Raw genomic sequence first — 115,343 nt, 5'->3', positions numbered from 1 at the left:
CTTGAAAAACTCGAGATATTCATGGGAATTTGTAGACGATGTAGAGGGAATTTTTTTTGTCCGCTCGTAGTAGTCATAAATCTCCGTTACAGGTAACGACCCATCTAAGTAATCATGCCCATCCATAATCACATGCATCGGGACCACTTGGACATTATATTTATCGGCTAGGTCATCTGGTAAATCCGCACCACTCTCTGTAGACAAAATAATTCTTCTCATCCATATCCCCCAATTCTAAATAAAAAGCGTTATTATCCGTACTCTTCTCTACTATACAGTAAAAGGTGGATAGGCTATATATATTCAAAAATAAATATTAAAAAATAAAGTGCCTTTATGAAAAAAGAACACTTTTTGTATAGTGTCCTTTGCTAAGGGGAGATTACTCAACAGTATTCATGTCATTACTTTCTTTTTCCCCTATTACCGTATTTCCGATTTTCGGTTTGTCACTGGAATTTGTTGAATTTGGAACCCAATCAAAACTTGGTTCGGTTGTTCCTGTTGACATTAAAGGCTCCGAGCATTACTTTCCCTATTCACCATCCTCCGGATTCACAGCAAATAAATCCCTTATTCGTCACATAGTTCTTCCTACTCCAAATCCTTAGTCTGCTCGTCTTTTCTAAATTCTCACTAATTCTAAATAGGTTGAGATATTTATAGGACGAATTCATAATGATGTACGCAACCCGAGCAGCCGAATAACAGGTGGATTTTTGTTTCTCACTCTATTCCAAGTTCAACTGAATGATTATAATAATAGAAGAAACCAACGTTACTTAGTAAAAGAATCGTTGGTTTCTTTTTAATTTAATTAACTTTTAAGGTAAGATTATCCATTGGGCCCTTACTTTTTCCTATTCCCCTAGGTTGTGGTCTTAATACACAAAAGCCACTTGTAGCTATACATACTACTACTTCATCATTATCGTCTGAATCTCGTCCTCTTGATGGCAATAATATTAATATGGGTCCTGTCCCTTCGGAAATAACTTCAATTTGCACATTGTCATATTTAACAACTTCACTTTTTTTCTAAAATCTAAATTGTTAAACAAAGTTAAACCCCTATCTGCATTTTTAAAATATAGGCCCCGATTGTGGGTGATTTAGCAAGAACATTGCAGGTCAATCTCGGAGCCTTATTTAGGGAAACAGATTTTATCACAATATTAATTCCTGTTATTTTTATTTAAAACTACAAAGACAGATGTGAGCATTAATGATAATAGAAATAGAGAACTAATAAATAAGTCTCTATGTGATACAAGAAGTCCATTACTTCCTGCAATAATTAAAAGAATAAAGAGTAATATTATGAACATCCATTGGAAATTCCTTTTTTTAGCCACTGTAATCACCAACTTTTTGATCAATTGAATTGTTAGCAGTACTTTTAGTTATTGCTGAAGTTCCTTTGTTTTTTGTTAATAAAAATACAACCACTGCAATAACTATACCTACTAAATCTGTGAGAATACCAGCATCAATTGTTAATAAGGAGGAAATAAAGAGTAATATTCGATAGAAAATATTTATATTCGTATTTATAAAATAACCAATAATTGATGCTGATAATAAATAGATTCCGATTATCGCTGTAATAACGGAAAGTGAAACATCAACTACTGAACCTTGTAATAAAAGCTCCGGGCTATAGGCAAACATAAATGGAATAACGAACCCTGGTAAACCTAATCTAAATGCAACATATCCCGTTTTCATAGGGTCAGAGTTTGAAATACTTGCTGCTGTAAAGGATGCCAATGCCACCGGTGGTGTAATAGCTGCCATAACCCCGTAGAAAAAGGCGAACATATGGGCTTGAAGTGCACTTAATCCTAATTCTTGTAATGCAGGTGCTAAAATAACTGCTACAGTTACATAAACAGCAGTTGTTGGCAATCCGAATCCTAATACAACTGCTGCCAACATGACTAAAAGAAGGGTTAACCAAAGTTGTCCATGCGAAATTGTTGTTATTAAGTAGGAAAACTTAAGACCAACCCCTGAAATATTTACCCCCGCAATGATTAAGCCTGCAGTACCACAAGCGGTTGCGATAGGAATTAAATCTCTTACTGAATCCTCTAAGGCGCTTAGAAATTGAGATGGTGTAACTCTTGTCGATTTTTTTACCATCATTAAAGGTACTAATGCAACAATTGCTAATAAAGCAGAGCGAACAGGGCTATACCCCAAAAACAAACTAACAATAATAACAATAAGGGGAAGTAATAAATAACCACGATCCCGTAACAAGGTTTTCATTTTAGGGATTTCTTCACGTTTTAAAGATTTTAAACCAATTCGTTTTGATTCTAAATGAACAGCAATAAATACTGCTAAATAATAAAGTACAGCCGGAATTAGTGCATAGAGAATTAATTCTCCATAGGGCATTTGTAAATTCTGGGCAAGGATAAAAGCAGCCGCTCCCATAATTGGTGGCATGATCTGCCCACCTGTTGATGAGACTGCTTCTACGGCACCGGCAAATTCTTTTTTATAACCAAGTCTTTTCATTAGTGGGATGGTGAAACTACCGGTACTTACTACATTGGCAACAGCGCTCCCCGATATGGATCCCATTAATCCACTTGAAATAACTGATGCCTTGGCCGGGCCACCTATGGATTTTCCTGTAAGAGAAACCGCTAGTTCAATGAAGAATTTTCCGGCTCCTGACCTTATTAGAAAGGATGCAAAAATTAGAAATGGAATTACATATGTGAATACGGACATGATTGGCACACTATAAATACCTTCATCTCTCATCCAAACAAAATCAACTACTTCTGATAATCTCATTGGCGGACCATAAAATATCCATGGCATTTTATCACTAATTAATAATTGTCCAACGAAGAAAGCCCCTAATAAAACAAGAATCCAACCAACTGTTCTTCTAGTTGCCTCCAGAAGTAATAGTACATACATAGTCCCCAATATAACATCATATTCATTGGGGGCACCTTGCCTAAGAGCAAATTTGTCAAAATCCATGATAACATAGCTTTGTATAACCCCAACCATGAGAATTAAAATAACATCTACTATTCCTGTAATCTTATTTACCTTTTCATTTTTATTTTTTTTAAACATTGGAAAAAGTAAGAATGCTAATATTAATATCACGGACAATATCAATGATCGGTAATATAAATAGCTCGGTTGCCCATATGCCGAAACATACAAAACTAAAAGAGCAACAAAAAGAGCCAAAGAAGAAGCTATAATCTTTTTTACTGTCGAAATAGTAAATTTATTTTCTCTAATAGCTTCTTCTAATAAACTATCTTTTAAAGTTTCATCCTGGAATAGGTTAGTTTCTGTTGCCATATATCCACCCTCTATCTAGTTAAGTTGGAAATTAGCCTAATTATCTTTAGACAATGATCTTTATTCAACCTTTAATCCTTGTTCTTCATAATACTTTTTTGCACCTGGATGGACTGGAATATTAGCGCCTTTCATAGCATTTTCAAGCTTCATCCATTCCTTATCTGGAGGTGAGGCTTCATATACCTTATCAACATTTTCCCAAATAGCTTTTACTAAGTTATAAATAACATCGTCAGGGACATTTTTATTTGTAACTACCGATACGTACGCACCAACTGTCTCAAGATCTTCGTCTAAACTTTTGTAGGTTTCTTTAGGAATTGTTAATTTGCTATATATAGGATACTTTTCTAGGAATTTATTCATATGCTCATTATCTATTTTCAAGAATTTAACACCAGGGTTATTATCAACTTCCAAAAATGGGGTATATGGCCAAATACCTTGCCCTAAATATACATCTATATGTCCATCCACTAAGCTTTGCGGTCCTTCAGTTAAACCTAAGTAACTTACTTGACCACCATTTGCCTTAACATCTTCTAATGTAAAACCATATGTTTCAAATAATCTTTCTGCAATCGTATTAGCGGAATAACCTTCTGGAGCTAAACCTATCTTCTTATCTTTTAAATCGGCAATTGAATTTATTTTACTATTTTTTAAAACCGCAATATGAAACCCCGCTGGTGTCGTTGTGAATAAATGCCGTAATTCATCATATTTTCTTTCAAAAGGTGCCTGCCCAAGATAAGCAGCATTTGCATTTGATGTGTGAGTGTATCCCATTTCAGCTTTTCCATCAGCAACCGTTTTAAGATTGGCTTCACTCCCGCCAGGACTAACACGAACCCCAATATTATCAAGGTTCTTCGAAATAATTAACTCCATTGCTGTAGCTGGAGGGTACCATGATCCCCCGGGTGTACTAGCTACAAATCTAATAAAGTTAGTACCCTTAGAATCTTTGATATTCTTGCCGTCTGAAGCAGATGAGTTGCTACATGCTGAAACAATAAGGACCATTACTACTAAAAAAAATAATCCGGATATTTTTCTCATATATTCCCCTCCCAAATTAATACATAAGATGTTGATTTGTTACATAAGGTAATTAAATATTTGAAATGAAAGCGCTCTCTAGATAGACGATTAAAAAACTTTAGCTTTATTTTTTATAATCTTATTTGGTCCTTTAATAAATTCAATTTCTTTATGGATGTTACAATGCTATTGGTAAATTCACTCATTAACACTTCTACTGATTTAATTTCATTTGCTAATCCGACGCCCTGTCCGCAGGAGGTTACACTTGCTTCTATATCTCCTTCTTCCATCATTTTTATATAGGCCTCTCCTCCTACTATAGATAATAATTCTTGAATACTAGCTTTCTTCTTTTCCATTTCTAATACTAAGTCGGCATTTGGAGTATGAAGAACCCTATGATTCTTTCGAATTGATTCTTCAATTACAATTGTATCAGTTTCTTTCGCCTTTAAATAAAGGGACTTTATGCAGTCATGAGCTACGGATTCATTTGTTAAAATAAATCTTGTTCCCATTAATACTGCCTCTGCTCCTAGGGATAACGCTGCAAGTATCCCCCGACCATCTGAAATGCCCCCTGCAGCAATTACAGGAATATTTACAGCATCAACAATACTAGGTACTAGGACTAAAGTAGATACTTTATCCAACCCGGGATGCCCCCCAGCTTCATATCCAATTGCTACAACAGCATCCGCACCTAAATCTTCAGCCTTTAAAGCATGTTTTACAGACGTCACAGAATGAATCCACTTAATATTTGCATCCTTTAACATTGAAACATAGTCAGCAGGATTTGCACCCGAAGTAAAAACGAATGGGATTTTTTCCTCTATTGCAACATCAAAATATAAATCTGGTTTTCGTCTTCTCCCGATTGAAATATTTAATGCAAGAGGTTTAGATGTTAATTTTCTTGCTTCTTGAATCTCTTTAACTAATTCTTCTTTTGTGTCGAACGACCCTGCGGTGATGGTCCCTAATCCTCCAGCATTTGAAACAGCCGCAGCAAGCCGTGCTCTTCCTAATCTTTGCATTCCAGCTTGTATAATAGGGATTTCAATCCCAAATAATTCAGTTAGCCCCGTGGTAATCAAAAGAACTAAACTCCCTTCTTTTATTTAATTTTTTTGTTTAATACTCTGTAAAATCTCTTCATTATGCTCCCCTAATAATGGTGGATGCATCCGAACAGTACCTGGGGTTACAGAGAATTTAATCGGGATGCCCATTAATTTTAGATCGGGTATTTTAGGATGATTTACGTCAACAACCATATTCCTTGCTGCCATTTGCGGATGATTTAGTGCATAGTCAATATTCATTGCTGGAGAACAAGGAATCCCTGCATCTGATAATTCATCCACCCACTCGATTGCTGTTCTTGCTGTTAAAACTTCCTCAACAAGTGAATTTAATTCGTTTGAGTGATCAACACGACCCTGATTTGTTTTGTATTTCTCCTGTTTTAATCTTTCATCCTTCATAAATTCACAAAATCTTGCCCAAGTTTGATCATTTCCAATGCCTATCACCAAGGCACCTTCCTTGGTCTGGTAAGCCTTGTATGGCGCCATTCTAGATAAGCCACTTCCCTCTTTTTCTGGAAGTTTGCCAGTGGCAAAATATCCAACCGCATGATAGTTCATCCATGAAGCCAAGGATTCCATAAGGGAGACATCTACTTTTTGCCCTTGACCCGTTACATGTCTATAATTTAGGGCAGCTAGTATCCCGCTTAATGCAAACATTCCAGTTGCCAAATCGGCTATTGAAATCCCTACTCTAACTGGATCATCATCCGGATAACCTGTGATTTCCATTAAACCTGAAAATGCTTGTAAAGCAACATCTAAACCTACCCGGTCATTTAAGGGACCGGTAGCACCATAACCAGTAATTGAACAATATACTAACCTTGGATTAATCGATTTTAGTTGCTCATATCCATAACCTAATTTTTCTATTTTTCCATTTCTAAAGTTTTGTATAAGAATATCGCTATCTTTCACTAACTCAAGAAATACCTTTTTTCCTTCTTCCGATTTTAAATCGAGCTCCAAACTTTTTTTATTACGATTCGTGCTCATATAATAAGTGCTTTCTCCATTCCAAAATGGCCCCCAATGTCTAGAGTCGTCACCGCGATTTGGAGCTTCAATTTTTATAACCTCTGCCCCAAAATCACCCAATGTCATAGTACAAAATGGCCCCGCTAATTGTCTGCTTAAATCAAGTACTTTAATTCCATCTAAAGGTCCTTTAACCACTTTATATTCTCCCTTCAATAATTTCTTTTAGTGTTAATAGCTCTAAAAATGCTTTGAGGTTTTTCCCTGATTTAACCATCAATTCAAGCTAAATATCTCAGAAAACACAAATAACCTAGTCATTGACAAGTACACCTCTAATCAAAATTAGAAGTTTTATTGTCAAAAACTAGGTTAGATTGGTCCCATGGGAAGAGGTTATCCCCCCACGACAATTAAACCGAGTATATTTAACTTTTAAAATTTGCATCTATTATTAATTTAAATTTTATTATTATTATCCATATTTGTCAATATATTTTAAAAAATCGGAATATTCATTAGGATATTGCGCGAATTATTTGGGAACGTTGTGCTCCTAATAATGCTTCTGAAAACTTTCCAGCTTGTAATAGTTTTTCAAGATTTAAGCCCGTATTGATCCCCATATCTTCCAGCATTAAAGCAAAATCCTCTGTGCAAATATTGCCACTGTGCCCTAGCCCTTTTCTTTCAGCAGGTGGGCCACCAATCCCCCCTAGACTTACATCAAAATGAGTTATTCCTGCTTCAAGTGCTTTTAACGCATTGGCAATCCCCCATCCTTTTGTATCGTGAAAGTGGGCAACAAATTTAGTGTTTGGAAACATTTCTAATAACCTAGTAAATAACGAAAATACTTTTGCTGGGTTTGCTAAACCTGTTGTATCACCAATAGTAATCGTTTTGATATCACGGCTGACAAAATGCTCGAGTAGCCTAATAATTTGTTGTTCGGTTACTTCACCATTAATAGGACAACCAAATGCAGTTGATACACTAACAAGGGCATTAATTTCTTCCTTCCTTGCTAGAAGTATCATCTCATCAATTTGATCTAATAATTCTGATTGTGACATACGAACATTTACTTGATTATATCCTTCACTAGCAGCAATAACGAAACTTACTTGCTCAGGTCCATATCCTCCATGCTTTGCCTGAATAGCTCTTTGGAGGGCCTTTTTATTAACGCAGGTTGCTTTATACATAAGGTTCTCTTTTCGGGTAATTTTCTTTAATACTTCCTCAGCTTCTTTGAATTGAGGAACATATTTGGGATGACTAAAGGAGGTAGCTTCTATACGAGAAAATCCAACTTCACTTAAAAGATCTAGCATTTTAACTTTGTTTTCAGTTGATATATATGTTGTTTGATTCTGTAATCCGTCCCTGCCCCAGCATTCGCATAAATAAACTTGTTTTGGAAGTTTCATATTCATGCCTTTTTCTTTGCCCCTTTTGATAGAAATTCCTCAACACTTTGTTTCCATTGATTGCTTTCAATAAGAGTTTCAACTGCCTGGATTTCAAACTGGGAAGCCGATACCATATCTAATTCAACCCCAACATCAATACACTTTTTCGTTAGTCTTAATGATAAAGGAGAAAATCCTGCAATTTTTTTGGATATTTCAGAAACAGTCTCTTCAAACTGATTTTCTGGGACAAGAACCTGTGACAAGCCAAATTGAAATGCTTCCTTGGCTGAAATTACCTTTGAGGCAAATAGGAAGTATTTTGCCATATTCTTTCCGACTAATCTTGTTATCCTTTGTGTGGCACCTAGAGTACCCCGACTTACTTCAGGTAAACAGAAAGAAGCATTTTCTGATGTTATGATAAAATCACAGGAGGCTGCAATCTCAAATCCACCACCAAAGTTTTTACCATTTACTGCACAAATTAAAGGTTTTTCTATTCTCTGTATTAATTCATACGTATCACGAGCGAGCTTTCGACGGATTCTCAAATCTTGCTCACTCATACCATCTCGTTCTTTAATATCGGCACCCGCACTAAATACACCTTCACAAGCAGATTTTATAACGATTACACGTACACTATCATCTTGTTCCAAAGATAAAAGAGCTTCGCCTATCTCTTGCAACATTTTGGTATTAACTGCATTCCTTTGATTAATCCGATTCAAACTAACGATTGCTATTGACCCCTTCTTATCGATTAAAATAGTATCGTATTGCATATTCATCACCTCTTAAATAATTGATTGTGCTTTTAATTGATTGATTTTTTCCTTATCAAAGTGGAGAATATCCCTTAAAACCATTTCAGAATGTTCTCCTAACAATGGGGGTCTACTTTTCACTTGATATCCCCTAGACTTGAATTTGGCTGGGAAATTAATGAAGTTTAAATGGCCAATCCTGTTGTCTTCTAATTTGCCGAGCACACCTCGGTGTTGCAATTGTTCATCCACCAATATATCCTCTAAGCGATTCACTGGACCGCAAGGAATTCCAACTTCTGTGCATTTATGGACAATATCTCTTTGATTATATTTGTGAATTTTTTTCCCAATTATATCCATTGTTTGCTCTTTGTTTTTTAATCTTTGGGCATTGGATTTAAATATTTCATTATTTGCTGTTTCTTCATCAATTCCAATTACTTTGCAGAACTTAAACCATTGAGCATCAGTTACGGTTATTTGGACGTACTTGCCGTCTTTTGTTAAGTAAGCTGAAGAAGGGACTCGACCTGGATGCTCTGTTCCTTTTGGTTCAGGCATTTTTCCTGAAAAATGATAAAATGCCATTGCTAAAGGAAGCAAATTTACTACACAATCATACAGGGCTAAATCAATATATTCTCCCTGTCCAGTTCTTTCTCGTTGGAATAGGCTGGCTAGAATGGACATTGTAGCAAAAAAAGCTCCTGAGTAATCGCCTATTGGAACCCCCGCTTTAACAGGTTCACCGTTCCCAGTTCCTGTTAAGGCCATCATACCTCCCATAGCCTGAAAAATGGTGTCAAACCCTTTCCTGTTTTGATATGGTCCATCCTGACCAAAACCCGATATATCACAATAAATAAGATCAGATTTAATCTTACTTAATGTTTCATAATCAATTCCAAGTCTTTTTGTTACACCAGGGGAAAAGTTACATATCACTACATCACTGTTTTTGACTAACTCTTCTACAATGAGTTTCGATTCTTCTTTTTTTAAATTTAACGTGAAACTTTTTTTACTGCGGTTAAATGCTGAAAAATATCCACTTATATTTTCTTTTAACGGTGCCCAGGTTCTAGAGTCATCTCCTTTTTTGGGGTCCTCTATTTTTATAACATCGGCCCCAAACTCTGCCAAATACATCGTACATAAGGGACCTGCAATATAACGTGAAAAGTCTAGAATACGAATTCCATTTAAAAACTTCATTTCTACACATCCCATATCTATTTATTTATAAATTCATTAACACCTTTTTGGAAATCGCCTGTCATTCTCATTAAAGCGTTCATTTCTTTTGAAGTTTCTAAGGCATCATGAAAATTTAACTCAGTAACCCGATAGAACAAATCCTTTGTCATTTGTGTTGCTATAGAACTATGTGAGGCTATGGTTTTAGCAATCTCAAAGGTAGTTTCCTCTAAACTTTCCTTAGGGACAACTTGATTAACAAGTCCCATTGCCAAAGCTTCCCCCGCATTGATACGCCGACCTGTAATAAGTAAATCGAATGCATTCCTTCTCCCTACTAATCTAGTAAGGTTTGTCATAACTAATGCAGCAACAAAGCCCCTTTTAATTTCCGGATAGGCAAAGACAGCATCATCTGAAGCAATCACAAGATCCGCTGCCATTGCTAATCCACATCCTCCAGCAAGGACATATCCATGAACGGAAGATATAACCGGCTTTCCTACTTTCTGAAATAAACTATTTACTTCCATTGTAAGTGAGGCTCTGTCTCTAATAGAATCAACCGTATTAGATTCTCCCTTAAACTCTGTAATATCAGCTCCAGTACTAAATGCGCTACCAGCACCATTGAATATGACAGCATGTGTTTGTTTATCTTGTTTAGCTTTATATAAAGCCTGTCGAAGTTCCAACATTGTTTCCGTATTTAACGCATTTAATTTCTCTGGCCGATTTAAAGTGATTGTTGTAATATTCTCTTGTGTCTGGTAAATAATGTTTTTGTAGGATTCCGACATTACTGAACACTCCTTTTTTTATTTGAAATTAATCCACCTATTGACATCATTTCTAGTGAGTATTCCATTTCTAATTCATCTCTATCTGCAAAAAGTGAGTTATGATACTGTTTCATCAACTGTGAAAATTTGGGGCCATTCCGCGTTAGGGACTGTGCCATTTCTATTGCCGTTGGAAATACATCTTCTTTTGTGACCACCTGATTTACTAAAAAAAGTCGATGGGCTTCCTCTGCGCTAATAATAGAACCACATGCTAGTAATTCAAAACTAACTTTTTTTGGTAATCCTTTTTTTAGATCTAGAGAGCTTAATCCTGGTAGAATTGCCATGGCTGCTTCTGGATACCCAAACTTTGTTTCTTTCCCCATTACAGCTAAGTCACACCATGTAACAATCCCAGCTCCCAGTCCTAACGCATATCCGTTGACTGCTGCAATTATAGGAACCTTACATTCTCGGAATGACTGATAGAATTTCTTCAATAATTGATATTCAATTCTCTTTTCGTTAACCGATAGATTGTGTGTAGCCTGTAAATCCTTTCGATCCCTTCCAGCTGAAAAACATTCTTCTCCTCCGGTTAAGATAATTGCCCCAGTTTCTGGATCATTCCCATGCTTTTTAAGCAGATTTATTAACTCTTTAATCACCTCAACATTAATTGCGTTTCTTTTTTCGTTTCGATTTATTGTAACTTGCAGAATGTTTTCATCAATCACTTGGTTAAGAACCACAGAATCCATACTACTTATCCCCCTTCCTTGATCAATCGGCATTATACTTTTCAATAATTGTGGTGATTCCTTGGCCTCCGGCAACACATAGTGTGGCCAAACCATATTTAGCATCTCGCTTAACTAATTCATGGGCTAATGTTACGAGAATTCTTGCCCCCGAACATCCAAGTGGGTGACCCAATGCAATGGCACCCCCATTTACATTTACGTTTTCCCCATTGCTGTCCCATTCTTTTAATACTGCGAGACTTTGTGCTGCAAATGCTTCATTCAATTCGATAATATCCATATCCTTAAGGGTTAATCCGCATTGTTTAAGTGCTTTTGCGGTTGCTTTTACAGGTCCTAGCCCCATCTCAATCGGAGCAACCCCGGATGCCCCAATGGAAATAATCCTTGCCATTGGTTTAAGGTCGAGTGTTACTGCTTTTTCTTCGCTCATAAGCAGTAACGAAGCTGCCCCGTCATTACGCGTTGATGAATTTCCAGCTGTAACGGAACCATTTACTTTAAAAACAGGCTTTAGATTTGCTAATTTTTCTATTGATGTTTCCCTAGGTTGTTCGTCTACACTCATTTGTCGGAAATCATATTTCCCCTCTTTAACATCGATTGGAACGATTTCATCTCTAAAGCGTTCTGTTGCAGTCCTTGCTTTTATTTGACTCATAAACGCAAACTCATCTTGCTCTTCTCGACCAATACTATATTTATCAGCCAAGTATTCAGCGGTCTCACCCATTGAAAACCGTCCAAATACCTCTTCTGGTTGTGACTTAGGTTGACTTTCTGTATTAGAGTCGTACATAGTAAAATTTCCAGTTGCTACGTCGTTTCGATGCCCCACAAAGTAATAAGGTGCTTGCGACATACTCTCTACTCCGCCAGCAAGAACAACATCGCTTTGGCCAGTTAAAATAGATAAATATCCATTATGAACAGCCTGCATTCCAGACCCGCATTGTCGATGAACAGTATAAGCTGAGGTAGCAATGGGCATGTTTGCCTTCAAAGCTGCTACCCTCGCAATATTTGGAGAATGTGCACTTTGTTTTGTATGTCCTATTATCACTTCATCAACAAGATCTCCCCCTCTTCCACACTCAGCCAAGTTATTCTGCATAACGATAGAAAGCAGTTCTTCTGGGGACTTCGAGGAAAGAGATCCTCTGTACTTTCCAATGGGAGTTCTCAGTGCATTTACAATAACAACCATTTCATTTTCTCCTTTTTACATGTATTTAGTTAAAGCCCTGTTCGATAGGAACTTTTTTACTCACTAAAAAATGTGCCTCTGTTTTTTCTCTTACCTCTTTTAATGAAACATTAGGTGCTAACTCTGTTAGAATTAATTGTTCATTTTGCACCTCAAACTTACAGAGCTCAGTTATAATCGTGTCGATAGATCGATATGACGTTGCTGGGTATTGTAATTCCCTAACAATTTTAGGTCCTCCATTTTTTGTTGTGTGTGTAAAAGCAACGATTGTTTTCTTCACCCCTTCAATTAGATCCATTGCTCCTCCAACACCCAATACATTGTTGCCCGGTATACACCAGTTAGCCACTCTTCCTTTTTCATCAACTTGAAGTGCACCGATAACTGCGACATCTACATGACCACCTCGAATCATTGCGAATGATTCTGCACTATTAAAAAAGGAAGCACCTTTATTTACAGTCACAGCTATTTTACCGGCATTTACAAGATCAATATCTGCCTCTTCGGAATTTGCAATTGAACGAACACCAAGAATACCGTTTTCAGAATGAATTTGGACTGCCAAATCTTGATTTATATAATTAGCTACTAATGTAGGTATTCCGATTCCTAGGTTAACTACCTGCCCGGGCATTAATTCTTGTGCAGTCCTGGCAGCAATGAGATCCTTTAACTTCATTTAATCTCCTCCTTTTTTTATTGCAGTACACTATTGTTTTAATATTAGGTACTTGCAATTTTGGACTTAGAATTTAAAACCAAATAATCAACATACAAAGACGGTGTTATAATTTCCTCTGGCGATAATTCTCCAACCTCTACAATTTCGTCTACTTCAGCAATAACGATATTACCGGCGGTCGCCATAATAGGATTAAAATTTCGAGCTGATTTCCGATAAATCAGATTTCCAAGTTTATCTGCTTTATTTGCTTTTATCAGGGATACATCTGCCTTTAATGATTCTTGGTATAAATATTTCCTTCCTTTGATGACACGCTGTTCCATCCCGGTACTTAACTTAGTATCTACACCGGCTGGGACGTAAAAGGCTCCAATTCCAGCCCCTCCTGCTCGAATGGCTTCCGATAAAGTCCCTTGAGGCAGGAGTTCCACTTCAAATTCTCCAGCTTGATTTGCTTTTACCACATCAATATTTGATGTAAAAAAAGAGCCTATAGCCTTTTTAATTCGTCTTTGCAGTACAAGTTTTCCTAATCCCTTACCTGGTTCGCCTAAATTATTACTAATGATTGTTAAAGCTGTTGCATTGGATTGTGCTAATTGATCTATTAACGTTAGGGGGGCCCCTGATAATCCAAACCCACCAACCATCAGTACGTCACCATTTTTAATAAGTGAGATTGCTTCCAATACTTCAACTATCTTAGTCATTGAAATCCTCCTTAAAAAAGTCAATAAAAAAATCAAACCTAGTCTTTATAAAATCACTTCCAACATTCGTCAGAAGTTTTTTATAAATACCAGGTTTGATTGTTTATACAAGAAGAGGTTGTCTTCTTATCGCAACAAAACCATCGCTTATTTTATTAATAATATATTTTAAATATTCTTTAAATTCTTTGTATTTATAGCCTACAACATTTTATTTTAAAAATCAATCCCTCTTTTCATTTTTGTAAATTAAAAACTAAAGTTTTTAATTGTAAACTTTATTTTAGAGCAGTTATAAAAAAAGAATGATCAAATATACCTTGATGCTTAATTCATCTAAAGAATTGAGGGAATACTTAATAATAGAAATATTGATTATACGAATGTTAATTATTTTAGATTGCTAAATCTCTTAGTATGTTAATACATTATAAAAAGAACTTTACCGATCTCTATTGATTTTCAGAAAATATTTTTATTTGGAATAGTCCCAATACCTCTGTATTGCAGCTTGTAAAGCTACGATAACTGCTTGCTGTGATGGTGCAACATGATACTTCTTGATTCTCTCTATCAAAGGGTTAATTCCTTGTGATAAATCATATCCAATTATCAATCTCTTAAAAAAGTCTTTTGTTAATTCAGCAATAAAGTTAAAATCCGCATTTTGTATAACATGAGTTTCCTTGTTTATTTCTAATACAATTCCAGCATGTTTATATACCTCATACATAGAAGAACCTTGAGGAGCCTTCGCATATCCAGTTACTAAAATTGTCTTAAAATCATCCATTATCATACCCCATTTTATAATTTTTAAAACTATATTATCACACAATTCTAAAGATATAAAGAATTCATAAAGCCATTTACTTGGATAACTTGTATCTCTTCTATAACAATCAACTGCTATTTCAAGGCCTATTTACCACAGTTTGTTTCTTGAGTTGAGTTATTAAATAACTGAATTAAGAAAACAGTTAATAATTCACAAATCCAATTTGAAATTTACTACTTCTTTTATAGGTTCATTCTGTCTGCTGTTACTCCGACAAAATAGCACTCATTAATTACAAATATCTAATATATTTGTAGTCTTTATTACAGTAACTATTTTCCATGAACAATAATCCCTATAAATGTTGATATAACTCAATTTGCGGGGGTAAAACTGATCAATTAAAAAGGATAATTTTCTAAAATTCTACTGGTAGTTTGTTCGAACAGTTGTGACGAAGAACTATTTCACTATAACTTAATAGTCAAAATATCTTCCAATTCTTCTGATGCGATTATTGCATTTTGGAAGGAAGAAGATGCCTTTGACGTATAACCAATATGTATGATGATACAATCTGGAAAATTATTTTTTATCTTCTTGAAAAACTCGAGATATTCATGGGAATTTGTAGACGATGTAGAGGGTATTTTTTTTGTCCGCTCGTAATAGTCATAAATCTCCGTTACAGGTAACGAACCATCTAAGTAATCCTGCCCATCCATAATCACATGCATGGGGACCACTTGGACATTATATTTATCAGCTAGGTCATCTGGTAAATCCGCACCACTCTCTGTAGACAAAATAATTTTTCTCATCTATATCCCCCAATTCTAAATAAAAAGCGTATTTTCCGTATTCTTCTCTACTATACAGTAAAAGGTGGATAGGCTATACATATTCAAAAATTAATATTAAAAATAATGGCCTTTTAAAAAAAAGGACACTTTTTGTATAGTGTCCTTTCCTAAGGGGGGATTACTTAACAGTATTCCTGCCATTACTTTCTTTTTCCCCTATTACCGTATTTCCGATTTTCGGTTTGTCACTGGAATCTGTTGGATTTGGAACCCAATCAAAACTTGGTTCGGTTGTCCCTGTTGACATTAAAGGTTGGGTGACCCCATCAGCCTTTAATGAATTTTCTTGTTTTTGGGGGTTAGAGTTGTCAGGTACCATAATTTTTCCTCCTTTTATGATCACAAACTCACATCTATATAACTTCCCCCTACTATTTTCCTCTATTCCTGTTTTAATTCATTAGAAATTTGTTTCTCTTTTTACTTATGCTTTTAATCGGTTATTATAATGAACAAGTTGGTCCAATTCGGCCACCATTCTGCGACATTTATTATAATCTCTTTTACGGCGTTTTTCGACTGCCATTCTCACTGAATGATCTTTTCTGTACTCTTCATAACCTACACCATGAGCACTACGCATCGCCTTTTCCATTTCACAGGTATAACTTAATTGTAAATCATTGATAACAAATCATTCCTTTCAGTTATTTTCACAAAATTGAAATGTTCTTTTACGTGGTTTTTATCTTATCATTGAAATCTAAATCAAACAAAGTCGGTAAAGCGGTGTATTTCGCTGTATAATGGGATGTCATCCAAAGTGGTTCATTTATCAATTTAATTACTTACGATTTTAGCCATATCCTTCCATATAGCACCCCATAGAGTACTTAAAGGTACTTATGAAAGTACTTTAATAAATTTAGGATTTTTATATTATTTTAAATTTTATTAAAACTTTACCATATCTCTACAATGAGTTTACCGGGATTTAATCTTCAGATGATAAAGTGGGTTTAGCAACGGATGAGGAGGCAATATAAATGAATGTGCGTGCAATATTTATTGATATGGATGGTACACTGTTAACAGCCTCAAACTACATTTCCCGCCGAAATATGGAAGCCATTTACAAGCTCATGAATCAGGGAGTGAAGGTTTTTCTTGCAACAGGTCGACACTTTGAAGTAACCGCTCCCTACCATAAAGAAATTGGTTTAACCACTCCGATGATCTGTTTGAATGGTGCCGCTATTCACGATGCAGAGACAGGAAGAGCTAAACAAATGATTACCGTCCGAGTGAACGAAGAACGATTCCACCGTCTAACCGCTGAAAATCCTTGTAATGTTATCATTCATACCGCAAATGGACTTTTTTGTAAGGAAACAAATGAAGAAATCGATTATTGGACAAAGGTTGGCCAAATTCCGCCCCGGTATATTGGCGATTTAAGACAGGCCAAATATCAAGATGTTTTGAAATATAGTGTTCGCATAGGTGCACCAAGTTCAGAATTATCCGCTTTGTTTAAAATGGAGGCAGAAGTCATCGATTGGAATGACGGGTTTGAGTTGGTTGCTCCTAATGTTTCCAAGTGGTCTGCTATAAAAAGCTTACTTACCGAATATCGCTTTAGTTCAAATGAAGTGGTAGCCATTGGAGACGGACCCAATGATATAGAGATGCTACGTCGTGTCGGTACTGGTGTGGCAATGGGGAACGCTAGCGAAGAGGTTAAAGCAGCAGCAGATTTTGTTACAGGACATCACGAAAATGATGGATTAGCGGAGTTTATCGAACGTTACCTTCTTAAACCATACCAATCCTATGCGATATAGAGTTTTTTATAATGACTTTTCTAATAAAAAGTTGGCAGGTATGATAAGCACCTAAGTAGTTCAGTTATCGAGTAGAAAATAAAAAAGCACAACAGAACTATCAACCTGATTAACAATGCTTTTGTACGAAAATTAGCAAGTGAATTAGCACAAAACGCTTGGAAAACCGAGCGCTTTTTTTATTGCGTGTCGGAAACCTTATTTATAAGAAGATTTCTTGACTTCGGACAGAAACTGAAGTAATTTTGCCATCTGCTGTCTGAAGATAACTCGACTTCGGACAGCACTGATGTAATTCTGCAATCTGCTGTCTAAAGATACCTCGACTTCAGACAGCACTGAAGTAATTTTGCCATTTGCTGTCTGAAGATGCCTCGACTTCGGACAGGACTGATGTAATTCTGCAATCTGCTGTCTGAAGAAGCCTCGACTTCGGACAGGACTGATGTAATTTTACCATCTGCTGTCTGAAGATACATCGACTTCGGACAGGATTGAAGTAATTTTGCCATCTGCTGTCTGAAGATACATCGACTTCGGACAAGACTGATGTAATTCTGCCATCTGCTGTCCGAAGATGACTTGACTTCGGATAGAACTAAAGTCATTTTGTCATCTGCTGTCTGAGGATACCTCACTTCGGAAAGCACTGAAGTAATTTTGCCATCTGCTGTCTGAAGATGCCTCGACTTCGGACAGGACTGATGTAATTAGCATTACGTTTTTCGCATCAAATAACATATGGCCAATAACTATTGTCTATATACTAATTTACATACCATTTTTATGACTTGTTTAGATATAATTCCATACAAACCTTGATATATCAACAAAAATGAATAGTCCAATTCTATTGGGAATTGGACTATTAAATACAGTTATAATTTAGTTTTTCTACCTTAAAACTGAACTACTTAGATTCACACCTGCCATTTTTTATTTCTCTTGCTCTAGAGTGAGCCATTACTTTTTATTTGGAGTAGTCTTTTCAGTTGAAAAAGATCTGGCATTGTTCCTATTAAACCACAAAAAATCTTCTAATTATGAAGGACGGTTTTGTCCAGTCCTTGAATCCGGTCCTGATGGGTATAGACATTGAAGCCTCTTCCTCTAATGAAACCAATAGCAGTAATGCCAAGATCCTCGGCTAAATCGATGGCGAGATTTGTGGGTGCAGATTTTGATAGGATAATGGCTACGCCAATCTTGGCAGCTTTGAGGAGGACTTCTGAGGAGATCCTTCCGCTAAACGCAATGATTTTATCCTTTAATGGTATTCGATGGATCAGACAGTAGCCGAAAATCTTATCAAGCGCATTATGCCTCCCAATATCAGTCCTCATTATAACGATCCCGTCCTTTGTACATAAGGCAGCATTATGGACACCACCTGTTTTCTGAAAGTAAGCGGAACTTTCCTGCAGCTTACTCATTAAAACGTGGCATTGATTTGGTGTAATCGTTAACTTTGTGCGTATCGTTTTAGCTGTCTTCATGTCATTATAAAAATAAAATTGACGCCCTTTTCCGCAGCAAGAACCAATAAATCTCTTGGAATGGAACTCTTTTTGGACAGAGGATTTATTGACGAGGTCCACATACGCAAACCCCTTCCCTTCATCCACCTGAATGGATTTGATATCTTCAAACACCCGTATGATTCCTTCTGATGCTAAGAAGCCTACTACCAATTCTTGGATCTCAGATGGCGAACAAACGATGGTGGCAAACTCTTCACCGTCCAGAATAATTGTTAATGCCAATTCCACAGCGATGTCATCCTCTTGCTCGATAAAGGAATCCCCAGTAAATTTAACAATGTGCTGACAAGTCGTGATTTCATGTAACATCGTCTTCCCTCCTTTCTGCGTAATTTAACCCAAATTGTAGGTCCGACCATATGTAAAATAAACGGGTCTCTGCCCATCTCGGTCAAGACCCGTTTGAAAAGACTTATAGATGGTGGTCGGGATTGGCATGTTGTGCCTGGTTCTCCGGCAGCTGGGTTGTCCGTTCCAAGTGGCTCGTTTCGCTCCCCATTCCTTTCAAAAAGTCAAAGAAAAAGGCAATCGACCGATTAATTTCCGGATCCTTCAAGGATTTAACAATATCAAAATAACCGATCTGCTCATCATGATCCTTGTCTTCTGCCACTCTGGCAATTCCGGCATTCAGCTTTAGGAGAATAGGTTCAAGCTGTTTCACATTGATTGTCCCAAGTACGCCCACCATTAACAGAAGATTTTTTAACGTATTGGCTGTTTCTTTCGAGTCCAACTTTTTAATTAGGATTTGCAGGACTTTGTCGCCTTCGGCAAATAATCCGCTCAAGAGAGAAATAATTCCTCGATCATGCATGTGCTGCACTAAATCAAGTGTATCCAGTAAGGCTTGCTTATTTTTTAATAGAGAATCCTCTATTTCCCGTAAATCTTGTTTTCGCTTTTCCTCTTCCGATATCTCGATTCGCTGGATTTGCTGGGTTGCCTTAGCCATTCTTCGACCGCTCCCTTTCCTTCACAAGATCACCCGGGAAGATGTAATCCTTTCGGGCCCATTTCTTTTGGACTTGGACACCCATTTGCGGCTGAGGATTTCCGTATCGGAAATTGATCCTTGGCAGTGGATTAATTCCCTCTGCCTGTAAAATCTCCATTTTCACACGAGTATCCTTGTAGGCAGGGGTATCAGTATCTTTATCCGCTGCACTGCTAGTCAGGTAGTTGACGGCTCCGTCTCCTGTATCATTCATTGGCAGATACACCTCATTCCCCTTTACCCGGGCCGTAATCAGACATTTCACCTTTACGTTCCCAAACGGTGAGGTCAGACGGACAAGTGTTCCGTCATTTAGGCCGCGTGCCGCTGCGAGCTCCGGTGATACTTCAAGGAAAACCTCTGGTGTTTTTTCTGTAATTCCTTTTGATTTATAGGTGAGATTTCCTTCATGAAAATGCTCTAATAGTCGGCCGTTATTTAAATGAATATCATATTGCTCCTCAAATTCAAGCGGCTTTGTCCATTGGACAGGATATAACCGGGCTTTTCGATCGGAGAAAGGGAATCCTTCGGTGTAAAGCAGCGGGGTATCTGTCCCGTCCGGTTGTACCGGCCATTGCAAACTCTTGTAACCTTCTAATCTCTCATACGTAACACCGGCATAAATCGGCATCAGCATCGCCGCTTCCTCCATAATTTCACTTGGATGCTTGTAATTCCAGTTGGCACCAAGCCGGTTTGCCACTAACTGAATGATTTCCCAGTCAGGTTTAGAGTCGCCAAGCGGTTCAAACACTTGATACAATCTTTGAATCCGGCGTTCCGTGTTTGTGAATGTTCCTTCTTTTTCAAGGCTTGGGCTTGCCGGCAAGACGACATCCGCATACTGGGCAGTGCGAGAGAAAAAGATATCCTGTACCACAAAAAATTCAAGCTTTTCATATGCGGCATGTACATAGTTAATGTTGGAATCCACTAACCCCATTTCCTCACCTTTTACATACATGGCTTTGACTGTACCATTGTGAATTCCCTCAATCATATCGTGATTATTGATTCCTGGTTCGGATGGAAGCTTCACGCCCCAGGCTTGTTCAAATTTTGCCAGCACTTCTGGGTCATCTACATGCTGATATCCCGGAAAGTTATCCGGTGCACTGCCCATGTCACCGGCACCCTGTACGTTATTATGTCCCCGGAGCGGGTAGGCGCCTGCACCCGGCCGTGCGTAATTCCCCGTTACTAACAGCAGGTTGGAAATCGCTGTACTTGTGTCACTGCCGCCCAGATGCTGGGTTACACCCATCGCCCAAAGAATTGCCGTCCCGTCTGCATCACGAATCATTTCGGCGATTTGAATAAGTGTCTCCTTGGATAGACCCGTTACATCTTCTGCATAACCTAATGTATAAGGAGAAAGGCTTTTTCGAAATTCCTCGAATCCATTTACATTCTTTTCAACAAATTCTTCGTCCGCCCAGCCCATATCAATGATGTATTTGGTCACAGCTGAAAGCCACACTAAATCAGATCCAGCCTTGGGGTGAATGAACAGGTCTGCGCGAGCTGCCATCTCATGCTCCCGCAAATCGGCCACAATCAATTTTTGTCCACGCAGTTTATGGGCGCGCTTGACCCTTGTAGCCAGCACTGGATGGGCTTCCGCGGTATTGGAACCAACGATGATGACAAGACCTGCTTTGGCGATGTCCTTTATGGAACCGGCATCACCGCCGTAGCCAACCGTTCTGTGCAGACCAACCGTCGCCGGTGTCTGGCAATAGCGCGAGCAGTTATCCACGTTGTTTGTGCCAATGACCTGCCGTGCCAATTTTTGCATTAAAAAGGATTCTTCATTTGTACATTTAGAGGAAGTAATAAAGCCCATCGATTGTGGACCATACTGACTGCGAATCTCACGGAAGCGTTTCGCGATGAGATCAAGGGCTTCCTCCCATTCTGCTTCACGAAAACCGTCGCCTTCACGGATTAATGGCTTGGTCAACCGTTCTTCGCTATTGACAAAGCTCCAGCCGAATTTTCCTTTTACACAGGTGGAAATGCCATTTGCTGGTGCTCCCGCATGTGGTTCCACCTTTAGAATCTCTCTTCCCTTTGTCCAGACATCAAAGCTGCAGCCGACACCACAGAATGTGCAGACCGTTTTGGTTCGTTTGACTCTTGCCTCCCTCATCGCTGATTCCATATCGGAAACGGTAAGAATCGACCCGTACCCGGTCTCCACTCCTTTGGTCAACTCAATCATCGAACGAAGGGTTCCTTTTTCAAAGCCTGTTAGATATCCAGCCTCCCCAAGCATTCCTTTTTCCATCATCGCATTACACGGACATACGGTGGAACAATGGCCGCACGATACACAAGAGGATTCGTTAATCGGAACATCATTATCCCAGATGACTCGTGGACGCTCTCTATCCCAATCAATTCTTAGCGTTTCCGTTACCTGCACATCCTGGCAGGCTTCTACACAGCGCCCACACAAGATACATTGATCAGGATCATAGCGGTAGAACGGATTTGACATATCTGTTTGATAGGGCTTTTGCTCCCACGGGATACTTTGATGGTTAATCCGCATCTCCTTCACGGTGTTATGTATTTCGCAGCCGCCGTTATTGTAATCACATACCGTACAATATAATTCGTGGTTATGAAGAATATTGTCCATCGCTGCTGTCTGTGATTTTTTCACAAGCGGGTTGATTGTATCGATCCGATCCCCATCCTTTAAAGGGGTTGAGCAAGACCTGACAAGTTCCCCATTCACTTCTACAATACAAGCGTCACATGTTTCAATCGGTCCTAAGCTGGGATGGTAGCAGACCTGAGGGACTTCAATCGTGCTATCATTCAGGAATTGCAGGACCGTCTGGCCTTCCGGTGCCTCCATTTCTACTCCATTGATTGTAATTCCTAGGTTTTTTACCAATATGGCTTCACCCTTTCTACATTATTCATGTTTTGGGTACCCTATTTTTCGAAAATTTAAAACCATATCGGCCCGCTTTTATTTTTTGGCTCAGTTTGGTTCGTTGTTGATTTTCGTGTAGGTCATAGACGGAGAATTTCCAGCTAATGTATAAAGAGGAAGCTTAAGAAGCAAATATAAGCGGAAATATTCCGATTAACCGCTCCAAATAAGACCAAATTGATAGATTTGGATCGTATAAACGGAAAAACTTCCTTTATCTTGAAGGAAATATGGGTATTTTGAAAAATAAACGAAATTTTTCCGTTTATTTTGCAAACACAGTGAATTCAACAAGTCATATTGATAAAACGAGAACAAAGCCTTCCTTATTGATCTTCCTCCTGTTCACAGCCCATAAATCCTCTATACGTCACATAGTTCTTTCTACTCCAAATCCTACGGTTGCACTGTTTTGCTTGGTACTCATCTATTTTAAAAAGTTTGAGATATTTATAGGGCGGATCCATGATATACGCCACCCGAGCATATCCTTCTACGAGGAGCGTCTCTTGAATCGACTTTCCATCGACATACACATAAGCAAGCAGTCTACCGTATGCATCCCTTTTATTCTTCTTCTCCACCTCCAGTGATAAACTTCCTCCCGTTACTAACTCGGTATTCCTTAGGAAAGCTTCCTTTGCCAATGGCTGCACACACATCCCCGGCTTTTTGGATTCGGGAGTGTCTATCAATAAATAACGAACCGTTTCGATTTTGCCCATTACTCTTACCTTTATCGTATCGCCATCAATAGTGTCTATTAATGTTACGGGGAGTTGATTAGTGGACCGACCATAAGAATCTTCCACTCGGGATCCACCATTTTGAACGCCAACTTGTTGTATCCCGATGTTTGATTGATTTTCATTATCCAAGCGATCTAGCGGATGAAAAACTAGTACTGATGCTGCTGCCAGTAAACTAATTCCAATGATTCTTTTTCGCATCCACAACCCACCTTTCTCTTATAGAATCTCCCTCTTATACCATCCAGCTAATGCTGGAAAACTTTCAAACTCCTTCCTCATCTCGCGAAACGAAATCACCCCTTTTCCTCTAGCAAGCTGGAAATCTAGCGAATATTCGTGACAGTTTAGTGGGGCTTGCTGAAATGTTTCTTTATAGAATTGGATGGCCTCTTGGTCGCTTGCAGCAAAAATAAAGGCAAAATTCGTTTGGTCCATCTTTAGTGAGTAGATGCAGATCTTATGAAAACCTAACTTATTGGTTCGGATCAATTCGGCTACTTTCTGATGATCCGCCTGATCAAAATCTAATTTGGAAGTATCGTCATCCAATGAAATTTTCCGCTCTGTTAGTAAATGGTAGAGGTAATGGGCCAATGATGAATCTGCATAGATTAAACTATTTTGGTAAAGTTCTTCTACAATCATGTGATCGCACCTCGACAATCGAATTTTTTCCACCTTATGCTTATTTCATAAAGAGTTTATTCAAGTTCTACTACTAGTTCCTTCAGGTTCTCAATCGTCCCTGAATACTCGTTATACTCCACCGCGACGGTTCCAACTGGACCGTTTCGGTTTTTCGAGATAATGATTTCAAGGGAAGGATCCTCCGATTTTTTGTCATAATACGATTCACGATACAAGAACAAGATGACATCGGCATCCTGTTCCACACTGCCCGATTCCCGAATATCAGACATCATCGGCCGTTTATTGGCTCTTGCTTCCACTGATCGGTTGAGCTGCGCCAAACAAATGACGGGGCAATCAAAATCCTTTGCCATTGTTTTAAGAGATTGCGATATTTCCGATACTTGCTGATGGGAATTCCCCCCGTAAAATTGACCAGAATGGATGAGTGTTAAATAATCGATAAAAAGGATTGGTTTCTTATTTGGATATTGATGCATTAGTTTTCTCGTTTTCGCTCTCATTTCGGCAACCGTTTGTCCAGACCCATCAAAAATTTGTATATTTGTTTCCGAGAGTTCCCCCAATCACATCTGACCATTTATTCTTTTGCTTTTCAGTCAACATTCTCTTTGGATCCCGCATTTTCGTACGGTTAAAGCCACCGGTCGAAGCAATTAACCTGGCCGTTATAAGTTTTTCAGGCATTTCTAGAGAAAATACAATTGGCAGATACCCTGCCCATCCCGTCATTTTTGCAAAATGAAGCATCACGTCGGTTTTTCCCATTGAGGGTCTTGCTGCTACAATCGTCACTTCTCCGTCTTGGAAGCCTCCCGTCCTTTCATCGAGTTCTTTGATCCCTGTTGTCACACTTTTCAAAAGCTTTTGATCCTCCCAAGGTGCCTCAAAGATATCTTCCAAAGCCTGTTGTAAGGACGTGTGGTCCTCCATCTTCATTTGGTTAATTTTATCCAATTCGGTTATGACTTTCGCTATCTCCCAATCATTGACGGATGCTAAGGTTAAGATGTTTCTCTTTTCCCGTTCCTTCCACTGATCCAGAATGAGCTTCTCCGTTCCAGCAAACTTCTCAACATCCGCAAACGACAACAGCTCCGAAAGGTAAGACATGCCCCCTAATACTTCGAGGTCTGGTAAGGTGGACAAGGTGATCAAATCAATATTCTTACCGGCTCGTTTTAATTCCATCATTTTTCTCATCACTTCTTGATGACGTATACTTTCCAGATGTTCAGGTTGAACTACCGTATCTTTGAGTATGTACTCTGCCTTCATCAAGCTTCCTAAAAACGCTTTTTCCACCATATTCAATCCTTTTCACCTGCCGTAATGTCGTATTTGCATCTACTAGGAATATATCTTCCACCAGGAGACTTTTCGGTTGATGGCTTATGCTTCAAGGCAGACTTTTGTTTCTCCTGATATGAATCAATTTCTTCTACGGTCATTAACGATTCATTTTCCCAATTCTTCAGTATCCCAACGATATAGTTCAACTTTCGCTTGTTATTGGCACAGGCAATATTCATGGCTTTTAAGATCATTTCTTTCGGTTGTAAAAAGATTGAATCATTTAACCACGACAACAACTGTTGTTTTGCATTTATATTCGTATAGCCAAATCCATTAGCGTCCCAAAACTCAACAATTTCTCTTACATCTTCACTTTGTAAGGGATTCTTTTTGTCTAGCAGGTTCTCTCTATTCAGAGGAAATGCTTTTTGTTGTTTTCTTTTTTATTTTCTTTTTCTTTTTCTTTTTGCCCACCTATCGTATAACGAGTCGTGAACGTGTCGTCCAGCTCTTCAATAGATGGATCTTTTTCAACACGGACGCTATCCTCTACTTGTTTTTTGCAAAAAGAATCATAGAGGCTGCGAATGTCTTGATTATGTATGTCTTCTGAAACATAAGGAATAAGTGAAAGATCCTCAACCTCTTTTAATTCGGAGATGATACAATCCATAACTGGCTTCCCGCCTTTTTGAAGATTATCTTTTGCCCAGTTTTTAATCGCGAGTTCTCTTGTTTCAGGATTGTACCGAATCAGCTTGTGATGTTCGATAAATCTTTCCATTAAGGCATGAACACTCTCAATTGAATAGCCCAAATCAAACGCCATTTGTTTTTTCGTAATTTTATAGATGCCACTTTGTGTTGTTTGTGGATTTGTCAGCAGATAAACATAAAAGTATTTATCCTCCGGAGTCATCTCTTCCATGACAACTGGATTCTTCCAAAAGTCTGTACGCACCATTCGATATTTAGCCATCTACAACCAATTCCTTTCTTCTATTAAGTAAGCCTGCTTCTTCAACACTTTTACAATATCGAGATTTGCAGGGTAAAGCGAACTTCCATTTTTCCTTTTTAGAAGCATTTTTGGTGTCAAACGTAAAAAAACGCCTTCAAATTGGAATTTTGAAGGCGTTTTTTGCGATTTGGGGTTATTTTATTGCTAATTTGTATGAAGAAAAAATATAAAAAATAAGGTCAGACCACGAGTGCACTAAAGATGAAATTGAGGATATTCATATCAATATATGGATTTGTAGGGGAAGGCAGCATGCAAAAACAAACAGAATGTGCCATGTGGGGGTAAGTCCGAGATGAGTCCAAATAACGCCATACAGGTGTAAAAAAATGTAAATAGAGTGCAAATGCCCTCATTACGCTGTTTTAAACTTTAACGCCAGCTATAGGGTTTTCTATGTATGAGTTAAGATAAATGCGGATTTCTCACGCCAAGGGAGTTCAAATTAAAAAACCCAATTTCCCAGCATTAAAAATTGAGAAATTGAGCTTTTTTCGCTCCTGAAAAGTGCCGGTTGCTGAAGATCATTAATCTAATCTAATTGAAGATAGGCATTCATTAACTAGAGTTTCCCTTATTTTAAAAAGGTTAAAAATCGATTATTCCAGAGATTCTCATGATGCTCAATGATTGTTTTGGCCCCTAGAAGATCGCTGTTAAGCGTGGTAGTTAATCCTTTTTTCATAAATAATTTATATCCTAATCCATGAGCCATCAGCCTTTGTTAAACTTTTCCGCCCCGTTACTTTAAGTACATTTCTTCACAAACTTTAGCTTGTAATTGGTGTGCTACCCCTATAGCTGAATATGAAAAAGTCCCCAGATTTTTGGTTGGATTTTTCACCAGGACTTCCACTAACCTCCCCGTTTGTAAAATACACAGACTCTTTTGATACGAATGTTCCTCTAATATTGGATAGAAAAAACTTTATATTTTCCATTCTTTCACTAGTACGCTATATATTAGAGAATCTCGCCAACCATCTTTTAACAACAAGTTCTCTCGTAGTTTCCCTTCTTTTGTCATACCTACCTTTTCTAATATTTTTAAAGAACCAATATTCCTTGGATCGCAAGTAGCAAAAATACGATGAAGTTTAAGATTTTTAAAACCAAAATCAATTAAAAATCGAGCTATATCTTTACCAATCCCTTTGCCCCAAAAATCAGGATTAAGAATATAACCGATCTCTCCCTGCTTATTGATACTATCTTTTACAATCAGTTCACCGGCTCCAATCATTCTATCTGTTTCTTTTTCGGCAATCGCAAAAACATATCTTGAAATTGGTTGTTCAGCTGCATCCTTAATTACCTGGTTTACATAGTTCAAAGTATCTTCTACAGTATTTGGTCCCCAAGGTTGATATTCACAAACCTTCTGTAAGGAAGCATATATATGAACATCCATCCAATCACTTTCTTTAACTTTTCTAACTAAAAACCTCTCGTTCGAAGGTAAATTACCGTAATTAATATCAATCCCTCCATTTCAATTTTCTACAGCCTTGCATTATAAAATTCTATTTATTCTATTATTTTTAAAGTAAACTGCCACGTTTGTTCAATAACGAATTCAACAAAAAAGAGCGTTAATCCTTCTTAACCTTAATTATGATTTAATAATAAAAACGTCTAAACCCTTGGTACATATGGGTTTAGACGTTTTTATTACCAATTTTATGAAAGCGTTTATTAGTATTATACGAATTGTTTCCTCTTCCAACATTCACTTACATCCATTGATCATAGATCTCTTTTTTTGCTTGATGGTACAATCGAGCATACAGCTGGGTCTGATGTGGATCGTTATGTCCTAATAGTACTTGGATTCATTCCAATGGCATTCCTTTCATGGCTAAATGTGCAGCAAATGTATGACGTTTAGGTCGAGCGTTAGTCTCTTAGAGACTCGCAAGGGTAAGAAAGCCTATCCATCCAATACTCCGAATGTCCATTCCATACTTTTTCATTTCTCGATGGACTAACACTTTCACAATGTCTGACCGCCATAAACGGATTGTATTCAGTATGACAACGTAATCCACATCATGGTGGGAAAGATACTCCAACATCTCCTGAAAGCTCATTCTGTCCACTTCTAACGCTTCTTTATCGACTTTAGCCCCAACTAATACCTTCTTCTTTAAACTATAAACAAGCGTAAAAGCGTGTATCCTTGAGCCTGACAATAAGCCTTGATTTCATCTTCTTGATAAGCAAGGCTGTATCCGTCTCTTGCTTGTCCTTGTGTGGATACTCGAATATAACCGATTACTTTCATGATATTTTCCCCCTCCGTTACGCTAATCCTATTTAACGTAACGCTTAGCCGCTATATTAATTATAAATTAATTGTATGCAGCTTTAGCGATACATTCAACCCCTTTACCGATGCAAATTTATTGTGTATCGTAAAAGTAACATGAAGAAGAGGAAGGGAAATACCATGCGATTTCAATCAAACTAAAGGAAATACTTAAAGAACGTGACCTTTCACAACGTGAATTGGCACGTATGGCAGGGCTGCGACCAAATATAATCAGCCATCTTTGTTCAGACAACGTAGACAGGGTTTATCTATCGACATTAGAAACAGTTTGCAAAGTGTTAGACATCGATATTCAGGAGTTAATCGAGGTGGAGTAGTCCTCTTGCAATAGTAATCGTTCTATGTACGTAAAAGTTGTGAAAAAATTTATAAGGCAGGGAGAAAGCGAAGGTACGGTTTTGGAGAATAGAAATGGTGGTAACTGATGATATTAAAATTTTTTTATAAAATGGAATACATTAAATAGGACATACCATTTAAAGTAACTGTACGTCTAAGAAAATTTTAAAAATACCATATAGGGCTTACAATGAATATCTATATTCTATGAAAAAAATGTCGTTTATTCGGCACTACGTCCCCCATTGTAAATTGAAAAAAGGTGTCCCAAAAGTAAGCCTTTTGGCAACACCTCTAAATTGTTAACCTCTAATTTGGTTATTAAATATATCGTGAAGATATTCTACTTTTGGATTGTTTAATAAAATACTATTTTCATTTTTCTTATAATGTAGTTCTAGTTTCCCTTTATTTGGGTCACTTTCAATAGCCCTCACACCATCAAGTACCGCAAAAAATCCAAAAATGGAAGCATCCACTGCTCTTCTAACAATTTTAATTAATTTCTCTTTGTCATTATCATCAAGTTGATTAAACCAACTAGATAATTCTATATCCTCACTACTTGGTTTTCTTCCTGGAGGGTCAATTAAATCTTCTATACTATCTGCGATACTTTCTTCTCTAACAACTTCTATAATACTTTTAACAAAATCTTTATTATTCACTTAAACTATTCTCCTTTCTATTTTAAAAACGAACCTGGATACATAGATTTATTAAGATTGATTAGCTCTTTTAAAGCACTATTTGGAGCATTAGTATGCCATCTTAAATCCCAAATATCTTTTGCTAATAAATCTCTCGCACTACCATTATAATCTCCTTTTAGGGTTGGTATTCTCATATGTTCTCTAAAAGGAACTACAATAGATGGTGCATATTGAGGATTGTATCCATCTATTACCTGACTAGCAGGATGTTTCTGTCCTACATGATGAATGTCTAGCTTATCTCCAACCGCTGACCTTTTTTGTAAGTCATCAAACACTCCTACCTCATATTTCTGTACTTTACCCTTACCCTTTGTAAAAACATTTTTTAACACATTAAAACCTGAGTTAATCCCTTTATCAGCAACTCTTAATCCTGATTTTATTTTTCCCCCTGTGCTCAACATTCCTATCATTTTATTAATTTCCTCTTGAGACGGAGGAGCAAGAATAAACTTTTTGTCAAATTTAGTGAATTCTGGTCTTTTGCTGCTGTAATTCTTTTTACTTTTTCCTGGATTATAATTGACCGTTCCTGGCACATCTAGTGGACTTGCTTGAAAATCTAGTCCATTCCATCCCGTGTAAAGAGGTAAGTGCCCAGTCGGATCAATAAAATTGACCGGATTATTAGTTGTGTATGCGTATAAATGATGTGACCACGGATCGGATTCTGTTCCTTTATAGGTATCCTGCGAAATGAACCGACCGGTATCTGGATTATAGTGTCTGGCATTCATGTAATATAAGCCCGTTGCTGTATCATGAACCGCACCGGTGAATTTCACGTCATTAAGGAACGAATTGCTACCAAATTCTTCCGTCCCACCAAACTCGTCATAGCCATACCCCTTAACGCGCTTGGCAGTGGGATCAAGGATACTTGTGACGCTGCCTCTTTTATCATAATGATAGAAGAAATACATATTATCATAGACACCATCGAACCGCTTCGACGCAATAATCGTGCCGTCAGGATTCAACACATTTTCCGTTGCTTTATTGTTGTTGATGTCGGTCGTATAGAGGAGATTTCCTCTATCATAAAAGTATTTGGAAATTAGTCCATTGACATCCCGTCTAATCCGCTGACCGTCCCCATTGTAGAAGTTTTTTTCTACAACCGGTTTCTCACCGGCCATCGTTTGATCTACTTTTTCCAGACGATTGGCTAAATCGTATGTTAATGTAGAGGTTACATCTTTTTGGACACCGTCTATTTTCTTCTTGGTTATTTCTTTTGTTTGATTTCCTCGGTTGTCATACTCATAGGAGGAATCTACTTGGCCATTCTTCGTTGTCGTTTTTAATTGATTTAATGAATTGTAAGAATTGACGTAATGATCTGAGCCTTCATCCATGGTAAGACGATTTCCCACCGCATCATACGTGTATGACGTCGTTTTGTCATCTTGTTTGCTAGTCTTCAGACGACCCGCTTCGTCGTACTGATAGCTTTTCTTAACCGTTTTTGCTGTGTCATAGTTGGTATATAAATCTTCATTCGTAATAAATCCGCGGCGGTCATAGAGCATCTTGTATTCTTCTAACTTCTTATCCCCATTATCTAGGTATTGAATTGATTCCGTCAATCCTGCAGTGTTGTAGCCGTAATCAACTTTCACATAGCCTGAGCCGCCTGAATCAAATTGCCGGAAGTTTTTCACATAATCGATTTGACCAGAATTTGTATAAAAATACTCTTGGACTTCTTTTCCTTCCACCACAATGGAATTTAAACGGTTATATTGATCATAGACATAATCAATATCTTTTTCCAGATCCCCCTCTTCGGACCGGTAATAGATTCTTTTCACATTGTCACTGCCGTCGTATTGATAGTTAACGGAATGGCCATCTTGTACAAGTTGAGTCATACGGTCTTTACTATCGAAAGCATAGGAAGTGACAATTGTATCTGTCCCTTTTTTATCCGTCATACTTTTGTGATTTCCATTAGGGTCATACTCATACGTTGTCAAATGATCAGGACTGAAGGTGACCTTTTCCAGTTGATTCATCGCATTATAGTCGTAAACTTCCTTCGTTCCATCATTTCTTGTCATGATTTTCATGTTGCCATTCAGGTCATATTCAAAGGATTCAGTAAATTTAATAGGAGTAGTTGGCGTTCCTTCACCTACTTCTTTTGCCATACGTCCAAGGGCATCAAGGTAGGTAACTTTAACTCTTCCTTCTGCATCTGTAACGATATTCTTAATATAATCCCCTTCAACTTGATCGTATAGATATGAGGTGACTATATCTTTGCCATCCACATTTTGTTTTACAGATTTTAAGCGGCCGAGCTTGTCGAACTGACTGTAAATAGCATTTCCTTCCCCATTTATACTCGTAAGAATGTTACCTTCCAAATCATATATATTTTTGGAAACAATATTCTTACCACTTGGGTCCACTATCATCTTGGTTTGACGGTTCAATTCATCATAGTTAGATACTACCTCTCTACCTGAACCATCGATTGCCTTAGTCACATTGCCGATTAAGTCATATTGATAAGTCGTAATCGTGTTATTTTCTTCAACTTTTTTTAAACGGCCGGCTGCGTCATAATATTCGATTTTCTGTCGGTTTCCTCCATCCGAATACACTATCTTTTCATTGTTTTCTGCATCATATTGATAAGTAATCTTATCCATTTCTTTGTTTGGATGAATAGTTTCTACTAGTCTGTCCACACCATCATAATTGTAACTTGTTTCAAACCCGCTTCTATCTTTAAACTTTACTAAATTATCATTTGCATCATAATTTCCATTTTCTGTAAAACCATCAGGGAACGTCGTTTTATATAGACGTCCTAAAAGATCATACTCTTTTGAGGTGATATATCCTTTCGGGTCTTTAAACTTTGTTGGATTTCCCTGCTTGTCATATTCGAGTATCTCCGTTATTTTTCCTAATGGCTCGGTTATCTTTACCAGTCGTCCTTTTTGATCATAATCGAAGGATGTCGTTTTACTATATTCATTTTTAATTGTTTTTTGATTACCTAGATTATCGTACGTATACGCTACCGTCCTACCTTCCGGGTCAACTGAGGTACGAAGATTTCCATATTCATCATAGTCATAATGATATGCTGCGGTAATCCCCTCACGAATTGGCGTAATGATATCTTGTACTTGATTCATATCATTGTAATTTTTATATTCCGTAATATTGTTTAAAGGATCTTTAGATGTCAGGATATTACCTCGAGCATCATAGGTGTAGCGATAATGCAGTGTCTTTAATGTTCCGTCAATTTCATTATCATAATACATATGCTCAACCAACATCTTGTCGTTATATTCAAAATGAACTTTATGACCAAGAGCGTTCGTTTTAGAGGTAATATTACCGTCCTGGTTATAGGTGAAGGAGACTGTTTTCCCTTTATCTGATGTAACGGTGGTTTGATTTGAATCATATTTTAATTCGTAATATTCATTAACAGGATCTGTCACCCTAGTAAGTTTTTCATTCACATAATCCAATATTGTTTTATTTGACTTAGGATCAATAATGGTATGAAGCTCATTGGAATCATTATATTGATATTCCTTCAAATACTCTGTATTATTCTCTATTATTTGCCAAACTTTTTCCAATCTCCCATTTCGTTCATTGTATCGAAAGTTATAAACGCGACCAGCTTGATCGATTATATATTTTAACCTGTCATCATCAAAATAGGAGAAGTTAATTTCATCCCCGACATTGTTTGTTACACGACTTAAATTTCCACGGTCTGGATCATAGATTAAGGTTAAGTTATTTCCGTTAGGTTCTGTAAAATTTGTCAGTTTCAAGTTACTATCAAAAATGTATTTTACTTGGTCCTTTCTTAAAATTTCATAGGTGCCATCAGCTTTTTTTGTTAAGTTCATGAGAACACCTTTTGGTGAATCATATGTCCCCGTTTTATTTTTGACGAATCGATGTAAACTGCCATCCCCATCTTTTAAGATAAGACCGACTTCTTCTCCAATATCATTATATTCTTTCAACAAATTGGTATTAAACGAGAAATCCCAGCCATATCCTAACGATGTTTTCGTTGTAGTTTGACTGTTAAAACTTCGTTTCATAACCATCCCAAACTTTGGTCCCGGGGTAACAAAATCTGTAGATTGATAGACCAAGTTTCCACTGCTCATGTTAATATAGCCGTCTCCATCCCCAGTTCTAAACGAGCTATACCCCCAGTAATCCTGTAAACCCATTTGCTTTTCTAGCTCATTTTTATCTACAACTATTGAATCTTCTTCATTGGTAGTAGAACTAAACCTTTCGACCCCATTAAACTCTTTAGTTGCCACTACTTTATAATAAAATTTTTGACTGTAATTTAGATTATAGTCATTCCAATAAGACGTTTTGATTCCTTCAGCTATTAAATTATCTTCAGACAGGTTAAATGATTTTGTAGCACTGCGGTAGATATTATAGCTTACTCCTGCCGTATTAGAAGGTTTCCAGCGTAATAATGTCATATAATTGACATTTGGTGTTGCAGATAATTTTTTTGGTTCATCTATTAATTTCACCGTAAATGGTTGTCCGGAATTGACATATACAATATCTGAATCCCATGATTCTAAAACAGGCGTTACGCTTTTAGTTGTTGTAGTTAATACTGCTTTTACCTTAAGGCTATTCCCTACTTGTTGAAAAGCTTCTGTTTGAAATGGTTTAATGCTTTGCCATGTCTTTCCTCCATCTGCTGATGCAAAATAACGAATATCAGTTCCAACAGGCTTTTGCTCCAAGGATTTAAGATAAATGGTCTGAATGTCCCCAGCAAATTGTTGTACTTTAGACTCAAATGAACCTTCCAAGCTGTAGCCCGTGCTAGTAGAATTTAACTGAATAGAATTATTCGTATTTGTTACATCTTGAAGTTTTTCTAACTTATTAATATTGTCAAATGTATCAACCACCCCTTTTGTTTGGTAGGAGGTTGTACTAAATTTATAGTTTCCTAGACTGTCCTTACTTCTAATATAAAACTTGTTTAAGCTTCCTTCCGGATACTGTGTAGTATCTATGGATAGATTTATTTTGTCTTTCCCCATACTATCCACAAGTTTAGAATTGACAAAAAGGGACCCTTCATATTTTCCTAAAGTAGGTTTGACATCATCAATTAGAAATTCAATTGGATACAAAGGGTTAGAAATTGTTTCTTGATTTATTGGATCTATTACATTAATTTTAGGATTAATTACTTCTGTATTTTTACTTTTTATTACTTTTCTAATAACACTATTAATGTTCCCCGCTGCATCTTCTACTTCTATTTTTAATGAATATGTGGCCTGTTCTTTTAAAGTAGATGTATCCCATGAATAGTCAATGGTATTTGAAGTAAGGGATGTTCCAGAACTTATTGCCAGATATTCTTGTGGTGATTCTCCTTCAGCATACTCGATTTTCCATTTGGTAAGCGGCGCATTACTTGCTGTAACGGTTGCATCTATATCTACAATTCCGTTGATAGTTTGCGCATTAACTGGATTATTCATTGATATTAGGGGCGGACTTATATCTTTTTGTAAACTAACGGATGTAGCGTCCCCATAATTACCTTCGGAGTCAATTCCGCGAACCTTAATTTCATGTATCCCATCAGAAAGTGCTTCATTTCTAATAGTTTTTGAACCTGTACTAACATTAGTTCCTAGTGGTATCCAATTACCACCGTCTATACTATATTGAATGGTGCTCAATTGTTTATTATCTGTGATTCCTTCCCATGATAAAGTAAAATCGTGAGAGTTTGTCCAAGTTGAGGGTATTATACTCAGCGAGGTAGGCGCAGATGGACTAGTTCGGTCTTTTGTTACATAATCACTGGATGTTTTAAATCCTGAGTAATTCCCCTTTTTATCAAATGCCTGCACTTGGAATTTTATATTGGATGAGCTATCTGGCAAATTACTAACTGTATAGGTATAATTCGATGCACCAGAATGTGGAATATTTGCTACCCACTGCCATGAACCATTTGTATATTTTTGAACCTCATAATAATCGGTTCCTGAAGCAATTCCCGATGGAAGATCTGAAACACTATTCCACGTCAGAGTTGCTTGGGCGGTACCTCTACTGTTAATAAGCCCATCTTTTATTACTACTCCCAGACTATCTGGCTGATTGGGGCGGGTTGTATCAGGAAGATAGCCTTCTGCCCAGTCAGAATCTTGCGAACAGTACCCAGTTGTCTCATTACAGGCCGATACGACAAACCAATATTGTTTACTAGTTTGGTAATTTCCCCCGGATACCGTGTACATGCCGCTTGGATCATTTGCTAATTCCGTTCCTCCTCCATCTTTACGAATACCGTATCTCCCGTTCTGGAGGTCTATAGTGGTCGGGAATAGTCCTTTACCTTTAGTTGACCAAGAATTAACATCTCCTACTTTAATCCAATCAGTAGATTTTCCATTATATATACCTACCCAATACGTGTTAGCACCATACACCTTATCCCAGGAAATATTGAAGTAACCGGTTGAACTGTTTGTTCCATTAGGATATGGTGTAAGTTTTGGAGGGGCAGGCTTATCCAGAAATGTAAAGGTTATCTCTATTTCAGGCACATAAGAGCCATTTTCACTAGCAATAAATTTTTTCCAATAGGTCTGTCCATTTCCACTTGTATGAAGTGAGAAACCATAATTACTACTCGGATTATTGGCCCATTGTTGAACTGTTGATGTTACATCGTAGGAAAACCAGCTATTCCTTACTGCTGTGGTATACCCCAGATTAGTAACAGACGGGCTATAGTTCCATGTGATTGTTGATGGAGACCAATCCCATTTAGCAGTAGAAACCCAAACATTTGTAGGGGTAGTACTATAACTCCAAGTAGTATACAGCCAAAGAGTTGCTTTGTGAATAACAGCCCCCTGCAGATCTGATAAGTTAGCCTTTAAATAGGCGTAATTGTCACCAGTTGAACCATCATAATACCCTACTTTTAGTGTATAAGCCCCTTGATTAGCATCCCACAATCTGGAACCAGAATAGTTATTATTTGGATAAGCACTTGAAACATACCCATTTACAATATTTCTAAATGGTATTTTTGTATAGGTAGGATCAATATAGATTGGGAATTTACGTTCTGGACTTTTAAGCCATTCTGCATCTGCAACCAATGATAGTATATAAACATCCTTCTTGGCCTCATTGATTTCATAGAAAATATTATTTGAAAAAGCTGCTTCCCCCGATTCTGGATGGACGTTTGAATCTGACATAAATGGTTTAGGCATATTGTAGATTTCAATTCCTTGCTCATCCAATAATGATATAGAACCATCTTCGTTAGTAAGGCTTTAAATCCGTGTTGATTTCAAATTGAAATTTATTGTGGCCGGTATACTGGTTTAAAACAATATCTTCTTTAATTGAATCGTTAAAAATAATATTTCGCAAATCTATATTTGGAAAAATTTGTTTATACCAGATCTTATTTCCCTCAACAGTTGAATCCGCGGAGTTTACCTTTGTTATGCCTTGTTCTCCAATGGCTTTTAGTAATTTTACGGAAAGATTGTGATTTTTTTCTTGAAATTCAACATAATGACCATTCTTTATTTTCTTTTGAAAGGAGACATCCATTTCTGTATTTGTCGGCTTATATACATTACCAACTTTTTCAATTAAGTCTGTGGAGATTTCTTCCCATTTCCCATTCTTTTTAATATGTACAGGCTTGCCGAAGACTTTTTTGGTAAAGGTTCCGTCGTGATTATTGAAGACTTTTTCATTGACTTTTCGTAATTCTATTTCCTCAGTGGGTTTTTTCTTTTCACTTTTGGTAGACTTTGTATCTTCTGAGATTGCATTAGCTATATTTTGAGAAGGTGGTTCTTGTGTTATTCTTGTTGGAGATGTTACTGTTGTTTCTGCAATGCCATTTGGTGCAGGTACACTAGTAAAAAGAAGAAAAGCTATTATTGAGAAAATTAAATACTTCCTTCGGTTTCGTTTTCGCATTTGAATCCCCCATTTCAAAATAATATTGGAATATATATACATTATATAATAAAGGAATAATTTAATGGAATAATTTTACTTAATAGTATGAAAATTTCCAAAAAAGGATAAGAGATTTTTAAATTGATTTTAGTAGAATCATTCTAAAGTTAGGAAAAAGGGCTAATTCAGTTGGAAAAAAATTTTAAAAAAGTAATTTTAACTAGATGATTAGAAACTTTGTGGCTTTATTAAAAATCAAAAAGTCTAAGGCCAAATATTTATAATCTACAAAATCTAAATATATATAAGACACAGGAACATATAGAAATGATCAAAATATAGCTTAATATAAAAGAAATTTTATCGTTTCCGATAAATCCATAACGAATTGAACGTAGTAGTTAAAAAAGTCTAAAAAGTTTCAGAAAACAAACCAAAAGTGATTCAGTAATCGACTGAATCACTTTTATTTAGAACCTACATCTTTATAAAGACATAAAGTTATAGAGATGTGGTCGAATTCTCCTCTACTAAACCGACTGTTGTTGAGGAATTTACACAAAAATAAGCGTTAATTCTTTAAAAGAGCGTTAATCCGTCTTAACCTTAATTATGATATAATAAAAAAACGTCTAATCCCATATGTACCAAGGGTTTAGACATTTTTATAACCAGGGTTATGAAAGCGTTAATTAGTATTATACGAATTGTATAAGAATCTATAAAAAATGGTTACCTATTCCCTTCCAGAAGAAAACAGATAACCATTAATTGTCTATGTCGTCGTTATAGTCGTACTTTTCAGAATGCTTTTCTAGCCAGATTTCAAATCTTCGAGTGGTGGCCGCGTATTTTGGTCAGGAATCTGTTTACATTTACTGAAAAGTTCCTTATCGCTAATAATAATTCTATATCCGTTTAATTTCAAAAATGTACTCGCGCTAAGTAACTACTGAATTGGTAATTTTCTTTTCAGCAGCACTTACAGAGTTTTGTACTATAAAGAAGAATGAAAGAGTTAGCAAAAAAAGTGGAAACTAATAACATCTTTTATATATTTTCCCCCATTTACATCTTTATACCAACAAAGTATTTATTTCTATTTAAACAAAAAATAGAATTTTTTGGAAATTTAATATATCTATAGTAATGAATCCAAACACCTATTAATTTTAGATTAAAAATAACTATTATTATTAATTAATTTGATGATATACTTTTATTAAAGTTTTAGTTTTATATAAAAAGTGATTAAAGAGGGAAATTTTAGGGATGTTTGTATTTAGTAAAAAAGGAGATAGAGAAATGAAAAAAGATTTATAGGACTACATTAGGGTTGCAAGTTTATTTACTATGGCGGTCAGTTTAGTAATAATTGCTTGGACAATGAGAAGTGAAGTGTCGTATCTTCAACAAATTGCAGAACAGTTATTTCATATAGGAGAAAAAATTAATTATCTGGGAACACTTCACAAATAACTTCTACTAGTCATTTTGTCCCCCTCTTACAGACAGATTTTGGTTGCCTGCATTACATGCCTACCAACGGATAAATCATACCTGGTATACATGTTCGCCTATACATAAGAACCGTACATAGTTCTGCCAAAATAAAAAACAACCTACCTTTGGTAGCTTGTTATCTTCAATGGTTTATTTATTTTCTAAAAAAGGGCAGACTTCACCTTTTACTTAGACCTCTATTTTTGTTTAAAAACATCCACTCATTCCAGAAAGGAACGTTTATTAATTACACAAATACACATAGTTTTTTAACTACTCTTTCACCCCAAAGGGTGCAATTTTCGTAAAAGTTTCCACAAATAAATAAAAATAGCCTCAACAAAAGAAGTATACATAACAGAGCTCTTTGTTTCAATATCACGATGACACTTTTTATAATTTCGCAACATAACAGCACTTGTATACACCTATAAGTCTTCCTATTGGAATTTAATTAAATAAATGAATTCGATTTGATATCATAGGTTGATTGTTAAATAGGCGTGAATTTATAATAAAGTTAGTAGATCCAAAAGAAATGGAGCTGAATTTAAATGATAATAAGAAAAAAAAGCAGCATAATAACAATTTTTTTAGCGCTTCTTATAGGAATTTTTCTTTTTTTAAGTTATGGTAAAGAGTCCAAAGTCAAGGATTTTCCTGTGCCACGTTTTGCAAAATACATCCAAGATGATAATCTTAATGACTTTCAATATTCAACGTCAGGATTTTTATTTTCCTTCAGCTTATCGCTAAATGGATGGAAGGAAATTAGTCATGAAGGGGAGTCAAAAGCATATAAAAAGCGCGATAGAGAAGTGATAGTACTCACGCCCGTAGGTGAAAATACCATATATATATATGAAAAAAAATAGATTGTCCTATAAAATAAATACATAAAAATAGACTACCAAGAATGGGAGTCTATTTTTTTACAGAAAAAAATACTTGTAAATAGTAGATATTCTTTAATTTTCAGTAAACTTTAGAATTATATTTAGAACGCTAAGCATTTTGATACAATAATTTAATAAGCCCCTTCAAAAATCTGCAACGAGGAACAATTCACTACATAACCGCACTTTTGTAACAAATTCCCGATAATCATTGATTTAAAAATATTTAGGAAAAATCGTTTATAAAAAATGCCTTCCTAGTTTACATAATATCGGTGATTTTAGCCTTTTTCATTAAAAATTGTGCCGATTTCTCTCTCAAACATCAATCCCAACTACTTGAGAAAATGCAGGCCGCTTCGCCACAACTGGAGAAAACCTTATTTTTTATCCCTGAAAAAACTTCCCTATTTAAAGATTAATGCCACTATTTGCAACTAACTCAACTATTAAGCCTACCAACCACCCACTTCTCATACGCGTATCGTGGGAAAAAATTCACCAAAATCATTAAAATATGTAGTTTTCTGTAGTTGTTAGGCCCCTCTGCTAGAAATCTTGAAATTCACGATTCATCCTCCAAAAAAGCTACCTGCATGCTCGTGTGAAAAAACTCCCTTTTAGGATGTCTGTTTTGTCCGGATAAAGGAGACTCGCAAATTGCTACCCCCTAAACAAAACAATCCCCCCCCCCACAAGTCCATCCTGTATGTTAAGCCAGGTTAAAACATCCTCAAGCAATTTCAAAGGAATAAAATCGGCGAATTTTTCAATTATCTAAGTAGGACACATGTTCATCATGAAATAAGTAAATTCTCCCGGTAATTCACTATATAGGATGGATAAAATTTTTTTTCTTAAAAACAGAAATATGAGGTTAAATCAGGGAGTCAATTTTCAATTTCGGCTTTATTTATACGAGAGCATAAAAAGAGGGTCAACCAGAAGTTTATGCAGCGTATCTAGGTCAGACCAAGTTCGACGAAAACCCTTTTAAGAAATGATTAAGAACTGCTTATAATCCCTGTGAGAAAAAAGTCAACCGGCCTAACCTAAAATCGCTTTTCTCAAAATCCAAAATATAGGAGGAAATTTCAAAATGAACCAAAACAGTATTGCACTATTAACTTTAATCTTTACAATCATCGGAGTGGTTATAGGCATATTAATTGCTATGTTTCCCAAACTATTCCCCACAATCGGAGCATTCCTGCTCGGCTTAAAACCGTATGTATGGGTCGTCATCATACTGTTACTTATCATTTCGGTACAACAAGTGTTTATTGTGAAATTACAAAGGGCTGACTCCTTATCAAGACCTAATTTAAAAAAAGGTTGAAAAATTAAATGGTTATACATATTGGTCATATCTAATATGTATAACCATTTCTTTCCTACAACCGTTAGCTCAAAAAAGGCCGCCAAAAATGGCAGCTAGATCTATAACTCTTGTACCCCCGTTACTTTAATAGCAATAGGTAAGACTTTGATGTAATCTCCATCTTTTCCCCTGCTCCACACCCAACGTGCGATTTTCACCGCATTAGGCGTTCCATCTTATTCTTTTAGACTAAAGCAATTAAATTACAAACTTTACGAAATTGGTTTAGCTTCTTCAATTGTTTACCATCTAATTGAAGAATGTTCCTATATCGTTCAATCGTCGTTTCATTAGTAGCATGGATTAATCTATGTACATCTTCATGCACGATTACAAGATTGCTAAATTCATCTGTGCCACCCATATGTCGGGGTAACTTATGGTGACAGTTCACCTTATCGGATGTCAAAATTTCCCTTGTTACTGCACATTTGCCTAGTTGCATTGAGTACCTTGAAATTCTGTTATCTACAAATTCTAAGTTCTCTTTACCGTAAGGTATTTGCAACATCTTGTTTATTTCTATGGCAATGTCAGCCCTAAGATTTTGATGAAGTTTCAGCCTTCCTCCTTTTGTGTAGTTACATATATCTTGACTGAAATTCATAGCATTCCTTGTTTGAATGTCCCCTAAGGGAAATAAATACAGACCAGCAATTTTATATGTTTTAAAATTATTCTTATGAAGTCTCTTGTATGTTCCCGGTGGATTAATGGGTATTCCATATTTCCCAATTGATTTTAGACGATTATACAAGGTTTTCGTTAGATGGTAGGCTATTTTTCCAAGGTCTTTATTAATATGTGTTGCGACCATAAAGTAATTTTTTATTCCGAGTATATAAGCGTTATACTTTAAAACAGTTTTTGGTGTTGGCTTATTTTGAATTTCACGAATTAGACATCTAAGTTTTTCTAGTATGCTTTTCTTCTTTTTATCCATGATGTGTGTATTGGCTACATACTTATTAAGATTGGATACTGCTTCGAGAGAAAAACCTAGAAAATCGGATTTTCTTTTTCTTAGATTAGTGATCGCTGATTTCTCGGTAGATATATCAAGGTTCAATTGATTTTTCAAGTATCCTTTGGCGGCGTGATATATTCTAATAGCTGATTTATAAGAGTTTGTGAAAATCTTGAGGCAAGTAGACCGCTGGAACCTCCCCAGCAGTCCCTCTCAGAACCGGACGTGAACCTCTCGACTCATCCGGCTCCCATTATTCAGCCGTTGGCTTGATACCTGTTTCCCAATGTTTAAATAGCTTGGGATTCTGTTTCGCAATTCTACCTAGAACGAATTATTGAGTGGTTTTAGGAGAAATAAATTATTAAATTTCTGTTGTATTACTAAAGAGTAACTACTTTTCATTTTCTTCTAGTTCATTTTCGTCTGCCACACCAGGATAGGTACGTCCTAGGCAATCGTCCTTGTCTAGTCCAAACTCAAGACTAAGGTCTTTATCTTCCAAGTGTTCAACGTGAATTCCCTTTTTAAACTTTTCTAGTTCATCAGGTGTGAATTTCATTTTTCCCCTCCTCCTAAGAATGCTACTTTCTAAAAAAGAAGGTTCTTTCAGCTAGATTATTTTGGCCGTATAGCCTAATATCATCTTCAATTTCTAATAGGGTATTAAATTTCTTTCCTTCTGCAATTTTACTAGCAAACTTTAAGGCTTCTTGTAGTTCTAATAACATGGAAAAAGAAAAAAAGGCGATCTTCTTCTTGAAGTATCGCACCCTTTAGTTGAAGTGAATTCATGCACAAACTTGAATAACTGAATAAATATGCGTGCCTTTTGTCCATTACTAAAATTACCTAATGAATATGTAAATTAAGAAACCAGTAAAAGTGATTCCAGCTACCCATAGGTGAAATTGATTTCTTTTATCTTTATCAAGTCTACTAGATACGAACCAATCGAATAAGCCTATCAATATCAAAATAATCGATTGCCAATAAAATTCCTTCATAATATCCAATCTTTCCCCCTAAATACTAAACTACTCTGAGAATATTATATATTAACATTGCAGCCGTTCAGCATTTTTACAATACTATTCGTCATTTCCCATTAAATTCCCTTTATTTTGTTTAACTAACATGTCCCGTTAACTCAACAAGAAAATGCTGCACAGGAATGGCAGCTTGTTCTTTAACTCTTGCCCCCGTTCGTAATATAAGGTTAGCCAGATTTTTCTGGTTGACCTTTTTTTATATGGTCATATGATTACGGTAGTCGGGGTAGAACGTCGCCCCAATGTGACTAGATCCCGTCAGCTAAACTGTTCACCCCCTACTTGTATAAACATGTTTCAGGCTGGTTGGGACCATGATCCCGTTTAACAAGCGAACCTATGACATTACAAGCAGCTTTAGGGGATACCGACTAATATGTATTTCTAGGAGGAGGAGAAATCAATATGAATCCAGTGATTGGTCTGGATGTATCAAAAGGAGAAAGCCAAGTTCAAGCATTTTTAGATAAAGGTAAACCATATCGTAAGAGTTTTAGTATTAAACATGATCTTAAAGGGTTAGAAAGTTTATTAGAATTCCTTCAAGAGGTGGAAAAGGCAGCAGATGGTTATCAACCTTCGGTCGTTTTAGAATCAACTGGGCACTATCATATTCCCGTAATTCAGTTTTTAGAGGAACAAAATTATGTTTATATCATCGTCAATCCACTTATCTCACATAGAGCCAAAAGCTCAAGCCTCCGAAAGGTAAAAACTGATGCGATTGATGCTTATCATCTTTGTGAACTGTTTTATAAAGAGGAGCTTGAGCCTTACAAGAAGCGTGGTGTTCAACTCTTAAACCTTCGTAATCTAACAAGGCAACAAGAGAGTATTGCAGAAATATCAGCGAAAACAAAGATACAGCTACATTCCTTAATTGATCAGGTCTTTCCTGAGTACCGAGGAGTCTTTGGAAGCCTCTATTCAAAGGTATCTTTGCTTACTTTACTAGAATTCCCTACTTCTAAGGCAGTATTAAGTGTTAGTGAAAAAGAATTAACTGATAAGATAGGTTCGTTATGTATGGGTCGTTCGGAGTCATGGGCAAAGGAAAAGGCACAGAAGTTAAGAGAAGCAGCCATTTGTGATCCTTTTCAAAACAATCTCTACGATAGTCATATTTTTAACCTTGAAATCTTGGTTAAGATTGTTCTTCAATACCAAGAGCATTTATCCAATATTGCGGATGAAATAGATGCCCTCGCTCGTGAAATTGAAGAATATGAGATCCTTCAATCTATCCCTGGAGTCGGAGAAAAAATCGCTGCCACGATTATTTCTGAAATCGGAGAGATAGATCGGTTTAATGATGCCAAGAAGTTAGTTGCCTTCGCTGGCATAGATCCTAGTGTGTACTCTTCTGGAAAGTTTACTGCATCAGTAAACCGAATAACCAAACGTGGCTCATGTAGGCTTCGCCACGAATTGTATATGGCTGTTCAAAGTGGAATTCGGGATTCCCGTAAAAAGAAAACGACGGATGAGATCATTCCACGCAATAGAAGACTACGAGCGTTTTACGATAAGAAACGAGAAGAAGGAAAACCCTTTAGAGTAGCCATTATTGCTTGTGTAAACAAACTCTTACATTGGATTTATGCCTTACTAAAAAGCAGAACTTCTTTCCAAGATATAGCTTAGAACCTATATCTAACTAAATACAACAAAACCTTCCAATAATAGAAAAGAGGAAGGTTATTTGGCATGTACATTTTTAGTATATCATGACGTTATTAAACTTTTTATTGAAAAATGTTGACAAACTATTAGCTGGTTGCGCTTAAGTGTATCTTTTCACAATCCTGAAAAAAAGGATGTCAATTCATCCCTTTAGTTGACACAACAAAAAGAGTTGCCGAAGCAACTCCTAGTTTTACTCTAGCATACGTTAATTTAGCAATAACCCATTAAATCAACTTAGCAAACCAAGCTACATAATATGCGGCAGGAATAAACAGTAATTGAGCCACAACAGTACCCAAAAATTTAGAACTAATCATTGTCAAAGAATAACTTTTTAAATAGATATAATTAGTTTGTTTTTTCATTACTTTATCAGCTAATACAGAAGCCTTAGGGTCAATAAACAATGATAATAAAATTGTTGCTATACCATTTATAATCCCAGAAGACATTGATGCAGCCTGAGCATAATCTTTAGGTACTAACATAGATGCATATATTGAGGATAGTACCCCAATTGTAAAAACAGCTGAAATGATAACATTAATCACGAAGATTCGTTTCGGAATAGTTTTCCAGGTAATTCCCTTTAGATATGTAAATCTAGGTAGCCTAAAACACATAAAAATTTTACTTATGCCATTTCGATTGAATTGATTAGCAAACAATCCAATTATTGAACCTCGTTGAATTGAAAGCTGCACAATAGCTCTTGAAAAGATATTAATGAAGGTTGGAAACAACAGAATGCCGAACAATACGCCAATTGTAGTTACACCGATTAAAATTCTATATTGTTCCTCAATGTGGTGTAATTTGTTTATATCTGGTGCTTCTGCAATCAGTTTAGCTGTCAAAGGTTGTTGAAACATCGTAGAAAACCTTGAAACAATTACCAGTGTACTAAACAAGGATAATGCTGTTGCAATTAATTTTACTCGTGCTCCTGAAATTCTAGTTGAATAAGCTAATGTTTCAATCATTGTAATTATCAATATGAACAGAGAAATTAATAAGACCTTGCCTGTAATTAGTTCCATAAATATCTCCTTAAAAATAATGATAGGCATATTATAAATTAAATTATATTGTTTTGGAATTATTTTGAAGTGCTAAAAATTCTAATAATATTGATTTCCTTATTCAACTAATTGGCCCGATTGCCGAACAATTGGTATTTTCCCAGATAGCCCCTCAACCACGATTCATTTTCAAACCCCTCATTACCTTTTTTCTATCTATTATGCAGTTTTGGGACCTAGCTCGGACTTATTCCACATACATTAATAGCTGCTAAAAGAGCACAGAAATGAGCGTTAATTCATAAAATAAGCGTTAATCCTTCCTGGATCAACGCACCCGATAACTTATTATCTTAATTTTACCTTTTACAAAGGGTGAAAAAACAGAATAAACAAACCAAATGAAAAATATCCAAAAAGTAAGAGAAGTTATACGTTCGTTCAATAGTGGACTCTTTTTAGATAAGATATAAGTCTGAAACAATGTATATAGGCCAAATAGAAAAAAGATAAGCCAAACCAAACTACACCAACGTTCCCTAAATATGCTATACCTGCACTTTCATATGAGTAACTATGGTTTTTCGACAAATAAATTGGGGAAAGGAACATTGTAAGTCCAAAGTAAAAATATAGGAGGAGATGTTTTGAGAAGACTTCTTTTTTTAGTCCTGGTCTGTTTCATATTATCTGCCTGTAATTCCAGTGAAAAGCAATACTTAAAGGATATTGAAAAAATTCATATTGAGATGGATAAGTACGGGAATGAAAATTTAGAGATAGCTGAACATTATGCCGAAAGATGGTCGAATGATTTAGTTTCTCAACTCAGCTTTAATAATGGAGAGCTCGGTGTCATAGGAACCTACAATAATTACGTTGAGAAAGGAACAATACAAAAGAGTATAAATCGTTTTAAAGAAATTGAAAAGAAAGTTAAAAAATTAGAAAATCCCTCGAAAGAGTACGAAAAAGCCTATGACAGTTTGCTGGATATGCAAAAAGCATACAAACTGACAGCAGCTTTGGCGACTAATCCAGTACCCTATATAGGTAATGGAGGTAGAGGCGACTATGAGGCATTTTATGAAGAGATACGAAATGCTTCTGAACTTTTTAGAGATACCAATAACAAAACAGAAGTGTTAATTGAAGCAAAAAAATAATTAAGATAGCAACCTAAAATGAGAAGTTAGGAATAAACTGAAATGATTATTATAACTTCCATTTCGGCACACGAAAAGCCTAAAACTCGCTACACTTTTAGCGAGTTTTCTTTATAATTTCCTATACCTTATTAAACTATCCTGCTTCTTTAGTTTAAGTACAATTTTTCACAATCTTACTAAGGTAAATTCAAGTGATACAAATGGAGTTTTTTTTCAACAAAACGGACCAATTTGCCGCGTTAAATTGAATAAAAAAGGCTTTACCCCTTATGAAGTAAAGCCCATTTAATTGAATATAAATAAAAGAAGTTAAACAAAGCTTCTTTTATCTTTCGTATAATGATTATCAAATTTACAAAAAACTTTATTGGACTTCAATTATAATGCTACCAAACAGGTTATCTTCAATATAGGCATCCAATTTCCAAATTCCTTTTGAAGGTAAATTCAAATAACCTACAGATTCAGCATAGTGATGTGGAGGTTTTATTATATCTTCGTTCGGGACACCAATAGAACTTTCAAAAGCTGTAACAGTTTTTCCGTCCTCTTTACTCGTTCCTACTATTTTCACCTGCATATTGAATAACTCTTCCGTCTTTTCTGGTGTTCCTCCCCAGAAATGAGGTAACTGCTTATTATTTGTACCAGCCTTAACTGGAGCATCAACAATAGCAAACTTGCCTTTAACCCCTCGTAAACCATAAGGTACTTCTTTCCCATTTGGACCTGGTTTGGGGATCGTAAAGGAAGGGCTAACTTGCCATTCTTCCGTTTTAGTTTCTGATGAAGGAGATGTATCATTTTGCTTAACCGAAGATGAACTTTCATTTGAACAACCCGTTAGTAGCAAAAATGTACAAATTGAAATAAGAACCTTCTTCATATGTCACCTCTTACAAATTATTTCCATTTAATATTCGAGATAAATAGATAAAAACCTGCTATAAAAACAACTGAATCAATTTTTTTCATTGTTATGGAAAATCCAGTTTTAACTTACCTTAACCTTTTCATTTAAACATCAGTTGTAAAGCCAATTATACATAGTAATATTAAGAAGGAAATATTTCAGTAACGTGGCAGGTTAATTCAACAAGACCCTCTCCATTAATCTCTCTACTAAATTACGAAACAGTACATATTTACAAGGATTGGAACACATTTACGGCCGAATTAAAAGTATATTAGCCTTTCCCTGCGATGGATCTGAAGCATAAACTACAAACATTAAAATTTTTTAGGCTGATTTTGTTTGGTCTATTTTTTCTGAAAACAATAGCCTAGCAGAAATTAATCGGTTTCGAATTAAGACACCAATCCACGAAGCAAGGGCAGCCTTGATTAATCCAACAATAATAAACGGAGTAAATCCTCCTGCAAAAGCAGCTGGCCAAGAAAGCTCGGCAGCAATCTTTAGCCAAGCAGTTCCGAATGCCAAAGTAACGAGCATTCCAATACTATTAGCAATCACAGCATTCTTGAAGTTGAAGGCTGTTTTTTCCATAAACCATCCGATTAGGAAGGTAGCTGGAAGGAAGCCCACTAAATAACCTCCTGTGGGTCCGATAAGCTTTGAAACTCCACCAGAAAATTCAGCGAATACAGGTACTCCTGCAGAACCAATAATTAAATATAAAATGACCGATAAGGTTCCATAACGAGAACCTAGGATTGTTGCTGCTAAACCAATGGCAAGGGTTTGTCCTGTAATTGGAACGAGCGGAAGTGGAATTGTAATTTGAGCCATTACGCCAATGATTGCAGCAAAAAGTGCTGTTACAATCATCATTCTTAATTTCAATTTTTTATTTGTCATTTGTTTCTCCCTTTCAAATGTAAACTTATTTTATTGTTAGGTTAACAATTAAACTATATTTATATTTGAAAAATTTGTCAACCCAAAAAAAGAGGTGCCAGTGCACCTCCGATGATTGATTTTGAAGTATCTGAAAGGGTTTGAAATGAAACATAAAAAGAAATGGCACTTTTCCAACTTGTTGAACTAACCTCGAGTTATTTATTTGCAACAGGTTCATTTTATGATTTTGCTTTTTTTGGTAAAATGATAAATAATAATGAACGAAATTGAGGGTTGATCATGGATTTTTTTACTAGCAATTATATAAGAGGCATTCAATTAACGAGGGATTCTGTTCCTTCTTTCCAAAAATACCCCTTTACTATTCCAAGCATAAAGCAGTTAACCGAGCTTTACTTTCATCCAAATATTACGTTTATTGTGGGAGAAAATGGAATGGGGAAATCCACTTTGTTGGAAGCCATTGCAATATCACTTGGTTTCAACCCTGAAGGCGGGTCGTTAAATTTTCGTTTTTCTACCTTCGATTCTTATTCCAACCTTAGTGATCATATTAAAGTCATACGAGGTGTAAACAAACCAAGAGATGGTTTTTTCCTTCGTGCGGAAAGTTTTTATAACTTGGCCTCTAACATTGAAGAATTGGATTCGGATCCTCTTGGTGGATCCCGAGTCATTGATTCTTTTGGAGGTGTTCCCCTTCATAACCAATCACATGGTGAAGCATTTTTTTCTACCTTCATGAACCGGTTCGGAGGAGATGGGATATACATTCTCGACGAACCAGAAGCGGCGCTTTCGCCACTAAGACAATTATCAATGTTATCTAGAATCCATGAATTAACGAACGAAAATTCCCAATTCATTATTGCCACTCATTCTCCCTTATTAATGTCGTATCCATCCTCCAAAATTTTAGAAATGACAAAAAACGGGATAAAGGAAACGACTCTGGAGGAAACCGATCACTATAAAATAATGAAACAATTTTTCGATGATAAAGATCGTTTAATTCATCATTTACTAAACGAGGAAAGTTAATTTTAAGATTGCCTGTCCAGGAAACGAGTTCTCTTTTGGAGTGCAAAAAGTGGAAAAACAGGTGTAATAACCAACGATAAAGAGTGGTAATTAGCAAAGGGATTCGCCAAAGGAAAGGTATGAAATCCATAAGCGGAGAATTTCCGTCTAATGTAAATTATGAGCTAAAAAAGCTAGATATAAGCGGAGATATTCCGATTAATCAAAGAAAAATTGCCCATTTTGCATTTTTCAAGACAATAGCCGGAATCTGTCCGCCTATTTCAGCTATTTTCAGTGCTATGTTCTAAATAAGAGAACATTCTCCGCCTATTTATCAAAATCTTTTTAGAATCTAATGAAATTGTACAACTCAAGAGCACCTAGGTAAAAGAGGAAATCTAAAAAAAGGCTTAAAGATATTCGCAACCCTAAGCCTTTTTGCCTGTGAAACATACTATGAAGTTATTTGATTTGCTATGTGATTAGATTTGTATTTCACAAGTAAACCCGTTATCTCCATGCAGGCAATCTTTTTTATGATTCGTAGTTCTTTACATTCTTTTGTTCGTCCTTCTCCAGATTTTCATCTTCTCTGCCTCTTCAATTAGTCCTCCTCTAAAATCTGGATGGGCAATGGAGATTAAAAGCTCTGCACGTTCCCACGTGGACCGGCCGGCCAAATTGACTTTCCTAAATTCCGTCACAATGTATTGAGATTGGGATCTCGGGACGGTAACAATTTCACCTGCATGAAGAGTAGGGACAATCCGGGAATGAACTTCACCATTTTTATCTCGATAGGTTGAGGTTAGGCAAATAAATGCTTTTCCATCTTCAGCAAGAGAGGCACCATCCACATAATCCAATTGCCCGCCTGTTCCGCTGATCTGGTTTATCCCAGATGACTCAGAAGAAATCTGGCCAAACATGTCGACTTCAACCGCGTTATTAATCGCCACCATGTTTTTCTGCTGTCTAATCACGCGAGGGTCATTTACATAATCAACTGGAAAAGAGGCAAGAAAAGGGTTGTCTTTTACCCAGTCATAAAGTTCCTGTGACCCAAGTGCAAAGGACCATGCTGCTTTTCCTCGGTTGATGGTCTTTTTTCTGTTAGTTAGTTTTCCGGCATTATACATATCAAGGTATGCATCCACTAGCATTTCGGTATGGCAGCCCAAATCTTTTAAATCTGATTGGGCAATCAATTCACCCACCGCAGAGGGTAAAGCACCAATGCCTAGCTGGATGGTGGATCCATCTGCCATTTCTTCTACAACAAATTGGGCAATTTCTTTGTCCACTTCTTTGCTCTTCACTCTAGGCAGGGTGGGAATCGCTGGGTTTTGTCCTTCAACAATATAATCGATTTCAGAAATATGTATGCACTCTTCGAAACCACCTAACACCCGTGGCAGGTTTTGATTTACTTCTAAAATAACCGTATCTGCTGTTTCAAGTATTGCCTTTGTTGCGGAATTCGTAAGGGAAAAGTTAAAAAATCCATGCTGGTCCATGGGTGTTACTTGAATCATGGCCACATTCACTTTCAGATAACTTCTGTAAAATACGGGTTTATTCCGATAAACCATGGGAATAAAATCACATAAACCTTGTTTATATAGCTGTCTGTCCACGCCACTAAAATGCCAGCTATTATAATAAAAGGTTTCCCGTTTTGGGTCAGCCTTGACCACTTCCGGCACTCGCGTTAACAACATTCCTCTTATTTTAATATCTGCTAGTTCTTCTTTTCTTGCGGCTAAGGCTCTGTCAAGCTCAATCGGCATGGTCACGCCAAAGCCGAAATCCACCCAGTCTCCTGAATGAACCATTTTTACTGCCTCTTCAGCGCTTCTTAACTTTGCCTGGTATTCTGCTCCTACATCCATTTTATTTCCTCCCAAACTGCAAAATAATAAGTTATTTAATTCCATATAGATTCCGAATATTTATTACTCTCATAAAGAAGGTCCATTCCCTTTAACACAAAATTTTTGAAACTCAATGAGGATCGCTCTTCCCTATCAAAAAAACCAACATCATGGGAAAATTTTTCATATGTATATAGCCAGGTCCTAACTCCTAGTACTAAATGAGATTTTAGCACTAACCTTACCGATTGACAATATGTAATGTGGCTGCATTACTTCATTCATGCATGAAACCTCTGAATTTTAGCATCCTAAAAAGTACAATTGTTTATTTTCGGAGGGTGAATAATGGAGAAAGTGTTTGTTGAGGCGATACGGGATTTTGCGGTGCCGTTTACGAACTCAGAAAATTTAGATGTGGTAATCCGGGAAATTGGTCAGCAGAAGTTTGTTTTACTTGGGGAATCCTCACATGGCACCTCAGAATTTTATAAAATACGAACGGAACTTTCGAAACGGCTCATTAAGGAGAAAGGTTTTACGTTCATCGCAGTGGAAGGAGATTGGCCAGCATGTCAGCTAGTGAACCATTATATCAAAGGGTGGGATCGTAAAAATCCCCATGCCCGCGATGTCGTTCAAGCCTTTAACCGCTGGCCGACATGGATGTGGGCCAATGAGGAAATCGTTGACTTTATTGAATGGCTGAAGCAATATAATCAATCGCAGCCACATGAAAAGAAGGTTGGTTTTTATGGGATTGACGTCTATAGTCTATGGGAGTCGATGGATGAAATACTTCGGTATCTGAAAAAATCAAAGTCACCCGAACTGGAGGCAGCTCGAAAAGCATTTGCCTGTTTCGAGCCGTTTAATCGGCAGCCTGAGAAATATGGAGTCTCCGCAGCCTTTTACAATGAGGATTGTCGAGATGAAGTGGTCAAGCTTTTAACTGAAATTTGCTTAAAGAGAAATACCCACTCCGAAAATGAAGAGAGCGGATTAAATCTTGAGGTGAATGCACTCATAACGGCTAACGCAGAGAACTATTACCGTACAATGATGGTTGATGATACCGAGTCGTGGAATATTCGTGACCGTCATATGGTTGAAGCACTTAATCGCATCATGGCTTTCTTTTCTAACAAGGCAAAAGGAATTGTTTGGGAGCACAATACCCATTTAGGCGATGCCAGAGCAACGGATATGGCAGACGAAGGAATGGTCAATGTTGGCCAAATTTTAAGAGAGCAAGAAGGCGACGAACAAGTCTATATCGTCGGCTTTGGAACAAATCGGGGCTCTGTCATTGCCGCTGACCGATGGGGCGATGATTTTAAAATCATGATCACGCCGCCAGCAGAAGCAGGCAGCTGGGAAGACCTCATGTATAAGGCCGGAGCTTCTGATAAAATATTGATTTTCAACGAACAAAACAAAGAACTCTTTAACCACCCCATTGGTCATCGAGCGATTGGAGTCGTATACAACCCGAAATACGAACATCTAGGTAACTATGTTCCATCCAGGATGTCGAAAAGATACGATGCCTTTATCTATGTTACTAACACACATGCACTCAAACCGCTGGAAGTAGAAACAGTCTTTCTATAGCGAGGTAGCCTGGTGACTGGCCCCCTGTGGAATATTGCATTACTACATCGCGGGCCAGGCACCGGCATTTTGATGGTCCTCGATGTCGCATTTGGCGATTGAAATGTTCCGCCTGTACCAATCAACAATCCATCTATGAAAAAGCTGTGAAAAATAGAGTCGCTCTATATCCTTATGTGATATCAACTTTTTACCATACACATCCTTAATCTATCTTATTTTTAAGATAATTCTCAAATGATATATTCCCGGTTCTTTGTATAAAATTGGTGTTTTTCCCATCGCAGAAAGATTTGTAAAGTTTTCCTGGCAAAGTAATGCTTAAAATTTTATTTTTTTCATTATTTATCTTAATTTTTAGCTCAGCCATTTCTCTTAACGTCATAATATCTGGTCCACCAAAGTCATCAGTTCTTCCTTGAGGACCCATGTTAATCAAATCTATTAAATGTTTAGCAAATTCACCTACATCCACGCTCTGAATTTTAATGCTTCCAGGGATCACATACCTCTTAAAGAGAGGTTTGGATAAAAGTAAATTTTCAATAAAGCCGTGGAATTGAGTTGCACGTACAATTGTAAAAGGAATAGAACTATTCTTTAACAAGTCTTCTGCTTCGTATTTAAGTTTATAATATTTCAATGGTATTTCCTCAATGCCTACAATGGATGGATAAATAAAATGTTTTATGTATTGCAATTTACTTAAAAAGTTTTCAAACCCTTTAACCTCTATGTCTTTTGAATTTTTAATTGGACTTGTTGCTGCATGAATAATGACATCTACATCTTTTATTGCTTCCTCTAAACCTTCACCAGACAATAAATCACTATAAACCCACTCAAAATGTTCTATTCCTTCAGGCTTTCTTCTCGAAGTTATTTTAACTTCATAATCAGAGCCTTTTAGTTGATTTAACAAAACTGAACCTAGTTGTCCTGTTGAACCAGTCACCAATATCCTCAAATACAACACTCCATTCTGTAAGGATTATCTTTTTTATTGTATTATTCAGAAGTTGAGATCTTTATTCTACTATCCTGCATAGGTAATTCAATAAAGAAAAAGCGATCCCTCGTTATTGAAGAATCGCCCCCTATAGTTTAAGTACATTGTTTCACAAAGTTTTTAAATAGTATAATTAAAATCATCTTGAGATAAGTCTGTATTGACTCCCATTGCGGCTCTAGAACCTTCCGCTGCTGCAATAATCACTTGTGAAGGAGCAATAACTGATGTATCTCCTGCGGCATATAGCCCTTCAATATTAGTTCTGCCAAATTGATCAGTTATAATTCCACCGAGCTCGTGTGTTTTACATCCTAAAGATTGACCGAAAGTGGTGGCTTGAATCCATTCAGGTGTCACAAATCCTCCATTCCTCTTTACCTCTTCACCATCCTCAAAAATTACAGCTTCTAAACTCCCATTTCCGCCAATTAGAGATTTAATTTTTTGCTCATATACTTTAATTCCTTTTCTTTGTAACATATTCTTTTGCTCTACCGTTAATATCTTCTTTCCATTGGTACAAACAATTAAGTCTTTGCTCCAATTGTAAACTGTTTTAGCCATATGGAAAGCAGAGTGGCTTTCTGAAATAATCATTAGCGGAAGGTCTTTCAACTCCCAGCCATCACAATAAGGACAGCTGAAAAGACTTTTTCCATTTTTTCTTCGGACTTCAACATTACTTTTTGGATCTGACATTGAGGTCCATGGTCTAATCCGCACTCAAACAATGATGACTTTCCCTAAATAGCAAAAATAATATCAAGAAAAGAAATGGATTCCCAGCCTCTTGTCAATGAATATCCACCATTTGCTCCTGACACAGAAGATACCATTCCTTCTTTTACAAGCTTGGTTAGGATTTTAGATAAGTAAGTTGGTGAAACATTCAGCTTTTCTGCTAGTGTCTGTACCCCTATTGGTTTGCTTGATTTTGACAAGGCTAAATTTAACATTGTATGAAAAGCGTAATTAGTTGCTTTTGAGTACTTCTATGTATTCAACCCTTCCTATCTATTAAAGACTATAAGACTCTCTAATATCTATTAGAATTGTGTAAAAACGATTGTCTAGATACCTGCTTTATTCAACCTGCCACGTTCGTATTATAAGGTCAGCCAGATATTTCTGGGTGACCATTTTTTATATAGTTTTATCATTACGGTAGCTGGGGTAGAACGTACCTGTCCATAGGAGGAGGATCCCGTTAGCCGCCATATCCACCTTACCTGGCAGACACCTCCTCAGGTAAGCGAAAAGACCGGCCATATTGCGGGCCGGTCTTTTTGTTGTTCATTTAATTTTGTGATTTTACAAAGTCAATAAATGCTTCGACTTTACTGTCCAAGAAATTAAGCGTTCCTTCGTCAACTAATTGGCCTGATTGTTCATCAAACTTCTGATGGGCAAAACCGATTAGTACTTCATTTCCGCCCGGAGGAAGGATTCTTGCTTGAATGCCAGGGGCATCCAGAATTTCACGCAAATGCATTTGGGCACGCACGGTTCCGAGCATTCCCATAGTCGCACCGAGAGCCATGACTGGTTTGCCAATGAAAACCTTATCCACCCTCGAAGCCCAGTCCAAGGCGTTTTTCAAAACACCAGGAATCGACCAGTTGTATTCCGGAGTAATAATGACAACTCCGTCAGCATTTGAAACTGCCTCTTTGAATTCTTTTACAGACTGCGGCGGATTGTTTTCTTCATCTTGATCAAAATGAGGCAAGGAACGGATGTCGGCAATTTCCAAGTTCATTTTTTCTTTGTATCTTTCCTGCATTGTTTTAGCCAGATGCATGTTATAAGACTCTTTCCTTAGACTTCCTACGAGTACAACAATATTCATCCTTTATTTCCTCCTGATGTATTGGTAATAATTTTTGAAATTAAATTATGTTACACTTCGGATTGTTCATCCGTTATTCCATTCAATACGGTTTTATGGGTATCCCTAAGAATAGGGATAACCACACTTTCAAGGCGTTTGCCTTCTTCGGTTAAATGATTAAAGATTCAACGTCATCACGCATTCGTTATATGACTTCCCCATTCGCCCTTCGGTTGCAACCAGCTGACGCTTCTATCCACAATTAAATCGCCCAGTGTTCCTTCGTAATTCTTGCGGTATGGTTTAATAAATTCTTCCGCAAGCCAGCTATCTCTCGTGCCTTGCCATGTTTCATAAATGATCAAGTCATCCGGCTGATCCAGATCGTCCGATACAATGGCGCTAATGAATGCCTTCTCGGATGACATCTCCTCAATAAGGGAAGATAGCTCCTTGCGGAATTCTTCTTTCTTCCCTGGTTTAGCCTTAAAACGAATATTGAGTTGAACTTGTTGATTGGTCATATTGACTCCTCCTATAAATTTTATATTTTGCGGCGATTCCGTTACACCATTCCCCAAGTACTTGAAGAACAACTTACAAGATATAGTATCCTTCAGTAAGCACATTAACGGAAGTACCCACTTTTTTGTGATATAGTAACTAAAAAGTAATAAATGTGGAATGGAGAGGTTTAGACTTGAAAAAATTTAGTTGTGGTTTTGAAGTGACAAAGGAAATCATTGGCGGAAAATGGAAAGGTCTTGTATTATACTTTTTAATGAATGGACCAAAGAGAACGAGTGAATTAAAGCGCATTGTCCCAAATATAACTCAGAAAATGCTGATTCAAACACTTAGAGAGCTTGAAGACAGTGGACTTGTGAGCAGAAAGATGTATAATCAAGTACCACCGAAGGTTGAATATTCATCCACTGAACTTGGAGAATCTCTTAAACCTATCTTGCAGGAGCTCTGTCAATGGGGAAGCCATTATGCGGAGCAAGAGTATGCAGAAGGTGAATTTGAAATCGCACAACCAGAAGAGGCTTCTTAATGAGGAAACCAGCTTATAACACCTTATATGTAAGGTATTTTATTGTTGTACTAAGATTTGGCCATTTTAATTCGAAGTAGATGGCCTCGACTGATTCTTTAAGACCATTAAAGCTTCCTTAATGTAGTTAAAAACGGGGGTAGCGTCCTAGGTATATAATACCAAATAATAGTCCTTTTCGCTTTCGAATAAACTACTTTCTATTTATTTCAACTAGTTCAATATTCAAAGTAAAATACTCCTAATCATGACTAACCTTATTCAACTATCCTGCCCGTTAGCACAATAAGAAAATGAGTTGCCGCTGCAACTCATTTTTATCTTGAACTCTTACACCCTTTTCTTTAAATGAAAGTTTTTTAACAATAATTGGTGTAAAGGTTTTATTTCCAGAAATGACCGTAATAAAAGAATAGCTGCAATTACATGAAATGGTTATTTTAACTCATAATTAAATCAGGGAGGTTTTACGCATAGGAATTTTAGTTGGAGGCTTGGACTAATAATTTTATCTCAACAAGTGATTATGCCAGGAAGTTTAGTAGTCACTAACAACAGTGATCCTATCTCCGTTGCCAACCGTACTACCTTTTCGTTACACTTACCTATATTATCCATTTTGGATACAAAAAAGTTTAAAATATTCATGGACGGTATTGACCAGCATGTAACTAAAAATCCCAAAAATGCAATTATAGATAAAAACGGGAATATTATACCTGAACAACTAGGTTACCGTTTAAATCGCCAAGTTTTCACAGAAAATATTTTTTCTTATTTTTTTAATAATGGCTTATCTACATTAGAAGTCCCCTTACTAGCTATTTATCCAAGGGTCGACAGTGAATTACTTGGAAATATTAGAGGTGAAAAAATTGGGGAATATGTAACGTTTTTCAATTCCAATAACAAAGAAAGAAACAATAATATTTCTCTTGCTGTAAAAGCCATTAATAATTATGTTCTTTTTCCAGGTGAAATATTTTCCTTTAATAACGTGGTTGGAGAAAGAACAGAAGGAAAAGGATATATGCAAGCAACAGTAATCGTTAATGGGGAATTTTCAGTGGACTTTGGCGGTGGAATTTGTCAAGTATCGTCTACCCTTTTTAATGCAGTTGATAATGCTGGTTTAAATATTATTCAGCGTAATTCACACAGTAGAGAGGTTTCTTATGTTCCACCAAAGCGGGATGCCACCGTTAGTTGGAATGGGCCTGATTTAATCTTTAAAAATAATTACAATCAACCTATACTCATACTTGCAAAATCGATAGAAAACAAATTAATAATCGAAATTTATTCTTCTGATGTAATTACATATACGCCTAAGAAAGTTCCATATCTTCCCTATGAAAAACATCCCCCCAAGTAAATATTTACTTGGGGTTTTTTCTTTTTCACTAACCTGACCGTTTGCCCATACGAAAAAGGATTGACAAATTGGACCCCTATTTTAATTAACTCGAAATCAAAATGTAAATATTATGTTACAGGAATACCGTTGTAGTTAGGTTTTTTAAAGTATAAACTATACATACTTTCTTAGGAGTGATTAAGTGAACACAGTATCGGTGAATAAACTAAAATTCAAGAAAAATTTATCGATGATTGAGCAATACTCAATCAAAAATTTACTCTTCCATTGGGTTGGTAGACCAACAGAGGGATTAGATGATTTTCTACCACTCGATTACACAGACGATGTCTTTGCTAAGCTGGAGGCAAAACAGGAAACAGCATTCCATATTAATGGGGATGAACATTTTAGATATGCGACAATAACAGAAGATAATCAATTTGTAATAGGTGTTTTAGATTCAAATAAGGAGTTAAAGCATAATATCATTTCTCTGGATGAGGTTGTTAGATAAGCACTTTCTGGTGCTTATTTAATAACATTCTCTAGCTACTTTTGTATTCTTTCCGATAGCGATTTCACTTAAATCTTCAGTATAGTATAAAAGTTTCTTCAAACCTCCTGATTACATTAACTTCAAAACACACCATCTATCAGAAGGTTGGGATTAAGGCTCAGGAACTATATGGTAGTAAATTAAGGAAATGAGTTACAGTGTCACTGATACATAGAACATATTAATGATTTATTATTATTTAGGTAGCCCCTTTATTTTTTGTAATTTTTTCTACTGTTTTACATATGTACACGCACCGATACAGCTCTCATAAATAAACCATCATTGGAGTTTATCTCCTTAAAAAATCAACGTATCGAAATCAATAAATCCTTTTTGGAACATATGTCCATTTCTTCTTCAACTATCCTGCCTCTTTAGTTGAACAAGGACTTTTAACTGGATGGAGTAATAATTCATTCCTCTTTTTGGAAAACTACTTGTAAAAGGAGGTTTTTAAAATGAAGAGAATAGTTTCAGTGGCTTTATTAGCAATGATGACTACAATTTTTGCTCTTAATATTCAAATGGTAAAGGCAGCACAAAATGATGAACCTTGGAGCAAGTATCCAGATAACTCTGCAAAGAGTTTTAAGGACGTTGAATCGTTTTATATGTCGCTTGATAGAAAGCAATATACTGAATTTAAAAATGCGAAACTGAATATCCGAGAAAAAACTTATTTTAAGGACATTAATAGTGTTCTTTCTCGTGCGGATCAATATGGAAAATCCAGGGTCGGCGGTGATGGTTATCACCCAAATAGGCAAGTTTATGTTTTTATGACGATTTCTCTAGAGGGGAAAAGGTGGCAGGCCATTTTTGACGCGGAATTAGAAAGAAAAATTTTCGAAGGACGAGATCATCAATGAGTGGAAAAAGCAACTCTATAAATAGGGTTGCTTTTTTAAAGGGGGTACTTATTACCACTAATATGTTGCTTAAAACGGATTAAACTCAAAAATGGAAGCCGTTTTTTTTGTAGAACATAAAAAAAACAGGTTATTTGATCATTATCCTATTTTTGAGGAGTTCCACACTAGACCGATAGAGTCGGTCTTTTTATATGATTTGTCCAACTAACGCCCCTGTTTGTTTAAGCACACTTCTTCACATATTTTAGATTATACTTCAAGAATACTGTCGAGTAAATTGAACAAGAAAAAGAGCTGCCGCATCAGCCTTTTCTTTCATTTGAAGATGTTCCAAAACTTACCTTTCTCTTTCTTTTCTCTTAACTCAATTAATCCATATGGGTTATAGGATAAATTATCTTGGTCGTATCTTGAATCATTCATTTTAGCAATTTTCATTACAGCTGTATCTTTTCCAATGCTAAATGTTTCTCCATCTTTAATTGAAGGTCTTTCAACCAAGCTGTATAGATTAAAATTATTTATTAGATCAGCAGCGTCTTCCGGAGATAACTGAGACGAAGTAATTACATCTGGAAGACCAAAAACCAGCATACCACAAGAATAGTATAAATTTCCTTCCCCAATTAAAGTTACAAAATGGGTATATAAAGGGAAATATTCAAGGTTATTTTGAAGTTCTAACCAATCCTCTTTAGAATGGGCTAAACCGGAATTCTCTATTTTAACGGCTATGCCACCGGCTTCGAGTAATCCAACACCTAAATCCACCACATTTTTAACATCCTGAATATCCTTTACATCTGTAATCACATATAGGGTATAGGTATGGTTATCTAATTCAACTAAAACTTCTTTCGATATAGATCCCCTACTAGCATATTTGAACGATTCACTAAGATTAGAATCGTATTCATAGACTTCAACCTGAAATCCTATACTTTTTTGAGCATTATGAATGATATTCCCCGCCATTAAATATCCTCCACTTTTCGAAGCAACGGCTTGAATAATTTCAGTTCGGCTCTTCCAATTCCCAGGAATTCCTATTACAATTTTGGTTTTCTCCATAAAAAGACACTCCCTATTTAATTCCTAAAATAAATCGATTAATCCTTCTTCAAGTAAACTGCTTCGTTAGCTCAACAAGAAAAAGCTCACTGGAATGACAGACGGGTCTTCCGCAAAGCCGTTTGTTTAAGTATAATATTTCACATACTTTAAGCTAAAAACCTTCTTGTTAAAAACATAAAAAAATTTATTTCCCTTTGTCTTTCCTTGGAAAGTATATAAATATTCCTAATAAACCAGTAAGTAACATCAATATATCGGAAGGAAGTCCGCCTAAAGAATATGACCAATCAGTAGAAAAAAGTTCCCAACTATAATAGATAGTAATAATAAAAAAAACAGAAAGAACCAACAATCTCCACATCCATTCTTTCTTCATATTCCACCTCAATTCTATTAAAAGGTCATAGTTTATTTTCTATTAGATAAATATTTCGTTTTTCTAACTATATCCTTTTTCACTAGCACAAAAAACCAAGTTGCTAAAATAGGAGTTTCATTTATTACATTGCATTTTTTATAATTTTATTTGGAGCAACCAAAATAAAGCTATAGTCGAAACGACTGTTATAACGAGGTACATAACTATACCTTTATCTTCAGCATCATAAAATAATTTAACCCTTCGTAAATTGGGACGTTGTCCGTTTTTAGAGATAAAAAATAATATTGCAGCTACCAACACAGTTAAGATGAAAAAATAAATATATATTCCGATAAAATCGCACTTACAAAAAACACCAATTTGCTACATTACCTACTATTTCGACGTAATTCCTCTATATCCCTTGTTCAACTAACCTGCATCGTTACTTCATAAGAAAAAAGCATTACCGTTGATCCAGTAATGCACCCGAGAGTTTAAGAAGAATATTATTTTATCTGATAAAATAATCCTTTAGCCAACTTTTTTAATCGTACCCATACCCACTCCGGGGTTGCTGACCTCTTTGCGTAGCTTATTTAGTCCGTCCATTTTTTTTGATTAGGTAGTCTTTTATAAAAAAAATATAAATTAACCCTAAAATCAGGATTGTAGTTTTATATAAAATATTCTTATCTAAAGGTGTAAATAGTGTTAGAAAACCAATGGTTAAAAGAATTTTTATAATAAGGTCTACTCTCTTTTTCAAGCATTTGTACCCCTTTCGTCGGTTCTTTTTAAAGTAAAGCTCCCGTTATCAATAACGAAAATAAATTCATTTTACCTTATCGGTCTTTTTGACCAAATATTATAAATCACCCCAGCTATCCCTGGAGGAATTATTATTAGATATTTTAAATGTTGAGGTAATGTAAAATATAGAATGGCTGAAATAATTATCGCTGGGACATATAAAACTAAATACTTTTTAATCAATAAAAACCACCGCCTTTTTAATACAACCAAATTACCCAATACTTGCTGATATTCCCATAAAAAAAGGGCGTAAAAAATCTATATTTCCCTAATAATATAATACAACTCTCTTTTTCCATCGTATTTAAGTTCTTCGATATCCATATCTGCCATCAACGCTAGTTTAGTTTTATCTGGTCCCAGATAAAAATTAAATTTTTTTCTGGATATCGTTTGAATTTCATCCTTAACCGAAGGAATACTATGATTTGAACTCATTGCAAAAGCACCTCTTGAACCAACTAGGTTCCAAGTAAAAGCACCATTTTTGTCTACATTAATATTTGCAATTGCAATTGAATCACTTAAATTAGCGTTTGAAAAAATAATAAATTGTTCCCCACCAACCTGAATTTCATCAATGATATCATCTTTGGTAATTCCTTCGTCTTGTAGCCCATATTCAACAGCACTTTTATACTTTAAAAATGTTTTATTTGCTTGAGATGTTTTATTTGTTTGACAACCTACTAGAGTAATGACCATTAAAATTAACAAATAAAATTTTTTCAATCCAATCCCCCTTTTATTAACAATTTTACCAAAAATATTTAAGTCTAGCTCTAATAAAAGCCAATATTCCGAAATAATAGTTTGTAACGCTCTTTTAAGTAAAGTGCATTTACAAGCAATCTATATTCCTTTTAAACTCCTTCTTCCACTAACCTGCTACGTTCGTACAACAAGAAAAAGGCCGCAGAAAATAGCAGCCTTTCTTCACTTTTGTGTTATATGTTTATATAGCCTTTTTTACTCACCTACTAGTCCGTCACCATCTCGATCGTCCATATATTTATAGAGCCATGAATCGCGCGTAATTGGCATTTTAAAGCCAGCAGCTTTTGCTTCAGCGATCGTAACTTGTCCATTATGATTGGTATCCACCTTACTAATATCTTCATTACTACTTACCGTTTCATTTGCTGGTACATTGTCTGTTTTCGCTGGCGTACTGCTCGTATCTGTCGTTTTCCCTAAATTTTTGTTCACTTCATCTGGGTTTACATTGTCAAATTCATCTGTGATGGATCTGCCCTGAATTTTGTATGTGAATTTATAATGGTTTGGAATTTGCGTCTGAGTATTTGGATATTGAATCACTGCAACGAAATCAGTACAACCTCCTGCATCTCGAATCACTTTTTCCATATAAGCTTGATCGCCGTGCCTATTGAGAATACTGTCTTGAGGTGTAATGTTATATGCGTTAGATACTCCCCCAAGTGAATCAGCAATTACATGCCCTTCATCTAACGTTGGGCTCTCTGTGCCGGGAACCTTCGCTTCATCAGAATAGTATCTCCCAGAAGATGAAACATGTTCAGTATTCGGATTTTGGAGTGTTATATTTTTTGCCTCAACACGAATTAGTTGTCCGTATTCATTTGTAAAGGCCCAATATTCCCTGTCGCCAAATCCGACATCAACTCTGACATTCGGCTTTCTATATCCTGACATATCTCCGCCATCTACTTCGATTAATGTATATTTACTGTAGTCAAAATCACCATTAACACTTGTTGTGGTTGGTGTGCTAGTGGCAGGAACGCTTGGACTAGTTACATCATCAGGTATACTTTTTTTGCTTTCAACAGTGGCTGCGTTCTTTTTGGTTACTTCTTGAGTTTTATTTATTTTGGTTTCTATATTATTTTGTTGTGTGCAACCAGTAAATAAAACAAGTAGTGAAAGGAGTAATAAAATAATCCCCCATGATTTTTGAAACCATTTTTGTAGCATAATGCACCTCTTTTTATAACTGAATTAGAATTATTTTACAATATCTAGATAATATAATCTTAGAAGGATTTGTAAGTAATAGCTAAGAAAAAAATCTGTCATTGTAGAAATACCAAAATACTATTATACTCCTAAAATACTTCAAGTAACGAATAAATTTATATAAGTTAAATTTATTTTCACCATATGATAATTCTTAATGTTATTAACCTATTCTTGGTAAAACTTCTTATTCCATTAAACTGCCAGTTAGAATTCCTGTAGAAAGCTAATTATCAACTTTGAAATAAATTAGGTCCCTCAGTAAGATATGAGTATAGACACCACTCTAAATCAAAACCTTAAGGAGGAACCCTAAGTGAGTGTTCGAGAGATAATCGTATCTAACTGAGGGAACACAATAAGAAAATGGGATCGCCGCAGCCATCCCATTCTTTAACTCTTGCACCCGTTTGTTTAAGTACATTTTTCACAAAGTTACTATTTATTAATAACAATTGATAATTTATAACTCACATAATTACTTAATTCCAACAAAAATTCATCTAATATTTCATTGGATGGAAATTTGCATTCGAGAAGATAACAACTTTCTCCACTGACTTTGTAGTTGTTAATGACGTATTGAGCTTGTTGTTTAATGAACGACAAATACGGTTGATGATTAGTGTTTCTTGAAAAAATATGTATAAGGGCGTGAACGAGAAACCCCATTTTTATTTGATTAACTTTAAGAGTGTACCCTTCAATAATCCCGCTGTCCTCTAATTTCGCCACTCTAGCTGAAGTAGCTGGTCCTGTTAAATGGACTTTCTCACCTAACTCTTTCATCGTTATCCGACTATTCTTGGAAAGTTCATCTAGAATAAGCCGATCCGTGTTATCTAACATTTTTTTAACTCCTTTCATAAATAAAGTAAAACGAGCAAAACACTTTATTTAATCTATGTATCGGTCAATGGGTCATAGTATAGAATATACATTGTTCAAAGCTAATTTTAAAGAAAAGGAGTTACTTAAAATGAATATACAACTAATTCGAAACGCTACGCTTGTTGTTCAATATGCAGATAAAAAGTTCTTAATAGATCCAATGTTATCAGAAAAGGGAAGTCTTCCTCCTTTTGGAACTGGAGTAGGTTTACCCCCTGCACCAAGAGAAGACCAAAATAATCCTTTAGTAAGCTTACCAACATCCATTGATAATATTATATCTAATATTGATGCTGTCATTGTCACTCATCTGCATCCTGACCATTGGGATAATGCTGCTATAGAAGCGTTGCCAAAAGAAATTAAACTATTTTCCCAAAATGAAGAAGATGCGACAGTCATTCGAAACGCAGGTTTCAAAAATGTAGAGGTTTTAAAGGAAGATACTGTCTTTGAAGGTATAGAATTAATTAAAACAAAAGGCGAGCATGGCAGAGGCGAAATCTTACAACATGCTGGTCAAGTGTGTGGCGTTGTCTTCAAACATACAAATGAAAAAACTTTATATGTAGCTGGAGACACGGTATGGTATGATGCTGTTCAAGATGTAATAGAAACAAATAAACCAGAAATTATTGTTGTAAATGGCGGAGATAATCAATTCCTAGTAGGCGGTTCTCTGGTAATGGATAAAGATGACATTTATGAAGTTTATAAGGCTGCACCTAATGCAAAAATTATTTCTGTTCATATGGAAGCAGTTAATCATTGGACATTATCAAGAGATGAATTAAAAGGATTTATTAATGAAAAAGGAATCTCCGATAATGTTTTAATACCAGATGATGGAGAATCCTACTCATTTTAAGGGTAAAAACGACCAGATTTCTTAATTTATCTTCGGCATGCTTAACATGTTCCTTTATTTATAAATTCTTAATATCAATTAAATTGCTCTGATTAATAGATCAGAGCTTTTGTATTTGTAGTTCAAAATAAAAAAGAGATTTTTAAAAACCCATTGACATACTATAGGGGGGTATAGTAAGGTGTTGTTGTCAGGGGAAAGTATGGTTCATGATTGTTCCCTTCCTGAAGGAAGAAAGATTCAAGTTATTTTTTTAAGCAAAAGTATACTATACTAGGGTATGCTATATTTCTATGCGAATTGGAGGAGATTGTTTTATGTCGACGGGTTCACAGACACTTACACAAGCAGATCCTAAGCGTTGGAAAGCACTTGCTTTGTTAGGTTTTGCAAATTTCATGGTTATGATGGATAGTGCAATTATACAAGTTGCCCTTCCATCTATCAAAGAAACTCTAGGTTATTCACAAGAAAATTTACAATGGGTAATGACTGCTTTTCTTATATTCTTTGGTGGTCTTCTGTTATTAGGAGGAAGGTTGAGCGATTTATTCGGGCATCGTCGCATTTTTATGTGGGGATTTTCAATTTTAACCGTGGCTTCCCTTCTTGCAGGAGTGGCTTGGGACGATGTAGTGCTTAACATCGCACGGGCAGTTCAAGGTGCTGGTTCCGCATTGATTGCACCTGCGGCTCTTTCTATTGTCATGATTCTGTTTGCTACGAATCCGAAAGAACTAAGTAAAGCTCTTGCTTTATGGGGACTCTCAGGGGCAGCAGGTGGTTCAATCGGTATCGTTCTCGGTGGTATCCTTACAGAATTTTTAAGCTGGAGATGGGCGTTGTTAATCTATGTTCCTATCGGTATTATCATTTTGCTTTTGTCGCCAAGACTATTACAAAAAGGAAAGCGTATGAGTGGACGCATTGATTATTCTGGAGCCATCTCCGTTACAACTGCATTAGTTTTATTGGTTTATGGTGTCGCAAACGCAGAGCACAGTGGTTGGGGGTCATTATCAACAGTATGGTCATTATCCGTTGGAACTTTGTTGTTTATCATTTTTATTATAATCCAGGTTATGAAAAAAGAACCACTTGTCCCACTTCGTATATTTAAGACTCGAAACTTGTCTATCGGTAACGTTTCGCTCGTCTTGTTATCAATCGCATGGGTTCCGATTATTTATTTCCTTGTATTGTATTTACAACAGGTATTGAAATTTGCTCCTTTCTCTGCAGCAATGGCTTTATTACCTGCACCAATACTCATGGCAGTATTCGTTGTTGCCGTAGCTGGAAAGGCAATGGAGAAATTCGGATTGAAGATTACTATGGTTGTCGGGTTCCTTATACTCGGCAGTTCAGGACTATTGTTCTCCCTAAACACATCAGTTAATGGAAACTATTGGACGAGTGTACTATTGGCTTTATTATTAGCTGCTCTGGGCAATGCCCTTGCTTATCTGCCAGCTACCACTGCTGCAGTATCTAATGCTAAACCAGAAGAGTCAGGTCTTGCATCTGGGTTGTATAACACTACTTACCAGATTGGCTCAGCATTGGGACTAGCCATCATGGTTGCAATTGCTGGGGCGGCAACTGCCTCTAGTGACGCCGGAGACCCCATTGTCGCTTTAAATGAAGGTTTTCAACAAGCATTTTTATGGTCTGGTATAGCTGGGTTTATAGGTGCTGTATTGGCACTTTTGTTCGTCCGTTCACAAGAACTAGAAGGATCAAACAAATAGCCACACGATGATGTAATGAGCTTTTTTGTATCCAAGAATCGTTTTGTAATGATTTGTTTGTTCTTGATTCTATAATTAATATGGCTGACGTTTTTATACGTCAGCTTTTTTTGTGAAATAACAGAACCCCTTATTGAGCTAAACTGTTTCGTTAGCACAATAAGAAAATGGGATCGCCGCAGCTATCCCATTCTTTAACTCTTGCACCTTTTAGTGTAAGTACAACACTTCACAATCTTTTAATTAAAAAAGGTTGTAATCTTTAAATTTTCCCTGACATTCTAACAACTTTACCAGTCATCTCAGTTTTAATCTGCTTCATTCCATTTTTAGCATAAAATGCAATGGCTTGTTTATTCGTTGGAGAAACACGAAGATGGTATTCACTAACATTATTGTTTTTAAAGAATGTAATAGCATAGTGGTTTAAATGGGAACCTAAACCCATCCCTCGTTTTCCAGGGATAAGGTAATACAGATTGACATAGCCAATTTCTTTTCCTTCATATTCCTTTATAGTTAGTTCGAGTTGACCGATTGGTACATTGTTTTCAACAACTAAAACAAAGCCTTTAGGGTTTTTTGAAGACTGTTGTTGCAACCAATCGAGATACTGATTATCATCCCCAAAATCTTTATCTGTCCCAAAACTAACAAAGAAAGAATCTCTACGAAAAGGAATAACATACTCCTTGTGTTTGCTACTATCAATTGGCAAAAACTCCATTAGTTCTAAATTGCTGAACAATACCTACCATGGTTGGATACTTTTGAATATGCTCTGCATAGCATGATTGAAAGTCTTTGCCCTTAAAAAACAAAATTTTTATTAGGGGAAATTTAGAAATACAAAAACACTTAGGGAAGCCTATTATTCTTTTATATCTAATCCAGATAAATTTAAAGAAAGTTCATCTAATACTAAAAATACACAACCAAAAACGGTTCTGTAATCGATATATTCCCCTTTAACTTCAACATTTACCTCAATAATATTCCTTTTATTATGTATGTATTTTTCTTCAAATTCCTTAAAACTAATACTTGTAACAGATGCACTAATTTCCTCTAAGGATTTTTTTAGCTCTCTTTCAAATATTGAATTATTAAAGTTTTCGCTGAAGAAAATTCGAATAGTAAATTTCATTTCAACTCCTCCTTCTACCTGTGATGTGCTAAATCTTCCTTACTTAACCTTTTTTCGAATAACTTGTGTATTTTTTATCCCATTTAATTTATTCAACCAAACTGTACCGTAGAGAATAAAAAAGCGATCCTCTAAGTATCGCCCATTTCACATTATCGCACCCGTTTGTGAACAAAATAAGTTTATTTCTTTCAACTTCTGTCCACTGTTGACTTTGAATTAACTATTAGCCTTTACTAACAAGGTAAAGGGATCTTCAATGAGAAAAATACTACGGTTTTTCTTTCTGTTTTCGTTTTTGTCTTTCTTCCATTCGGATTAGCTGGAATCCATTCTTCTTCCATTAACCTGCACCGTTACAAAAAAAATGACTTTCTTTTTAATGGAAGCAAAGTATCAAAAGTTTAAGTACTTCTCACCCTCCTTTTTGTTTCGCAGCCTGTGTTAACGGTACCGCTCTTCCTTAAATGGATTTGCAGTCATCGAATAGCCAAGCTCTTCCCAAAAACCAGCCTCGTCTTCTTTCATAAACCCAATCCCTGATACCCACTTTGAGCCTTTCCATAGGTAAAATACTTCTGGTGGAATAAACCTTAGTGGATAACCATGTTTTGGATCAATATCTTGCCAATCATGATCTTTATCCTTCCAACGGTATACAAACAAAGAATCTTCCCCTAATAAAGGCTCTAGCGGCAGGTTTGCAGAATAACCAAATCTGTCCCCATTTGAGTAACCGTAAATTTTAATGTATTTTACATCTTCATTAATTTCAACAAATTTCAAAAACTCTCTAAGTGCAATTCCTTCAAAAGTTGTATCAAATTTAGACCAAGTGGTAACACAATGCATGTTAACATTTGATATCGTCTTTGGAAGCTCCATGATTTCCTTATAGGATAAGAACTTTTCTTCCTTCACCTCTCCAAAAAGTCTGAAATTCCATGTGACTTCATTAAACTGGGGAACATCCCCTCTGTGCAGTATTGGCCATTTTTCTGTTTCGAATTGGCCAGGTGGAAGCTGCTTTTTCATCATACACCATCCCTTTTTCATCTTAAACGTTAATTAAATTATAGTGCTTTATATATTATCCTTCAAAATAATGAAAGCATACTGTAGGAAAATCCGTTATTTGAGAACCACTAAAATTTAATTAGTATTATACGAATTGTATGCGAGGAATGCTGCCGTTACTTCAATAAGAAAAAGGACCGCAACTGTTAGGTTCCTTCTTAACCTCTTGCACCCGTTACTTTAAGTGTAATTTTTTACAAACTTTATTACATCTTAACATTTGTATCCAATCATATAGCTTTCTAAGCAATTTGTGGTGAATTTTCCTATACATAGTTTTATGTGATTTCAAAACAAATAGCTTTAAACCAATAAAAAATGAGTGTCATTTACGAATTGACACTCATTTAATTTACATTCATATTTTTAATGTTTGTGATAGGGAACAGAACAAGTTACCATAATAAGAGCTCTTCTTTTTTATGCTATGATATGTACTAAGTAATAAGAAAAGCAAAAAAGTCCTAAACAACCAACATTTAATGCCATTACTGCGAAAGACCATATAAGCGTTACATTTCTTTCTTTTTTAAATCTTATTATGAAATATAAGGAGACGGCAATCCCCATAATAAACGGGACTACCCAAATCCCATTTAGAAGTACATTACTAATTCCGTTGAATAAAAACAATCCAAAGTAAGCAACGCCTATTACGAATAATCCATAAAGTATTGATTTCAATTGAATTACCCTCCTATTCCTATTATCCATATTTTAACACAAGGATAATATTCGGGTCTATTACTCGTTAAATCAATTCTTTTAATTTAGGCTGAAACTCTTCCTCCCCGTTTGTTCAATAAGAAAGAGCTGCCGCGAAAGCCACTCCTTCTATAAGGATGCCTGGTTCAAGCAGCTAACTTTAAGGACTGTCCGCTTTAATTGAAGAACTACTTTTTATTATTAGGTGAATAGTCAATAGAATTAGCTATTTCAACTAAAGTTTGAGGAGTCACTTTATCCGAAATTCTTTTATCTATACTCAGCAAATACTGCCAATTATCTTTTTCAAATATAAGAAGATTAGACGTGCGAGTTACAATATAAGTCGTCTTGTTCCCATCCTCTAGCTTATATGTTTTTATTGCATCTCTATTATTTATAGATATTCCATACTTTGCAGGACGAACATTTATTTTATAATGATTTTTGGATGATTTATCACTTATAAACATAACCTCCAGAGTATCATTTAAATCACCATCTAAATCACTAAACCTCCCAAAAATATGAGTAAAAGCCACGGGTGGTACTCTAAATGGTAATCTCAATTTTCGTTTATAATGCTGTTCAAATGCCTTTAAAGATTCGTCAACCGATTGAAAACCTATATCAAAAAGGGTTTCCTCATAAGTTGGAGATTTATTATTTGAAGCTGCAAACACTGTCCCAATCTTAGAAGAAACTAAAACACAAGAAATAATTAACATAATACAAATGTTTTTTTTCATACACACCCCAAAATTTCGAGTTTTAAGGTTAGTTTCCCCGAACATAAAAAAATATGTATGAACCTGATTCATTCTTTTCTACAACAAACCTGCTCCGTTAGTGCAACAATATGGGTAGTAAAAAAGGACCAACGCATCTACGTTGACCCCTTTTTGTTATTCTTTTCTTATTTTTAACATTGAATTAGCATTTGTTTGAAATTCATATGGTACATTCACTTCTTCAAATGTACAGCCATTGTCAGCCAGATAACTTATTAATTTATCTAAATGCTCATATCTTTTTCCCTCTAAATCAACTAAAGGGAAAATACGAACTTCCTCTTTCGTAACCCTCAATAATTCATTTAGTGTTTCGATGTGAAATTGATAATCTAATCTATCTGCATACATAAATAGAAAATGTGCAGAGAGAAGAAGATCAAATTCTGCATTCTTAAAAGGCAAAGAAGGTAAAGTGACATGGACGTATCTTTCATTGGATTCCCACATATCGTTAGCACAAGCTTGTAAGGCACTTAAACGATGTTTTCTAAGACCTTCTATATCATTGAAATAATCCCATTTATAATTGTTTTGGGCTTTTTGCATATGTTCCATCGCGTGTTCAATATCCTGGAGACCTTTATTTTTTAGGTCTTCACCCGAATGGTAATACGCAATATCGCAAGCTGTTACATCTAAACCCAATTTGTTACCAACAGCAGTAAATGAACAAGCACTTGCTGGACAATCGAGTATTTTCTTTCCTTGCAGTTCTTCCTCTGAAAGCGAGAACATATCAAAATACTCTTCAAAAGTCCTCCCAATAAAAACAATTCGTTCTAAATCTAACTTTATACTCTGCTCAACTCTGCTCAACTAAACTCACCTCTTCTAAAAGATTACACTCATATTATCATATTGAATTGGTATGATAACCTTTTTTACTTATCTTATTACACTAAACTCCGTAGCTCAAAGAGAAAAAGCTGCCTTAATGACAGCTCTAGTCTTTAACTCAAGCACCCGTTAGCTGAAAAACCATTAACTTAAATCAACTAACATTTCCTCGATGTATTCCTTCAAATCCGTTTTGATTTCTTCCACCGAATCATCCATTAGTTCGCCAATTATCTTGCTGCCAGGGATGTTTTTTGAAATTAGCAATCCTAAGAAATAACAGTCACATTCCCAAATTCTAATCATATGAAAATCAATAAGTTCATCACTTTCATCTGTTTCATCGGTAACTCCAATCGAAACGGTAGAAAGGTATCTAGGTTGAAAAGGATCATCTCCGTCTTTATCCAATCCAGCGTCGAATTTTAATTTTTTTTCGCAAAAACAGTTTTATATTCTCTTAACAACTCTTCTATATAATCTTTTAATGTTTTTTCAATTGTTTTAATCTTTTGCTTTAGTTCTCCATCGAAATCCCTTTGATGATATTTCATATACAAATCACTTCTCTTTGATTAGGATAAATTAAAAATTCGCTAAACTATAATAAAATCCTTGTTCAACTCACCCGTTATTGGAACAAAAAAAAGAGCCGCAGCTACGACTCTTTATTTCACTAAAGCCCCCGTTACTTTAAGTAAAAATCTTCACAATCTTTTTTTACCTTAACAAAATCTAATCCCTTGATGTGTAGGGGCATATCAAAAAGACGCCTTCTTACTAAAGAAAAGCGCCCGATTGTTGAAGATCTTTAATGCTTTCACTTGTTAAACTAACGTATCCGCTTTTTCAAGAATACTTATTCACTAATTAACTATTACCTAGCTTTGTGGAATAAGAAAACCACTGATTTTATGAACACTTTAATCCTACAATAAGAACTCAATAAAATATTATAAAGGATAAACTATTTATGAAGAATGTTCCCTAAATGGTCATATTGATAACAAAATCAATTTTATAAGAGTGAGGGTTTTAATTATAACTGTATCCTTGCATTGGAGTTAGCTCAAAGGTTTATTATAGTTTATATAAGTAAGGAGGAATATTCGATGAATATCAAAAAAGCAGCTGAGATGTTTGATTTAAGTGTTGATACACTCCGATATTATGAACGAGTAGGTGTTATCCCACCTGTTCACCGAAATGCAAGTGGATATCGTGACTATACGACGAAGGATTTGAATTGGATTTATTTAGCTAAAAATTTGCGTAATGCCGGATTATCGGTTGAATCCTTAATTGAGTTTGCCCAGTTGGCCCAATTACGAGAAACGCAAAATGTAGAAGAAGCTCAAAAACAGATTTTATTTGATCAGTTGGAGGAGCTGGATAAAAAGTTAGCCGTAATGCAGGAAGTTAGGGATTTACTAGTTTATAAAATTGAAACTTATGATGAGCATCTCGCAAAATTCAAGACAGGTGTAATGGCACCTGATAAAGTTGAAAAATTGTGGGAACGAAAAAAATAAAACTTTTTCCTTGCCATGGACTTAACTCCAAGGTTTAGGATAGGTAATATAATCAAAGCTAGAGGAGGAAAACAACATGCAAACAATCAAATTAAACAATGGTGTGGAAATACCACAATTAGGGTTTGGAGTTTACCAAATTCCATTGGATGAAACAGCTGAAGCAGTTTATCAAGCAATCAAAGCAGGATATCGTTTGATCGACACGGCTTCTATTTATGGAAATGAAAAAGAAACGGGTGAAGGTATCAAACGAGCAATTGACGAAGGGCTTGTTAAACGTGAAGAACTTTTTGTAACCTCTAAGTTGTTTATTTTACAAGCACCGGAATCTAAAGCAACTGAGACGATTGAACACTCACTTGATACTATGGGGCTAGACTATCTTGATCTTTATCTTATTCACCAACCTTATGGCGATGTTTATGGAGCATGGAGAGCCATGGTTACAGCGCAAGAAGCAGGTAAATTGCGTGCAATTGGTATTTCAAATTTCAAATCAGCTAAGATGATTGAATTTGTTGGACTGAATGAAGTGAAGCCTCAAATCAATCAAATTGAAGTGAACCCTTGGAATCAGAGAATTGAAGATCAAAAATGGCATGAAAAATATGGTGTACAAGTAGAAGCTTGGGCTCCATTTGCAGAAGGACGTCACGATCTATTCACAAATCCTGTATTAGCAGAAATCGGAGAACAATATGGCAAAACTGTTGGACAAGTCGTGCTTCGCTGGTTAATGCAACGAGGAATTGTTGCATTGGCTAAATCTGTTCGTCCAGAACGAATGGCTGAAAACATTGATATCTTTAATTTTGAACTTTCAAAAGAAGATATTGAAAAAATAGCTGCTTTAGATATGAAAGAATCAGCTTTCTTTGATCATGATGCGCCACAACAAGTTGAATGGTTCATGAATCGCATGTTGGACACAGAAAAATGATGAAAAATATCCTTATCATTGGTGCAGGCGGTCAAATTCCAGAAGTGCTGATACCACTTTTACAAGAACAAGCTGATCTGAAACTAACATTGTTTGGTCGTCATGCAACTAGTCTACCCTATCCGAATGTAACAAAGATTTCTGGTGATGCGGGGAATGTATCAGATTTGGTGAATGCCATGCAAAACCAAGAGATTGTTTATATGAATTTTGACAATAAAAAAATTACAGAAACAGTCATTGAGGCAATGCATAAAATTGGCGTTAAGCGTATCATTCAAGCAGGTGTATTAAGTGTATACGGCGAAGTTGCGGAACCTTTTGCCACATGGAATAGTCGAATGATGGGCGGATCGGTTGCTCATAACCGCGGAGTAGAATCACTTGAAGCAAGTGATTTAGATTACACTTATATGCGGATGACTTGGTTATATAATGGCAATCGAAAGGATTATGTCGCAAGCCCAAAAGGAGAACCATTTTTAGGCGTTCAAATTACTAGACATGCAATTGCTCAATTTGTTATCGATAATATTACAGGCAAACGAAACGATATCCGAGCAAGTATCGGCTTATGGGAACCTGGATCAGAAAATAAATCAAAACCTGATTTTTATTGATTTAATCGGTGTATGATGTAAATCAATCAGCAGAATGAATAGAATAAACTGTGACATAGTCCATTATTTGTACTATGTCACAGCCTTTTTATGGATGAAAAGTACTGTACAAAGGTGGAGATTTAGATAATTAAGAAGAATGCTATTTTCTTGCTAATAACAGTTATATGCGTCATTATCGTTGGTTTCATTATTCTACCAAAAACAATAAATCAGAATGAAAAGGAAGGAGCAACCATAAAAAATTCAAAAACATTGATTGTCTATTATTCAAGGACGGGGAATACTAAGGCAGTTGCTGAACTTATCCAAGAAAAAGTTGGTGGAGATCTCGTACAAATTGAAACAAAAGAGTCAAGACCAACGGATTACAGAATGGAAGTAGAACAAAATGCGCAAGAACAAGAGAGTGCTACCCTACCAGAATTAAAAACAATCATTACTAATTTTGAGAACTATGATCGTATTTTTATCGGAGCGCCCACATGGAACATGGCTTTGCCTCAAGCGGTAGTTTCATTTTTAGATAGTTATAATTTTGAGGGGAAAACGGTGATTCCATTTAACACGAATGGCGGTTACGGTTCTGGTTCAACCTTTAGTCAGATAAATGCTGGTGCTAAAGGAGCGAAAATTCTAGAAGGATATATTGTAAAGGGCGGAGAAGAAACTAACGGTATCATGCTTGCAATTAAAGGTAAAAATAAAGCTGAGGTATCAAAGGAAATAGATACTTGGCTAGAAAGAATTAAACAATTAAAGAAATAGAAAGAAGTTAGAAAAGTTGAATAAAGAAAAATTTGGAATCATCTTACCGATTACATTACTATCCTACTTTTTGATATTAATGGATAACTCAATCATTTTTACCAGCTCAGTACAGATAGGAGAAAGCCTGGGCTTATCTGCCGCAGCACTTTCATGGGTATCAAGTGCGTATACGCTCACGTTCGGAGGCTTCTTACTTCTAAGTGGACGGCTTTCTGATTTGCTGGGAAGAAAACGTATTTTTTTGTTTGGGCTTCTCATTTTTGGGATCAGTTCACTAATCATTGGTCTATCAACAACAGCTGAGATGGTGATTGCTATGCGTGCCATTCAAGGGTTTGGCAGCTCGATTATTGCACCTACAACCCTCGCATTAATCATGGATGCGTATCAGAACAATATGAGACAGCGTGCTATTTCTTATTATGGCGCAACAGCAGGAATTGGTTCGAGTGTCGGTTTATTAGTTGGCGGTGGGTTGACTAGCTTGATTTCTTGGCGAGCTGGTTTCCTGATAAATATACCATTCACTCTTCTTCTGTTTTTCTTAACATTAAGGTACGTAGAAAATTCAGAACGACGAAAAGAAAGAATTGATTATCTAGGTAGTTTATTATCAATCATAGGATTAATTGGTATCATATATGGATTTACAGAAAGTAAAAGTATATTCGTCATTGCCGGTATGATTATCTTAGGCTTATTCATTTTCTGGGAACGAAACGTTCCACATCCCATTTTGCCATTATCACTCTTTAAAAATAAGATACGATCCGGTGCATATGCTGCACGGCTTTTATTTATGATGGCAATGTTGCCATTTTGGTTCTTTTTACCGCAAATGATGCAGAGTCAATATGGCTTTTCGGCCTTACAATCGGGTCTGGCATTTTTACCTCTGACTATCGTCAATTTTATCATAGCCATGCAATTACCACGATTAACCGCTAAATTTGGAAATAGCAAAGTTTTACTTGTTGGTGAGATAATATTAGTGGCTGGGTTAATTTTACTTGCTTTCTCTAACCCAGCCAATGGTTATTGGCGTACTATTCTCATTCCTATGGTAATACTAGGTTTGGGGCAAGGACTGATTTTAGCACCGGTCACCTCAGCAGGCGTTCATGAAGCGCCAACTGAACTGGCTGGTATTGCGAGCGGCGTTACAAATACCATGCATCAAATTGGCGGGCCAATCGGCTTATCTTTAATTGTCTCGGCTACTAATGATTTTTCTATTGAAATCTGGTTAATGACGTTATTTACACTCGCTTCTATACTGGTGGTTGCTATTTTTGTGAATGAAAAGAAATATTGATTACTTCTGAACAGAGCAAAAATGATTAATTTAATGATAAACAAAATAAATCCCTGTCTATCTTTATCTTGGCAGGGATTTATTTTTTAAAAATCTTTGACATTGACAAATAAATATACAGTGATTAAAACTATTAGCCATATGACAAAAAGATGAACTAATATTTCACTCCAATAGGTCCCGCCTAACATTAGTACCCCCTCTTCTCAAACCTTATTCATAATCTAAACAACATAATGTTAACATATTGGTTATTATATGGATAATTCTTATTAACCTTCCAGTTGTAGCTTTAGAACAAAGTTTGAGCAAAAGTATACTTCTTATTAAGCTAATCTGCTCAGTTACTTTAAGTACAAAGTTTCACAAACTCACCTAAACTCCTACCTAGATATCTAGGTGTTATTCAACAATATGGCCCGATTGTTGAAAAAAGCTAATGACCATTGCTCAACTAACCTGCCAGTTAATTCAACAAGAAAAAATGACCACCGCAGCGAACATCAACGTTAGCCAATGGTACCCACTAGTTGAAGAAGAAACCACTCAATACTCAACTAAATTTAGCCATTGGCCATCGGGACCAATGGTTATATGAGGAACCTTATTTAATCGAAACATTTTGTAAATGTCCATATTCTTTTTGGTTAATTTACTTAAATGTTCTGATACATCAGTCTCGGAAAAAATCAAATAATCTATTGTAGTAGACCGTAAATAAAATTCGTAAATATATCGTTTTTGACTGTCTTTTGCATAACCTAAATAACCCATTTCTCTTGGAAAAACACGGGGTAATGGGAGTTTATTTAAAATTATAAAGTCATTTGAAAGCTGATTTAATAATTGTTTTTCATATTCTGGGATAATCGCATAGATATAGCAATCTTGCTTGTAAAAGCTATGGATTATTCGTACTAACCCTTGTTCATCGATTTTTTCATTAAGTAATATTTCCTGCTTTTTTCCTGACTTTGCGTTGTTGTAAGCTTCCTTAATCAGCGGAAAAATAGTTTTAAAATTGTATACTATATCCTCAACAGTTGTAATTGGTTTAACGAACCCGACATTATATACTCCCCATCTATTTTTTTCGGGTTCAATACAAATAGATAAATATGGCTCATCTGAGAACTCCCAAATAATTCCTGCTCTAGTACCGTCAGGAGCTTGAACGAAGCCATCCCCAAACGTACAACCATCTTCGGCATCGAAATCAAAGTGGTCAGTGATTTCACCATAAATGAATCCTTCAATTTCTGACTCAATTACTAAAGGGGAACGACTATAAATAAGCTTATTTTTCTCAAAGAATTTATTTATTTTATCAAGCATTATTATCCCTCCAATCAAAAGAGTATGTTTATATAAATTCGATATTCCTATTGAACAAACCTGCCAATTAGCACAATAAGAAAAGGGGATCGCTGCAGCCATCCCGTGTTTAACATAAGCCCCCGTTAGTGCAACAAGATTATTTTTCTAAAATTCCAATCAATTTTGCATTTCCTACCTGCTTTGCAAAGTCTAAGGGCGACCTTCCTGCATTATTTTTTGTTGTTGAATCTGAATTGTACTGCATAAAAAGTTCAACAATATCGTAATATCTGCCTTTACAGTTAAAAACTGCTGTCCAAAGTGCATTATTACCGTATTTGTCTCTAATGTTTGTATCTCCGCCACGTTTAAGAATTTCTCGTGCTATATCCAAATTAGGTCTTTCACAAATTGAATGTAACGCTGTACGACCATCTTCTGCTGTCATATTAACATCAATTCCGTTTTTTATTAGGAACAACGATATATCAAGATTTTCTCCAGCAATAGAATAGTGTAATAAACCTGACCCGTTCTCATCTTTTTTGTTAATTTCATCTAAAATGAATTTCTTCTTAAATGATTCAAAATCCCCAAATCTCGCCAAAGTAAAAACATCCGCTTTTTCAGTAGGCATATTTTTCCTCCATTTTTTTACACTGTAAATAATATTTCTCCTCGTCACTATCGGTTTCCTTCTTCAAGTAACCTGCTCCGATAGTTCAATAACAAAAAGGGGATCGCCGCAGCAACCCCATCTTTCACTCTTGCCCACATTAGTTGAACAAGAATGATCTACTTAAGTTTTTCCTTCATTAAACCAATTGCATTAGAAAAGGTCTCGACTACTATTTCAACTTCAAAATCTTGTGCAATACATTCGAATGTAGAATCGTGAAAAGACAAAACAAAGTGCTTATATCCTTCGAACAATTTTAAATTGTGATAAGGATGAACTTCATTCATTTTGATTAATGTCCTTAACCAAGAAGAATCCTTTACTATAAATGCTGAATATGGTTCTAAGCCTCTTGAGGATAGCGGATGACCTTTGAAAGCCTCATCATTAGGAGGTCCAAACATTGTTGATTTGCAGAATCTAAATGTGATTATTGCAAGGGGGTCAATATTACTTTTAAAGTCAATTTCATCTTCTTGTATATAATAAGCAACTACGGTTGTATGTTCATCTGATAATACTAATGGACACGGGGCACCTACAGATGATTGTGGAACATTACTTAAGGGCAAAACTTTATCTCTTTTATCAACGGTATACATTTTATTTTCTAACCTCTTCTTTTTGGTTAATTATACCATACTTTATTGAACTAACCTGCCCGTTACTTCAAGAAGGAAAAAGGCGATACTTCGTTATTGAAGAATGGCCCCCGTTAGTTAAAAGAAGAAACAATTATTTGTCCCTACTCAAAAGCAAATATAGATGTTGGGATTGTATCTCACACAACCTTCTTCTTCTCTTTGGTTTTATATTTTGAACGATTAAGAAGCTCATTTTTTACGCGCCTTCTTATAAGGGTTAATTAATCCGAAAGTACCCAACAATAAAGCTATCTTAATACCTTCCTTTGTTCCATAGTAAATAGGGTTAAATGCCATATGATATAATGTTTTTAATTTCGTACTAACACTACCTTTTAGTTTAATTATTATGTATATTGTTTGCATATTGGTTATTCAGTATTCAAGTATGCAAAGTTCCCATAACATTTTGTCTAATCGCTCTAACCTGCCCGTTACTTCAATAAAGAAAAAGCGATCCTTCGTTATAGAAGAATCGCCCCCGGTAGCGTAAGTACATTGTTTCACAAACTTTTCTTTGTTACAGGAATGCCTCCCTTTAACTAAACAAAAAAAGAGCATTAATCCTTCGTGGATCAATGCCCCCGCTTGTTTAAGAAAGTTCTTCACAATGAGCATATCCGGATGATACCAGATCATAAAATTTCAAACCGACACCCCATTTTTCCGTCCATTTAGTGTGAACGTTCTTAATAGGTACCGACAAGGGATTCGCTGACAAAACATCAATGTGGTGAATTCATCACTTTGTGGTTGATGACTACGACGCGGCGGATGAAGAGTGCCATGACCAAGCCAATTAATGCTATAGTCATCGTGAACCAGAACACGCTTTGTGAACCTGCCGTCATCGCGTTTGCTATTTCCGTCAGCTTGGTCGGATCGGAGGAGCCGTGCAAGTATTTCTCCATACCACCAGTAAGGATACTGATTGCGACCGCTGTTCCAATCGCCCCCACGACCTGCTGCAGTGTGTTCATGACTGCCGTGCCGTGCGGGTATAACTCCGGCGGCAATTGATTTAGACCGTTCGTTTGAGCAGGCATCCATATCATGCCTACCCCAACCATGAGCCCCATATGCAAAGCCACGATGAAGCCCACTGTAGAAGCTGGAGATAGGGTAGTAAAGAACCATAACGTGACTGAAACGATCACGAGACCGGGAATAACAAGCCATTTCGGTCCATATCTATCAAACAAGCGCCCCATACGCGGGGAGAGGATACCGTTCAGCGCGCTGCCCGGTAAAAGCATGAGTCCGGTAGTGAACACAGACAGTCCTGTACCAGTTTGTAGAAACATCGGCAGGATAATCATGCTCGACATAATGATTAACATACACGACAGTACCAAAAGCAGCCCAACGACGTACATGGGATATTTGAAAACGCTCAGATTCATCATCGGATCGCGCATGACGTTCTGCCGCAGTATGAAAAGCACCAGCGCGATGAGTCCAACGACGATTGAAGTAACCACGATTGCACTGCTCCAACCTTCAGATCCTTCGCCTGCCTTACTGAAGCCAAAGACAACTCCTCCAAAGCCGATCGTTGACAATACGACGGATAGTAGATCCACCCCAGGCTTTGTGACATCAGTGACATTTTCCAAATACTTTAGCCCTATCAACAACCCAATAATCAAAAGTGGCAGCGAGAACCAGAAAATATAATGCCATGTTAAATACTCTATTAATAGACCGCCGATGGTCGGTCCAGTTGCTGGCGCAAACATGATAACAAGTCCTACGAAACCCATCGCCGCCCCCCGCTTTTCCGGCGGATATATGACAAGAATGGTATTGAACATGAGAGGAAGCAACAATCCCATGCCTATTGCCTGTAAAACTCTAGCGAACATCAACATTTCAAAATTGAAACCGAGTGCTGCAATCAATGTACCTACGATTAAGCTAATTAGTGAACCTGTGAACATCTGCCTCATCGTAAACATCTGCAGCAGCAACCCGCTCATTGGCATTAAAATGCCAAGAGTCAGCAGGAACCCGGTTGTTAACCACTGTGCGGTTGCAGCTGAAATGTGGAATACTTCCATTAAATTAGTCATTGCTATGTTTAGAGCGGTCTCGCTAAACATGCCAACAAAACCGCAGATAAGCAGCGATGCCAATATGGCTCGCGTATTGTATTGTCTCATCTCTATATCTCCCTGTAATCGATTTAATTAATAGTTTATTTTTTGCGAATCCTTGTTTGTTTAAATACTCAAGCATGAAGGGCTGTCTTCTCCATTAATTATTTTCATATCTCAGCCTTCCGTATTGATAAGGAACTCCCATATTTTCGCGTAGTGTTTTTCCTTCATATTCCCTGTGGAACAAACCGCGCTCCTGCAAAATTGGGACAACCAGGTCCACAAAATCAGCAACTCCATCATAGGCTATATCCGGAACAACCGAGAAGCCGTCACATGCACCAGCCAAAAACCATTCTTCCAAGAAGTCGGCAACTTGAACGGGGGTGCCTGCAACTACTGGATGATAGTTTATGACCCCATGCGCTAGAACATCTCGAATGGATATCCCTTTTTTCAGCAACTCTAAAGCTCTGTGGGAACGTGGATCCATTGGGTTGGCATATGCCTTTTTCAACAAGTCAGCTGATAAAGGTTGATCAATATCTACCGAATTCACCGATAGTGGTAAACCAACCATGGAACCAAGGTACCTTACCCTACTTGGAATCTCTTCAGGATTAAAACTCATTAGCTGTCTTCGTCGTTCTAAACCTTCTTCTTCAGTTGAACCTATGGAAAACATAAAACCAGCATACATCTTGATGTTATCAGGATTTCGCCCAAAACGAGCTGCACTTTGTCGAAGCGCTTGCCTATGTTCACGAGCAGATCCTATATCATAAGGATTTGCATAAACACCAGATGCGTACATGCCCGCCAATTCCAATCCTTCATTTCCTCCGCCTGCTTGAAAGATTACTGGCTGACCTTGCTCAGAAGGGGGGATTGGCAAAGGACCACGAGATGCATAATACTGCCCTTTAAGATTGATAGGCTGAATTTTGTCCATGTCTGCAAATTTTCCACCTTCTACATCTAACGTCCAGGCGTGTGATTCCCAGCTCCCCCACAATGCTTGAACAATTTGTATGGATTCATGAGCCATGTCATATCGTTCTTTGCGACTGGCAATCTGTGCACCAAAATTTGCTGCAGCTAGTGGCTCCGATGTGGTGACCGCATTCCATCCCACACGTCCATGACTTATAACATCTAGTGCTTTGAATTGACGTGCTATGTTATATGGATAATTGAATGTCGTGGATAGGGTAGCAACAAGACCAATATGTTGCGTTTCTCTAGCTACTGCCATTAGTGCTAACATAGGGTCCATAGGGAACATAGGGGTCTGAGGACCTAAGTCAACGGTTAATGCTGGAGTATCAGCGATAAAGATCATTTGAAATTTTCCTTTTTCAGCTAGTTTAGCCCGCTCCACATAACTATCTGTATTTGTGTAGGCTGCTGGGTCGGTACCAGGCATTCTCCAGGCGCTGAATTCGGCTCCGTAACCAGAAATCATTTGTAGTGCTAGTTGCATCTCTTTTCTTTTTTTCATGTATCTCTTCTCCTTTATTTTAAATAGGCTTCATGTAACAAAAGAGTATGAAGTAAATTTTTTTCTACACATTTCAGTAAATCGAAGAAAACCAAATTATACTTAGCCTGCTAACTAATTTTTCGGTGGTTACCCAGGTTCCCCGCTTCAAGAGAGGAGTTCCTTGCTAAAGAAGGTTATAATTTATTTAGCATGCTAAATATCACATAGAGAAAACTTAAAACAAGTTTCTCTCCATTCGCTTCATAAGTTCCCTTAAGATTAAGCGTTCTTCCGGTAAAATTGAATGGAGTAATTTTTCTTGCTGCTGTTTCCATTTAAACTCAACCGGTTTCTGTAATTCTTTGCCTTTATCGGTTAGATAAATTCGCATAACCCTTGCATCATGTTCATCACGTTTACGATATATAAATCCGTTTTGCTCCAATGATTTAACCATATTTGTTACAGTAGGTGGTTCGCATTTTAAATGTTCACAGAGTTGCATTTGTGTTACCCCATCGCCTAACCACAAACGAGAGAGTAAATTATCTTGACCTACATAAAGATTAAGTTCTCTTAGACTTTCATTATAATCTCGACGCATTTGAAATGAAATTTTATCTAACGACTCACGAATTTCGCAATCAACCTTATTGTTCATAGGTATGCCCCCACTACTAAATTTTATTTAGCAGGCTAACTATATCATGGTGAAAATTTACTTGTCAACTTAAGGAACCTCCTCACATTTTATCGGGCTGAATTTATCAAGAACGGCGGTCAAAAGTATATATCCAACAATAAGATGGGAACCCTTGATCCCCATCAGCTGTTTTACACTGAAAAGTCCAGATTCTGTTTATTACCCCGTTTTACCTAATTGAGTAATTTTGTTACATGAACTAGAATAAAACCAATTTTCATTTTTTTAAAGAGGGCAATAAATATTGCCTTAGTACATTTTTTGTACTTATAGCTTAGTTAGTACAAAAAAAGCTGCCACAATGACAGCTTCGGATCTTTAACTCTTACCCGGTTACCTTAAAGTCCATTTCTTCACAAACTTTTATTGTAAAAGAAAAAACTGTGGTTAGAACAATCTCTCCTCCCACAACTATAATTTACACCATTTAGTTTTTGAATATTGGGATAAACGGTAAAAGATGAATGTGAGCGCTTTGATTAGTCTACCTGCTCCCCAAACTTCTTCCCGTACTCTTCCATCAAATCAATAATAGGGATTAATTCTTCCCCTTTTGGGGTTAGTGAATACTCTACACGAGGAGGAACCTCTGGAAAAACTTTGCGATTAATTAAACCATCTGTTTCCAGTTCTCGAAGTTGCTTTGTAAGAGACCCTTGTGAAATATCCCATAAAAAAGCTTTAATTTCACTATAACGACGCTCTTTGGTCTTTAAATACCATAGAATTACATATTTCCAACGTCCGGAGAGGATATTTTGGGTATAAGCAATGCCAAAAAATTCTCTTTGTTCCTTTATACACTCTTTATCAAATCCATCCTTACATATTCTAGACACCTGCTTCACCTGCTTTCTACTGTTAAGTACAAAAAAATGTACTACGTCAATTTTTATTGCCTACTTCAAAAAGATGAGAAATGATTTTATTCTAGTATATGTAACAAAAATATTCAATACGCTTTTATACCGTTTGATAAACATATGATCGTGTAACTTTAAGAAGATTAATTCTTTTATATAAAAATTCTTTAGGAGGAACAATAATGAGATTTGGAATTATAGGTGCAGGACCAATTGGGTCAATTATTTCTAAAAAATTAGTTAAGAATGGACATGATGTTAAAATTGCAGATGCACGAGGAATTGAACGTTTAGAAGGGAAAGAGCTTGCTGGAACACCTGTGCTTGTAGAGGATGCAATTAAAAATATTGAAGTTCTCATAATATCTATCCCTATGAAGGCACTGTCTAGCATTAGGAACATTATCGATCAAGTCGGGGAGGAAGTAATCATTGTAGACACTTCAAATTATTATCCTTTTAGAGACGGTAAAATTGAAGAAATAGAGAATGGGATGGTTGAAAGTGTTTGGGTTTCAAATCAATTAGGCAGACCTATCATAAAAGCTTTCAACAACCTATTAGCCTACACTTTAGAACATGAAGGAAAATACGAGGATTCTAGTGGACGGATTGCTATGGCAGTTGCTGGTAATGATCCATCACAAAAGCAAGTAGTCATTAACGTAGTAAACGATCTAGGATTCGACGCAGTAGATAGTGGTTTCTTAAGTGACTCTTGGAGGCAACAGCCAGGAACTCCTGCTTACTGCACAGAGCTTACAAAAGATGAACTAACGAAAGCGTTGAAAAAGGCAAATAAAGTAAAAGCACCATTACTACGGGACAAGGTGATGGAACGGTTTGCACAGATTTTTGCGGAAAATAATAATATTGATTTTTCACATAAGGATATTGTGAATTTAAACAGAGAAATATACAATTCATAAAATCAAAAGGTGCAATCAGTTAGATCGCACCTTTTTTATGTTATATATATCAATCCTTCCTTATTCAACTAAACTGCCCGTTACTTCAAAAAGGAAAAAGGCGATCCTTTTTTATTGAAGAATCGCCCCCTTTAGTTTAAGTGTAATTGTTCACAAAGTGCCTAGTTCTAAATGTCTTTGCCTTTTAGATACCTATTTATAAATGTATTATCCTCACAGACAATGGCTTCCCAATTCATCTTCTGAACAACCTCTTTAATATTCTCTTCTTTAGAAAGGAACAAAGTGAAGAAGGAATCATAAACACTCATAAAAGCGTAATCCATATTTTCGTCTGTGATGATTAGTTCAACTGGCGATAGTCCGCATATATCTAGTGCAGCAACATCTTTTATTTTCAAGATTCCGCTACTATCTAAGATGGGCTCCGAAAAATGTATTTTGTCAGCACCTTTTGAACCTAACACATCCAGTAAGTCATTGATCAAAAAAATAGAAGTCTTATCTTCGGTTGGGTAATATAGGTCTCTGTTAAGATTATTATTCAATTTATCCGCTAAATCAGACCGTTGAAACTTTTTATTTAAAGCATAAATTGATGTCTTGAGTGCTAATTCCAATTCTTCAAATGAAGTTAAACCACTTACTTTCATTACAATTTTCCATAAAATCGAGGTACCTTCATTTAATATTTCCTCTTCAGTTGGATACTTCACGTCAGAATTATTTTTATTACTGTCTGTCCATCCTAAAGCTATATTCCGCTAATGGCAACCCAAAAAAGAGTAAGAATTGAAACAGAGCAATACCACCAGATACAGCTGCCACGATGATAGCTGCTATTTGGATTAATAATTCTTTCATTAAAAATACCTTCCCTTACTTTGTAATAAAAAATATCAGTTATTTCAAATAGGGGTAAGCACCACGAATAGTGATTATTTACTAATAAGTTCTACCTAATTACTGATATTTCCTTCTTTCACTAACCTGCTCCAATAGTTTAAGAACAACGTTTCACAATCTTTCTTATGGAAAAAGAAAAAAATCGATCTTCTTCTTGAAGTATCGACCCTTTAGTTGAAGTGAATTCATACACAAACTTGAATAATTGAATAAATATGCGTGCCTTTTTGTTTATTACTAGAATTACCTAATGAATATGTAAATTAATAAACCAGTAAAAGTGATTCCAGCTACCCATAGGTGAAATCGATTTCTTTTATCTTTATCAAGTCTACTAGATACGAACCACTCGAATAAGCCTATCAATATCAAAATAATCGATTGCCAATAAAATTCCTTCATAATATCTAATCTTTCCCCCTAAATACTAAACTACTCTGAGAATGTTATTTATTAACATTGCAGCGTTCAGCATTTTTACAATACTATTCGTCATTTCCCATTTAATTTCCTTTATTTTGTTTAACTATCCTGCTTCGTTAGTTTAATAACAGTATTGAAAAAGGACTGCCGAAACAGCCCATTTGTTGGTGAAATTAATGTAATCGTTTATTCAAAAAGGTTTTAATGATATTCGATTATTTCTAATGGATTCTTTATTGATTAAATTCCACTTTGGTTTCTGCATAATTTGAATAAAAAATAACTCCCTCATCTTCTATCCATTTAGAATTGTTAACACCTAATACTTCTATGTTACCAGCACTGGTTTGGATACGTGCAATTTCATCTGAAACTAGAGACATCAGCGTATTCGGGAGCAATTGCAGCGAGTTTTTTGCTTATTTGTTCTATTAAACCAATGTACTAAGTCTTGTATTCCTCTTGAACATCTTTATTCTTTGGATGACCGGCGTTAAGGAAATGGTTCGTTCCACTTGTAAATACGCCTCTGTTCCGCTAATATTCTCTGACTGCTTGCTGAGTCAACAGTTCTGTGACCAACATCCATTTCTTTCGCTTTAATATTTACCATATGAACAGACGCATAATCGTTAACCTCTTTTACTCTAAAAGCATTACGGCCTTCTGTTTCACGCATACCGGCATAGACAATATGCTCATCCCTTGAAAATGTCCGAGCTGTTAAAGCACCAAACCCACTTGAAGGCTCCTGTTATCACAACAACCTTTTCATAATTACGCATATCCATTCCTCCTAATTTTTTTATGCAAGGCCTCCATTTGAGAATATCACTTGACCATTAATCCAACGTCCTGTTGTCGCTAAATATAAAACTGTGTCGGCAATATCTTCAGGTGTTCCTAGTCGTTCAAGTGGCGTTGCTTTAGCAAAATTATCGATTGTTTGTTGATCTTTTCCATCTAAAAATAAAGGTGTTGCTGTTGGGCCAGGTGCAACCGTATTAACTGTGATATCTTTCCCACGTAATTCGCGAGCCAATATCATTGTCATTGATTCAACTGCTGCTTTACTTGCTACGTATGGAGCATATGTTGGTAATTGCGTGCGGGTCACAGAAGTAGAAAAGTTGATAATAGCACCACCTTGAGAAACACGTTGCGCCGCTTGTTGGGATATTACGAAAGTTCCCCGTATATTTGTGCGGTACAATTGATCCAAATCAGCTAAGTTCATCTCTGCAATAGAGCTAAGTATCATGATTCCTGCTGTATTAATAACGACATCAATACGGCCCAGTTTATCTTCAACCAAATCGAAAACTTCTTTCATAGATTTTTCATCCGCAACATCTCCACCTACACTTATTGCTTTTCCACCGTTCTTTAAAATCTCGTTAACTATAGTATCTGAATTTAGCTTATTTCCTGAATAGTGTACAGCAACTGCAAATCCATTATCGGCTAATTTATTTACTATGGCACGTCCAATGCCACCAGACCCCCCTATTACAAGTGCAACCCGAGAACAAGTATTTTTTAACATGATATCTCTCCTTATTATTAAATATTTAAGTTACATTTTTTTGATTTTGTAACTTTTACAGCATCATTATATATCATCTAGTTACAAAGTCAAGATTTTGTAACCAGGGAGTTATAAGGTATAATACAATTAGAATCTAGGGGGGTACAAAATGGCAATACTTAATAAAGAGAAGATTTTCTCGGTTACAGAAGAAATCATAATGAAAAAAGGAGTACAAAAAACCACCCTTTCTGATATCGCAAAGGAACTGGGAGTTACTCATGCAGCATTTTATAAACATTACAAAAACAAAGAAGACCTGTTGCAACAACTTGCACTCAGGTGGTTAGAAACTACTTCTAAGGAATTATTAGAGTGGGAATCACCAAAAGGTTTAAGTAACACGGATGCACTTCATGATTGGCTTTGGCTTCTGGCTACTACCAAGAAGAAGCTTTATCATGATGATAGACGTATGTTTCTGTTATATACTGATTATTTAGAGCGTACGCAAATTCTTGTTGTAGAACACTTAAAACAATTAGCGCAAAAAGCCGAGTCTATTAGTGGATTAAAACAATTGGGTCCTGCTATTATTACGGCATTTGTATATTTTCACAATCCTTATTTTGCAGACCGTTGGGATAATGAGTCTTATGAAGAAATGTTTGAAGATGTATGGAGGTTAGTTTCTAACAAGCTGCTATAAGCAATAGTTACCGAATAAAGCTATCTCTTCTGAGATGGTTTTTTGTTTTTTTAGTACTCTTTATATGCATGAAAAAACGCATCCAAATCCGGTTCATTTGGATGCTTATTGTTTCTTGTCTTTATTCTCTCGTTACTAAACTTCACCATGTTTTCTAGTGCGATAAGACTTCCCATGAAGGATATAATAAACTCCTATTCCCGCTAGAATGAAGAAGGTGCTATAAAAATATAAGGGACTATAGCCCACTTTTTCTGTTACGAGACCGAATATAAAGGAACCAATTCCAAATCCAAAATCAAATGTTGATAGGTAAGTAGCCGTAGCCAATGCCCTTTTTTCAGTTGGTGCAATTTGAATGACGATGGTTTGGAGACTTGGAAAGATGGTTCCCCAACCTAACCCAATAAGGGCTGCCGAAAGAAGAAATAAAAGTAAGGAAGTTGAAACACTAAGTAAGTAGGTTCCAATGGCAAAAAGTAAAATGGCTGGGTAGATAATTTTATTTGCTCCATAACGATCAAACCATTTACCTGTAAAAGGTCTCGAAATTAAAAGGATAATAGCATACACTACAAAGAAATAACTAGCCGCTTCAGTTAAACCAATCTCCTTTACATATACGGACATAAAGGTAATAATCCCAGCATATGCAAGACCAAAAAATCCAGAAACTAAAGAGACGGGGATAGCAGAACCCTCAAATAGCGTTCTAATTCCTTTATTCGATTCTAATTTTTTGAACTCCCGTGTTCCTGTCCTTTTAGGAATCCGAACGAAAGTACCTGCAATCAGAGCAAATAGGGTCTACAACGCATTAATGAAGAACAATAGATGCGTTCCTCCAAGATGATAAATGATTAACCCTAAAAAAGGACCAACTACCATACCAAGATTGAGTGTTAAACCATAATAGCCCATCCCTTCCCCTTTACGTGATTCAGGGATAAGGTCTGCAACGATGGCCCCAGTAGCTGTAGTTGCCATTCCAAATCCTATTCCATGGAGAATTCGAATAATAAGAAGTATTGTAATCGATTTAGCTATAAAATAAAGAAATGATGAAGCAAATACTATTGTGAAGGCTGTTAAAAAGACAGGATATTTTCCAATCCTTTCGATCCATTTTCCCGCGAATGGGCGAGTAATGATAGCTGCAATTAAAAAAAATGTAACGATGAGTCCAACTTCAGACTCATTACTATTTAATTCCTTCAAAGCATATACCGGTAAGGAAACTAATAGATAGTAAAAAGTTGTAAAGGTAAGAAAATTTGCGATTGCGCTACTAATGAAATTTTTTGTCCATAAATTTGGTTTGGTCATTTTTAGTCCTCCTAATTAACAAACTTCTTAGCGCCGCTTCTACTTTCCTAACTAAACCTTCATAAATTATCAAACCTTTACAACTTTATTTGGAATAATCAAAGGTAATTTATTTTTTAGTTGCTATATTACCCATTGAAATAGAGAGTCTATTCCAATTGTTTATTTGATTGATTATTAGTATAAGGTCAACATATTGTCTTTCGTTATAATGTTCACGGACTCTTTGATAAAGCTCATCTGGCACACGTTTTGTCGGGATTAAGGTCACATATTCTGTCAATTCAAGAGCTACCTTTTCTGCATCTGCGTAAAATGTGCACTCTCTCCAGGCACTAATACAATAAATTCTTTTTTCCGATTCTCCCATTTTTCTAGCATCCTCTGAATGCATGTTAAGACAAAATGCACAGCCATTTATTTGAGAAGCTCGAATTTTGATAAGTTCACGAAGATTACGGTCAATACCTGTTGTTTTCGTATACTTCTCCATCTCCATCATGATTTTCATTGCTTCTGGTGCTACATTGTAATAATCAACTCGTTGTTCCATTTTAATTTCCTCCTTATATTTCTTTTCTTATTTAAGATAGTGTTAATTCAAATGCTAATTTTGAAGCAGCTTCTTCAGCTTCTTTATATGCTTTTTGCAATACTTCATTTTGTTCTAGTAATGCAGTTCCTTGTGCCCGAATGATTTGATAATTTTCAATACCAAGAAAGTTAAACATCGACTTCAAATATTTGTTAGAGTAATCAACTTCTGTATACCAATCATTATTGGTATACATTGCTCCACTTGCTTGTATGATAAGTATTCTGCGCCCGTCTTTAAGCAGACCAACTGAGCCATTTTCAGTGTATTTAAAAGTTTCACGTGCAATCATGATATTGTCCATATAATCTTTTAACTTTGATGGAATATTAAAATTATGCAAGGGTAAAACGATGACGTACGTATTTGCACTTTTAAATTGTTGTAAGATCTCGGACATGCGCTCCGTTACTTGTTGTTCTAGGTTAGTTAACTCCTGTTTTTTTTGTTGTTTTTCCCACGCCGTTAAAACTGTTTTATCTATCATAGGCACCTCATCACTATATAAATTAATCTGTTCAATTACGTCGCTGTCAGGAATTAATTCTTTATAAGCGTTCAAAAAGTGGTTAAAAACCTGCAAGCTTACTGAAGAAATATCACCTACTTTTGGATGTGCGTTAATAATAAGTGTTTTGTTCATTTTTTAATCTCCTCTTTAAAATGAATTAAACTTTTAATTATAGAGTCATTTAATCGCCGATTAACATTGTCTATAATATGCGCTATAACCATTTTTGTCAAATGAATTTGTTTTACCCAAAAAGACATTTCTTTTATTTGACTTACACTCTAAATACTCCTATGATACAAATTGATAACCCTTAAAAGCAGGTGACTTATATGCAGTATAGTGTCGGAGTTGAATATGCTTTACATTGTCTGGTTTATTTAATTGATGCTCCTTCCAACGATAGTATTGGGATAAAGGATTTGGCAGAATTCCAAGGACTTCCTGAGACATTTCTTTCAAAAGTTTTCAGCAAATTATCTAAGGCTGGAATTGTAAGTTCTGTTCCTGGGGTAAAAGGTGGATATAGATTATCTAAATCTCCGGAGGATATTTCCTTTTGGGATGTAGTTGAAGCGATTGAAGGTCGTAAGCCTATTTTTCAATGTAAAAATATTAAGGATAATGGTTATTTGTATAGAGAGAATTGTTGTTCGGCTCCCTCCTTTTGCACCATTAATTTAGTTATGCTCTCCGCCGAAGAAAAAATGCGTGATGACTTACGTAGTAAATCCCTTGCATGGTTACATGAAGAACTTGGTAGTGTCTTATCTAAACAAATACGTGAAGATACGCGGAAATTTTTTTCGAAGAGCGACACATAAAACAAACCTCATCTATGAATCTATGCGCAAGTGCTCTACTTCTGCTTGTAACGCTACTAAATTGTTTGACCCATGTATTAACCATAGAAAATGCCGCGCCAATGGATGCCCCGATTGTACGAAAGAGTTCATTACCTTCTAAGTAGCGCTGTACTGCAGCTAATTTATCCGCTGGACTAAATTTAACCATAAAAAATACACCCTCATTGTTAGAAAGTGTCCAACAATTGGGGTGCAGTTCAAATGAGTGTGTTTTTTTAAAATGTAGAACAGTTAGGCCTTTATAGCCGTTCGATTTGCTCTTTTCTAGAAAAGAGTTTAAAAGTTTGGCGGTAAATTGGGAGCATTTTGTTAAAGGATTTTTAGCGATTTTCCGTACCTACTACGGACAATATGTAGCTGATAAATGGTACTCTTCTTTTATTAAAAAGATAGAACAAGTGTATCCAGAGTTTCATGAAATATGGAATGAATGTGAAGTTAGCTCGGCTCCAGAAGTATTAATTGAGTTTCGTCACGCAAAAGCAGGAAAAATGTTAACAGCATTTTTAATAATACACTTTCATATTCCGATTACAAAATTTAGGAAATATGAAAATCAAAACCTTAACCAGTTAGGGAATTTATATAAGTAAACCTCAAATATAACTATTCTAACCCGTTACCCATAAGTCTTTTTAACTTAGATTCTGTATTGGTATTTTCAACAGGAGTATAAACACTGCACCGTAAATCCGTGTTTCCCTGAACCTGTAAAGAGGATAGGTTAAAACCGCCCTAAGACGGTTATCCCAATAATTTTTCCATCACCATGACATCCACAAATTTGCCGTCTAGCTTCCCCTGGTTTTGAAATACTCCTACTTCGCGATATCCCCTTTTCCGGTATAGTCCTTGTCCTAAACGATTAAAGGGGAAGGTAAAAAGGACAATTTTATGAAAGCCGTTCGCCGCAGCAATGGATTCAATTTCAGCGAGCAGATGCTTCCCCAAACCTTTCCCTCTATAATCCCTTGAAATGTAAATGGAAAGGTCTGCTACACCGTCATACGCAGAGCGATTACTGTATGGATTTAAAGATGCCCATCCTGACACCTTGCCATCTTGTTCCGCCACTAGAACCCTATATCGCCCCTGATGCCTATCAAACCATTCTTTCATATAGAAGTAATCCTTTGTTTCTTCCTCAAGTGTAGCGATTCTATCTTCTATCCCCTGATTGTAGATTTTTAGAATAGACATGATATCGACTTCTGATGCTTCACGAATAGTGTTGCCGGATTCCATGGTAAAACCTCCCCATACACAAACGATTATCATAAAATATTCTCTAAATTATCCCAGAATCCTTGTTAAGCTATCCTGCTTCGTTATCACTCACTAAATTGCAGAGAATTGACACAACCTCCAATGATTATTTTTATACTGTGATTTACTATGTGAATTAGGACATAATGAGCTTTTGACATTTACCAAAATGTTGAAAGATCAATAAAAAATGCACTGTGGATTATGCTGTTAATTCAAGTGCGTTTCCCTATGTGTTTTTTTGCTATCTTTTTCCGTAAGAGAACTTGATCGCTGGTGGTGCTTTTCTCTCCGTTCCTATCCAAACTAAACCAAAAATAATGACAACACCACCAACGATTTGTGCTGCCCAAATCGGTTCATTAAAGAAAAATGCTCCTGCGACTGTAGCGGCCGCTGGTACGAAATAACGGAAGAAATTCGCTTTCGCTGCACCCACTTGTTTCATCGATATATTCCAAACGACGATGGCAATGACTGTGCACATCAGCACATTGTAAGCCACTGCTCCCCATGTGGCGATCGTGAGATTTCCCCACTGAATCATGCCCCATTTATCGAATGTAAACGGTAATAAAAAGAGTGAACCGAAAAAAGTAAACCATGTGGTCACGCGAAGAGGCGAATATTTTTCCATCAGCGGCATGGTGGCCAAGTTAAATAAAGCACCGATTAAACTAATGATTAGTGCAATGAAGTTTCCTTTCATATACTCAGAACTGAGATCAAAGCCATCCTTTCCGCCAAGGATGATCATCGTTACTCCCGCTAAAGCTATTAATCCTCCCGTTGCTACACGGCCTGTTATTTTTTCACGAATAAATAACGGTGCAAAGAGAGCGGCAAAAATGGGCCACGGTGCAACATTTAATAAAGATGCATTTGCAAGTGTCGTATACTTGATCGAATACATCACCATCATTTCTAATCCCGTGATGCCAATTAATCCAATAATAACTAATTTCATCAAATCAATTTTCTCTACTTTTACACTGCCTTCTGTCCACTTTAACAGGAGAAACAATACAGGCAATGCCAGTCCAAATCTAAGAAATACAAACACCTCTGCGGGAAAAACTTCCATTGCCCAACGAGAAATCCCAAAATTGATTCCCCACACAACCGCTACAAAAATCAAGCCTACATAATAATACAGATTTGACACCATGTTAGCTCCTTCTAGACCAAGGGATTCCTAGATAACTACCTATTCGCCATGAGAACCGTCCCTATGGGTACTTTGAGTTATTTTTTTAATTCGTACAGTAAAATTTTCTAATTGTTTCTTTACAATTGAGTAAGCAGGATTTCTACATCAAAAAACCATATTGTGTGTTCAACGCTTGAGTTATTCAAAAAGAAGTTATCCTAGTATTATATTGTCTTCCCCTTTTTCTTTGCATCTGCATCCATACCGGCTCCGATTGCGATGCCCATACTTAAACCAATCGGTAGTCCTAAGCCAAAATTATCAAATATAGTCAATCCAAACGCAAGACCTAAGCTGAGCCCTATGGACATAAAAATACTAAGATAATATCCCTCTGACACCAATTTATGTTTCTTCTGAAGGTGAGTAACGGTATTATTGATTAATCGCTTATGTTGTTTCATTTCAGTATCGCCGATTCGCTCCATATTTACTTCTAATCGATTGAAATGGCTCTTTAAATCTAGCTGAAATTGCTGACATTCCCCACAGCTTGCTGAAAAGAAATCTAGCTTTTCAATTACTCGCTCACATTTATTAAAATTAATCTCTTTTAAAAGGTTTTTATTAATAGTAGTCCTAAGCCTATTTAGAATTGCTTTTATCTCATCGACTTGTTTATCCAAAAAGGTTCCTCCTTTTAAGAAAACATTTTTATGATTATTTCTTTCTTTATATATATGAAAAATACAACCACCCTATTACTTATAACAATCTTGCCTCAAGTTGTACTTTTCATTATTTTTTTCAAATTATGGTTTTGTCCAGCTGTTTGATAACGGAATGAACAATGTGAAGGGAGTCCCATTCTCCAGAAGAAAACATCATAATGGGATACTTTTTCGGAAACAATTCAAGTTTAATCTCCTCAGGGGTCTTTCCTTCATTAAATAGCTTAATAATAGTCCCTTGCAGATCCAACAAATACTCCAGCTTCCTTTGTAAGGCTATACGTCCATTGTTCAAATAACCTGCGTGACTGCAAAAGACATCTTCAAAATCATAGGTTAAGACTTTTCTTAATGATTGTATAATGACGGGGATACTTTCCTCACGGAGAACAACCTTGGTCCTTTCTTGACAGTACAGGTCCCCAGTAAAAAGCTGCCCAGTTTCTTCATTTAAATACGCGAGATGATCGATAGCATGCCCGGGAGTTTCGATGGCCCTCCATGTCGCATTTGGTGATTGAAATGTTTCGCCAATGGCTTCTGCCCGAAATGATCTTCGCTTGCCCCAAAATAATTGGCGGTATAGTGGATAATCTGCCCTTTTCATGCAATAATCTATCAACCTATCATTCATGAATAGTGGTACATGAAGCTCCTCCTGTAAAAACGATGCACATCCTGTATGATCTTCATGATGGTGGGTGATCACCACTTGATCAAAAGAAAGCTGCTGAAAAAAAGGTTTAAAAAATTTTTCTAATGACTTTGCACCAGTATCAACCAAAACTCCATCTATAAAAAAGCTGTGAACATTCAATTTTACCCCTTGTAACGATACGGTCCCATTGCCCATCATGACCCCATTAATGATCTTTTTGGAAAAACCCTTTTTTAACAACATGACTCCTCCCCCTAAGACTTTATTATTTTTTATCGTAACACAAAATGAATGAATATTCACTCAACTATTAGTTGCAATAAATGCAAAATTTGCAAAACGAGTCAGACCCCCACTGCATTAATGACAAGGTTTTTCTTTTTTGGCTTGCACGTGTCTGAAGTTGGTTCGACTTCGGACACACCCTCGCTCTTTTGACTCTTCCTTGTCCGAAGCTGGTTCGACTTCGGACACAACCTTGCTCTTTTGGCTCTTCCTTGTCCGAAGCTGGTTCGACTTCGGACACAACCTCGCTTTTTTGACTCTTCCTTGTCTGAAGCTGGTTCGACTTCGGACACAACCTTGCTCTTTTGGCTCTTCCTTGTCTGAAGTTGGTTCGACTTCGGACACGACCTTGCTCTTTGGACTCTTCCTTGTCTGAAGTTGGTTCGACTTCGGACACTTCCTTGCTCTTTTGACTCTTCCTTGTCTGAAGTTGGTTCGGCTTTGGACACAACCTTGCTCTTTTGGCTCCTCCTTTGTCCGAAGCTGGTTCGACTTCGGACACAACCTTGCTCTTTTGGCTCTTCCTTGTCTGAAGTTGTTTCGACTTCGGACACAACCTCGCTCTTTTGGCTCTTCCTTGTCTGAAGCTGGTTCGACTTCGGACACAACCTCGCTCTTTTGACTCTTCCTTGTCTGAAGTTGGTTCGACTTCGGACACAACCTCGCTCTTTTGACTCTTCCTTGTCTGAAGTTGGTTCGACTTCGGACACAACCTCGCTCTTTTGGCTTTGCCTTGTCTGATGTTTGCTTAACTTCCGACACAATCTTGCCTTTTTAGCTCTTCCTTGTCCGATGTTAAAACGATATTTAAGATGCCACTATTTAAGGAAGGGTCTCCCTTACTTTTTAAATATTTTATAAGCTTTTAAAGGTTTAAGAATATCATTAACGAATACTTAATAATGTTACTATTGTGATAATTAATTATAGATAGGTTGTGATACTATGGAAACTTTACAAACATTTTTAAAAGATTTCAATGACCAAATGCAAGTTTTAAATAAAGCTGGGGCTGAAGCAAGCTGGATGGCCCAAACAACTGGAGACCCTGAGTGGGCTGCTAAATTAAGTGAAGCTGAAACTCGATATAACCTTTTATTCTCTTCAAAAGATACATATGAGAAAACAAAACAATTTCTAGCAACGGAAAACGTAACGGAAATCGAAAAACGTCAGCTTCAACTTCTACTAAGCGAAATGGAAGGTAACCAGCTCCCTGAAGAAGTGATTGCTGATTTATCAAAACGCTCTTCTGAACTAAATTTAATATTTAACACATATGCTCCTGTTGTGGATGGCAAGAAGTATTCTGCCAATGATATTCGAGAGATTTTGGTTAATAGTGATGACCAAGAATTACGCAAAAAAGTATGGTTTGCAAGTAAGGAAGTTGGTAAAGTTGTTGAAAAAGACCTGCTTGAGCTTGTGAAGAAGCGCAATGAAGCTGCACAACTACTTGGCTATGATAACCATCATGAAATGGGCTTTGCTCTTCAAGAACTTGACCGTGACGAGGTATTTGCTATTTTCAATGAACTTATTGCTCAATCAGATGAAGCCTACCGCTCGATGAAGAAAGAACTAGATGACCGTTTAGCAACCAAATTTGGGATTAATCCAGAGGATATACGCCCTTGGCATTATGTCGATCCTTTTTTCCAAGAAGCACCACCATCTGATTCAACCAATCTAGACCCTTTTTACAAAGGGAAGGATATTGTCCAACTCACAACAGATACGTTTAACTCAATGGGAATTGAAATTGATGACCTGTATGCAAAAAGTGATTTGTTCCCTAGAGAAAAGAAAAACCCAACAGCCTTTTGTACAGATATTGACCGCGAAGGTGACGTTCGTGTCCTTTGTAATTTAACGGAGGATGCGTATTGGATGGAAACGCTCCTGCATGAGTTTGGCCACGCGGCTTATTTCAAATATGTAGACTCTGGCCTTCCATTCGGATTACGCACACCAAGTCACACCTTAACAACCGAATCAATCGCGATGCTTTTTGGAAGAATGGGCAAAGACCCTCGTTGGTTAAAGCGCTTCTTACAAGTGGATGAAGCAACCGTAAATGCGCTTGCTCCCGAATTAGGAAAGTACCAACAGTTACAAATGCTTATTGAAGCAAGATGGATTATTACCTTTGTCTTTTTTGAAAAAGAACTGTACGAAAATCCTGATCAAGATTTAAACGCTTTATGGTGGAAAACGGTAAATGAAGTTCAGCTAGTCACCCCTCCAGATTCAACTGATCAACCCGATTGGGCAGCAAAGATTCATTTTACACTCGCACCAGTTTACTACCAAAATTATCTCCTTGGAGAATTAATGGCAGCACAGCTTCTTGGTCATATTGAAAATAAGATTTCTCCTGAATTTTTCACAAAAGAAACGGGTGAAATGCTAATCAATCAATTCTTCAAACCAGCTGCACTTTATAACTGGAATGAAAAAATTAGCCGTATAACGGGTGAAAAATTAAACCCTGCACACTTTGTTGAGGCTTATTGCAAAACTCAGGTAAAAAGTTAATTTGTGAAAAAAGGATAGCTGGGACTATATGGTCTAAGCTTTATCACGAATTCGGTCACTATCAACTAAACTAGGAGGGCCAATTGTCATAGTACTGATTTTTGGATTATAACGGGTTTTTTAAAACTATGTAATTTATAAAGCCTGTTTCCTATATTAAATAGATACAGGCTTTCTTTATTCTTCCGGTATAAGTATTTGCCCTACTTTTCCCACCTTCAGCAAGGTTTCCATGGTCGATTTTTGATAACTGGCTGGGTTTATTTGGTTTTATGAGGAAGTCTTCTGCGCCGAGAGACAATCCTTTTTCTTTCTCCTCTTCTAATACAGTTGAGACAATTATTGGGATGTTGTCCGGAGTCGAGGCATCTTCGGACACAATATAGCAATCCCACTTCTGCCCTGTCCAAAGTCAAAGCATCTTCGGACACAGTCTAGCAAACTTACCTCTGCTCTGTCCGAAGTCGAGGCATCTTCGGACACAGTCTAGCAAACTTACCTCTGTTCTGTCCGAAGCCGAGGCATCTTCGGACACAATCTAGAAAACTCACCTCTGACCTGTCCAAAGTTGAGGCATCTTCGGACACAATCTAGAAAACTCACCTCTGCCCTGTCCAAAGTTGAGGCATCTTCGGACACAATCTAGAAAACTTACCTCTGCCCTGTCCGAAGCCGGGGCATCTTTGGACACAATCTAGAAAACTTACCTCTGTCCTGTCCGAAGCCGGGGCATCTTCGGACACAATCTAGAAAACTTACCTCTGCCCTGTCCGAAGTCGAGGCATCATCGGACACAAAGTACCTAAATTAAATTACTTTGTAATTTTTTGTAATTGAATATGATAAAATATACTTAAATACAGATTATGGAAAGTTGTATTAGCCACTAATGGTGAAAAGTTTATCCAGGGGGATTATTGTGAAGAAAATAACAAAATTTTTCTTTTTTTCCATGCTGTTATTACTTTTCTTAAATGGATGTAATTCGAGTGACGTAAATAACATGAATGAGGATCTCTTTAAATATAAAGATTCTTATGTTGGAGATAACGGCGCTGTTGGTAATATTACGAGGCGGTTACCACGTCCTACTGGTGAAGGCACAAGTGGATTGGAGCTAAAAACGAAAGAGGAACCTTATGGTATTATCATCAATTATGAAAATGTAGAAACAACCGAGAATTCAGGAAAAAATTACGAAGAGACTGCCTTATATAATGCTACCTTTATATTTGCGTTAGTTAAAAATGCAGATTGGGTTCAATTTAATTTTGTAGAACAAGAGTGTAAGGTAACTAGAGAAGAACTACAAAAATGGTATGGAAAAGATTTAAGAAAATTTGATAGTGAAGATGAATTAAGTAAATTTGCGCAAGCCTATTTAAAAGATGAGAATAAGGTGAAGCAATTCTTTCAAAAATAAGGTCAAACCCCCAGTGTGTTAAAGAGTAAGCACGTTGGCGGTCTGGCCCTCCTTTTCTTTTCAGATTAATTAAGCAAAGATGATACTATATCCTCCCAGGATTTAGCCCTATCACACTGCATGGCAGATATTTTTTTGTAGTCAATTATTACGATGAAAAAACGAACATCCATAAAATGTCCGCCCGAGAATAATTATTGTTCAGTTGCCATATTCCCCATTGCAATAGATTATGGAAACTGATAAACGAATACAGACAAATTGGGATGACCATAGTAGAAGACCTGGCAAATGATTTTGAATATATGATTCCCAATGATTGGCGTTTGATTGGAACGATGAATACGTTTGATAAAGCTTCTTTATATGAAATGAGTTATGCGTTACCGTTTCTTACAGGTGATGAATTCTCTAAATCCTCCACCGAAAGTTATGTTGTAGGAATTAAGGCTATACTTAAAAATAATCTAATAATGAAAAACTTAAATAGCCCGATTTACTTAGTACATATTGTTTTTTGAATATTTAAACATATAAATAATAGAAAAATATGTTAATATGCATGTAGGAGGTGTTTAAGTGAAATTAAAAGGCTTTATAGTTACATTTGGTTCCTTTGTTTTAACAACAGCTTTATTTTACTTAATTGGTTATGTGTTTACTATTCCTGCGTTAATGTGGAATTACGAATATATGGATAATACAAATGGTACCTTCATTTCAATGGGTTCACTTCTCCCTCTTATAATCGGCTTGGTCATAAGTTTTATTTCTGAAAAGATTTATCTTTTCAAGCACCCAAAAAAACTTGGCTAATGCTACCAAGTTTTTTGCCTTTAATAGGATAAATTTAGTCAATACTGCTCAAGCCTTGTTTAACTTTATTCCATATATTTACTTAAAAATAAAACAAGTGCCAGGCACTCTCCAGTAAATTGGATTGTGCCTGGCACTTGTTTTATGCAATTGAAAACCTATATCCACTGGATAGAGCCGAATTCCCCATGTGGATGGTTTTGCAATTTGTATCTTTTATATTCAGACTCTAATCTTGAAAGCGGTAAGTCGTATAGCGGTTTGTCATCTTCTTTATATACATTTAAAAAAATTAGCTTATTGATAAGTTTTTGTCTCTTCTTTTCCACGTTATTTCTCATATGAAACACTCCCCCAATTGATATGGTTCATTTCCTAAAACTTGACCGATCCATTTATCAACTTAAGAATTTGCCATCTGGCTCATTTATTTTTGTTAAATTTATTATAAACTTATTATTCCTACCTGTAAAGTAGGATTTAGATAATAATTTAAAAAAAATGCAAAATTGAGGCAATTTAATCACTTTTTTTAATCTTGAAATTGTAGTGATCTGCTTCAATTTTCAAAGTTTTTTCACCGGTTAAAAAATAAGGTGTCAGGCACTCCCTTTTATTTGAATGGGATGGTGGCTGACACCTTATTGAATTAACTTTGCATTTACACTCGTATCTAAACCCCTGACCTTCTAAGCATGCGGGATACAGAATTGAGATTTTACAGTCCAAAATGTTGTTTAGCGAGCTCTTTGAATTTTATGTGATCAATGGACTCTTTTGAGTGAATTCCGTCAGCCCATTGGGTAAGGGTAGTATCTGTTAATGTTATATTTCCACTCTCGGTAAGTCGAGTAAGTAATGGATGTTTGTTAAAGGAAGATTTCGGATGTTCGGAAATAATGGTTTGAATCGCATTCAAATCTGAAACATCATCAATCGACTTCCTACTATTAAATGCATAGCCAATTTTCCAATCGGTATCTTTATGCTTTAGTTTCATTTCCAAACAATAGTCGCCATATTCATGGTCTATTTTTTTAATTCGAAATTCCCCATTCGAAGATGATATGGTTTCACCGGATAATGGAACAGGTTTTAACGGTAAATTCCCACCAAAGCCCGTGTCAATTAAATACGTTTGTTCATCATGTTTAAGAAGCACCGTTACGTGTGTTCTTCCAAGTTGAAGGTACTCCCGCGCAGTTTGATTATAAACGACACCGTCTGTCAGGACTGCGTCAAATCCATTTTCTTTTAGGTAGAGGTAGAGAAGCGGATTCAATTCATAACAAAGGCCGCCTTCATTTTTTTCTACTATTTTTTTTATTAAATGTTCCTTGGTAATTGTACTTGTTTTGTTTTCAATGACAGCTAAATTTTCGAACGGGATAGTTTGGGCTGTTTTTTCAAGTACCTCTGCTAATGTATCAAACGTAATGTGTTTGTCAGCGGGTAAACCTATTCGTTTATGAAAAAAAGGCGTCAGCTTTTTCATTTTTACTCCTCCAAAGCACTTCTTTATGCTTTCTTTTCAGCAATTAGTATTAATTTATCTAAAAATGTATTACGGTCTCTTCTTTAATATTCTACCATACTGTTTTATCAAGGGGTTTAATTCAACAATAAAGACCACGAGAACTGTCCCCATGGTCTTCTTCCATTGTCTATTAAAGTATATCCTTTTTCGTTTTGGCTGTATTTCTTAGCCTACATAAAGTAGTCACTGTTGGTAGCCAAAGTTATTTTCACTAAAAAAGCATGGCACATTGACCCTAGTTATTTGACGATTAGTTTCCCAACCATTCCTTCCTGTAAATGGTACCGGCAAATAAAATCATATGTACCTGGATTTGTCGGTGTTACGGTAATGGTTTTTTCTTTTCCCGCCTGGACCTCAGCATCAATACCGAGCTTTTCCACTGTGAAGGTGTGCTCTTTCCCACCTTTGTTTTTTAGTATCAAAGTTGTCGTTTTTCCATTTGGAATAGTGATCACTTTCGGATTAAAATAATCATCATGCATCTCGACCTCAATTGCCTTCACCTGTTCCATAGGCTTTGTAACAATGCCGGATTCAGCAAAAACCATGAGTGAGCCCAAAGTTGTCAGAACCAAAATCGTCGCAAACAAAATACCTATTCCAGATATCCACTTTTTTGCAAACATTCGCAATCCCTCCTTTCCTAAGTTTATTTTCTTCCAATTCATTAAATATTATCACTATTAATGATCTATCGAGGAAAAACACAATAAATAGAATAAAAAATAAGAGCATCTTGTCTGTTGCTCTTATTCCTTTATAAATTTAAGTATTCTTGAATAAAAATTTCTACTCGTATCGAAATTTCTGTTTTTTCACCGTAGGGCTAGAATTTTTGGCGTATTGTTCAAATCCGTTATCGTAAAACTGTGCGACTTTACTTGACCAGTCACTAGTATCTTCTCCATTCGTCCTTGCAGACATATAGGAGGATACGGTTTGGTCATATTCGTCGATGATTTCTCTTTGGATTTTAGCTTCATATTGTTCTTTCTGTAGAGTTGCTTTAAGTGGCAGTCTTGGTTTTTGACCGGGGATGTTTCGTGGATGGCCGACGACCAGACCCGAAATAGGAAAAACATATTCCGGAAGATTCAAAGCTTCCACAATGGTTTGAGGATTTTTCCTTATTCCTCCGATTGGAACAATCCCGAGGTCCAGTGATTCAGCTGCAATGACTGCACTCCCTAAAGCAATCCCAACATCTGTGGAACCGACAATGATCGCTTCTAAGTCCTTAACGATATTAAACTGTCTGTCATTCTTTTCAGCTGCCAGCTTCGCCCGATAAAAATCCATACAAAATACGAGAAAAACTGGAGCCTCCACAATCCACTTTTGGTTGCCTGCCGCAAGCGCCAATTTTGCTTTCCTTTCAGGCTCCCTCACTTCGATCACGGTTACTTGCTGCCCATTAATCCAATTAGGAGCTGAAAAAGCTGCCTCAATTATGGTCTCTATTTGGGCTTCGCTCACATCTCTATTAGTATCAAATTCCCTTACTGAGCGATGATTTCTTAATAGTTGAATGGTTTCGTTCATACTATCACTCCTTGTATATACGATATTACACACTCAACTTTGCAAATTCAATCAAAGCGCCTGTCACCAAACGAGTATGGCCGTTTGCTTTCATTTCGAACGATCTGGTCTTGAATCATCTTTTTCAATACCAGAGCTTTTATATTTTATGGAATGATAGTAAACGGAAACGCTAAACAAATAAGGAAAGCATTCTGTTCGGTCACAGAACACTTTCCTTTCATAAAGACGGTATACTAGGTATTGGTTATATTAAAGTAAAAGATCGGAGTCAAGGAACATCCACCCGGGCAAAAATTTTACTCAAGGGTGGATTGCTTATATATTTTACTTTTATTCCCTTTTTAATTCATATAACGATATTCCCTTAAACTATTTAAAATGGAAATTTCCTGTAATAGTTCTTGACCAATATTGGTTTCTCTTACCTTTTTTCTCACCAGTTCTTTATCCACTACTCTTTTGACAGATAATACATCCGTTCCGTCACCTAATACATCTTCTTTGGAATGAAATTGTTTATGAGCAACCAATTGCGTCCCATAGGAATTATATAGTAATGTGTAGCCTGCTATACCTGTGACAGATTGATAGGGTTTTGAGAACCCGCCATCGATGACGATCATTCTTCCATTTGCTTTGATGGGATCTTCTCCTTCAATTTCTTTTACAGGCGTATGGCCGTTGATAATATGCCCCTGCTCAGGGTCGAGATCAAATTCAGCCAGTAACTTTTTGCAAATCTCTTCATTCTCCCGTAAGGAATAGTAAGGGTTCTTTCTCTCCTTATGCGTTTCCTTCTCCTTAATAAAGTACCTTTCAAAGGTCGTCATTTCTCTTTTTCCGAAAAGAGAAGAGTATTGTCCAGTCCATAAATACCAAACCATATCGGTCGCCAGGTCATCTGTCATTTCCGGGTGTTCAAAAGCGTATCGTAAATAACTTTCAAACGTGTCAAGTAATTCACGGCCAGCATAGGTTTGATTTTCAATCGTCATTTTCTCCATATTTCCTTCTTCGTCTAAAGGAATACAACCATGGATTAACAAGTTCCCGTTATATTTCAAATAAAGACTGCCTTTTTTCATGAGAAAATTCATATGTCTCGCCAGCTTTTCCGAATGCTGAACGGAAAATAACAATTTCTCTATGACTTGTTTTTCTTCTTCTAATAATTGATCAGGCTGCTCTGGATTCACGGTGGCAAAGCAAGTATTTTCTAATGGATAAGTTTTCCCATGAATCGTGATTTCGTTCTTCTCATAATCAATTTTTTCAAGTAACAGTCTTTCTGACATATTAAAATATGGACGCCTCTTGATAATCGGCATTTCCAGTTTGAATTGGATCATGGCAATGGCTTGATGTATTTTCGTAATTTGCAGTTGTTCATAATCAAATAATTTTTTATCGGAATGAACCTTAGGTCTAAACGCGGGGTTGTCTTGATAATACTTTTCCGCAAGATTCAATAATGGTCTAAGATTGATTCCATATACGTCTTCAATAATATCCAAATTGTCATATCTCGCACAAATACGAATAATATTAGCCAAGCAAACCTTGGATCCAGCAAAGGCACCCAGCCATAGGGCATCATGGTTTCCCCATTGAATATCTACTGAGTGATAATGGATTAGTGTTTCCATAATTTTATCGGGCTCAGGTCCCCTGTCGTAAATATCACCCACTACATGAAGATGGTCAACCACTAACCTCTGAGTGGTATAGGCAAGCCCTATAATGAGCTTATCTGCCTGTCCTAAAGAAATGATTTGCTGGACTATTTTTGAATAATAATCATCTTTATTGGTGGAATCATTTTTTTTGTAAAGCAGCTCTTCAATGATATAGACAAACTGATTCGGCAAAGCTTTCCGTAACTTTGAGCGTGTGTATTTAGAGGAAGCATATGAGATGAGCATAATCATCCGCTCAATTACTTCTGTATACCATTTATTTAATTCTAGTTCATTATAAAAATGATTTTTTATCAACTGAAGTTTTTCTTCTGGATAATAAATTAATGTGGCAAATTCATTCCTTTGGTTTTCCGATAATATATATTGAAACAGGTCATTGATTTTCTCTTTTACCTTCCCGGAGCCATTTCTTAATACATGTTGAAAGGCTTGATACTCTCCATGTAAATCACTGACAAAATGCTCCGTCCCCTTTGGTAGATTTAGGATGGCTTCAAGATTAATAATTTCAGTTATTACTTTTTCTTCACTATCATATTTTTGAGCCAGTAAATCTAGATATTTTGCGTTCAAGCTTGTATCCCCTTTCAAAATTGAATGCCAATACTAGTAATTTTTCATTTCATTACTACTATTATAAAGGAAAAATAGAATTTATTATATCGTAATATCTTTAAACACCGTGTGCACAAAAAAGCTGACCAGTCATTCATACTGGTCAGCCTTTTTACCCTTATTCGCGTTTTTTTGCTACAACCTGGGTGATATAAGCAGCGACATCTTTTATTTGTTGCTCTGTTAAAAGATCTCCAAAAGCTGGCATTGTCTTTCCGCCCTTTTTCACCCTTTCCAACACCTTATCAGAATCCTTCGCTATTTGACTAAGCTGTAAATCAGGTCCATTATGTCCGCCAGTTCCTTCTCTTCCGTGACAGGCTAGACAGTTTCCTTCAAAGACCTTCTCACCATCATCGACACTTGCGGTTGCTGTAGCAGCACCATCGTTTGTGTTCTTGTCCTTATTATCAGCAACTGGAGTCGTCCCGGATTCAATCGTACCGTCCAAGGCAAAAGTCCATAATGAGTCCCCATGCTTCGTCCCAGCAAGAGAATTACCTGCCACAAGGACTGAAATATATTGCTTTCCATCGACTTCATAAGCAATTGGGGCGGCATTTACGCCTGCATCAGTCTTAAATTCCCACACTTGATCACCTGTTTTGGCATCATAGGCAATTAATCTTCCATCATTATGACCGACAAAAACAAGTCCTCCCTTTGTCGTTAGAACACCGCTATAGGCACTATCATCCCATGTCTTTTGCCAAGCGATTTTATTTGTTTTCACATCGATCGCAGTCACAGTTCCTCTTCGTGGCGAATCATCTACAGGTGCAATGATACTGCCAAGATAAACACTTCCCTCTTTAAACTCTTCTTCACTTCTGGTAAAAAGTTGATACTGGTCTGTCGCTACGACATAAAAATAACCTGTGTCCGGACTGTAGGCAGATGGCGGCCAATTGGCCCCGCCAGCCGCTGCTGGTTTTAAAAGAAGTGGTTCTTCCCAAAAAGGATCAAATATTTTTCCAAACTTCCCTTCGTACTTAGGTGCATCCTTAGCAAGGGCTTCTTTTGTTACCTCTTGTATGATAAACGAATCACCTTTTGGAATCGGCTGTGTAGGTGAAGTCGCCTGACGTTTATCCTGTGAAACAGGTACCTCATCAATTCCAATTAACGGCTCTCCATTCGTCCGATCCAAAATGTACACCCATCCAGTCTTCCCAGCTTGAGCTAATCCTTTTCTCATTTTCCCATCTAACTCCACATCAAATAATACAACAGGATTTGGTGCATCTAAATCCCAAATATCATGATGGACCTCTTGGAAATGCCATTTATATTTACCCGTTTCTGCATCAATGGCAACAATCGAAGCAGCAAATAGGTTATCCCCTGTCCGAATGCTTCCATCTAAGTCTGGGGCAGCATTCCCGGTTGAAAAATAAAGCAGTCCTGTTTCAGGATCAACTGCAGGTGTCTGCCAAACCGGCGCACCACCGCGTTTCCATGAATCATTATCGCTAGGCCATGTTTCGTGACCGGATTCTCCTGGTCCTGGAATGGTATAAAACCGCCAAAGTTCCTTACCGCTTTTGGCATCAAAAGCAGTCACCCTGCCTCTAGTTCCAAAATCACCGCCTGATATTCCAGTATATATTTTGCCGTTATAGTATAGCGGCGCACTGGTTATCGTATATCCCTTTTTCCAATCATCTACTACTGTAGACCATACTTCTTTACCAGTTTTTTGATCTAAAGCCACGATTCGGGCATCTAAAAGTCCCACATATACAAGACCGTCACCAATTGCAACACCACGGCTTGTCCAACCGCAGCAAACGGTTGTCAATTCGTCAATCTCAGGTTTGTACGTCCACTGAATGTCTCCACTTTTTACATCAATCGCAGAAACTTGATCCGCTCCAGTGATAATATACATAATGCCGTTATACACAACCGGTGATGCTTCTCCGGAATACTTAAATTCTTGTCCGGATCCAAGATGTGTCACCCATTTTCCTTTTAAATTTTTAACATTCGAAGTATTGATTTTATCTAAAGTCGAATATCGTTGATTAGATACACTGCCCCCATTTGTTATCCAATTCTCACCTGGAAGCGTTGTCAAGTCCTTGCTAGTAAATGCTGCTGTTATTGGATCCTTTGGTGTTTCTACTGGCTGTTCAGTACTCTTTTTAATTTCTTTAGGAGTACTGGCTGCATGTTCTGTTTTATTGACTGAGTTTAGAAAAAAATAAAACCCAACAACCATAATGAACATAATCACAAAGCCTGTTACAACAAACCACTTGTTTTGTTGTACTTTCATACTTCCACTCCCGCCTTTCTGTTTTTCCCCTTTTTTTCTATATATTTCCTATTTATTCATCAAATTAGTATAGTACGATTTTAGTAGATTCGATTTGAATTTTTAAAATCTACATACTATTTTGTGATATAATCACTATACCAAATAGATAAAAGGGCCTACAATCAACAAAAAGTAGAAAAGTGTGGGGGAAATAAACAGTTTAAGTGAAATTGTTTACTTTAGGAGGGTTTGTCTTGACTGCTTACAATATGATCTCTAAGAAACAACAACATACGATAATGGACTTCTATTTCGTCTTAGCCGACATAACGGCTAAAAGTGGGTACTCCAAGTTATCCGTTTCAGAAATTGTGGCACAATCAGGATATAATCGTGCAACATTTTATAAGTACTTTAAAAACAAAGAAGATCTAGCGAACTCTTTCATAACATACCTATCACATGAGTTCTATCAAGCATGTCTATACCCATTTAATGAAAAAGAACAAATTAACTTTAACCGGATGAAACCACAAGATTTAATTATTTTTCAACATATCTTGAAGCATTCTCATTATTATCAATTACTGATAGTAGAAGATTCTATTCCAAAATTACAGAGTTCAATCATAGAAACAATTGTGTCTATTTTAGAACATGAACTAATTTTCGCTAATTTTAATGAGGTTTCACCCCTATTTGATTCGAATACCTACTATAAAGCGTACGGTTTTTACGGTTTGATCCATGAATGGATTAAAAGTGACTTTCAAATCTCACCAACTCTATTAACGAAAGATTTAATTACTATTTTTACGACCGACAATTCTAAAATAAATATCCTTCCAAATTCTTCTATTTGATAATAAAAAAAAGGAAACAAGTTTTTCGCATACGAAAAACGTTTCCTTCATTTTTAAATAACTCGTTACTTCTTAAATACTAATATCCCGTCTCTGGAAAAACACGAAAGTCAGAATCATAAAAATGGCATAATAAACGGCTAGAATTGCTAGAGATATTGGTAGTGTAATGTCTCCCAAAATTTTATCCTGCAACGCGTAAATGGTTAAATCAAGATGCGGGAAAATTAAATATTTTGCCCATTCATATTTTTCTGCAAGGAACACTATTAATCCACCCAGCGTGGAAGAGATAAACAGGACAAAGATTCCAATCCCCACCGCCAATGCTTGACTTTTAAATAAAGTAGAAAGCATAAAAGCAATGGCCGTTATAACCAGCAAACTCGGAAGGTAGTAGGCAATCTTAAGGAAGAATTGCGGGCCGACTTCTGCTTCCTTCTGCCCGTTTAAAGCCATCTCAAAGATTTTCGCTGTAAAATCCCCATTACCAAATGTAATCAATCCAACAAGATATCCAGCTGTTATAAGAGTCGCTACAAGAATGAGTGAATAAATAATTAAGGAAAGATATTTGGACAGGAGGATGGCCCATCTCTGATGCGGTCTGATTAACAGCTGCTTAATTGTCCCATCTGCAAATTCAGAGGACACACTAGCACTGCAGACAATTACCGCCAACAAGGTTACCAAAGTCGTCATACCGTATACAACATTATTCATAAAATGCCAGTTACTAATAGCATTGGGATTAACGTTTTCATCTAGATATTTCTGCTTTTGTTGAATTTGATCAGTAATAAACGGTTTGTCTTCCTCTGGAGCCGTTTTGGCATTTGCCTGCAACTCGGTAATCTCAGCCTTCATATCAGCTTGCCAATTCGGATTGGGTTCTCCTGATACTTTATTGTAAATTATTCCCCCCACAATGACCGCGAGTACTATGATGATTAGATAGATCCAGCTCGATTTTTTTTGAAATAATTTCATCAGTTCATTACGAATTAAGGCAATCATTGTAATACACCTCCGTTCTCTCTAACCTCTTTGTTTGTAATTTCTAAGAAACGGTCTTCAAGCGAAGCAGTTACCCTGCTAATGCCATAGACATCAATATCCATTGAGATTAATAGCTTATTCATGGTACTAATCGTAGATTTTTCTACAGTGGCTGAAAATTGATCGTCTGCAAGAACCTTGAAAGTCGTATCTTCAAATTGTCCTTTCAGTATTTCAACCGCTTTTTGGCTGTTGCTCACCTCAAAGATGACTTCTGTTTTCTCGTCTGCCTCCATTGTTTCTTTCATAGAAGAAATATGTATGAGTTTACCTTTTTCAATAATCGCAAAACGATCGCACATCAACTGCATTTCAGCTAACAAATGGGACGACACCAGAACTGAAATGCCTTCCTGTGCAAGGGTGTGTAAGTAGTCTCTAAATTCTCTAATTCCTTGAGGGTCCAATCCATTGGTAGGCTCATCGAGAATCAACAATGATGGGTTATGCAATAACGCCTGGGCCACTCCCAGCCTTTGTCTCATCCCAAGAGAATAGGTCTTAACCTTTTGGTTAATTGCATCTTCTAATTTTACTAATCCAGCCACTTCCATAATCCGTTCATCTGACACTTCTTTACTGGCCATATTCGCATAATGCCTTAAATTCTTGTACCCACTCATATACTTGTAAAATTCCGGATTTTCGACTATCGCCCCAATTTCACTCATAGTCTCTTTAAATTGTCCATCGAGGTTATGGTCATTTACACGTACCTCTCCCGTTGTCCGTTTGATCAAGCTGACAATCATGCGGATAATGGTGGTTTTGCCTGCTCCATTCGGACCCAAAAGACCAAAGATTTCCCCTTTTTTCACACTGAAACTGACATCATCTACGATCTTCTTCTTGCCGATGACCTTCGTTAACGATCGGACCTCTAAAGTATTTACCGCCATTCGCTCCTCCTCTTTCCTAAAAAAATAATATTTCCTAACACCTTAATCACTTGGCTAACATTATATACGAATAATGAACTAAAAAGTTCCAATTTTACATTATTTTTATATTATTAAAATCTTAAATTAAAAATGTTCCTCAATAGGAACCAAACTTTTTAAGATGGAACACATTGAGTTAATCCCTTTTCCCGTAAAACAAAAACACCCACAAATATTGAATTAACAACTTTTGTGAGTGTTTTAAGTTTTTTATACGAACTCTTTTATTCCTAATTTCTATTCCGGCAGCCCTTTGTTTAACGAACTTTGTCTAAATGACGCAGCATTTGCTCGTAATGACCCGTTACGTGCTTCACGATTAAATGGTCGACTAAAAATGATAACGGTTTTCCGTCAAAGTTTGCATTATAACTTGGAGCTTTTTTTTCTAAATCCTCTTCTTTCACTCTAGCAAGCGCTGCCTCTACCCTCGGAACTAAATTTAGTAGTTTCGTAATGGCAGCATCTTTCTTTAAACGAGATACAACGTTTTCATCTACTGCAGCTAAACGTCGCACGTGTTCATGATTTCGTCCCCATTTTGCACCTGGGACCACTAGCAATGCTTCCAAATCTTCCACCCAAAAATCCACTGCTTCTAAAATATGAGAAACAATTTGCATGGCGGACCATTCTGTCTCAGAAGGTTTACTATAGAGGGTTGCCTCTTCCGTATTTTTCAATACCGTAACAATTTGATCTATATTCTTTTTAAACGTTTCCAATTTTTCATTCAGTACTGTTGTAGTCATCTTCATTCGCCTTCCTTTAATACATACTTAAATGACCCATATTTTTATTTACGGAATTAGCAATCGACATGCTGGTAATTTTTTTTGAAATAGCCATATAGGAAATCAACCACATGATAATCAGTTGGTTTGTGATGCTCGAAAATGAAGTTCCGAAGCGCCAGTGCAGTTGGATCCTCCGCGTGAATAATTTCGCCCCATCTACGTGCTGATCCCTGTACCATAGCTGAACGAGGGATACGAATTTCTTGATAGGCATTAAATGCTTCTTGATAAGATTGATGTTCTTTTAATTTCTCACCTAATACAAACGCATCTTCGAGTGCTTGAACGCCGCCTTGAGCTAAATATTGAAGCATGGCATGGCCAGAATCGCCTAATAGCGTAATATTGCCTTTTGTCCAATTGTCGATTGATTCACGGTCATACATTTGCCAGCGGAATTGACGGTTAATATAAGCTAAAGCATTTTGCACTTTTGGATGACTGTTTTCAAAACGACGTGCCATTTCTTCAGGAGTTCCCCAGTCTTCTACAGTCGCATCATATGATTTAAATACGACAACTTGGTTGTAAAGCTCCCCGCGACGAACTGGATATTGTACCATGTGCAGGTTTGGTCCAATCCACATAATAACGTCATCTAAGTCTAAGTTTTCACTAGAAGCCACTTCTTCAATTGGAATCGTTCCACGGTAAGCTACATACGCAGAGTTTACTGGTTGGTCCTCAACCAACAGCTTTCGCATGTTTGATTTTACCCCATCCGCTCCAATGACTGCTTCTGCACTAAATGTTTCCCCATTATGATTGACAATCGTTACGGTATCCCCATTTTGTTCTGCTGTTTGAATCGCTTGGTTTGTAAAGAATTTGATATTAGGACGTTTTTGACATGCTTCATAAAGAACTCTGTGTAAGTCAGAGCGATGCAAGACGATATAGGGCTGACCGAATTCTTTTTGGAATCCTTCGCCTAAATCAAGAGTTGCTAATTCTTTTGCCGTATAAACATCTTTTAAGACAAGTCGTTTTGGTAATACAGCATATTTTAAAATTTCTTCCTTTACACCTAAACGGTCTAAAACTTCTAATGCATTGGGTGCTAACTGAATCCCAGCGCCTACTTCGCCAAATTCAGGGGCTTGCTCAAAAATTGCTACTGATTTACCAGACTCTAGGATTGATAAAGCGGCTGCTAAACCACCAATTCCTCCACCCACTACGATGACATCGCTTACATTACCCATTGTAAATTCCTCCCAAACCTTTTATAATGTTCTACAAATAGTGAACTGTGTTTCCAATAATTAAACTTTAATCCATTTATCACTCTTTCGTCAACTAAAAAGTTTTTTAAAATTTAGAAATTTCT

At 36.5% G+C, this 115,343-nt stretch carries 107 protein-coding genes and 6 pseudogenes (1 of these 113 running past the window's edge); 27 read left to right on the top strand and 86 right to left on the bottom strand.

Annotation, left to right across the window (positions count from 1 at the left end; all coding sequences use genetic code 11):
* The 18 genes and pseudogenes from AC4E8C_RS11725 to AC4E8C_RS11640 all read right to left on the bottom strand — a co-directional run.
* Positions 1 to 222, bottom strand: partial view of a DegV family protein gene (locus tag AC4E8C_RS11725; protein WP_490212275.1) — the start only. Its footprint begins 630 nt before the window's first position; 222 of the gene's 852 nt are visible here — the first part of the coding sequence; its start codon is at positions 220 to 222; its stop codon lies off the left edge, out of view.
* Positions 223 to 385: 163 nt separating this feature from the next.
* The gene (locus tag AC4E8C_RS11720) at positions 386 to 514 is read right to left on the bottom strand and encodes a hypothetical protein (protein WP_490212274.1); all 129 of its coding nucleotides are present in this window, start codon (positions 512 to 514) and stop codon (positions 386 to 388) included.
* 836 nt (positions 515 to 1,350) lie between these two features.
* The gene (locus AC4E8C_RS11715) at positions 1,351 to 3,348 is read right to left on the bottom strand and encodes a TRAP transporter permease (RefSeq protein WP_490212273.1); all 1,998 of its coding nucleotides are present in this window, start codon (positions 3,346 to 3,348) and stop codon (positions 1,351 to 1,353) included.
* Between the two features lie 60 nt (positions 3,349 to 3,408).
* A complete protein-coding gene (locus tag AC4E8C_RS11710; protein WP_490212272.1) occupies positions 3,409 to 4,413 on the bottom strand; it encodes a TAXI family TRAP transporter solute-binding subunit in 1,005 nt (334 codons plus the stop codon).
* 113 nt (positions 4,414 to 4,526) lie between these two features.
* Positions 4,527 to 5,498, bottom strand: coding sequence for an NAD(P)H-dependent flavin oxidoreductase (locus AC4E8C_RS11705; RefSeq protein WP_490212271.1), 972 nt, complete (start codon positions 5,496 to 5,498; stop codon positions 4,527 to 4,529).
* A 24-nt stretch (positions 5,499 to 5,522) separates the two neighbouring features.
* Positions 5,523 to 6,671: a CaiB/BaiF CoA transferase family protein gene (locus AC4E8C_RS11700; protein WP_490212270.1), complete on the bottom strand. Its 1,149-nt coding sequence runs from the start codon at positions 6,669 to 6,671 to the stop codon at positions 5,523 to 5,525.
* Positions 6,672 to 6,991: 320 nt separating this feature from the next.
* Positions 6,992 to 7,912: a hydroxymethylglutaryl-CoA lyase gene (locus AC4E8C_RS11695; protein WP_490212269.1), complete on the bottom strand. Its 921-nt coding sequence runs from the start codon at positions 7,910 to 7,912 to the stop codon at positions 6,992 to 6,994.
* Positions 7,909 to 8,676 (bottom strand): enoyl-CoA hydratase/isomerase family protein, encoded by a 768-nt coding sequence (locus AC4E8C_RS11690; RefSeq protein ID WP_490212268.1) that lies wholly within the window; start codon positions 8,674 to 8,676, stop codon positions 7,909 to 7,911. Before AC4E8C_RS11690 ends, AC4E8C_RS11695 begins: the two co-directional genes overlap by 4 nt.
* 12 nt (positions 8,677 to 8,688) lie before the next feature.
* Complete coding sequence (locus AC4E8C_RS11685; protein WP_490212267.1) at positions 8,689 to 9,876, bottom strand: CaiB/BaiF CoA transferase family protein; 1,188 nt, start codon at positions 9,874 to 9,876, stop codon at positions 8,689 to 8,691.
* A gap of 17 nt (positions 9,877 to 9,893) precedes the next feature.
* Positions 9,894 to 10,658 carry an enoyl-CoA hydratase/isomerase family protein gene (locus tag AC4E8C_RS11680; protein ID WP_490212266.1) on the bottom strand — a complete coding sequence of 255 codons (765 nt, stop codon included), beginning with the start codon at positions 10,656 to 10,658 and terminating at the stop codon, positions 9,894 to 9,896.
* Positions 10,658 to 11,404, bottom strand: coding sequence for an enoyl-CoA hydratase/isomerase family protein (locus tag AC4E8C_RS11675; protein WP_490212265.1), 747 nt, complete (start codon positions 11,402 to 11,404; stop codon positions 10,658 to 10,660). Before AC4E8C_RS11675 ends, AC4E8C_RS11680 begins: the two co-directional genes overlap by 1 nt.
* A 22-nt stretch (positions 11,405 to 11,426) precedes the next feature.
* Entirely contained in the window at positions 11,427 to 12,614 is a 1,188-nt protein-coding gene (locus AC4E8C_RS11670; protein ID WP_490212264.1) for a thiolase family protein, read from the bottom strand.
* A 25-nt stretch (positions 12,615 to 12,639) separates the two neighbouring features.
* A complete protein-coding gene (locus tag AC4E8C_RS11665) occupies positions 12,640 to 13,299 on the bottom strand; it encodes a 3-oxoacid CoA-transferase subunit B (RefSeq protein ID WP_490212263.1) in 660 nt (219 codons plus the stop codon).
* A gap of 44 nt (positions 13,300 to 13,343) precedes the next feature.
* On the bottom strand, positions 13,344 to 14,015 hold the full coding sequence (locus tag AC4E8C_RS11660) for a CoA transferase subunit A (RefSeq protein WP_490212262.1): 672 nt from the start codon (positions 14,013 to 14,015) through the stop codon (positions 13,344 to 13,346).
* A gap of 475 nt (positions 14,016 to 14,490) precedes the next feature.
* Positions 14,491 to 14,808: a DUF3870 domain-containing protein gene (locus AC4E8C_RS11655; RefSeq protein ID WP_490212261.1), complete on the bottom strand. Its 318-nt coding sequence runs from the start codon at positions 14,806 to 14,808 to the stop codon at positions 14,491 to 14,493.
* Positions 14,809 to 15,272: 464 nt separating this feature from the next.
* Positions 15,273 to 15,614, bottom strand: a pseudogene (locus AC4E8C_RS11650) (DegV family protein); the annotation flags it as partial.
* A gap of 160 nt (positions 15,615 to 15,774) precedes the next feature.
* The gene (locus tag AC4E8C_RS11645; protein ID WP_490212260.1) at positions 15,775 to 15,975 is read right to left on the bottom strand and encodes a hypothetical protein; all 201 of its coding nucleotides are present in this window, start codon (positions 15,973 to 15,975) and stop codon (positions 15,775 to 15,777) included.
* Between the two features lie 105 nt (positions 15,976 to 16,080).
* Positions 16,081 to 16,239, bottom strand: a complete 159-nt coding sequence (locus AC4E8C_RS11640) for a YuzK family famiily protein (protein WP_490212259.1) — start codon at positions 16,237 to 16,239, stop codon at positions 16,081 to 16,083.
* Between the two features lie 403 nt (positions 16,240 to 16,642).
* Here AC4E8C_RS11640 and AC4E8C_RS11635 point away from each other — a divergent pair, with 403 nt between their 5' ends.
* The gene (locus AC4E8C_RS11635; RefSeq protein ID WP_490212258.1) at positions 16,643 to 17,440 is read left to right on the top strand and encodes an HAD family hydrolase; all 798 of its coding nucleotides are present in this window, start codon (positions 16,643 to 16,645) and stop codon (positions 17,438 to 17,440) included.
* 1,037 nt (positions 17,441 to 18,477) lie between these two features.
* Here the strand turns inward: AC4E8C_RS11635 and fdhD are convergent.
* The 11 genes and pseudogenes from fdhD to AC4E8C_RS11580 form a co-directional block, all read right to left on the bottom strand.
* Positions 18,478 to 19,290 (bottom strand): formate dehydrogenase accessory sulfurtransferase FdhD, encoded by an 813-nt coding sequence (fdhD, locus tag AC4E8C_RS11630; RefSeq protein WP_490212257.1) that lies wholly within the window; start codon positions 19,288 to 19,290, stop codon positions 18,478 to 18,480.
* Between the two features lie 103 nt (positions 19,291 to 19,393).
* Positions 19,394 to 19,936 carry a helical membrane plugin domain-containing protein gene (locus tag AC4E8C_RS11625; RefSeq protein WP_490212256.1) on the bottom strand — a complete coding sequence of 181 codons (543 nt, stop codon included), beginning with the start codon at positions 19,934 to 19,936 and terminating at the stop codon, positions 19,394 to 19,396.
* Entirely contained in the window at positions 19,929 to 22,889 is a 2,961-nt protein-coding gene (fdhF, locus tag AC4E8C_RS11620; protein WP_490212255.1) for a formate dehydrogenase subunit alpha, read from the bottom strand. The genes AC4E8C_RS11625 and fdhF overlap by 8 nt, the downstream gene beginning before the upstream one ends.
* Before the next feature lie 368 nt (positions 22,890 to 23,257).
* Positions 23,258 to 23,881 carry a thermonuclease family protein gene (locus AC4E8C_RS11615; protein ID WP_490212254.1) on the bottom strand — a complete coding sequence of 208 codons (624 nt, stop codon included), beginning with the start codon at positions 23,879 to 23,881 and terminating at the stop codon, positions 23,258 to 23,260.
* 18 nt (positions 23,882 to 23,899) lie between these two features.
* Positions 23,900 to 24,328 carry a hypothetical protein gene (locus AC4E8C_RS11610; RefSeq protein ID WP_490212253.1) on the bottom strand — a complete coding sequence of 143 codons (429 nt, stop codon included), beginning with the start codon at positions 24,326 to 24,328 and terminating at the stop codon, positions 23,900 to 23,902.
* A 56-nt stretch (positions 24,329 to 24,384) separates the two neighbouring features.
* Positions 24,385 to 24,837, bottom strand: a complete 453-nt coding sequence (locus tag AC4E8C_RS11605) for a DnaB-like helicase C-terminal domain-containing protein (protein WP_490212252.1) — start codon at positions 24,835 to 24,837, stop codon at positions 24,385 to 24,387.
* Between the two features lie 25 nt (positions 24,838 to 24,862).
* Positions 24,863 to 25,642, bottom strand: coding sequence for a DnaB-like helicase C-terminal domain-containing protein (locus AC4E8C_RS11600; protein WP_490212533.1), 780 nt, complete (start codon positions 25,640 to 25,642; stop codon positions 24,863 to 24,865).
* Between the two features lie 2 nt (positions 25,643 to 25,644).
* The gene (locus tag AC4E8C_RS11595) at positions 25,645 to 25,926 is read right to left on the bottom strand and encodes a DnaD domain-containing protein (RefSeq protein WP_490212251.1); all 282 of its coding nucleotides are present in this window, start codon (positions 25,924 to 25,926) and stop codon (positions 25,645 to 25,647) included.
* Positions 25,927 to 26,042: 116 nt separating this feature from the next.
* Positions 26,043 to 26,609, bottom strand: a complete 567-nt coding sequence (locus tag AC4E8C_RS11590; protein ID WP_490212250.1) for a hypothetical protein — start codon at positions 26,607 to 26,609, stop codon at positions 26,043 to 26,045.
* 970 nt (positions 26,610 to 27,579) lie between these two features.
* Positions 27,580 to 28,128, bottom strand: coding sequence for a GNAT family N-acetyltransferase (locus AC4E8C_RS11585; RefSeq protein WP_490212532.1), 549 nt, complete (start codon positions 28,126 to 28,128; stop codon positions 27,580 to 27,582).
* Between the two features lie 463 nt (positions 28,129 to 28,591).
* Positions 28,592 to 28,935, bottom strand: a pseudogene (locus AC4E8C_RS11580) (recombinase family protein); the annotation flags it as partial.
* Between the two features lie 170 nt (positions 28,936 to 29,105).
* Here AC4E8C_RS11580 and AC4E8C_RS11575 point away from each other — a divergent pair.
* Positions 29,106 to 29,300, top strand: coding sequence for a helix-turn-helix domain-containing protein (locus AC4E8C_RS11575; RefSeq protein WP_490212531.1), 195 nt, complete (start codon positions 29,106 to 29,108; stop codon positions 29,298 to 29,300).
* 324 nt (positions 29,301 to 29,624) lie between these two features.
* Here the strand turns inward: AC4E8C_RS11575 and AC4E8C_RS11570 are convergent, their stop codons facing one another.
* From AC4E8C_RS11570 to AC4E8C_RS11560, 3 genes are read right to left on the bottom strand one after another with little or no spacing between them, the layout of a single operon-like run.
* Positions 29,625 to 29,990: a hypothetical protein gene (locus tag AC4E8C_RS11570; protein WP_490212249.1), complete on the bottom strand. Its 366-nt coding sequence runs from the start codon at positions 29,988 to 29,990 to the stop codon at positions 29,625 to 29,627.
* A gap of 17 nt (positions 29,991 to 30,007) precedes the next feature.
* Complete coding sequence (locus AC4E8C_RS11565; RefSeq protein WP_490212248.1) at positions 30,008 to 37,360, bottom strand: DNRLRE domain-containing protein; 7,353 nt, start codon at positions 37,358 to 37,360, stop codon at positions 30,008 to 30,010.
* Between the two features lie 22 nt (positions 37,361 to 37,382).
* On the bottom strand, positions 37,383 to 38,057 hold the full coding sequence (locus AC4E8C_RS11560; RefSeq protein WP_490212247.1) for a hypothetical protein: 675 nt from the start codon (positions 38,055 to 38,057) through the stop codon (positions 37,383 to 37,385).
* Between the two features lie 2,039 nt (positions 38,058 to 40,096).
* Between AC4E8C_RS11560 and AC4E8C_RS11555 the strand changes: the two genes are divergently transcribed.
* Both AC4E8C_RS11555 and AC4E8C_RS11550 read left to right on the top strand, forming a co-directional pair.
* Entirely contained in the window at positions 40,097 to 40,417 is a 321-nt protein-coding gene (locus AC4E8C_RS11555) for an outer surface protein (protein WP_490212246.1), read from the top strand.
* 1,120 nt (positions 40,418 to 41,537) lie between these two features.
* Positions 41,538 to 41,777, top strand: coding sequence for a hypothetical protein (locus AC4E8C_RS11550; RefSeq protein ID WP_490212245.1), 240 nt, complete (start codon positions 41,538 to 41,540; stop codon positions 41,775 to 41,777).
* A gap of 226 nt (positions 41,778 to 42,003) precedes the next feature.
* On the opposite strand, the gene AC4E8C_RS11545 is transcribed toward AC4E8C_RS11550, so the two are convergent.
* Together AC4E8C_RS11545 and AC4E8C_RS11540 are read right to left on the bottom strand one after the other, a co-directional pair.
* On the bottom strand, positions 42,004 to 42,900 hold the full coding sequence (locus AC4E8C_RS11545) for an HNH endonuclease signature motif containing protein (RefSeq protein WP_490212244.1): 897 nt from the start codon (positions 42,898 to 42,900) through the stop codon (positions 42,004 to 42,006).
* A 280-nt stretch (positions 42,901 to 43,180) separates the two neighbouring features.
* A complete protein-coding gene (locus AC4E8C_RS11540) occupies positions 43,181 to 43,348 on the bottom strand; it encodes a hypothetical protein (protein ID WP_490212243.1) in 168 nt (55 codons plus the stop codon).
* An 895-nt stretch (positions 43,349 to 44,243) separates the two neighbouring features.
* On the opposite strand from AC4E8C_RS11540, the gene AC4E8C_RS11535 reads away from it, so the two are divergent.
* Positions 44,244 to 45,482: an IS110 family RNA-guided transposase gene (locus tag AC4E8C_RS11535; RefSeq protein ID WP_490212242.1), complete on the top strand. Its 1,239-nt coding sequence runs from the start codon at positions 44,244 to 44,246 to the stop codon at positions 45,480 to 45,482.
* Positions 45,483 to 45,748: 266 nt separating this feature from the next.
* Here the strand turns inward: AC4E8C_RS11535 and AC4E8C_RS11530 are convergent, their stop codons facing one another.
* Entirely contained in the window at positions 45,749 to 46,564 is an 816-nt protein-coding gene (locus tag AC4E8C_RS11530; protein ID WP_490212241.1) for a lipid II flippase Amj family protein, read from the bottom strand.
* Between the two features lie 629 nt (positions 46,565 to 47,193).
* Between AC4E8C_RS11530 and AC4E8C_RS11525 the strand changes: the two genes are divergently transcribed.
* Complete coding sequence (locus AC4E8C_RS11525; protein ID WP_490212240.1) at positions 47,194 to 47,712, top strand: hypothetical protein; 519 nt, start codon at positions 47,194 to 47,196, stop codon at positions 47,710 to 47,712.
* A 367-nt stretch (positions 47,713 to 48,079) separates the two neighbouring features.
* Here the strand turns inward: AC4E8C_RS11525 and AC4E8C_RS11520 are convergent, their stop codons facing one another.
* Positions 48,080 to 48,601, bottom strand: coding sequence for a DUF4871 domain-containing protein (locus AC4E8C_RS11520; RefSeq protein WP_490212239.1), 522 nt, complete (start codon positions 48,599 to 48,601; stop codon positions 48,080 to 48,082).
* 354 nt (positions 48,602 to 48,955) lie between these two features.
* On the bottom strand, positions 48,956 to 49,534 hold the full coding sequence (locus tag AC4E8C_RS11515; protein ID WP_490212238.1) for a biotin transporter BioY: 579 nt from the start codon (positions 49,532 to 49,534) through the stop codon (positions 48,956 to 48,958).
* A gap of 282 nt (positions 49,535 to 49,816) precedes the next feature.
* Between AC4E8C_RS11515 and AC4E8C_RS11510 the strand changes: the two genes are divergently transcribed.
* Complete coding sequence (locus AC4E8C_RS11510; protein WP_490212237.1) at positions 49,817 to 50,578, top strand: AAA family ATPase; 762 nt, start codon at positions 49,817 to 49,819, stop codon at positions 50,576 to 50,578.
* 533 nt (positions 50,579 to 51,111) lie between these two features.
* Here AC4E8C_RS11510 and AC4E8C_RS11505 read toward each other — a convergent pair.
* Positions 51,112 to 52,452, bottom strand: coding sequence for an acetyl-CoA hydrolase/transferase family protein (locus AC4E8C_RS11505; RefSeq protein ID WP_490212236.1), 1,341 nt, complete (start codon positions 52,450 to 52,452; stop codon positions 51,112 to 51,114).
* A 330-nt stretch (positions 52,453 to 52,782) separates the two neighbouring features.
* On the opposite strand from AC4E8C_RS11505, the gene AC4E8C_RS11500 reads away from it, so the two are divergent.
* Positions 52,783 to 54,048, top strand: coding sequence for an erythromycin esterase family protein (locus tag AC4E8C_RS11500; protein WP_490212235.1), 1,266 nt, complete (start codon positions 52,783 to 52,785; stop codon positions 54,046 to 54,048).
* 205 nt (positions 54,049 to 54,253) lie between these two features.
* On the opposite strand, the gene AC4E8C_RS11495 is transcribed toward AC4E8C_RS11500, so the two are convergent.
* The 5 genes and pseudogenes from AC4E8C_RS11495 to AC4E8C_RS11475 form a co-directional block, all read right to left on the bottom strand.
* Positions 54,254 to 55,003 (bottom strand): SDR family oxidoreductase, encoded by a 750-nt coding sequence (locus AC4E8C_RS11495; protein WP_490212234.1) that lies wholly within the window; start codon positions 55,001 to 55,003, stop codon positions 54,254 to 54,256.
* Between the two features lie 174 nt (positions 55,004 to 55,177).
* A complete protein-coding gene (locus AC4E8C_RS11490) occupies positions 55,178 to 55,759 on the bottom strand; it encodes an FAD-dependent oxidoreductase (protein WP_490212233.1) in 582 nt (193 codons plus the stop codon).
* Positions 55,672 to 56,052 (bottom strand): annotated as a pseudogene (locus AC4E8C_RS11485) (Rrf2 family transcriptional regulator); the annotation flags it as partial. The pseudogene AC4E8C_RS11485 and the gene AC4E8C_RS11490, both read right to left, overlap by 88 nt.
* A gap of 305 nt (positions 56,053 to 56,357) precedes the next feature.
* Positions 56,358 to 56,909, bottom strand: coding sequence for an NADPH-dependent FMN reductase (locus AC4E8C_RS11480; protein WP_490212232.1), 552 nt, complete (start codon positions 56,907 to 56,909; stop codon positions 56,358 to 56,360).
* 176 nt (positions 56,910 to 57,085) lie between these two features.
* On the bottom strand, positions 57,086 to 57,415 hold the full coding sequence (locus AC4E8C_RS11475) for a putative quinol monooxygenase (protein WP_007085797.1): 330 nt from the start codon (positions 57,413 to 57,415) through the stop codon (positions 57,086 to 57,088).
* A gap of 176 nt (positions 57,416 to 57,591) precedes the next feature.
* Between AC4E8C_RS11475 and AC4E8C_RS11470 the strand changes: the two genes are divergently transcribed.
* The 4 genes from AC4E8C_RS11470 (at position 57,592) to AC4E8C_RS11455 (ending at position 60,736) form a co-directional block, all read left to right on the top strand.
* Complete coding sequence (locus AC4E8C_RS11470; RefSeq protein WP_490212231.1) at positions 57,592 to 57,948, top strand: winged helix-turn-helix transcriptional regulator; 357 nt, start codon at positions 57,592 to 57,594, stop codon at positions 57,946 to 57,948.
* A 526-nt stretch (positions 57,949 to 58,474) separates the two neighbouring features.
* Positions 58,475 to 59,323, top strand: a complete 849-nt coding sequence (locus tag AC4E8C_RS11465) for a VanW family protein (RefSeq protein ID WP_490212230.1) — start codon at positions 58,475 to 58,477, stop codon at positions 59,321 to 59,323.
* A gap of 184 nt (positions 59,324 to 59,507) precedes the next feature.
* Complete coding sequence (locus AC4E8C_RS11460; RefSeq protein WP_490212229.1) at positions 59,508 to 59,822, top strand: hypothetical protein; 315 nt, start codon at positions 59,508 to 59,510, stop codon at positions 59,820 to 59,822.
* A gap of 503 nt (positions 59,823 to 60,325) precedes the next feature.
* Positions 60,326 to 60,736 carry a hypothetical protein gene (locus AC4E8C_RS11455; protein WP_490212228.1) on the top strand — a complete coding sequence of 137 codons (411 nt, stop codon included), beginning with the start codon at positions 60,326 to 60,328 and terminating at the stop codon, positions 60,734 to 60,736.
* A 318-nt stretch (positions 60,737 to 61,054) separates the two neighbouring features.
* On the opposite strand, the gene AC4E8C_RS11450 is transcribed toward AC4E8C_RS11455, so the two are convergent.
* From AC4E8C_RS11450 to AC4E8C_RS11430, 5 genes are all read right to left on the bottom strand, one after another.
* Positions 61,055 to 61,810, bottom strand: a complete 756-nt coding sequence (locus AC4E8C_RS11450) for a DUF4261 domain-containing protein (protein ID WP_490212227.1) — start codon at positions 61,808 to 61,810, stop codon at positions 61,055 to 61,057.
* 187 nt (positions 61,811 to 61,997) lie between these two features.
* Positions 61,998 to 62,189: a hypothetical protein gene (locus AC4E8C_RS11445; protein WP_490212226.1), complete on the bottom strand. Its 192-nt coding sequence runs from the start codon at positions 62,187 to 62,189 to the stop codon at positions 61,998 to 62,000.
* A gap of 1,059 nt (positions 62,190 to 63,248) precedes the next feature.
* The gene (locus AC4E8C_RS11440; protein WP_490212225.1) at positions 63,249 to 63,722 is read right to left on the bottom strand and encodes a putative periplasmic lipoprotein; all 474 of its coding nucleotides are present in this window, start codon (positions 63,720 to 63,722) and stop codon (positions 63,249 to 63,251) included.
* Positions 63,723 to 63,959: 237 nt separating this feature from the next.
* Entirely contained in the window at positions 63,960 to 64,949 is a 990-nt protein-coding gene (locus tag AC4E8C_RS11435; protein WP_490212224.1) for a DNA/RNA non-specific endonuclease, read from the bottom strand.
* A gap of 480 nt (positions 64,950 to 65,429) precedes the next feature.
* A complete protein-coding gene (locus AC4E8C_RS11430) occupies positions 65,430 to 65,840 on the bottom strand; it encodes an Lrp/AsnC family transcriptional regulator (protein ID WP_490212223.1) in 411 nt (136 codons plus the stop codon).
* Positions 65,841 to 65,970: 130 nt separating this feature from the next.
* On the opposite strand from AC4E8C_RS11430, the gene AC4E8C_RS11425 reads away from it, so the two are divergent.
* Both AC4E8C_RS11425 and AC4E8C_RS11420 read left to right on the top strand, forming a co-directional pair.
* On the top strand, positions 65,971 to 66,750 hold the full coding sequence (locus AC4E8C_RS11425) for an MBL fold metallo-hydrolase (protein ID WP_490212222.1): 780 nt from the start codon (positions 65,971 to 65,973) through the stop codon (positions 66,748 to 66,750).
* Positions 66,751 to 67,067: 317 nt separating this feature from the next.
* The gene (locus tag AC4E8C_RS11420) at positions 67,068 to 68,501 is read left to right on the top strand and encodes an MFS transporter (RefSeq protein WP_490212221.1); all 1,434 of its coding nucleotides are present in this window, start codon (positions 67,068 to 67,070) and stop codon (positions 68,499 to 68,501) included.
* A gap of 262 nt (positions 68,502 to 68,763) precedes the next feature.
* Here AC4E8C_RS11420 and AC4E8C_RS11415 read toward each other — a convergent pair whose 3' ends face one another.
* The 8 genes from AC4E8C_RS11415 to AC4E8C_RS11380 form a co-directional block, all read right to left on the bottom strand.
* Positions 68,764 to 69,228, bottom strand: coding sequence for a GNAT family N-acetyltransferase (locus AC4E8C_RS11415; RefSeq protein ID WP_490212220.1), 465 nt, complete (start codon positions 69,226 to 69,228; stop codon positions 68,764 to 68,766).
* A 144-nt stretch (positions 69,229 to 69,372) separates the two neighbouring features.
* Positions 69,373 to 69,648: a hypothetical protein gene (locus AC4E8C_RS11410; protein ID WP_490212219.1), complete on the bottom strand. Its 276-nt coding sequence runs from the start codon at positions 69,646 to 69,648 to the stop codon at positions 69,373 to 69,375.
* Positions 69,649 to 70,092: 444 nt separating this feature from the next.
* On the bottom strand, positions 70,093 to 70,683 hold the full coding sequence (locus tag AC4E8C_RS11405) for a molybdopterin-dependent oxidoreductase (RefSeq protein ID WP_490212530.1): 591 nt from the start codon (positions 70,681 to 70,683) through the stop codon (positions 70,093 to 70,095).
* Positions 70,684 to 71,145: 462 nt separating this feature from the next.
* On the bottom strand, positions 71,146 to 71,409 hold the full coding sequence (locus tag AC4E8C_RS11400) for a hypothetical protein (protein WP_490212218.1): 264 nt from the start codon (positions 71,407 to 71,409) through the stop codon (positions 71,146 to 71,148).
* A 209-nt stretch (positions 71,410 to 71,618) separates the two neighbouring features.
* The gene (locus AC4E8C_RS11395; protein WP_490212217.1) at positions 71,619 to 72,179 is read right to left on the bottom strand and encodes a hypothetical protein; all 561 of its coding nucleotides are present in this window, start codon (positions 72,177 to 72,179) and stop codon (positions 71,619 to 71,621) included.
* A 156-nt stretch (positions 72,180 to 72,335) separates the two neighbouring features.
* Positions 72,336 to 73,040, bottom strand: coding sequence for an SAM-dependent methyltransferase (locus tag AC4E8C_RS11390; RefSeq protein ID WP_490212216.1), 705 nt, complete (start codon positions 73,038 to 73,040; stop codon positions 72,336 to 72,338).
* 165 nt (positions 73,041 to 73,205) lie between these two features.
* Positions 73,206 to 73,472, bottom strand: coding sequence for a hypothetical protein (locus tag AC4E8C_RS11385; RefSeq protein ID WP_490212215.1), 267 nt, complete (start codon positions 73,470 to 73,472; stop codon positions 73,206 to 73,208).
* Positions 73,473 to 73,486: 14 nt separating this feature from the next.
* Complete coding sequence (locus tag AC4E8C_RS11380) at positions 73,487 to 73,615, bottom strand: hypothetical protein (protein WP_490212214.1); 129 nt, start codon at positions 73,613 to 73,615, stop codon at positions 73,487 to 73,489.
* 558 nt (positions 73,616 to 74,173) lie between these two features.
* Here AC4E8C_RS11380 and AC4E8C_RS11375 point away from each other — a divergent pair.
* The 5 genes from AC4E8C_RS11375 (at position 74,174) to AC4E8C_RS11355 (ending at position 78,242) form a co-directional block, all read left to right on the top strand.
* Positions 74,174 to 74,593 (top strand): MerR family transcriptional regulator, encoded by a 420-nt coding sequence (locus AC4E8C_RS11375; protein WP_490212213.1) that lies wholly within the window; start codon positions 74,174 to 74,176, stop codon positions 74,591 to 74,593.
* Positions 74,594 to 74,669: 76 nt separating this feature from the next.
* Entirely contained in the window at positions 74,670 to 75,536 is an 867-nt protein-coding gene (locus AC4E8C_RS11370) for an aldo/keto reductase (RefSeq protein WP_490212212.1), read from the top strand.
* A complete protein-coding gene (locus AC4E8C_RS11365) occupies positions 75,533 to 76,156 on the top strand; it encodes an NAD(P)H-binding protein (RefSeq protein WP_490212211.1) in 624 nt (207 codons plus the stop codon). The genes AC4E8C_RS11370 and AC4E8C_RS11365 overlap by 4 nt, the downstream gene beginning before the upstream one ends.
* Positions 76,157 to 76,306: 150 nt before the next feature.
* A complete protein-coding gene (locus AC4E8C_RS11360) occupies positions 76,307 to 76,924 on the top strand; it encodes a flavodoxin (RefSeq protein ID WP_490212210.1) in 618 nt (205 codons plus the stop codon).
* A 16-nt stretch (positions 76,925 to 76,940) separates the two neighbouring features.
* The gene (locus AC4E8C_RS11355) at positions 76,941 to 78,242 is read left to right on the top strand and encodes an MFS transporter (RefSeq protein WP_490212209.1); all 1,302 of its coding nucleotides are present in this window, start codon (positions 76,941 to 76,943) and stop codon (positions 78,240 to 78,242) included.
* Positions 78,243 to 78,788: 546 nt separating this feature from the next.
* Here the strand turns inward: AC4E8C_RS11355 and AC4E8C_RS11350 are convergent.
* From AC4E8C_RS11350 to AC4E8C_RS11315, 8 genes are all read right to left on the bottom strand, one after another.
* The gene (locus tag AC4E8C_RS11350) at positions 78,789 to 79,577 is read right to left on the bottom strand and encodes a hypothetical protein (protein WP_490212208.1); all 789 of its coding nucleotides are present in this window, start codon (positions 79,575 to 79,577) and stop codon (positions 78,789 to 78,791) included.
* Between the two features lie 139 nt (positions 79,578 to 79,716).
* Positions 79,717 to 80,196, bottom strand: coding sequence for an ankyrin repeat domain-containing protein (locus tag AC4E8C_RS11345; RefSeq protein ID WP_490212207.1), 480 nt, complete (start codon positions 80,194 to 80,196; stop codon positions 79,717 to 79,719).
* 158 nt (positions 80,197 to 80,354) lie between these two features.
* Positions 80,355 to 80,840: a hypothetical protein gene (locus AC4E8C_RS11340; protein WP_490212206.1), complete on the bottom strand. Its 486-nt coding sequence runs from the start codon at positions 80,838 to 80,840 to the stop codon at positions 80,355 to 80,357.
* Positions 80,841 to 81,257: 417 nt separating this feature from the next.
* On the bottom strand, positions 81,258 to 81,521 hold the full coding sequence (locus AC4E8C_RS11335; RefSeq protein WP_490212205.1) for a hypothetical protein: 264 nt from the start codon (positions 81,519 to 81,521) through the stop codon (positions 81,258 to 81,260).
* Positions 81,522 to 81,607: 86 nt separating this feature from the next.
* Positions 81,608 to 83,044 (bottom strand): DHA2 family efflux MFS transporter permease subunit, encoded by a 1,437-nt coding sequence (locus tag AC4E8C_RS11330; protein ID WP_490212204.1) that lies wholly within the window; start codon positions 83,042 to 83,044, stop codon positions 81,608 to 81,610.
* Between the two features lie 94 nt (positions 83,045 to 83,138).
* Positions 83,139 to 84,482 carry an NtaA/DmoA family FMN-dependent monooxygenase gene (locus AC4E8C_RS11325; RefSeq protein WP_490212203.1) on the bottom strand — a complete coding sequence of 448 codons (1,344 nt, stop codon included), beginning with the start codon at positions 84,480 to 84,482 and terminating at the stop codon, positions 83,139 to 83,141.
* 217 nt (positions 84,483 to 84,699) lie between these two features.
* Entirely contained in the window at positions 84,700 to 85,125 is a 426-nt protein-coding gene (locus AC4E8C_RS11320; RefSeq protein WP_490212202.1) for a MarR family winged helix-turn-helix transcriptional regulator, read from the bottom strand.
* A gap of 521 nt (positions 85,126 to 85,646) precedes the next feature.
* Positions 85,647 to 86,006: a winged helix-turn-helix transcriptional regulator gene (locus AC4E8C_RS11315; protein ID WP_490212201.1), complete on the bottom strand. Its 360-nt coding sequence runs from the start codon at positions 86,004 to 86,006 to the stop codon at positions 85,647 to 85,649.
* A 206-nt stretch (positions 86,007 to 86,212) separates the two neighbouring features.
* Between AC4E8C_RS11315 and AC4E8C_RS11310 the strand changes: the two genes are divergently transcribed.
* Positions 86,213 to 86,959: an NADPH-dependent F420 reductase gene (locus tag AC4E8C_RS11310; RefSeq protein WP_490212200.1), complete on the top strand. Its 747-nt coding sequence runs from the start codon at positions 86,213 to 86,215 to the stop codon at positions 86,957 to 86,959.
* A 167-nt stretch (positions 86,960 to 87,126) separates the two neighbouring features.
* Here AC4E8C_RS11310 and AC4E8C_RS11305 read toward each other — a convergent pair whose 3' ends face one another.
* The 3 genes from AC4E8C_RS11305 to AC4E8C_RS11295 all read right to left on the bottom strand — a co-directional run bounded on the left by AC4E8C_RS11305 (position 87,127) and on the right by AC4E8C_RS11295 (position 89,834).
* Complete coding sequence (locus AC4E8C_RS11305) at positions 87,127 to 87,675, bottom strand: DUF2711 family protein (protein ID WP_490212199.1); 549 nt, start codon at positions 87,673 to 87,675, stop codon at positions 87,127 to 87,129.
* Positions 87,676 to 87,691: 16 nt separating this feature from the next.
* Positions 87,692 to 87,823 carry a hypothetical protein gene (locus AC4E8C_RS11300; protein WP_490212198.1) on the bottom strand — a complete coding sequence of 44 codons (132 nt, stop codon included), beginning with the start codon at positions 87,821 to 87,823 and terminating at the stop codon, positions 87,692 to 87,694.
* Positions 87,824 to 89,093: 1,270 nt separating this feature from the next.
* The gene (locus AC4E8C_RS11295) at positions 89,094 to 89,834 is read right to left on the bottom strand and encodes an SDR family oxidoreductase (protein WP_490212197.1); all 741 of its coding nucleotides are present in this window, start codon (positions 89,832 to 89,834) and stop codon (positions 89,094 to 89,096) included.
* Between the two features lie 151 nt (positions 89,835 to 89,985).
* Between AC4E8C_RS11295 and AC4E8C_RS11290 the strand changes: the two genes are divergently transcribed.
* The gene (locus AC4E8C_RS11290) at positions 89,986 to 90,525 is read left to right on the top strand and encodes a TetR/AcrR family transcriptional regulator (protein ID WP_490212196.1); all 540 of its coding nucleotides are present in this window, start codon (positions 89,986 to 89,988) and stop codon (positions 90,523 to 90,525) included.
* Between the two features lie 135 nt (positions 90,526 to 90,660).
* Here the strand turns inward: AC4E8C_RS11290 and AC4E8C_RS11285 are convergent.
* From AC4E8C_RS11285 to AC4E8C_RS11275, 3 genes and pseudogenes are all read right to left on the bottom strand, one after another.
* A pseudogene (locus AC4E8C_RS11285) lies at positions 90,661 to 91,851 on the bottom strand (MFS transporter).
* A 109-nt stretch (positions 91,852 to 91,960) separates the two neighbouring features.
* Positions 91,961 to 92,404 (bottom strand): carboxymuconolactone decarboxylase family protein, encoded by a 444-nt coding sequence (locus tag AC4E8C_RS11280; RefSeq protein WP_490212195.1) that lies wholly within the window; start codon positions 92,402 to 92,404, stop codon positions 91,961 to 91,963.
* Positions 92,405 to 92,435: 31 nt separating this feature from the next.
* Entirely contained in the window at positions 92,436 to 93,089 is a 654-nt protein-coding gene (locus tag AC4E8C_RS11275) for an FMN-dependent NADH-azoreductase (protein WP_490212194.1), read from the bottom strand.
* Positions 93,090 to 93,289: 200 nt separating this feature from the next.
* Here AC4E8C_RS11275 and AC4E8C_RS11270 point away from each other — a divergent pair, with 200 nt between their 5' ends.
* Complete coding sequence (locus AC4E8C_RS11270; protein ID WP_490212193.1) at positions 93,290 to 93,781, top strand: RrF2 family transcriptional regulator; 492 nt, start codon at positions 93,290 to 93,292, stop codon at positions 93,779 to 93,781.
* A gap of 293 nt (positions 93,782 to 94,074) precedes the next feature.
* Positions 94,075 to 94,320, top strand: a pseudogene (locus AC4E8C_RS11265) (MmyB family transcriptional regulator); the annotation flags it as partial.
* A 109-nt stretch (positions 94,321 to 94,429) separates the two neighbouring features.
* On the opposite strand, the pseudogene AC4E8C_RS11260 reads toward AC4E8C_RS11265, so the two are convergent.
* The 5 genes and pseudogenes from AC4E8C_RS11260 to AC4E8C_RS11240 form a co-directional block, all read right to left on the bottom strand.
* Positions 94,430 to 94,552 (bottom strand): annotated as a pseudogene (locus tag AC4E8C_RS11260) (helix-turn-helix transcriptional regulator); the annotation flags it as partial.
* 15 nt (positions 94,553 to 94,567) lie between these two features.
* Positions 94,568 to 95,068 (bottom strand): arsinothricin resistance N-acetyltransferase ArsN1 family A, encoded by a 501-nt coding sequence (locus AC4E8C_RS11255; RefSeq protein ID WP_490212192.1) that lies wholly within the window; start codon positions 95,066 to 95,068, stop codon positions 94,568 to 94,570.
* A gap of 265 nt (positions 95,069 to 95,333) precedes the next feature.
* Positions 95,334 to 96,257 carry a DMT family transporter gene (locus AC4E8C_RS11250; protein ID WP_490212191.1) on the bottom strand — a complete coding sequence of 308 codons (924 nt, stop codon included), beginning with the start codon at positions 96,255 to 96,257 and terminating at the stop codon, positions 95,334 to 95,336.
* Positions 96,258 to 96,463: 206 nt separating this feature from the next.
* On the bottom strand, positions 96,464 to 96,925 hold the full coding sequence (locus AC4E8C_RS11245; RefSeq protein WP_490212190.1) for a glycine zipper domain-containing protein: 462 nt from the start codon (positions 96,923 to 96,925) through the stop codon (positions 96,464 to 96,466).
* A 121-nt stretch (positions 96,926 to 97,046) separates the two neighbouring features.
* Complete coding sequence (locus AC4E8C_RS11240) at positions 97,047 to 97,871, bottom strand: MBL fold metallo-hydrolase (RefSeq protein WP_490212189.1); 825 nt, start codon at positions 97,869 to 97,871, stop codon at positions 97,047 to 97,049.
* Between the two features lie 987 nt (positions 97,872 to 98,858).
* On the opposite strand from AC4E8C_RS11240, the gene AC4E8C_RS11235 reads away from it, so the two are divergent.
* Positions 98,859 to 100,451 carry a M2 family metallopeptidase gene (locus AC4E8C_RS11235; protein ID WP_490212188.1) on the top strand — a complete coding sequence of 531 codons (1,593 nt, stop codon included), beginning with the start codon at positions 98,859 to 98,861 and terminating at the stop codon, positions 100,449 to 100,451.
* A 151-nt stretch (positions 100,452 to 100,602) separates the two neighbouring features.
* Here AC4E8C_RS11235 and AC4E8C_RS11230 read toward each other — a convergent pair whose 3' ends face one another.
* Positions 100,603 to 100,830, bottom strand: coding sequence for a hypothetical protein (locus AC4E8C_RS11230; protein WP_490212187.1), 228 nt, complete (start codon positions 100,828 to 100,830; stop codon positions 100,603 to 100,605).
* A 540-nt stretch (positions 100,831 to 101,370) separates the two neighbouring features.
* Here AC4E8C_RS11230 and AC4E8C_RS11225 point away from each other — a divergent pair.
* Positions 101,371 to 101,874: a DUF4825 domain-containing protein gene (locus AC4E8C_RS11225; protein ID WP_490212186.1), complete on the top strand. Its 504-nt coding sequence runs from the start codon at positions 101,371 to 101,373 to the stop codon at positions 101,872 to 101,874.
* A gap of 579 nt (positions 101,875 to 102,453) precedes the next feature.
* The gene (locus AC4E8C_RS11220) at positions 102,454 to 102,690 is read left to right on the top strand and encodes a hypothetical protein (protein WP_490212185.1); all 237 of its coding nucleotides are present in this window, start codon (positions 102,454 to 102,456) and stop codon (positions 102,688 to 102,690) included.
* Between the two features lie 158 nt (positions 102,691 to 102,848).
* Here the strand turns inward: AC4E8C_RS11220 and AC4E8C_RS11215 are convergent, their stop codons facing one another.
* From AC4E8C_RS11215 to AC4E8C_RS11190, 6 genes are all read right to left on the bottom strand, one after another.
* Positions 102,849 to 103,031 (bottom strand): Fur-regulated basic protein FbpA, encoded by a 183-nt coding sequence (locus AC4E8C_RS11215; protein ID WP_490212184.1) that lies wholly within the window; start codon positions 103,029 to 103,031, stop codon positions 102,849 to 102,851.
* 377 nt (positions 103,032 to 103,408) lie between these two features.
* Positions 103,409 to 104,185, bottom strand: coding sequence for an arylamine N-acetyltransferase family protein (locus AC4E8C_RS11210; protein WP_490212183.1), 777 nt, complete (start codon positions 104,183 to 104,185; stop codon positions 103,409 to 103,411).
* Between the two features lie 281 nt (positions 104,186 to 104,466).
* Positions 104,467 to 104,856 (bottom strand): cupredoxin domain-containing protein, encoded by a 390-nt coding sequence (locus AC4E8C_RS11205; RefSeq protein ID WP_490212182.1) that lies wholly within the window; start codon positions 104,854 to 104,856, stop codon positions 104,467 to 104,469.
* Positions 104,857 to 105,019: 163 nt separating this feature from the next.
* Complete coding sequence (locus AC4E8C_RS11200; protein ID WP_490212181.1) at positions 105,020 to 105,772, bottom strand: NADPH-dependent oxidoreductase; 753 nt, start codon at positions 105,770 to 105,772, stop codon at positions 105,020 to 105,022.
* Positions 105,773 to 106,116: 344 nt separating this feature from the next.
* Complete coding sequence (locus AC4E8C_RS11195; protein WP_490212180.1) at positions 106,117 to 108,048, bottom strand: fructose-1,6-bisphosphatase; 1,932 nt, start codon at positions 108,046 to 108,048, stop codon at positions 106,117 to 106,119.
* Between the two features lie 160 nt (positions 108,049 to 108,208).
* Positions 108,209 to 110,371 (bottom strand): PQQ-dependent dehydrogenase, methanol/ethanol family, encoded by a 2,163-nt coding sequence (locus AC4E8C_RS11190; RefSeq protein WP_490212179.1) that lies wholly within the window; start codon positions 110,369 to 110,371, stop codon positions 108,209 to 108,211.
* A gap of 236 nt (positions 110,372 to 110,607) precedes the next feature.
* Between AC4E8C_RS11190 and AC4E8C_RS11185 the strand changes: the two genes are divergently transcribed.
* The gene (locus AC4E8C_RS11185; RefSeq protein WP_490212178.1) at positions 110,608 to 111,216 is read left to right on the top strand and encodes a TetR/AcrR family transcriptional regulator; all 609 of its coding nucleotides are present in this window, start codon (positions 110,608 to 110,610) and stop codon (positions 111,214 to 111,216) included.
* A 72-nt stretch (positions 111,217 to 111,288) separates the two neighbouring features.
* Here AC4E8C_RS11185 and AC4E8C_RS11180 read toward each other — a convergent pair whose 3' ends face one another.
* From AC4E8C_RS11180 to AC4E8C_RS11165, 4 genes are all read right to left on the bottom strand, one after another.
* A complete protein-coding gene (locus AC4E8C_RS11180) occupies positions 111,289 to 112,233 on the bottom strand; it encodes an ABC transporter permease (RefSeq protein ID WP_490212177.1) in 945 nt (314 codons plus the stop codon).
* Entirely contained in the window at positions 112,230 to 113,174 is a 945-nt protein-coding gene (locus tag AC4E8C_RS11175; protein WP_490212176.1) for an ABC transporter ATP-binding protein, read from the bottom strand. Before AC4E8C_RS11175 ends, AC4E8C_RS11180 begins: the two co-directional genes overlap by 4 nt.
* Positions 113,175 to 113,473: 299 nt before the next feature.
* Positions 113,474 to 113,968 (bottom strand): DinB family protein, encoded by a 495-nt coding sequence (locus AC4E8C_RS11170; RefSeq protein WP_490212175.1) that lies wholly within the window; start codon positions 113,966 to 113,968, stop codon positions 113,474 to 113,476.
* A gap of 56 nt (positions 113,969 to 114,024) precedes the next feature.
* The gene (locus AC4E8C_RS11165) at positions 114,025 to 115,218 is read right to left on the bottom strand and encodes an FAD-dependent monooxygenase (RefSeq protein WP_490212174.1); all 1,194 of its coding nucleotides are present in this window, start codon (positions 115,216 to 115,218) and stop codon (positions 114,025 to 114,027) included.
* Positions 115,219 to 115,343: the final 125 nt, after the last annotated feature.

This window comes from Neobacillus sp. SRL179 (assembly GCF_984799095.1).
Note: the sequence above shows the minus strand (reverse complement) of the source record. Positions and strands in the feature narration are given on the sequence as shown.

Coding starts and splice junctions, on each gene's coding strand:
- AC4E8C_RS11250 (WP_490212191.1), bottom strand. CDS start 96,257: ATGGTGTCAAATCTGTATTATTATGTAGGCTTGATTTTTGTAGCGGTT.
- AC4E8C_RS11480 (WP_490212232.1), bottom strand. CDS start 56,909: ATGAATATTGTTGTACTCGTAGGAAGTCTAAGGAAAGAGTCTTATAAC.
- AC4E8C_RS11205 (WP_490212182.1), bottom strand. CDS start 104,856: ATGTTTGCAAAAAAGTGGATATCTGGAATAGGTATTTTGTTTGCGACG.
- AC4E8C_RS11415 (WP_490212220.1), bottom strand. CDS start 69,228: ATGGAGTTTTTGCCAATTGATAGTAGCAAACACAAGGAGTATGTTATT.
- AC4E8C_RS11645 (WP_490212260.1), bottom strand. CDS start 15,975: ATGGTACCTGACAACTCTAACCCCCAAAAACAAGAAAATTCATTAAAG.
- AC4E8C_RS11330 (WP_490212204.1), bottom strand. CDS start 83,044: ATGAGACAATACAATACGCGAGCCATATTGGCATCGCTGCTTATCTGC.
- AC4E8C_RS11395 (WP_490212217.1), bottom strand. CDS start 72,179: ATGAAAAAAAACATTTGTATTATGTTAATTATTTCTTGTGTTTTAGTT.
- AC4E8C_RS11435 (WP_490212224.1), bottom strand. CDS start 64,949: ATGCTACAAAAATGGTTTCAAAAATCATGGGGGATTATTTTATTACTC.
- AC4E8C_RS11365 (WP_490212211.1), top strand. CDS start 75,533: ATGATGAAAAATATCCTTATCATTGGTGCAGGCGGTCAAATTCCAGAA.
- AC4E8C_RS11170 (WP_490212175.1), bottom strand. CDS start 113,968: ATGACTACAACAGTACTGAATGAAAAATTGGAAACGTTTAAAAAGAAT.
- AC4E8C_RS11350 (WP_490212208.1), bottom strand. CDS start 79,577: ATGCTTGATAAAATAAATAAATTCTTTGAGAAAAATAAGCTTATTTAT.
- AC4E8C_RS11515 (WP_490212238.1), bottom strand. CDS start 49,534: ATGACAAATAAAAAATTGAAATTAAGAATGATGATTGTAACAGCACTT.
- AC4E8C_RS11610 (WP_490212253.1), bottom strand. CDS start 24,328: ATGATTGTAGAAGAACTTTACCAAAATAGTTTAATCTATGCAGATTCA.
- AC4E8C_RS11300 (WP_490212198.1), bottom strand. CDS start 87,823: ATGAAAGAATTATTAATCCAAATAGCAGCTATCATCGTGGCAGCTGTA.
- AC4E8C_RS11180 (WP_490212177.1), bottom strand. CDS start 112,233: ATGATTGCCTTAATTCGTAATGAACTGATGAAATTATTTCAAAAAAAA.
- AC4E8C_RS11165 (WP_490212174.1), bottom strand. CDS start 115,218: ATGGGTAATGTAAGCGATGTCATCGTAGTGGGTGGAGGAATTGGTGGT.
- AC4E8C_RS11555 (WP_490212246.1), top strand. CDS start 40,097: ATGATAATAAGAAAAAAAAGCAGCATAATAACAATTTTTTTAGCGCTT.
- AC4E8C_RS11540 (WP_490212243.1), bottom strand. CDS start 43,348: ATGAAATTCACACCTGATGAACTAGAAAAGTTTAAAAAGGGAATTCAC.
- AC4E8C_RS11425 (WP_490212222.1), top strand. CDS start 65,971: ATGAATATACAACTAATTCGAAACGCTACGCTTGTTGTTCAATATGCA.
- AC4E8C_RS11590 (WP_490212250.1), bottom strand. CDS start 26,609: ATGGCTAAATATCGAATGGTGCGTACAGACTTTTGGAAGAATCCAGTT.
- AC4E8C_RS11215 (WP_490212184.1), bottom strand. CDS start 103,031: ATGAGAAATAACGTGGAAAAGAAGAGACAAAAACTTATCAATAAGCTA.
- AC4E8C_RS11235 (WP_490212188.1), top strand. CDS start 98,859: ATGGAAACTTTACAAACATTTTTAAAAGATTTCAATGACCAAATGCAA.
- AC4E8C_RS11340 (WP_490212206.1), bottom strand. CDS start 80,840: ATGTATACCGTTGATAAAAGAGATAAAGTTTTGCCCTTAAGTAATGTT.
- AC4E8C_RS11505 (WP_490212236.1), bottom strand. CDS start 52,452: ATGGATGTAGGAGCAGAATACCAGGCAAAGTTAAGAAGCGCTGAAGAG.
- AC4E8C_RS11615 (WP_490212254.1), bottom strand. CDS start 23,881: ATGCGAAAAAGAATCATTGGAATTAGTTTACTGGCAGCAGCATCAGTA.
- AC4E8C_RS11600 (WP_490212533.1), bottom strand. CDS start 25,642: ATGGTGGAAAAAGCGTTTTTAGGAAGCTTGATGAAGGCAGAGTACATA.
- AC4E8C_RS11325 (WP_490212203.1), bottom strand. CDS start 84,482: ATGAAAAAAAGAAAAGAGATGCAACTAGCACTACAAATGATTTCTGGT.
- AC4E8C_RS11675 (WP_490212265.1), bottom strand. CDS start 11,404: ATGGATTCTGTGGTTCTTAACCAAGTGATTGATGAAAACATTCTGCAA.
- AC4E8C_RS11655 (WP_490212261.1), bottom strand. CDS start 14,808: ATGGATGATTTTAAGACAATTTTAGTAACTGGATATGCGAAGGCTCCT.
- AC4E8C_RS11280 (WP_490212195.1), bottom strand. CDS start 92,404: ATGGAACAACGAGTTGATTATTACAATGTAGCACCAGAAGCAATGAAA.
- fdhD (WP_490212257.1), bottom strand. CDS start 19,290: ATGTTACATGAAATCACGACTTGTCAGCACATTGTTAAATTTACTGGG.
- AC4E8C_RS11200 (WP_490212181.1), bottom strand. CDS start 105,772: ATGAACGAAACCATTCAACTATTAAGAAATCATCGCTCAGTAAGGGAA.
- AC4E8C_RS11345 (WP_490212207.1), bottom strand. CDS start 80,196: ATGCCTACTGAAAAAGCGGATGTTTTTACTTTGGCGAGATTTGGGGAT.
- AC4E8C_RS11530 (WP_490212241.1), bottom strand. CDS start 46,564: ATGGAACTAATTACAGGCAAGGTCTTATTAATTTCTCTGTTCATATTG.
- AC4E8C_RS11320 (WP_490212202.1), bottom strand. CDS start 85,125: ATGAACAATAAGGTTGATTGCGAAATTCGTGAGTCGTTAGATAAAATT.
- AC4E8C_RS11490 (WP_490212233.1), bottom strand. CDS start 55,759: ATGTCAGATCCAAAAAGTAATGTTGAAGTCCGAAGAAAAAATGGAAAA.
- AC4E8C_RS11635 (WP_490212258.1), top strand. CDS start 16,643: ATGAATGTGCGTGCAATATTTATTGATATGGATGGTACACTGTTAACA.
- AC4E8C_RS11510 (WP_490212237.1), top strand. CDS start 49,817: ATGGATTTTTTTACTAGCAATTATATAAGAGGCATTCAATTAACGAGG.
- AC4E8C_RS11500 (WP_490212235.1), top strand. CDS start 52,783: ATGGAGAAAGTGTTTGTTGAGGCGATACGGGATTTTGCGGTGCCGTTT.
- AC4E8C_RS11335 (WP_490212205.1), bottom strand. CDS start 81,521: ATGATCTGGTATCATCCGGATATGCTCATTGTGAAGAACTTTCTTAAA.
- AC4E8C_RS11450 (WP_490212227.1), bottom strand. CDS start 61,810: ATGGAGAAAACCAAAATTGTAATAGGAATTCCTGGGAATTGGAAGAGC.
- AC4E8C_RS11410 (WP_490212219.1), bottom strand. CDS start 69,648: ATGAAATTTACTATTCGAATTTTCTTCAGCGAAAACTTTAATAATTCA.
- AC4E8C_RS11275 (WP_490212194.1), bottom strand. CDS start 93,089: ATGAACAAAACACTTATTATTAACGCACATCCAAAAGTAGGTGATATT.
- AC4E8C_RS11255 (WP_490212192.1), bottom strand. CDS start 95,068: ATGGAATCCGGCAACACTATTCGTGAAGCATCAGAAGTCGATATCATG.
- AC4E8C_RS11680 (WP_490212266.1), bottom strand. CDS start 10,658: ATGTCGGAATCCTACAAAAACATTATTTACCAGACACAAGAGAATATT.
- AC4E8C_RS11690 (WP_490212268.1), bottom strand. CDS start 8,676: ATGCAATACGATACTATTTTAATCGATAAGAAGGGGTCAATAGCAATC.
- AC4E8C_RS11370 (WP_490212212.1), top strand. CDS start 74,670: ATGCAAACAATCAAATTAAACAATGGTGTGGAAATACCACAATTAGGG.
- AC4E8C_RS11270 (WP_490212193.1), top strand. CDS start 93,290: ATGCAGTATAGTGTCGGAGTTGAATATGCTTTACATTGTCTGGTTTAT.
- AC4E8C_RS11640 (WP_490212259.1), bottom strand. CDS start 16,239: ATGCGTAGTGCTCATGGTGTAGGTTATGAAGAGTACAGAAAAGATCAT.
- AC4E8C_RS11475 (WP_007085797.1), bottom strand. CDS start 57,415: ATGACCAATCAACAAGTTCAACTCAATATTCGTTTTAAGGCTAAACCA.
- AC4E8C_RS11430 (WP_490212223.1), bottom strand. CDS start 65,840: ATGTTAGATAACACGGATCGGCTTATTCTAGATGAACTTTCCAAGAAT.
- AC4E8C_RS11295 (WP_490212197.1), bottom strand. CDS start 89,834: ATGTTAAAAAATACTTGTTCTCGGGTTGCACTTGTAATAGGGGGGTCT.
- AC4E8C_RS11445 (WP_490212226.1), bottom strand. CDS start 62,189: ATGAAGAAAGAATGGATGTGGAGATTGTTGGTTCTTTCTGTTTTTTTT.
- AC4E8C_RS11720 (WP_490212274.1), bottom strand. CDS start 514: ATGTCAACAGGAACAACCGAACCAAGTTTTGATTGGGTTCCAAATTCA.
- AC4E8C_RS11605 (WP_490212252.1), bottom strand. CDS start 24,837: ATGAGAGCGAAAACGAGAAAACTAATGCATCAATATCCAAATAAGAAA.
- AC4E8C_RS11455 (WP_490212228.1), top strand. CDS start 60,326: ATGAAGAGAATAGTTTCAGTGGCTTTATTAGCAATGATGACTACAATT.
- AC4E8C_RS11670 (WP_490212264.1), bottom strand. CDS start 12,614: ATGGTTGTTATTGTAAATGCACTGAGAACTCCCATTGGAAAGTACAGA.
- AC4E8C_RS11710 (WP_490212272.1), bottom strand. CDS start 4,413: ATGAGAAAAATATCCGGATTATTTTTTTTAGTAGTAATGGTCCTTATT.
- AC4E8C_RS11560 (WP_490212247.1), bottom strand. CDS start 38,057: ATGCGAAAACGAAACCGAAGGAAGTATTTAATTTTCTCAATAATAGCT.
- AC4E8C_RS11290 (WP_490212196.1), top strand. CDS start 89,986: ATGGCAATACTTAATAAAGAGAAGATTTTCTCGGTTACAGAAGAAATC.
- AC4E8C_RS11625 (WP_490212256.1), bottom strand. CDS start 19,936: ATGGCTAAGGCAACCCAGCAAATCCAGCGAATCGAGATATCGGAAGAG.
- AC4E8C_RS11310 (WP_490212200.1), top strand. CDS start 86,213: ATGAGATTTGGAATTATAGGTGCAGGACCAATTGGGTCAATTATTTCT.
- AC4E8C_RS11695 (WP_490212269.1), bottom strand. CDS start 7,912: ATGAATATGAAACTTCCAAAACAAGTTTATTTATGCGAATGCTGGGGC.
- AC4E8C_RS11375 (WP_490212213.1), top strand. CDS start 74,174: ATGAATATCAAAAAAGCAGCTGAGATGTTTGATTTAAGTGTTGATACA.
- AC4E8C_RS11240 (WP_490212189.1), bottom strand. CDS start 97,871: ATGTTGTTAAAAAAGGGTTTTTCCAAAAAGATCATTAATGGGGTCATG.
- AC4E8C_RS11420 (WP_490212221.1), top strand. CDS start 67,068: ATGTCGACGGGTTCACAGACACTTACACAAGCAGATCCTAAGCGTTGG.
- AC4E8C_RS11175 (WP_490212176.1), bottom strand. CDS start 113,174: ATGGCGGTAAATACTTTAGAGGTCCGATCGTTAACGAAGGTCATCGGC.
- AC4E8C_RS11535 (WP_490212242.1), top strand. CDS start 44,244: ATGAATCCAGTGATTGGTCTGGATGTATCAAAAGGAGAAAGCCAAGTT.
- AC4E8C_RS11550 (WP_490212245.1), top strand. CDS start 41,538: ATGAACCAAAACAGTATTGCACTATTAACTTTAATCTTTACAATCATC.
- AC4E8C_RS11190 (WP_490212179.1), bottom strand. CDS start 110,371: ATGAAAGTACAACAAAACAAGTGGTTTGTTGTAACAGGCTTTGTGATT.
- AC4E8C_RS11380 (WP_490212214.1), bottom strand. CDS start 73,615: ATGAAATATCATCAAAGGGATTTCGATGGAGAACTAAAGCAAAAGATT.
- AC4E8C_RS11210 (WP_490212183.1), bottom strand. CDS start 104,185: ATGAAAAAGCTGACGCCTTTTTTTCATAAACGAATAGGTTTACCCGCT.
- AC4E8C_RS11685 (WP_490212267.1), bottom strand. CDS start 9,876: ATGAAGTTTTTAAATGGAATTCGTATTCTAGACTTTTCACGTTATATT.
- AC4E8C_RS11715 (WP_490212273.1), bottom strand. CDS start 3,348: ATGGCAACAGAAACTAACCTATTCCAGGATGAAACTTTAAAAGATAGT.
- AC4E8C_RS11660 (WP_490212262.1), bottom strand. CDS start 14,015: ATGACTAAGATAGTTGAAGTATTGGAAGCAATCTCACTTATTAAAAAT.
- AC4E8C_RS11520 (WP_490212239.1), bottom strand. CDS start 48,601: ATGAAGAAGGTTCTTATTTCAATTTGTACATTTTTGCTACTAACGGGT.
- AC4E8C_RS11465 (WP_490212230.1), top strand. CDS start 58,475: ATGCCAGGAAGTTTAGTAGTCACTAACAACAGTGATCCTATCTCCGTT.
- AC4E8C_RS11405 (WP_490212530.1), bottom strand. CDS start 70,683: ATGAAAAAGCAGCTTCCACCTGGCCAATTCGAAACAGAAAAATGGCCA.
- AC4E8C_RS11665 (WP_490212263.1), bottom strand. CDS start 13,299: ATGAAGTTAAAGGATCTCATTGCTGCCAGGACTGCACAAGAATTAATG.